110 protein-coding genes and 1 pseudogene (2 of these 111 only partly in view) are annotated in these 115343 nt (G+C 61.7%); 65 read left to right on the top strand and 46 right to left on the bottom strand.

Annotated features, from left to right (window positions below):
• The 4 genes in view from echA20 to AOT96_RS14965 are tightly spaced (at most 7 nt apart) and all read left to right on the top strand, a layout consistent with a single transcriptional unit that may run on beyond the window.
• A protein-coding gene (echA20, locus tag AOT96_RS14980; protein WP_003945611.1) for a (7aS)-7a-methyl-1,5-dioxo-2,3,5,6,7,7a-hexahydro-1H-indene-carboxyl-CoA hydrolase crosses the window boundary here: on the top strand, positions 1-100 show its 3' end. 677 nt of this gene lie to the left of the window's left edge; 100 of the gene's 777 nt are visible here — the last part of the coding sequence; its start codon lies beyond the left edge, outside the window; it ends in the stop codon at positions 98-100.
• Between the two features lie 7 nt (positions 101-107).
• Positions 108-1016: a cholesterol ring-cleaving hydrolase subunit IpdA gene (gene ipdA, locus AOT96_RS14975; RefSeq protein ID WP_065351948.1), complete on the top strand. Its 909-nt coding sequence runs from the start codon at positions 108-110 to the stop codon at positions 1014-1016.
• On the top strand, positions 1013-1768 hold the full coding sequence (locus tag AOT96_RS14970; RefSeq protein ID WP_065351947.1) for a CoA-transferase subunit beta: 756 nt from the start codon (positions 1013-1015) through the stop codon (positions 1766-1768). Before ipdA ends, AOT96_RS14970 begins: the two co-directional genes overlap by 4 nt.
• Entirely contained in the window at positions 1765-2826 is a 1062-nt protein-coding gene (locus tag AOT96_RS14965; RefSeq protein WP_019746967.1) for an NAD(P)H-dependent flavin oxidoreductase, read from the top strand. The genes AOT96_RS14970 and AOT96_RS14965 overlap by 4 nt, the downstream gene beginning before the upstream one ends.
• A 78-nt stretch (positions 2827-2904) precedes the next feature.
• On the opposite strand, the gene AOT96_RS14960 is transcribed toward AOT96_RS14965, so the two are convergent.
• Positions 2905-3624 carry an IclR family transcriptional regulator gene (locus AOT96_RS14960; RefSeq protein ID WP_065351946.1) on the bottom strand — a complete coding sequence of 240 codons (720 nt, stop codon included), beginning with the start codon at positions 3622-3624 and terminating at the stop codon, positions 2905-2907.
• 250 nt (positions 3625-3874) lie between these two features.
• On the opposite strand from AOT96_RS14960, the gene AOT96_RS14955 reads away from it, so the two are divergent.
• Together AOT96_RS14955 and AOT96_RS14950 are read left to right on the top strand one after the other, a co-directional pair.
• Entirely contained in the window at positions 3875-4639 is a 765-nt protein-coding gene (locus AOT96_RS14955) for an SDR family NAD(P)-dependent oxidoreductase (RefSeq protein WP_007734247.1), read from the top strand.
• 83 nt (positions 4640-4722) lie between these two features.
• Positions 4723-5877 carry a Rieske 2Fe-2S domain-containing protein gene (locus AOT96_RS14950; RefSeq protein WP_065351945.1) on the top strand — a complete coding sequence of 385 codons (1155 nt, stop codon included), beginning with the start codon at positions 4723-4725 and terminating at the stop codon, positions 5875-5877.
• A 245-nt stretch (positions 5878-6122) separates the two neighbouring features.
• On the opposite strand, the gene AOT96_RS14945 is transcribed toward AOT96_RS14950, so the two are convergent.
• Both AOT96_RS14945 and AOT96_RS14940 read right to left on the bottom strand, forming a co-directional pair.
• Positions 6123-7328 (bottom strand): winged helix-turn-helix domain-containing protein, encoded by a 1206-nt coding sequence (locus tag AOT96_RS14945; protein WP_065351944.1) that lies wholly within the window; start codon positions 7326-7328, stop codon positions 6123-6125.
• A gap of 34 nt (positions 7329-7362) precedes the next feature.
• Entirely contained in the window at positions 7363-8622 is a 1260-nt protein-coding gene (locus AOT96_RS14940) for a TetR/AcrR family transcriptional regulator (RefSeq protein ID WP_231917447.1), read from the bottom strand.
• A 541-nt stretch (positions 8623-9163) separates the two neighbouring features.
• On the opposite strand from AOT96_RS14940, the gene AOT96_RS14935 reads away from it, so the two are divergent.
• The 11 genes and pseudogenes from AOT96_RS14935 to AOT96_RS14885 form a co-directional block, all read left to right on the top strand.
• On the top strand, positions 9164-9973 hold the full coding sequence (locus AOT96_RS14935; protein ID WP_003945485.1) for an MlaE family ABC transporter permease: 810 nt from the start codon (positions 9164-9166) through the stop codon (positions 9971-9973).
• Positions 9973-10830, top strand: coding sequence for an MlaE family ABC transporter permease (locus AOT96_RS14930; RefSeq protein ID WP_003945491.1), 858 nt, complete (start codon positions 9973-9975; stop codon positions 10828-10830). The genes AOT96_RS14935 and AOT96_RS14930 overlap by 1 nt, the downstream gene beginning before the upstream one ends.
• A 3-nt stretch (positions 10831-10833) precedes the next feature.
• Positions 10834-12057, top strand: coding sequence for an MCE family protein (locus tag AOT96_RS14925; RefSeq protein WP_065351942.1), 1224 nt, complete (start codon positions 10834-10836; stop codon positions 12055-12057).
• The gene (locus AOT96_RS14920; protein ID WP_058039203.1) at positions 12054-13085 is read left to right on the top strand and encodes an MCE family protein; all 1032 of its coding nucleotides are present in this window, start codon (positions 12054-12056) and stop codon (positions 13083-13085) included. Before AOT96_RS14925 ends, AOT96_RS14920 begins: the two co-directional genes overlap by 4 nt.
• Positions 13085-14140 carry an MCE family protein gene (locus AOT96_RS14915; protein ID WP_007734231.1) on the top strand — a complete coding sequence of 352 codons (1056 nt, stop codon included), beginning with the start codon at positions 13085-13087 and terminating at the stop codon, positions 14138-14140. Before AOT96_RS14920 ends, AOT96_RS14915 begins: the two co-directional genes overlap by 1 nt.
• Positions 14137-15234 (top strand): MCE family protein, encoded by a 1098-nt coding sequence (locus tag AOT96_RS14910; protein WP_003945762.1) that lies wholly within the window; start codon positions 14137-14139, stop codon positions 15232-15234. The genes AOT96_RS14915 and AOT96_RS14910 overlap by 4 nt, the downstream gene beginning before the upstream one ends.
• Entirely contained in the window at positions 15231-16295 is a 1065-nt protein-coding gene (locus AOT96_RS14905; RefSeq protein ID WP_042920457.1) for an MCE family protein, read from the top strand. Before AOT96_RS14910 ends, AOT96_RS14905 begins: the two co-directional genes overlap by 4 nt.
• Positions 16292-17512: an MlaD family protein gene (locus AOT96_RS14900; RefSeq protein ID WP_007734224.1), complete on the top strand. Its 1221-nt coding sequence runs from the start codon at positions 16292-16294 to the stop codon at positions 17510-17512. The genes AOT96_RS14905 and AOT96_RS14900 overlap by 4 nt, the downstream gene beginning before the upstream one ends.
• The gene (locus tag AOT96_RS14895) at positions 17499-18056 is read left to right on the top strand and encodes a hypothetical protein (protein WP_047269603.1); all 558 of its coding nucleotides are present in this window, start codon (positions 17499-17501) and stop codon (positions 18054-18056) included. The genes AOT96_RS14900 and AOT96_RS14895 overlap by 14 nt, the downstream gene beginning before the upstream one ends.
• Before the next feature lie 24 nt (positions 18057-18080).
• Entirely contained in the window at positions 18081-18986 is a 906-nt protein-coding gene (locus AOT96_RS14890) for an oxygenase MpaB family protein (protein ID WP_065351941.1), read from the top strand.
• A gap of 484 nt (positions 18987-19470) precedes the next feature.
• Positions 19471-19797 (top strand): annotated as a pseudogene (locus tag AOT96_RS14885) (transglycosylase family protein); the annotation flags it as partial.
• 384 nt (positions 19798-20181) lie between these two features.
• Here AOT96_RS14885 and AOT96_RS14880 read toward each other — a convergent pair.
• Together AOT96_RS14880 and AOT96_RS14875 are read right to left on the bottom strand one after the other, a co-directional pair.
• Positions 20182-20673 carry an NUDIX domain-containing protein gene (locus tag AOT96_RS14880; protein WP_080726636.1) on the bottom strand — a complete coding sequence of 164 codons (492 nt, stop codon included), beginning with the start codon at positions 20671-20673 and terminating at the stop codon, positions 20182-20184.
• A gap of 101 nt (positions 20674-20774) precedes the next feature.
• Positions 20775-21362 (bottom strand): SMI1/KNR4 family protein, encoded by a 588-nt coding sequence (locus tag AOT96_RS14875; RefSeq protein WP_156778951.1) that lies wholly within the window; start codon positions 21360-21362, stop codon positions 20775-20777.
• A gap of 89 nt (positions 21363-21451) precedes the next feature.
• On the opposite strand from AOT96_RS14875, the gene AOT96_RS14870 reads away from it, so the two are divergent.
• Positions 21452-22408: an SMI1/KNR4 family protein gene (locus AOT96_RS14870; protein WP_058227638.1), complete on the top strand. Its 957-nt coding sequence runs from the start codon at positions 21452-21454 to the stop codon at positions 22406-22408.
• A 235-nt stretch (positions 22409-22643) separates the two neighbouring features.
• Here the strand turns inward: AOT96_RS14870 and AOT96_RS14865 are convergent, their stop codons facing one another.
• On the bottom strand, positions 22644-24065 hold the full coding sequence (locus AOT96_RS14865; RefSeq protein ID WP_065351939.1) for an alpha/beta hydrolase: 1422 nt from the start codon (positions 24063-24065) through the stop codon (positions 22644-22646).
• A 5-nt stretch (positions 24066-24070) separates the two neighbouring features.
• Complete coding sequence (locus AOT96_RS14860) at positions 24071-24343, bottom strand: DUF2277 domain-containing protein (RefSeq protein WP_003945457.1); 273 nt, start codon at positions 24341-24343, stop codon at positions 24071-24073.
• 132 nt (positions 24344-24475) lie between these two features.
• Between AOT96_RS14860 and AOT96_RS14855 the strand changes: the two genes are divergently transcribed.
• Together AOT96_RS14855 and AOT96_RS14850 are read left to right on the top strand one after the other, a co-directional pair.
• On the top strand, positions 24476-25375 hold the full coding sequence (locus AOT96_RS14855; RefSeq protein WP_231917446.1) for a bile acid:sodium symporter family protein: 900 nt from the start codon (positions 24476-24478) through the stop codon (positions 25373-25375).
• A 60-nt stretch (positions 25376-25435) separates the two neighbouring features.
• Complete coding sequence (locus AOT96_RS14850) at positions 25436-26446, top strand: ABC transporter substrate-binding protein (protein WP_065352852.1); 1011 nt, start codon at positions 25436-25438, stop codon at positions 26444-26446.
• A 47-nt stretch (positions 26447-26493) separates the two neighbouring features.
• On the opposite strand, the gene AOT96_RS14845 is transcribed toward AOT96_RS14850, so the two are convergent.
• Positions 26494-27081 (bottom strand): TetR/AcrR family transcriptional regulator, encoded by a 588-nt coding sequence (locus AOT96_RS14845; RefSeq protein ID WP_047269606.1) that lies wholly within the window; start codon positions 27079-27081, stop codon positions 26494-26496.
• Between the two features lie 96 nt (positions 27082-27177).
• On the opposite strand from AOT96_RS14845, the gene AOT96_RS14840 reads away from it, so the two are divergent.
• A complete protein-coding gene (locus AOT96_RS14840; protein WP_007734205.1) occupies positions 27178-28578 on the top strand; it encodes a cytochrome P450 in 1401 nt (466 codons plus the stop codon).
• A 98-nt stretch (positions 28579-28676) separates the two neighbouring features.
• Positions 28677-28994, top strand: a complete 318-nt coding sequence (locus AOT96_RS14835; RefSeq protein WP_020906277.1) for a DUF4333 domain-containing protein — start codon at positions 28677-28679, stop codon at positions 28992-28994.
• Between the two features lie 54 nt (positions 28995-29048).
• Here the strand turns inward: AOT96_RS14835 and AOT96_RS14830 are convergent, their stop codons facing one another.
• The 4 genes from AOT96_RS14830 to AOT96_RS14815 form a co-directional block, all read right to left on the bottom strand.
• Positions 29049-30197: an acetyl-CoA C-acetyltransferase gene (locus AOT96_RS14830; protein WP_007734192.1), complete on the bottom strand. Its 1149-nt coding sequence runs from the start codon at positions 30195-30197 to the stop codon at positions 29049-29051.
• A gap of 11 nt (positions 30198-30208) precedes the next feature.
• Entirely contained in the window at positions 30209-30880 is a 672-nt protein-coding gene (locus AOT96_RS14825) for a TetR/AcrR family transcriptional regulator (RefSeq protein ID WP_003945807.1), read from the bottom strand.
• Between the two features lie 76 nt (positions 30881-30956).
• Positions 30957-31769, bottom strand: a complete 813-nt coding sequence (locus AOT96_RS14820; RefSeq protein WP_003945582.1) for an SDR family oxidoreductase — start codon at positions 31767-31769, stop codon at positions 30957-30959.
• The gene (locus AOT96_RS14815) at positions 31769-32998 is read right to left on the bottom strand and encodes an acyl-CoA dehydrogenase family protein (protein WP_065351938.1); all 1230 of its coding nucleotides are present in this window, start codon (positions 32996-32998) and stop codon (positions 31769-31771) included. Before AOT96_RS14815 ends, AOT96_RS14820 begins: the two co-directional genes overlap by 1 nt.
• 55 nt (positions 32999-33053) lie before the next feature.
• On the opposite strand from AOT96_RS14815, the gene AOT96_RS14810 reads away from it, so the two are divergent.
• From AOT96_RS14810 to AOT96_RS14790, 5 genes are read left to right on the top strand one after another with little or no spacing between them, the layout of a single operon-like run.
• Positions 33054-34595 (top strand): FadD3 family acyl-CoA ligase, encoded by a 1542-nt coding sequence (locus tag AOT96_RS14810; RefSeq protein WP_007734186.1) that lies wholly within the window; start codon positions 33054-33056, stop codon positions 34593-34595.
• Complete coding sequence (locus AOT96_RS14805; RefSeq protein WP_054188068.1) at positions 34592-35464, top strand: enoyl-CoA hydratase; 873 nt, start codon at positions 34592-34594, stop codon at positions 35462-35464. Before AOT96_RS14810 ends, AOT96_RS14805 begins: the two co-directional genes overlap by 4 nt.
• Complete coding sequence (locus AOT96_RS14800; protein WP_007734181.1) at positions 35464-36624, top strand: acyl-CoA dehydrogenase family protein; 1161 nt, start codon at positions 35464-35466, stop codon at positions 36622-36624. Before AOT96_RS14805 ends, AOT96_RS14800 begins: the two co-directional genes overlap by 1 nt.
• Entirely contained in the window at positions 36621-37586 is a 966-nt protein-coding gene (locus AOT96_RS14795) for an acyl-CoA dehydrogenase family protein (RefSeq protein ID WP_065351937.1), read from the top strand. The genes AOT96_RS14800 and AOT96_RS14795 overlap by 4 nt, the downstream gene beginning before the upstream one ends.
• Complete coding sequence (locus tag AOT96_RS14790) at positions 37583-38635, top strand: acyl-CoA dehydrogenase family protein (protein WP_065351936.1); 1053 nt, start codon at positions 37583-37585, stop codon at positions 38633-38635. The genes AOT96_RS14795 and AOT96_RS14790 overlap by 4 nt, the downstream gene beginning before the upstream one ends.
• A 70-nt stretch (positions 38636-38705) precedes the next feature.
• Here AOT96_RS14790 and AOT96_RS14785 read toward each other — a convergent pair whose 3' ends face one another.
• Positions 38706-39575 carry a hypothetical protein gene (locus tag AOT96_RS14785; RefSeq protein ID WP_003945836.1) on the bottom strand — a complete coding sequence of 290 codons (870 nt, stop codon included), beginning with the start codon at positions 39573-39575 and terminating at the stop codon, positions 38706-38708.
• Positions 39576-39769: 194 nt separating this feature from the next.
• Here AOT96_RS14785 and AOT96_RS14780 point away from each other — a divergent pair, with 194 nt between their 5' ends.
• The 3 genes from AOT96_RS14780 to AOT96_RS14770 all read left to right on the top strand — a co-directional run bounded on the left by AOT96_RS14780 (position 39770) and on the right by AOT96_RS14770 (position 42435).
• The gene (locus AOT96_RS14780) at positions 39770-40534 is read left to right on the top strand and encodes an SDR family NAD(P)-dependent oxidoreductase (protein WP_003945543.1); all 765 of its coding nucleotides are present in this window, start codon (positions 39770-39772) and stop codon (positions 40532-40534) included.
• 122 nt (positions 40535-40656) lie between these two features.
• Entirely contained in the window at positions 40657-41322 is a 666-nt protein-coding gene (locus AOT96_RS14775) for a hypothetical protein (protein WP_065351935.1), read from the top strand.
• A gap of 225 nt (positions 41323-41547) precedes the next feature.
• Entirely contained in the window at positions 41548-42435 is an 888-nt protein-coding gene (locus AOT96_RS14770) for an alpha/beta fold hydrolase (protein ID WP_007734173.1), read from the top strand.
• Position 42436: 1 nt separating this feature from the next.
• On the opposite strand, the gene AOT96_RS14765 is transcribed toward AOT96_RS14770, so the two are convergent.
• Together AOT96_RS14765 and AOT96_RS14760 are read right to left on the bottom strand one after the other, a co-directional pair.
• A complete protein-coding gene (locus AOT96_RS14765; protein ID WP_031332850.1) occupies positions 42437-43255 on the bottom strand; it encodes an HAD family hydrolase in 819 nt (272 codons plus the stop codon).
• Positions 43256-43317: 62 nt separating this feature from the next.
• Positions 43318-43788 carry a MarR family winged helix-turn-helix transcriptional regulator gene (locus tag AOT96_RS14760; protein ID WP_007734171.1) on the bottom strand — a complete coding sequence of 157 codons (471 nt, stop codon included), beginning with the start codon at positions 43786-43788 and terminating at the stop codon, positions 43318-43320.
• A 111-nt stretch (positions 43789-43899) separates the two neighbouring features.
• On the opposite strand from AOT96_RS14760, the gene AOT96_RS14755 reads away from it, so the two are divergent.
• The 3 genes from AOT96_RS14755 to AOT96_RS14745 are packed head-to-tail and all read left to right on the top strand — an operon-like array spanning position 43900 to position 46307.
• The gene (locus AOT96_RS14755; protein ID WP_065351934.1) at positions 43900-44415 is read left to right on the top strand and encodes a VOC family protein; all 516 of its coding nucleotides are present in this window, start codon (positions 43900-43902) and stop codon (positions 44413-44415) included.
• Between the two features lie 37 nt (positions 44416-44452).
• Positions 44453-45241, top strand: a complete 789-nt coding sequence (locus AOT96_RS14750; RefSeq protein WP_065351933.1) for a pirin family protein — start codon at positions 44453-44455, stop codon at positions 45239-45241.
• 1 nt (position 45242) lies between these two features.
• Entirely contained in the window at positions 45243-46307 is a 1065-nt protein-coding gene (locus AOT96_RS14745) for a maleylacetate reductase (protein WP_065351932.1), read from the top strand.
• A gap of 7 nt (positions 46308-46314) precedes the next feature.
• Here the strand turns inward: AOT96_RS14745 and AOT96_RS14740 are convergent, their stop codons facing one another.
• The gene (locus AOT96_RS14740) at positions 46315-46836 is read right to left on the bottom strand and encodes an Lrp/AsnC family transcriptional regulator (protein ID WP_003945867.1); all 522 of its coding nucleotides are present in this window, start codon (positions 46834-46836) and stop codon (positions 46315-46317) included.
• 109 nt (positions 46837-46945) lie between these two features.
• Here AOT96_RS14740 and ald point away from each other — a divergent pair, with 109 nt between their 5' ends.
• Together ald and AOT96_RS14730 are read left to right on the top strand one after the other, a co-directional pair.
• The gene (gene ald / locus AOT96_RS14735) at positions 46946-48046 is read left to right on the top strand and encodes an alanine dehydrogenase (protein WP_003945541.1); all 1101 of its coding nucleotides are present in this window, start codon (positions 46946-46948) and stop codon (positions 48044-48046) included.
• Between the two features lie 38 nt (positions 48047-48084).
• Entirely contained in the window at positions 48085-48960 is an 876-nt protein-coding gene (locus AOT96_RS14730; protein WP_007734162.1) for an aldo/keto reductase, read from the top strand.
• On the opposite strand, the gene AOT96_RS14725 is transcribed toward AOT96_RS14730, so the two are convergent.
• The 3 genes from AOT96_RS14725 to AOT96_RS14715 form a co-directional block, all read right to left on the bottom strand.
• On the bottom strand, positions 48961-50211 hold the full coding sequence (locus AOT96_RS14725) for an NADH:flavin oxidoreductase/NADH oxidase family protein (protein ID WP_065351931.1): 1251 nt from the start codon (positions 50209-50211) through the stop codon (positions 48961-48963).
• A gap of 28 nt (positions 50212-50239) precedes the next feature.
• Positions 50240-50743: an SRPBCC family protein gene (locus AOT96_RS14720; protein WP_019746932.1), complete on the bottom strand. Its 504-nt coding sequence runs from the start codon at positions 50741-50743 to the stop codon at positions 50240-50242.
• Positions 50744-50815: 72 nt separating this feature from the next.
• The gene (locus AOT96_RS14715) at positions 50816-51391 is read right to left on the bottom strand and encodes a TetR/AcrR family transcriptional regulator (protein ID WP_065351930.1); all 576 of its coding nucleotides are present in this window, start codon (positions 51389-51391) and stop codon (positions 50816-50818) included.
• Positions 51392-51476: 85 nt separating this feature from the next.
• Here AOT96_RS14715 and AOT96_RS14710 point away from each other — a divergent pair, with 85 nt between their 5' ends.
• The 3 genes from AOT96_RS14710 (at position 51477) to AOT96_RS14700 (ending at position 55061) form a co-directional block, all read left to right on the top strand.
• Entirely contained in the window at positions 51477-51935 is a 459-nt protein-coding gene (locus tag AOT96_RS14710) for a PaaI family thioesterase (RefSeq protein WP_003945940.1), read from the top strand.
• Positions 51936-52192: 257 nt separating this feature from the next.
• Positions 52193-53494 (top strand): TrpB-like pyridoxal phosphate-dependent enzyme, encoded by a 1302-nt coding sequence (locus AOT96_RS14705; RefSeq protein ID WP_065351929.1) that lies wholly within the window; start codon positions 52193-52195, stop codon positions 53492-53494.
• Positions 53495-53636: 142 nt separating this feature from the next.
• Positions 53637-55061 (top strand): outer membrane protein assembly factor BamB family protein, encoded by a 1425-nt coding sequence (locus AOT96_RS14700; protein ID WP_065351928.1) that lies wholly within the window; start codon positions 53637-53639, stop codon positions 55059-55061.
• Positions 55062-55703: 642 nt separating this feature from the next.
• On the opposite strand, the gene AOT96_RS14695 is transcribed toward AOT96_RS14700, so the two are convergent.
• Positions 55704-56921 (bottom strand): PucR family transcriptional regulator, encoded by a 1218-nt coding sequence (locus AOT96_RS14695; RefSeq protein WP_007734149.1) that lies wholly within the window; start codon positions 56919-56921, stop codon positions 55704-55706.
• Between the two features lie 401 nt (positions 56922-57322).
• Here AOT96_RS14695 and AOT96_RS14690 point away from each other — a divergent pair, with 401 nt between their 5' ends.
• Together AOT96_RS14690 and AOT96_RS14685 are read left to right on the top strand one after the other, a co-directional pair.
• A complete protein-coding gene (locus AOT96_RS14690; RefSeq protein WP_065351927.1) occupies positions 57323-58663 on the top strand; it encodes an MFS transporter in 1341 nt (446 codons plus the stop codon).
• A 257-nt stretch (positions 58664-58920) separates the two neighbouring features.
• On the top strand, positions 58921-60231 hold the full coding sequence (locus AOT96_RS14685) for an NAD(P)/FAD-dependent oxidoreductase (protein WP_065351926.1): 1311 nt from the start codon (positions 58921-58923) through the stop codon (positions 60229-60231).
• Between the two features lie 163 nt (positions 60232-60394).
• Here AOT96_RS14685 and AOT96_RS14680 read toward each other — a convergent pair whose 3' ends face one another.
• Together AOT96_RS14680 and AOT96_RS14675 are read right to left on the bottom strand one after the other, a co-directional pair.
• The gene (locus tag AOT96_RS14680) at positions 60395-61267 is read right to left on the bottom strand and encodes an alpha/beta hydrolase (RefSeq protein ID WP_064075156.1); all 873 of its coding nucleotides are present in this window, start codon (positions 61265-61267) and stop codon (positions 60395-60397) included.
• Positions 61264-62490 carry a metal-dependent hydrolase family protein gene (locus tag AOT96_RS14675; protein ID WP_225989611.1) on the bottom strand — a complete coding sequence of 409 codons (1227 nt, stop codon included), beginning with the start codon at positions 62488-62490 and terminating at the stop codon, positions 61264-61266. Before AOT96_RS14675 ends, AOT96_RS14680 begins: the two co-directional genes overlap by 4 nt.
• A gap of 98 nt (positions 62491-62588) precedes the next feature.
• Here AOT96_RS14675 and AOT96_RS14670 point away from each other — a divergent pair, with 98 nt between their 5' ends.
• On the top strand, positions 62589-63152 hold the full coding sequence (locus AOT96_RS14670; protein WP_007734140.1) for a TetR/AcrR family transcriptional regulator: 564 nt from the start codon (positions 62589-62591) through the stop codon (positions 63150-63152).
• Positions 63153-63402: 250 nt separating this feature from the next.
• Positions 63403-63771, top strand: coding sequence for a cupin domain-containing protein (locus AOT96_RS14665; protein ID WP_007734139.1), 369 nt, complete (start codon positions 63403-63405; stop codon positions 63769-63771).
• A gap of 26 nt (positions 63772-63797) precedes the next feature.
• On the opposite strand, the gene recD is transcribed toward AOT96_RS14665, so the two are convergent.
• Genes recD through recC form a run of 3 tightly spaced genes read right to left on the bottom strand, consistent with a single transcriptional unit; the run spans position 63798 to position 72265 of the window.
• On the bottom strand, positions 63798-65666 hold the full coding sequence (gene recD / locus AOT96_RS14660; protein ID WP_064688602.1) for an exodeoxyribonuclease V subunit alpha: 1869 nt from the start codon (positions 65664-65666) through the stop codon (positions 63798-63800).
• The gene (locus AOT96_RS14655; protein ID WP_065351925.1) at positions 65663-68980 is read right to left on the bottom strand and encodes a UvrD-helicase domain-containing protein; all 3318 of its coding nucleotides are present in this window, start codon (positions 68978-68980) and stop codon (positions 65663-65665) included. Before AOT96_RS14655 ends, recD begins: the two co-directional genes overlap by 4 nt.
• 3 nt (positions 68981-68983) lie before the next feature.
• A complete protein-coding gene (recC, locus tag AOT96_RS14650; protein ID WP_065351924.1) occupies positions 68984-72265 on the bottom strand; it encodes an exodeoxyribonuclease V subunit gamma in 3282 nt (1093 codons plus the stop codon).
• 97 nt (positions 72266-72362) lie between these two features.
• On the opposite strand from recC, the gene AOT96_RS14645 reads away from it, so the two are divergent.
• From AOT96_RS14645 to AOT96_RS14630, 4 genes are all read left to right on the top strand, one after another.
• Positions 72363-73196, top strand: a complete 834-nt coding sequence (locus AOT96_RS14645) for an ABC transporter ATP-binding protein (protein WP_065351923.1) — start codon at positions 72363-72365, stop codon at positions 73194-73196.
• On the top strand, positions 73193-74023 hold the full coding sequence (locus AOT96_RS14640) for an ABC transporter permease (protein ID WP_065351922.1): 831 nt from the start codon (positions 73193-73195) through the stop codon (positions 74021-74023). The genes AOT96_RS14645 and AOT96_RS14640 overlap by 4 nt, the downstream gene beginning before the upstream one ends.
• Positions 74020-74817, top strand: a complete 798-nt coding sequence (locus tag AOT96_RS14635) for an ABC transporter permease (protein ID WP_065351921.1) — start codon at positions 74020-74022, stop codon at positions 74815-74817. Before AOT96_RS14640 ends, AOT96_RS14635 begins: the two co-directional genes overlap by 4 nt.
• A gap of 78 nt (positions 74818-74895) precedes the next feature.
• On the top strand, positions 74896-75978 hold the full coding sequence (locus AOT96_RS14630) for an ABC transporter substrate-binding protein (protein WP_058039310.1): 1083 nt from the start codon (positions 74896-74898) through the stop codon (positions 75976-75978).
• A 10-nt stretch (positions 75979-75988) separates the two neighbouring features.
• Here the strand turns inward: AOT96_RS14630 and AOT96_RS14625 are convergent, their stop codons facing one another.
• Entirely contained in the window at positions 75989-76588 is a 600-nt protein-coding gene (locus AOT96_RS14625; protein WP_007734129.1) for a TetR/AcrR family transcriptional regulator, read from the bottom strand.
• Positions 76589-76706: 118 nt separating this feature from the next.
• On the opposite strand from AOT96_RS14625, the gene AOT96_RS14620 reads away from it, so the two are divergent.
• Together AOT96_RS14620 and AOT96_RS14610 are read left to right on the top strand one after the other, a co-directional pair.
• Positions 76707-77651, top strand: coding sequence for an alpha/beta hydrolase family protein (locus tag AOT96_RS14620; protein WP_042920492.1), 945 nt, complete (start codon positions 76707-76709; stop codon positions 77649-77651).
• Positions 77652-78068: 417 nt separating this feature from the next.
• Positions 78069-78503, top strand: coding sequence for a cupin (locus AOT96_RS14610; protein WP_003945598.1), 435 nt, complete (start codon positions 78069-78071; stop codon positions 78501-78503).
• Here the strand turns inward: AOT96_RS14610 and AOT96_RS14605 are convergent.
• Positions 78492-79697 (bottom strand): cytochrome P450, encoded by a 1206-nt coding sequence (locus tag AOT96_RS14605; protein ID WP_065351919.1) that lies wholly within the window; start codon positions 79695-79697, stop codon positions 78492-78494. The two genes, AOT96_RS14610 and AOT96_RS14605, sit on opposite strands and share 12 nt — an antisense overlap.
• A 139-nt stretch (positions 79698-79836) precedes the next feature.
• On the opposite strand from AOT96_RS14605, the gene AOT96_RS14600 reads away from it, so the two are divergent.
• The 3 genes from AOT96_RS14600 to AOT96_RS14590 all read left to right on the top strand — a co-directional run bounded on the left by AOT96_RS14600 (position 79837) and on the right by AOT96_RS14590 (position 83575).
• Positions 79837-80697 carry an SDR family oxidoreductase gene (locus AOT96_RS14600; protein WP_065351918.1) on the top strand — a complete coding sequence of 287 codons (861 nt, stop codon included), beginning with the start codon at positions 79837-79839 and terminating at the stop codon, positions 80695-80697.
• On the top strand, positions 80694-81422 hold the full coding sequence (locus AOT96_RS14595; RefSeq protein WP_003945787.1) for an acetoacetate decarboxylase family protein: 729 nt from the start codon (positions 80694-80696) through the stop codon (positions 81420-81422). Before AOT96_RS14600 ends, AOT96_RS14595 begins: the two co-directional genes overlap by 4 nt.
• Positions 81423-81517: 95 nt before the next feature.
• Positions 81518-83575, top strand: coding sequence for a neutral/alkaline ceramidase (locus AOT96_RS14590; protein ID WP_065351917.1), 2058 nt, complete (start codon positions 81518-81520; stop codon positions 83573-83575).
• 81 nt (positions 83576-83656) lie between these two features.
• Here AOT96_RS14590 and AOT96_RS14585 read toward each other — a convergent pair whose 3' ends face one another.
• Positions 83657-84853, bottom strand: a complete 1197-nt coding sequence (locus AOT96_RS14585; protein WP_063315034.1) for an MFS transporter — start codon at positions 84851-84853, stop codon at positions 83657-83659.
• A gap of 143 nt (positions 84854-84996) precedes the next feature.
• On the opposite strand from AOT96_RS14585, the gene AOT96_RS14580 reads away from it, so the two are divergent.
• On the top strand, positions 84997-85443 hold the full coding sequence (locus AOT96_RS14580) for a MarR family winged helix-turn-helix transcriptional regulator (RefSeq protein ID WP_003945852.1): 447 nt from the start codon (positions 84997-84999) through the stop codon (positions 85441-85443).
• Here the strand turns inward: AOT96_RS14580 and thrS are convergent.
• The gene (thrS, locus tag AOT96_RS14575) at positions 85440-86660 is read right to left on the bottom strand and encodes a threonine--tRNA ligase (protein WP_065351916.1); all 1221 of its coding nucleotides are present in this window, start codon (positions 86658-86660) and stop codon (positions 85440-85442) included. The two genes, AOT96_RS14580 and thrS, sit on opposite strands and share 4 nt — an antisense overlap.
• Before the next feature lie 330 nt (positions 86661-86990).
• Between thrS and AOT96_RS14570 the strand changes: the two genes are divergently transcribed.
• Together AOT96_RS14570 and AOT96_RS36045 are read left to right on the top strand one after the other, a co-directional pair.
• Positions 86991-88265 (top strand): DUF445 domain-containing protein, encoded by a 1275-nt coding sequence (locus AOT96_RS14570; RefSeq protein WP_007734105.1) that lies wholly within the window; start codon positions 86991-86993, stop codon positions 88263-88265.
• A gap of 2 nt (positions 88266-88267) precedes the next feature.
• Positions 88268-89092 (top strand): Abi-alpha family protein, encoded by an 825-nt coding sequence (locus AOT96_RS36045; protein WP_003945623.1) that lies wholly within the window; start codon positions 88268-88270, stop codon positions 89090-89092.
• A 67-nt stretch (positions 89093-89159) separates the two neighbouring features.
• On the opposite strand, the gene hsaB is transcribed toward AOT96_RS36045, so the two are convergent.
• The 4 genes from hsaB to hsaA are packed head-to-tail and all read right to left on the bottom strand — an operon-like array spanning position 89160 to position 92707.
• On the bottom strand, positions 89160-89744 hold the full coding sequence (gene hsaB / locus AOT96_RS14560) for a 3-hydroxy-9,10-secoandrosta-1,3,5(10)-triene-9,17-dione monooxygenase reductase subunit (protein ID WP_003945677.1): 585 nt from the start codon (positions 89742-89744) through the stop codon (positions 89160-89162).
• Entirely contained in the window at positions 89741-90643 is a 903-nt protein-coding gene (hsaC, locus tag AOT96_RS14555) for an iron-dependent extradiol dioxygenase HsaC (RefSeq protein WP_003945585.1), read from the bottom strand. The genes hsaB and hsaC overlap by 4 nt, the downstream gene beginning before the upstream one ends.
• Positions 90643-91521, bottom strand: a complete 879-nt coding sequence (gene hsaD / locus AOT96_RS14550; protein ID WP_003945808.1) for a 4,5:9,10-diseco-3-hydroxy-5,9,17-trioxoandrosta-1(10),2-diene-4-oate hydrolase — start codon at positions 91519-91521, stop codon at positions 90643-90645. Before hsaD ends, hsaC begins: the two co-directional genes overlap by 1 nt.
• Before the next feature lie 10 nt (positions 91522-91531).
• Positions 91532-92707, bottom strand: a complete 1176-nt coding sequence (gene hsaA / locus AOT96_RS14545) for a 3-hydroxy-9,10-secoandrosta-1,3,5(10)-triene-9,17-dione monooxygenase oxygenase subunit (protein WP_039973406.1) — start codon at positions 92705-92707, stop codon at positions 91532-91534.
• A 195-nt stretch (positions 92708-92902) separates the two neighbouring features.
• On the opposite strand from hsaA, the gene AOT96_RS14540 reads away from it, so the two are divergent.
• Both AOT96_RS14540 and AOT96_RS14535 read left to right on the top strand, forming a co-directional pair.
• The gene (locus AOT96_RS14540; RefSeq protein WP_003945847.1) at positions 92903-94063 is read left to right on the top strand and encodes a Rieske 2Fe-2S domain-containing protein; all 1161 of its coding nucleotides are present in this window, start codon (positions 92903-92905) and stop codon (positions 94061-94063) included.
• A gap of 2 nt (positions 94064-94065) precedes the next feature.
• Positions 94066-94437 carry a hypothetical protein gene (locus AOT96_RS14535; RefSeq protein ID WP_007734099.1) on the top strand — a complete coding sequence of 124 codons (372 nt, stop codon included), beginning with the start codon at positions 94066-94068 and terminating at the stop codon, positions 94435-94437.
• Positions 94438-94508: 71 nt separating this feature from the next.
• Here the strand turns inward: AOT96_RS14535 and AOT96_RS14530 are convergent, their stop codons facing one another.
• The 6 genes from AOT96_RS14530 to AOT96_RS14505 all read right to left on the bottom strand — a co-directional run bounded on the left by AOT96_RS14530 (position 94509) and on the right by AOT96_RS14505 (position 99061).
• Complete coding sequence (locus AOT96_RS14530; protein WP_064112433.1) at positions 94509-95342, bottom strand: hypothetical protein; 834 nt, start codon at positions 95340-95342, stop codon at positions 94509-94511.
• Positions 95343-95539: 197 nt separating this feature from the next.
• A complete protein-coding gene (locus AOT96_RS14525; RefSeq protein ID WP_007734097.1) occupies positions 95540-96166 on the bottom strand; it encodes a TetR/AcrR family transcriptional regulator in 627 nt (208 codons plus the stop codon).
• Between the two features lie 74 nt (positions 96167-96240).
• Positions 96241-97497, bottom strand: coding sequence for an NAD(P)/FAD-dependent oxidoreductase (locus AOT96_RS14520; protein WP_007734096.1), 1257 nt, complete (start codon positions 97495-97497; stop codon positions 96241-96243).
• Positions 97497-97688: a rubredoxin gene (locus AOT96_RS14515; RefSeq protein WP_007734094.1), complete on the bottom strand. Its 192-nt coding sequence runs from the start codon at positions 97686-97688 to the stop codon at positions 97497-97499. The genes AOT96_RS14520 and AOT96_RS14515 overlap by 1 nt, the downstream gene beginning before the upstream one ends.
• Positions 97689-97718: 30 nt before the next feature.
• Positions 97719-97889: a rubredoxin gene (locus AOT96_RS14510; protein WP_007734092.1), complete on the bottom strand. Its 171-nt coding sequence runs from the start codon at positions 97887-97889 to the stop codon at positions 97719-97721.
• Complete coding sequence (locus tag AOT96_RS14505; protein WP_003945652.1) at positions 97886-99061, bottom strand: alkane 1-monooxygenase; 1176 nt, start codon at positions 99059-99061, stop codon at positions 97886-97888. The genes AOT96_RS14510 and AOT96_RS14505 overlap by 4 nt, the downstream gene beginning before the upstream one ends.
• 392 nt (positions 99062-99453) lie before the next feature.
• Here AOT96_RS14505 and AOT96_RS35710 point away from each other — a divergent pair, with 392 nt between their 5' ends.
• Both AOT96_RS35710 and AOT96_RS14495 read left to right on the top strand, forming a co-directional pair.
• Entirely contained in the window at positions 99454-99735 is a 282-nt protein-coding gene (locus AOT96_RS35710; protein WP_197523640.1) for a hypothetical protein, read from the top strand.
• A gap of 139 nt (positions 99736-99874) precedes the next feature.
• Entirely contained in the window at positions 99875-101482 is a 1608-nt protein-coding gene (locus AOT96_RS14495; protein WP_065351915.1) for an FAD-dependent monooxygenase, read from the top strand.
• Here AOT96_RS14495 and AOT96_RS14490 read toward each other — a convergent pair.
• From AOT96_RS14490 to AOT96_RS14465, 6 genes are read right to left on the bottom strand one after another with little or no spacing between them, the layout of a single operon-like run.
• The gene (locus AOT96_RS14490; protein ID WP_064688613.1) at positions 101469-101957 is read right to left on the bottom strand and encodes a VOC family protein; all 489 of its coding nucleotides are present in this window, start codon (positions 101955-101957) and stop codon (positions 101469-101471) included. The genes AOT96_RS14495 and AOT96_RS14490 overlap by 14 nt on opposite strands.
• Positions 101954-102706: an SDR family NAD(P)-dependent oxidoreductase gene (locus AOT96_RS14485; RefSeq protein WP_019746895.1), complete on the bottom strand. Its 753-nt coding sequence runs from the start codon at positions 102704-102706 to the stop codon at positions 101954-101956. The genes AOT96_RS14490 and AOT96_RS14485 overlap by 4 nt, the downstream gene beginning before the upstream one ends.
• A gap of 3 nt (positions 102707-102709) precedes the next feature.
• Entirely contained in the window at positions 102710-103753 is a 1044-nt protein-coding gene (gene dmpG / locus AOT96_RS14480) for a 4-hydroxy-2-oxovalerate aldolase (protein ID WP_007734084.1), read from the bottom strand.
• Positions 103750-104652, bottom strand: a complete 903-nt coding sequence (locus tag AOT96_RS14475; RefSeq protein ID WP_020906143.1) for an acetaldehyde dehydrogenase (acetylating) — start codon at positions 104650-104652, stop codon at positions 103750-103752. The genes dmpG and AOT96_RS14475 overlap by 4 nt, the downstream gene beginning before the upstream one ends.
• 8 nt (positions 104653-104660) lie before the next feature.
• Entirely contained in the window at positions 104661-105446 is a 786-nt protein-coding gene (locus tag AOT96_RS14470; protein WP_042449395.1) for a 2-keto-4-pentenoate hydratase, read from the bottom strand.
• A 3-nt stretch (positions 105447-105449) separates the two neighbouring features.
• A complete protein-coding gene (locus AOT96_RS14465; RefSeq protein WP_065351914.1) occupies positions 105450-107048 on the bottom strand; it encodes an FAD-binding protein in 1599 nt (532 codons plus the stop codon).
• Between the two features lie 115 nt (positions 107049-107163).
• Between AOT96_RS14465 and kstD the strand changes: the two genes are divergently transcribed.
• From kstD to AOT96_RS14450, 3 genes are all read left to right on the top strand, one after another.
• Positions 107164-108888, top strand: a complete 1725-nt coding sequence (gene kstD, locus AOT96_RS14460; RefSeq protein ID WP_197523639.1) for a 3-oxosteroid 1-dehydrogenase — start codon at positions 107164-107166, stop codon at positions 108886-108888.
• A complete protein-coding gene (locus tag AOT96_RS14455; RefSeq protein WP_003945880.1) occupies positions 108878-109735 on the top strand; it encodes a MaoC/PaaZ C-terminal domain-containing protein in 858 nt (285 codons plus the stop codon). The genes kstD and AOT96_RS14455 overlap by 11 nt, the downstream gene beginning before the upstream one ends.
• 69 nt (positions 109736-109804) lie before the next feature.
• A complete protein-coding gene (locus AOT96_RS14450; protein WP_007734073.1) occupies positions 109805-111568 on the top strand; it encodes a cholesterol oxidase substrate-binding domain-containing protein in 1764 nt (587 codons plus the stop codon).
• Between the two features lie 135 nt (positions 111569-111703).
• On the opposite strand, the gene AOT96_RS35310 is transcribed toward AOT96_RS14450, so the two are convergent.
• On the bottom strand, positions 111704-111940 hold the full coding sequence (locus tag AOT96_RS35310; protein ID WP_125050305.1) for a hypothetical protein: 237 nt from the start codon (positions 111938-111940) through the stop codon (positions 111704-111706).
• Between the two features lie 484 nt (positions 111941-112424).
• Between AOT96_RS35310 and AOT96_RS14445 the strand changes: the two genes are divergently transcribed.
• The 4 genes from AOT96_RS14445 to AOT96_RS14430 form a co-directional block, all read left to right on the top strand.
• Positions 112425-112712 carry a MerR family transcriptional regulator gene (locus AOT96_RS14445; protein ID WP_003945791.1) on the top strand — a complete coding sequence of 96 codons (288 nt, stop codon included), beginning with the start codon at positions 112425-112427 and terminating at the stop codon, positions 112710-112712.
• Between the two features lie 133 nt (positions 112713-112845).
• Positions 112846-114033, top strand: a complete 1188-nt coding sequence (locus AOT96_RS14440) for a serine hydrolase domain-containing protein (RefSeq protein WP_054188101.1) — start codon at positions 112846-112848, stop codon at positions 114031-114033.
• A gap of 188 nt (positions 114034-114221) precedes the next feature.
• Positions 114222-115031 (top strand): PE-PPE domain-containing protein, encoded by an 810-nt coding sequence (locus AOT96_RS14435; RefSeq protein ID WP_003945630.1) that lies wholly within the window; start codon positions 114222-114224, stop codon positions 115029-115031.
• Between the two features lie 82 nt (positions 115032-115113).
• Positions 115114-115343 carry the 5' portion of a sterol desaturase family protein gene (locus tag AOT96_RS14430; protein WP_065351912.1) on the top strand. The gene runs 619 nt beyond the window's last position, so only the first 230 of its 849 coding nucleotides appear in the window; it begins with the start codon at positions 115114-115116; the stop codon falls past the right edge of the window.

Here is a 115343-nt window from a genome sequence, read left to right as displayed (position 1 = left end):
CACCTTCGAACTCAACCTCCTCGGCGTGTCCGACGAACACCGCGACGAGTTCGTCGCCACCGGCAAGCCGCGCGAGAACGCAACCCAGAAGGAAGGCTGAGACAAACATGGCTAGCAAGCGTGACAAGACGAAGTCGCTCGACGAGGTAGTCGGCGAACTCCGCAGCGGAATGACTATCGGCTTGGGCGGCTGGGGATCTCGCCGCAAGCCGATGGCCTTCGTTCGTGCGATTCTGCGTTCGGACGTCAAAGACCTGACCGTGGTCACCTACGGCGGACCGGATCTCGGACTGCTGTGCTCGGCAGGCAAGGTCAAGAAGGCGTACTACGGTTTCGTGTCCCTCGACTCCGCGCCGTTCTACGACCCGTGGTTTGCCAAGGCACGCACCGCCGGTGAGATCGAAGTCCGCGAGATGGACGAAGGCATGGTCAAATGTGGCCTCGAAGCAGCTGCCGCTCGCCTTCCCTTCCTCCCGATCCGCGCCGGCCTGGGTTCGGATGTCCGCAGCTTCTGGGGCGACGAACTCAAGACCGTCACCTCCCCGTACCCCGAGGCCGACGGCCGCTCCGAGACCTTGATCGCGATGCCTGCGCTCAACCTCGATGCGTCGTTCGTTCATCTCAATCTCGGTGACAAGCACGGCAATGCCGCGTACAACGGCGTCGACCCGTACTTCGACGACCTGTACTGCATGGCCGCCGAAAAGCGATACGTCTCCGTCGAACGCATCGTCGAGACCGAGGAACTGGTCAAATCCGTTCCACTGCAGAACCTTCTGCTCAACCGCATGATGGTCGACGCCGTCGTCGAGGCACCCAATGGTGCGCACTTCACGTTGGCCGGCGAAAGCTACGGCCGCGACGAGAAGTTCCAGCGTCACTACGCCGAGTCCGCCAAGACCCCCGAGTCGTGGCAGGCGTTCGTCGACACCTTCCTCTCCGGCAGCGAAGAGGACTACCAAGCCGCAGTAAAGAAGTTTGCCGATTCATCAAAGGCAGGGGAGCAGGCAAAATGAGCGAATCCACCGTCACCCGCGCAGAGTACGTTGTTCTCGCTTGCGCTGAAATCTTCTCCGGTGCAGGCGAAATCATGGCCAGCCCGATGTCGACGTCGTCCACCATCGGCGCTCGCCTGGCTCGACTCACCACCGAACCCGACCTGCTGATCACCGATGGTGAAGCCCTCATTCTCGAGGACACTCCGGCCGTCGGAACAAAGGGCCCCGTCGAAGGATGGATCCCTTTCCGCAAGGTGTTCGACGTCGTCGCTTCCGGCCGCCGTCACGTAGTCATGGGCGCCAATCAGCTCGATCGCCACGGCAACCAGAACCTCTCCGCCTTCGGCCCGCTTCAGCAGCCGACGCGTCAGATGTTCGGTGTGCGCGGCGCCCCGGGTAACACCATCAACCACGCGACGAGCTACTTCGTCCCCAAGCACTCCAAGCGAGTGTTCGTCGACAAGGTCGACGTGGTGTGCGGTGTCGGCTACGACCAGATCGATCCCGAGAATCCGGCTTACAAGTACCTGAACATCCCCCGCGTTGTCACCAACCTCGGTGTCTTCGACTTCGGCGGACCGGGAAACACTTTCCGCGCGTTGAGCCTTCACCCCGGCGTCACCGCCGAAGAGGTAGCCGAGAACACCTCGTTCGAGGTTGCCGGACTCGCCGAGGCCGGTATCACCCGTGACCCCACCGCCGAAGAACTTCACCTCATCCGCGAAACCCTCGATCCGCGCAACCTCCGGGACCGTGAGGTCTCGGCATGACCCCCACCCTGAAGACCGCGCTGACCGAACTGGTCGGTGTCGAGTACCCGATCGTGCAGACGGGTATGGGCTGGGTTTCCGGTCCCGCTCTCACGTCGGCAACGGCCAACGCGGGCGGTCTCGGCATCCTGGCTTCGGCCACGATGACGTACGACGAGCTCGAGCACGCGATCAAGAAGACGAAGCAGCTCACGGACAAGCCGTTCGGCGTCAACATGCGTGCCGACGCCACTGACGCCCCGCAACGCGCGGATCTGCTGATCCGTGAAGGCGTCAAGGTCGCGTCGTTTGCGTTGGCTCCCAAGAAGGAACTGATCGCCAAGCTCAAGGACCACGGCATCGTCGTCGTGCCCTCGATCGGTGCCGCGAAGCACGCGGTCAAGGTTGCATCCTGGGGCGCGGACGCCGTCATCGTCCAAGGCGGCGAAGGTGGTGGCCATACCGGCGGTGTGGCCACGACATTGCTTCTCCCCTCGGTTCTCGACGCGGTCGATATTCCGGTCATCGCCGGTGGCGGATTCTTCGACGGCCGCGGGCTGGCTGCCGCACTGGCGTACGGCGCTGCCGGTGTCGCGATGGGAACGCGATTCCTTCTCACCAGCGACTCTTCGGTGCCCGATTCCGTCAAACAGGAGTATCTCAAGCGCGGACTGACGGATACGACTGTCTCCCGCAAGGTCGATGGCATGCCTCATCGTGTGCTCAACACCGACCTGGTCAACAGCCTCGAAGGTTCCAGCTATGCAACCGGTTTGATCGCCGCGGCCAAGAATGCCACAAAATTCAAGGCCATGACGGGCATGAAGTGGTCGACCCTCGCCAAGGACGGTCTCGCAATGAAGCGGTCGGGTGACCGCACGCTGATGCAGATCATCATGGCAGCCAACACCCCGATGTTGCTCAAGGCCGGACTGGTCGAGGGCAACACGGAAGCCGGTGTTCTTGCTTCGGGTCAGGTTGTCGGCATGATCAACGATCTGCCCAGCTGCAAGGAACTGATCGAGAACATCATGGAGGACGCGGCCAAGCGTATCGACGCGCTTGCGGCTCTTCGCTGACGCAGATTCATCCGAGTGCGTCTCCCCCACTGCGCTTTACGCGGAGTCGGAGGAGGCGCGCTCTTTGCGTTTGTCGGACTATCCCGTCTTCTCCTGCTCGAACCCGTCGATCATTCCGAAATACTGCGAGATCGCTGCTGCCGCCATCTGTACGGGAGCGGCGTTCCTCTTGTCTATCGTGCCGCGAATCAAGGGCCCACAAATCGAGAGACCTACTGGCATGTGGTCGAGCACCCCGATTCTCGCGCCGATACAGCCCATCCCGGAATTGCAGATTCCGAACGCAACTGCGTGTTGGCGAACGCCATTGGCGTTGTGCGACGATGCCACCGATCTGTGACCGGCGCTCAACAGTGACTTCCCGATGGTCGACGCTTGCGCTGGGATACGTGAGCCGACGCGAGTCTGAAGGTCGGGGACCATCAGGCTCCCGATCTTCTGGATGTAGCGCACATGGTTTCCTTCCAACACCCCGAGGTGCACGGCGTGTCCAGTCACGAAATGTAATTGCTGAAGTAGGGGCGTAACCACTCGATCCACTTTGTTTCGATACAGCGAGAGCGCGCCCAGATCTCCTAGCTTGTCGCCTATCTCGTACTCGAGTCCTTCGCGGCGTAGCCAGTTCATCCTCACGAGTTTCAGTAGCATCCGGTGCACGGACGATCGCGGAATCCCGGTTCGGCGCGCCACCTCCCCCAATGTCAGCCGAGGCGCGTCACGAAAGCAGTCCACCACCACCGACAGTCTGTCGAGAGTTGACATGGGGATGGACTCTTCGGTGATCGGTCCGATCAACATCGATGTCTCCGTTCCGGTGGCCCGCCGCTTCGGCAGCCAACATTCGTTCCGCCCATCTGAGCTTCCGTGGACACACGACGCCAGTACGTTTCCCACGCAGCGGGAGATGCATCTGCATGGGCTCTCACCAGCACCTATACCGATGATCGGTCATGTTCGTTGAGCCCGAATCCATCCCTCGTCACAGTGATGACCGGAGCCCATCAGATCATGCGGCGCCGAGCAGAACGCTTCAAAATCAGGAGGACACATGAATGCTTCATCCCCGTCGACAGGCGTGATCATCACCGGCGGCGCATCCGGAATCGGATTGGCCTCCGCCCGCGCGCTCGCGGCGATCCGACGACCAGTCGCTCTCTGGGATATCGACGAGGCAAAAGCGGTCGATCAGGCAGCCGTGATCTCCTCCGAATTCGGCATCGACGCCATCGGAGTGGGAATCGATCTCACGAGAGCGGACGACTACGCGGCCGCATTGGCCACAACCCGTTCCTCACTTCCCTCCATCGGCGGACTTGTTCACTCCGCCGGGGTCGTCGATATCGGATCCCTCGAAGGAGTGACGCTCGACGTGTGGGAGACGGGTATCAACACCCATCTACGTCCGCTCATCCTGTTGGTTCAACAGTTGATGCCTGATTTCACGGCCAATCCCGGTTCGGCAATAGTCGGAATCGCTTCGATCAACGCAACTTTGGGCAATGCAATCAACCCTGTCTACTCCGCTGCAAAGGGTGGGATGTTGTCGATGGTCCGATCGCTGGCGGACCGACTGGGCCCGGACGGCATTCGGATCAACTGCGTCTCTCCCGGACAGATTCTGACCCCTCTGCTTCAGCCGACCGTAGACGCATTGGGTGACGGGGCATTCGAACGACGCATCCTCCTCGGCAGGCTCGGTCGCCCGGAGGAAATCGCACACGCTGTCCGCTTCCTGCTGTCCGACGAAGCAAGTTACATCACCGCAACGGAATTGGTTGTCGACGGCGGCAACATCTCGTCGCAACGTATGTGACTTGCCCAGAGATTTACACCCCTTCGACTGTCGTACAACGTCGCTCGGTCCAGCCCACCGGGTGCACTCACGAAAGGAAGAACATGACAATTGCGGATGTCAATGAATCGGAAGAGGTTCGCATCATCGACCAGGGAGAACCTCCCACTCGATTTGCCCGCGGATGGCACTGCCTCGGCCTCGCCAAGGACTACAGCGACGGGAACCCGCATTCCGTCGAAGCTTTCGGTACCAAACTGGTCGTCTTCTCCGACTCGCATGGCGAACTGAAGATCCTCGACGCGTACTGCCGTCACATGGGCGGCGACCTGAGTCAGGGCACGGTCAAGGGCGATTCGATCGCGTGCCCCTTCCACGACTGGAGGTGGGGAGGCAACGGTAAGTGCACCGCGATTCCCTATGCTCGACGTGTCCCCCCGCTTGCCAAGACCCGCGCTTGGACTGCGCTCGAACAAGACGGGCTGCTCTTCGTCTGGCACGACCCCGAAGGCAATCCGCCTCCTGCCGAAGTCGCCATACCGATCATCAAGTCTGCGGAGCACGAGTGGACCGATTGGGTCTGGAAGTCGATAGTCATCGATACGAACTGCCGAGAAATCGTCGACAACGTCGTTGACATGGCGCACTTCTTCTACGTGCACTTCTCGTTCCCCACCTATTTCAAGAACGTCTTCGAAGGACACGTCGCCATCCAGGAGCAGAGCGGCATCAACCGCGACGACATCGTGACCTGGACCGACCCCGACGTACCGAAGTTGGTGTCGAATCTTTCGACAGCGGCCTACCACGGACCGTCGTTCATGATCGACGACTTGCGCTACGTCTACGAGAACTTCACGACCGATTCGGTGCTGATCAACTGCCACTACCCGGTGAGCCCGAACAAATTCGTACTCATGTACGGCATTACCGTCCAGAAGTCCGCAGAGATGCCCGCCGAGTTCGCTGATCAACTTGTCGACGCGATGATCGGGTACATCGGCGTCGGATTCGAACAGGACATCGAGATCTGGAAGAACAAGACCCGTATCGACAATCCACTGCTCTGCACCGAGGACGGCCCGGTCTACCAACTACGCAATTGGTACGAACAGTTCTACGTGGACGTCGCCGACATCACCCCGGACATGGTCGACCGTTTCGAATTCGAGATGGACACAAGCAAACCCATCGAAGTGTGGAAGCAGGAAGTCGCTGACAACATCGCACGCAGGGCCGCCGCAGGAGTAGGGCAATGACCATGGAACCGCTGGACTGCGAGCGGTGCGGAACATACGTCCTCGTGGAGAAGAACAGCTGGCATCACACGTCGACCCAGTGGCGATCAGATTCGCGCACGGCATGTTTGGAGTACCGCGACGATGCTGAACCGCCGAGAATTCGATCCGGAAGTTGTTCCGCATTGAGAAATTCCATCAATCAGGCAGCTACCGACGGACGCATAACAGTTCCCGAATGACAATCGTCCTCGCGACCTGAAGGCTCACGTCATAGCGGCGGCCAACTGCTGAGACAACGTACCTTTGTTCTCCACCTCGACGGTGTCGCAGCCCTGCCAACGCGCAGTTCTCCGAAGGAGTTCCGCCAACCGCGGCGCAGTGTCGGCGTCCGCGGTGGGTTCGGCCCACGCCGCGCGGACAAGCAGTCGACGGTTCTGACGGTCGTTCTTCAGATCGACTCGGGCGCAGATCTTGTCGTCGATCAATACCGGAAGCACGTAGTATCCGTGAACTCGCTTGTGCGCCGGAGTGTAGATCTCGATCCGGTAGTGAAAGTCGAAGAGCCGCAACGCTCGATCGCGTGCCCACACTACCGGGTCGAAGGGTGACAACAACGCTTCCGCACGGATGGACCTGGGACGCTTCGCTCGCGGATCGATCCACACCTCCCTTGCCTTGCCTCGACGCTCCCAGCCGTCGACGGACACCCGGCGCACACTGCCGGCATCTTCGAGTTCCTGCAATGCCGTTCGTGCTTCTGCGCTGGGCAGACGAAAGTAGTCGGCGATGTCGTCGAGGGTGCCGAGACCGTGTGCCTTCACACCCCGCAGCACCAGTTCGCGTATCGCCTCCGACCGCTCGACGTGTGCGTCGAGTATCTCGGGTGCAAGCATCTGCTCGGCCAGGCCGTAACGACGCTCGAAACCGGCGCGCCCCGCCGAGACCACCTCGCCCCAACGGAACAGCGTCTCCAGCCCGACCTTCACGTCGGACCACCCCCACCACGGACCGCGCCGTGTGTTCGCCTCGTGTTCGATCTCGCTCGCCGCCATCGGACCGTTGTCGCGCAACTCCTGCCGCAACCAATCGAGGAAGACACTCCGATCGGAAGCCCACCCGTCCTTGTTACTCAACGCTTTGGCGCGAAACTGGTCCATCCGCCAACGGAACAACGGCCACATGTCCACCGGCAAGAACGTTGCTTCGTGGCCCCAGTATTCGAGGTATCCCGAACCGGGGGCGAAGGCAAGCTGATCGAGTCTGGATTTGTCGTATGCGCCCAATCGCGCATAAACGGGTAGGTAGTGACTGCGTTCGAAGACATTGACCGAGTCGATCTGCAGCACCTGCAGCCGGTCCATCACGCCGACCAGATTGCGACGCGTCACCGTCGTGGGATGCGATTTGCCGAATCCCTGAGCGGCAAGGGCTATGCGACGGGCAGCTGCCAGTGACACGACTTCGCTCATAGTGGGCCAGACTACGCACACTCACCGACACGCTTCAGGCGGCCGAAGCCCGACGGCCGAACAGTACTGCCGACATGAACACCTGCAACATGGCCGCGTTCTCTGCGGCAGCGTCGAACTTCATCATGCGGCCGACATCCGGGACCAGGTTGAGCGCAGCGTGAACTACGAACTTCGCCTCTACTGCCGACAGCTCAGGACGAATCTCGCCGAGCACTCGCGCCCATTCGACCACGTAAAGCTTCTGGCGATTCTTCAGATCGCTTCGATGACTCGGCAGAAGGTTGTTCATCTCGGAGAAGTAGACCGACATCAATTCGTGCTGTGCAAACGACAACTCCACGTACATCGCCGACAGTGACCGGAGCACTTGTTCGTGCGAAGTCGCGGAGTCGAAGACCGCTGCCGTCGCCAAGTCCAAGCGATCTGCAGCTCGATAGAACACGGCGCCGAGAAGCTCTGCCTTGCTGGGAAAGTAGCGGTACATACCGGACGCGTTCAAGCCGGCGGCCGCGGCGATCTCTTCGATGCTGACGTCGTGATACCCGCGAGAGTCGAAGAGGCGCACGGCTTCCTGCAAGAGACGTTCACGTTTGTTCGTGGTCACGGTTCGAGGTAACGAGGACTGCTCCAAGCGGCTAGCGGTGATTGCAGCCTCACCTTGATCTATCGCCAGACACGCGTCGAGCAGAACCTTCTCCATCGCTCGCTGGGGCAGCAACAGGTTATGGACGGTGATACTGCCGATGACGCTGAACATCGCTGCCACGACAAGGGTCTCGTCCCTCGCCGTCATCGCGGGTTCGGAGCGCGAAAGATACCGGGCTACTCGGCGATTGACCGTACTGGCTTGCGCTCGAACGGATTTCCGATCATCGGTGTCGAGAAACCGGCTCTCCCAACGATAGATTCCGGCCGTACGCCGATTGCGGATCGTCGTTCGTATCACTGCAATCAGATCTTCGCGCAACCGCTGCGCATCGGTTGCCGCAGGCGCAACCGAAACGGCATCGAGGGCACTGGCGAGCGCTCCGGTCAACTCCAGTGCCGCGTGGCGGAACATCGCGTACTTGTTCGGAAAGTGCCGATAGAGCGCCGAACCCGAAATACCGACCGCCGACGCGATGTCGTCGACACTGACAGCAGGATATCCGCGCTCACTGAACGCGATTGCCGCTGCAGCCGCGATCTGCGCCTTGCGGTCCTTCGGTCGCCTCTTGACGGAGTCGGACCTCGGCTGCCGAACAATCCCATTCGACGCCTGCGCGTCGACGAACTGATCGTTCAGGCTCACCGTGTACCCCACTCTCCAGCCCTCACGCACGAAGCACTTCGATCCGCCTGCTCATCAGACGAGAATCAGCATAAGCATGATTCTGAAAACTCGTACACCGATTTCAGCACATCGCGCGTCTAGAGTTTCATACATGCAGGTAACGCTGCCTTTGATCAGAACACACCACTCGCCCTTCGCCACCTCCCCCGTTGCTTCCACCGAGAATCTTCGTTAACAAAACGTTGCCTGTGGCCACCAGCAGTGGGTAGGGTCACCGCTCGAAGCATCCAGCCCGCATCCACGAAGCAATCCGACTGACAGATTCGGAATATTCGTAAACATACACAGGATGTCGATATGAACAGTTCCGATATCTCCACGTCAATGAAGGAAACTCGGTCAACAGGGCTGACAGTTCGACGAGAATTTCGGTTCACATAATGCTTGCTTGGACACATATATGTGTGAGATGCTTCACAGGCAGTTCGCTCGACCGCCAGCGCTCGAACAGTTCGAACTCCGTGCCGAACACTGTTGATCTGCAAAGGAATTCAATTAGATGACGTACGAGCTGCCAGCCGCGAAGGGCCCGGTGCGAGACGTAGCGTTACAGGGGGGCTATCTGATCGGATTCTCGGTTCAGGCACTCTTCGGCCTGTTCACGGCAATCCTGCGCAGACGACTCTCATTGCACGAGACGGTTACTCAGACCCTGTTCATCGGTCGCGTCAGCACCGGCCCGTCGCTGCTTCTCATGATTCCGATCGGTGTATTCATCGCCGTCTCGGTCGGTGAACTGGCCGGCCGGATCGGAGCCGGTGGATATTCCGGAGCTGTCGTAGCTTTCATCATCGTCGGTCAGGCCGCGGCGCTGGTGTGCGCGTTGATGATGGCCGGTGTCGCAGGATCGGCGATCTGCACGGATTTGGGTTCACGAAAGATCCGGGAAGAGATCGACGCGATGGAAGTGATGGGCATCGACGTGATCGAGCGCCTCGTCGCACCGAGATTGGTTGCGGCAGTGATCGTCTCCCTTGCACTGTGTTCGATGGTCACCTTCGGCGGTGTGATCGCGTGCTACCTGTACCACATCTACGTCCAGCATCTTCCGGCCGGAACGTTCATGGCAACGTTCAGTCAGTACGGGCGATCTTCCGACTTCGTCATGGCTTTGGTGAAGGCTGCGGTCTTCGGCATCGCTTCGACTTTGGTCGCCACCTTCAAAGGTCTACATGCAAAAGGTGGCCCACGCGGCGTTGCCGACGCAGTCAACGAAGCCGTGGTCATCGCGTTCGCGCTCGTCTTCATCGTGAACACAGTGTTGTCCGCGCTCTACACCGTAATCGTCCCGGCAGTCGGTGAATTCTGATGTCGCTCGTCGATCTCCGTGTTCGAGCACGTCAAGCGAGCAGACCCCTGCGAACCGCGGGCGACGGCCTCGTCTCCCTCGGTCAGCACGTCACTTTCTACGTCCGCACTATCGCATCGATCCCCTTTGCGCTCACCAAGTACCGCAAGCATGTACTCGGTCAGATCAGCGAGGTCAGCTTCGGCACGAACTCCTTGTTGTCCGGCGGCGGCACCATCGGGATCGTCTTCGCGATGTCGCTGGCCGCGGCGATGATGTTGGGCGTCGAGACCCACCGGGGCCTCGAGCTTGTCGGGATGACCTCGCTCTCCGGCATGCTGTCCGCGGTTGCCAACACCCGTGAACTGGCCCCTGTTGTCGTCGCGATCGCGTTGGCCGCCAAGGTCGGAACGGGTTTCACCGCCCAGATCGGGGCCATGCGTATCTCCGACGAAATCGACGCGCTGGACTCGATGGCGATCCGATCGATCCCCTTCCTCGCGGGTACCCGGGTGATCGCTGCCATGATCTGTGTCATCCCGATCTACATGATCGGACTCCTGGCCAGTTACCTCTCGACCCGACTGGTCGTCGTGTTCTTCAACGGCGCATCGGCAGGTACTTACGACTACTTCTTCCATCTGGCGATCTCTCCGCAGGATCTCCTGTACTCGGGTCTCAAAGCCGTGGTGTTCGCCGCTGTTGTCGCGCTGGTTCATTGCGCTTACGGCTACTACGCATCGGGCGGTCCGGCCGGCGTCGGGCAAGCGGCCGGGCGCGCGCTCCGGACTGCGATCCTCGCGATCGGAATCCTCGATGTACTGATGACTTTCGCGCTGTGGGGCCTCGTGCCCCAGATCCCGGGAATGGGGGTCTGAGCCGTGGACAGACTCACTACACGCACGAAGATCGTGTACGCTCTTCGCGGCGCGATCGCCATAGTCGTAGCCGTCGCCGCCGCCGTGACAATGGTTCTACGCGGTTCGGGAAATCTCGCGCAGAGCACCGACATCTTCGTCGCTGTTCCAGCCACAGCCGGTCTCATCAGCGGTGAAGCTCCGGTTCGGTACCACGGCGTCAACGTCGGCCGAATCGGCGAAATCGAATCAGGAACCGCCGAATCCCTTGTGCAGTTGCAGATTCAGACCGATGACGCGTCGAAGATTCCCGCTGACGTGGTGGCTCGCGTCGTTCCGCGCACGTTCTTCGGCGACATCTACATGCAGCTCGTGGACAGTCCGAATGAGCAGGACCAGACGACTCTGTCGGACGGAGACGAGATCCACATGGACGACGGACCCGAAGCCGTTGCGCTCTACGACGTGTACACCAAGTTGGTGGGCGTCCTCACTGCGATGCAGCCCGAGAAGTTGCAGACAGCCCTGACTGCGCTGGGCCAGGCGCTCGACGGAAACGGAGCCGAGATCGGTACCACGATAGACAATCTCAGTGCCGCGTCCGGCGTACTGACACCCGCCGCACACCAATTCCTCGAATCGACACCCGAATTCAAGTCGGTCGTCGACGCGTTGGACCGTGCGACCCCCGACATTCTCGATACCTTGGCAGCCGCCACAACCGTCTCGAACGACATGGTCGCCAACAGAGCGAATCTCGAGTCCTCGATCGGCGCGGCCGCAGTCTTCGCCGCTACCGTCGACGATTTTGTCGGGGCGAACAACCGAAACATCATCACTGTGATCGATTCCGCCGGAAAGATACTCGCAACCACCGCGGCCAATCCCGGAGGACTGCGTTCCACCCTCGCCAATGCCAGTACGTTCGGCGCCGCGGGCGCTCGAGTCTTCGCCACCGGAAAGTTCGACATCACAGCAGTTGCCACGTTCGCCGAACCGCTCCCATACACGGGTGATGATTGCCCGCAGTACGGTGACTCGCGCGGAGCACAGTGTTCGGGCTCCAACCTGACGCCTGAACAACCCGTCAGTGCCCCGGTCGTGGGCGGCGTAGCCGAAGCGGCCCCCCTGCGGTACCTCGAAGATCAACTACTGGGCGGATCGCCGGAACCCTCGGATACCCCCAACCCGGCAACAACACTGATGTTGGGGCCGATGGTCAGAGGTAACGAGGTGACCGTCCCGTGAAGGTCCGTCCTGGCCAGGTAATTCGGTTGTCACTCTTCTGTCTCACCGGCGTCGCCTGCGCGTCGTTCGTGGCGAACACGTTGTCGGTCCCGGTTCGCGGAAGCACCGATTCGTACTCGTTCGAGTTCACCGACGTCGAAGGACTCAACCCGGGCAACCCGGTCACCATGTCGGGTGTGCGTATCGGCCGCGTGGACTCGGTTGCGTTCGCCGACAACGGAGGCGGGACGAGCAAGGCGATCGTCGACGTCGAAATCGAGTCGCGATATTCCCTCGAGTCGGATGTCCGTGCCGCCGTGCGCTACGGCGACATGCTCGGTGCTCGATATCTGGCACTGACGCAGGACGACAGCGCAACAACGGTATCCGCACGACAGCTCGAACCAGGTGACACGATACCGCTGGCGCAGACAACACCGCCGATCAACTTGACGGCCCTGATGAACGGGTTCAAACCGTTGTTCGCCGCGCTGCAGCCCGAGCAGGTCAACACGCTCACGCGAAGTTTTGTCGAAACCTTCAACGGCCAGGGCCAGGCAATGACCACCCTGCTCGACCAGATCGCGACCATGAGTTCCGGCCTGGTCGACCGTCAGGACGTCTTCGCGCAACTACTCACGAACATGAACACTCTTCTCACCTCCGTCGACGAGCGTCAACCCGAATTGGTCGGTCTGTTGGACGGTTTGAACGATCTGAGTATTTCCGTCGTCGGGCAGAACGATCAACTGGTCTCGCTCTTGGATCAGGGAAACCGCACTGTCTCGTCCTTGGCTCAGATCATGGCCGGGTCGAACGGTGCATTCGGTCAGACCGTGCAACAACTCGAAAGTGTCACCGGGAGTTGGATTGCGAGCACCGACGAGTTCAACAGACTTCTCGTCAACCTTCCCCAGTTCGCCGACGCCGCCAACCGGATCGGAAGTTACGGAAGTTTCATCAGCCTGTATCTGTGCAATTTCACTCTGAAGGCAGGCGACATGGAAGCCAACATCTTCGGTCCGACACACTCGCCGGTGTGCTCATGATGTTCCTGGTCAAGCTGATCGACGTGTTCGTCGGCATCATGCTCTTCCTGTTCAAAGGGGATCGCCGTCGCAGCGGTAGCGGCACCGCTCTCGCCCTGGGCAGTCTCGGAATCTTCGTTCTGGTGGTGGGACTCGGCGCCGCCTTGGGCATTCCGAAGCTCTGGTACAACGTACGCACGTCGGCATACACAGCCGAGTTAGCCAATGCCAGCGGGCTTTCCGACACCGATCCGGTTTACGTGGCCGGGGTTCCCGCGGGCCGAGTGGATTCGATCGACCTTGCCGGCGACCACGTCGTCGTCAACTTCCGCTTGGACAAGGACCAGCCTTTGGGAAACCAGAGCACGGCGACGGTCAGGCTCAAGACGGTCCTCGGCAAGCGCTACCTGGAGATCGTGCCGGCCGGAGTGGTCGACGACTCCGAGGCGCGGGTCATCCCGCTCTCCCGCACAACCGTGCCGTACAGCCTCGACGACGTCAGCAGTGATGCCACCACTGCGGCAACAGGCGTCGACCTACAGGCGATGGAGTCCATGATGAACACCCTTTCGCAGGTGATTCCCACTGATTCCGATCAGGTGGGCCGGGCTCTGGCCGGAATCAGCGGCGCCTCGGCGGCTTTCGCGCAGAACAGTGAACAGATCGACCAGATTCTCATCATGTCTCGTGAGCTGTCGGACATGGCTGCGGCACAAACCGATTCGATCGTCGGTACTGCGGCCAATGCTCAGACGATCGTTCGAACTCTTGCGATGCGCAAGGACGCACTGACTCAGCTGGTCGACAACCTGACAATCATCATCTCGAAGCTCTCCACCACTTTCGTCGATCGTCAGGACGAGTTCGGAGCCATGACCGACAACCTCGTCGCGGTCACCACCACGCTGAAGAACAACGCAGATCAGATCGACCTGCTGTTGACTCGTCTTCCTTCCGCGCTGCGTTCGGTCACCGATTCAACCGGCACCGGCAATTGGACCGACGTCAACGCGCCGGCGGCCGTGATCCCGGACAATCTGCTCTGCGCGCTCGGCATCATGGAGGGCTGCAAGTGAATACACGAAAAGCCGTCACGGCCATGCTGGTAGTGACCTTGGCGATCGCCCTGCCCGGTTGGTACATATTCGGACGAACAGATCAGTCCAAGACCGTCTACGCCGATTTCAGCTACGTCGGCGGAATCTACGAGGGAAGCAAGGTCACCGTCCTCGGAGTCGGCGTCGGGACGGTCACGTCGGTGGAACCTCGCGGAACTTCTGTTCGAGTAGCGATGTCGATGCCCGACTCCGTGGACCTGCCCGCCGACGCCTCGGCCTATGTCCTCAATCCATCGGTGATCAGCGATCGACACATCGAACTCGGCCCGGCGTACACCGGCGGAGAGACACTGAAAGACGGCGACCAGATTCCGATCGAACGTGCCCACTCCCCCATAGATTTCGACGGCTTGATGGGAAGCGTCAGCACTTTGGCCGACGCATTTGCCGGGGATGGGGGCAATCTCGGCGATCTCGTGAGCCGCGGCGCCGCCGGGTGGCAGGGCCAGGGCGATCAATTCAACACCGCAATTCGCAACCTCAGCACGGCAACCGGAGTTGTCGGCGCTCGGTCGGAAGACATCGGTGCCCTTGTCGACAATCTCAACACTTTGATGAATGCTCTGGACGCACGGCAGGTCAGCCTCGACGAACTTGTCGGCGACCTCGGCGTCCTGGGTGATCAATGGGCGAGCCAGAACATGGACATCTCACAGCCTCTGCAGGATCTGCAGGTGGTCTTCGACCAGTTGAACAGTTTCATGACAACTCACGGCGATGATGTCGGTGCCATAGCCGACAACGTGCGAGTTCTCGGTGACACTCTGGCTGCCAAAGAACCCGGCCTCGCCGAGTTCATGGACCTGGTGCCGTTGATGATGCAGAACCTCTCCCAGACAATCGGTCCTGATCAGCGCGGGCGCATTCGGCTCAACGTCTCGACTGCATTGACTCAGTTCGCGGTGGCGAAACCGCTGTGCGACACCTACAAGTTGCCGATCTGCACCGGAGCCGGGTTCACGAATCCGATTTCCTTCCCCCTCAGCACTTCTGATCCGCTCGGCATCGCCTCCGCGATTTCCGGCGGAGCCGTCCCCGGAGGTGGCAATTGACGCGGCAATCAGTTCGAATAATCGCCGGTATCGCGATCATCGGTGTGGGTTCCGCGGCCGTGTTCGCCTTCGGCGGCTGTAGCGCAGGCATTCAAGACCTACCCCTGGGTCGTTCGGCCGACGGTGACGCGTACAACGTGGCGCTGCAGCTGGCCGGCGCCGACGGCCTGGTGTTGGGAGCAGACGTCCGCAGCGGCCAGAAAGTCATCGGTCGAGTATCCGCGCTGTCAGCCGATGTCGTCGGAGCCGATGTGACTCTGAGTCTGGACGCCGCGACGCCATTGCCCGACAACGTCGAAGCTTCCGTCGAACTCCCTTCCGCACTTGGCAATCCGTTCATCAGACTCTTGGTGCCGGAAGTTCCGTCCGGCTCCACGCTCAGCGACGGAGACACAATTCCGGAGTCTCGCACCGAGATCGGTCCGCAGGTCGAAAGTGCGCTTGCCACCCTCGGCACGGTTCTGACCGGAAGCGGCATCGACCAACTCGATACCGTGGTGCGCGAGCTGAACACCGCGTTTTCCGGGCGCTCCGGTGAAGTTCGTTCTCTGACCGAGACCCTCACCTCGCTCATGGCAGAGGCAAGCAGTCACCGCAGCGAGTTCGACGAGGCCGTCGACCTCGCTGCCCGGGTCTCCTCCCAACTGGCCGGCCAACGCGTAGTTGTCGACAACTACCTCGATTCCGTTCCACAGGTGGTGTCGATTCTCGTGGGACAGAAGGATCAGATTGCGAGCCTGTTGAACTCGACCGTTCAGCTCGCCACCAACGCAAACACCATTCTCGACTCGTCTCCCAACGGCCTCGACGCGATGCTGCACGATGCGTCGACCGTTGTCGGGACTCTGGATTCGTTCAACTCGGAGATCGGCCAGACGCTGACGAACATGAACGGGTTGCTCGAAAACTTCACCGGTGCAGTGCAGGGTGACTACCTCGTTTTCGACGGCGCCCTGGATATTCCGGGAACGATCGACAAGCTCTGGAGCGGCGGTATGGCCGGTCAATCGATCGCACCAGCGGGAACTCTCACCGATCTACTTCAGGGAGGTCCGCGTTGAGTCGCCTTGCGCTTGTTCAACTTGTCCTGTTCGCTCTGATCGCTGCTGTGGTCATCCCTTTCGGGATCGTCTACGTGGTCGGCCCTCAGGGTTTCGGGGGTCAAATCCGGCTGCACGCCAACATGTCCGACGCCTTCGGACTGACCAAGGGCACGGTCGTCACGTATCGCGGCGTACAGGTGGGGAAAGTGAGTGAAGTCGAACTCGACGCAGGCACCCGCACGGCTCGGGTGGAACTCTCACTCAACGACAACACCGAGATACCTACCGACAGCGTCGCCAAGGTGACGATGGGGACCGCAGCCGGAATTCAGAATGTCGACATCTACCCCAACACAGACCACGGCCCGTATCTTAGGGACGGCGACGAGATCGCCATGCCCGCGGATCAGCAACCGGTCCAGATGAGCCAGTTGATGCTTCAGGCGTCCGGTGTCTTGGAAGGGATTGATCCACAAGCGATCAGCGACATCGGGACCGAGCTGGGGAATTCGTTCAACGGGCTCGGCCCGAGCTTGGCGACGATGATCGACAACGGTGGGACCATGTCGGCGCAGTTGAACGACCAGTCGGCCGAACTCGCTGCGCTGCTGTCGCGAACCTCCACGTTGGTGGACTCCATGGCGACACAATCGGATTCGTTCGTCCGGGGAATGGCAGCTGCCAAGAACTTCACCGAACAACTCGAATCCAACGCGCCGGTGCTGATCTACCTCACCGATCATTCGCCCGCCGCCCTGAACAGCGCTCAACAGTTGTTCGACAAGTACCACAACACTTTCGGAGCGGTCCTGGCCAATCTCGTCACTGTCGCACCGATCATCTCCGACCGCACAGACGCCCTGGAAACCGGACTTGTCACGATTCCTGAAGGTCTCGCCAAACTGGCATCCATCGTCAAAGGCGATCGCGCCGACTTTGCCTTGGTTGCGACCCAGGGGCCGGTCTGCAACTACGACACCCCTCGGCGTGAGGTCGGCGATCTGTCTCCCACCAGTCCGAGTCTGGCGATGTACTGTCCCCCCGCCGACGACCTCGTCCAACGCGGAGCACAGAATGCTCCGCGTCCGAACGACCTCGGTTTGCAGAACTCGACCGTCCCGGGCACTCCGATCGGACCGCCCGTCGTCGCAGATCCGATTCTCGTCCCGACCGGAGTCGACGCCCTGAACTACTGGAGATTGATGTTGGAAGGACTGGGAAATGGCACACGGTGACAACGCACTACTCGACGAGACAGAAGCCGAGGTGGCCGAACATCCGACTTCTCCGTCGCTACTTCACCGCCTGAAGGAGCCACGCAACGCACTGATCTCACTAATGGCGGTAGCGCTGGTCGCAGCATTGGCGGTGCTCGGATTCCAGATGTACTCGGCGAATCAGGAAGACACGCTGCGGCAGGAGGCTTTGGACACCGCACGGGATTACTCAACCATCATGTCCTCCTTCGATTATCAGAACCTCGATGTCAACAAGGACACCATCGCCTCGATGTCGACCGACGAGTTTGCCGGCACCTACCGAACGATGGTGGATTCCCTGAGGGAAGTCGTTGCCGGGGGCCAAGGCCAGGCGAGCGCGACGGCGACAGACGTCGGCATCGGATCACTGGACGATTCGTCGGCCAAGGTGCTCGTGTTCGTCGACCAACAAGCCAAGAATGTCGCAGCGCCAGAGGGAAACACACAGAAGTACCGCATGGTCGTGTCCCTGGTCCGCTCGGGCGACCGGTGGCTCGTGAGCAACGTCGAGACCAAGTAACTCACCACACGCGGAGGAAGATCCATGCCCACTCACTACCTGGATTCGGAAAAGTCCGAGTCGTCGCTTCGCACCGATCAGACACGCATCACCATCACGGCCGAGCGTAGACGGTGGGCACGTAAGCCCGCACACATCACCGACGCACTCGATTTCTGGTCGTTCGCCGGAGCCGCTGCCAACGTCATCCTGCAACTCGGTTGGCCCGAGGTGGCGTACGGCGTCATAGAGAGCAAGGTCGAATCGGGTGCTCTGACAGCGCATCCGTGGAAGCGTGCACGAACCACGACGCAGTACCTGACGGTCGCGATCCTGGGTGACGAGGAAGAGCGAAAGGCTTACCGCGAGGCCGTGAACTCGGTGCACCGACATGTGAAGTCGGATTCAAACAGCCCGGTCAAGTACAACGCCTTCAATCGCGAACTCCAATTATGGGTTGCTGCATGCCTGTTCATCGGTTTCGAAGACAGTCATCAGTTGCTGCACGGCAAGATGTCCGAAGAACAGGCGGAGTCGTTCTACAAGTCCGCGTCAACTTTGGGAACGACGCTGCAGGTCACCGAAGAGATGTGGCCGGCCACACGTGCCGACTTCGAGCGCTACTGGAACCTCGGTTGCGAACGCGTCGTCATCGACGAACGCACCAAGCAGTACCTGATCGACTTGGTCAACCTACAGATGATCGCGTGGCCGATACGCCTGGTGTTCCGAAACTTGTTGCGGTTCCTGACGGTCGGATTCCTTCCACCGATCTACCGCGACCAACTCGATCTCGAGTGGACCGAAGACGACCGCCGCCGGTTCGAACACCTCTTCATTTTCGTGTCGTTCGTCAACAGGTTCATCCCACGCTCCGTTCGTCAGGCCGGCAACACCATTCAGATGCGCGACATTCGCCGCCGGATCAAGACGAGCAAGAATCTCGTCTGAGCCAGCGGCGCGTTATTCGTTGTCAATTCTGCTGCCCTACAGGTAAATCGGGCCGGTCGGTCGACAACAGATCACGGCTGGACATGGGTTCCAGCACGACTGAAAACCGGGTCGAAAAGCCGACAAACCGGGCTGATTGAGTGTCACATTCGCCGCATATCGACGCCGTCGAGGCACGTTTCAGGTGACTTACATCACATTTTATCTCGTTTATGTAACGCCGGGAGAGGTGGCATATCGCCATGCGACCTGGGAAAACACTCTTTGATGCATTTCTGTTGCACAAACATGTGTCGACACGCCGACCCGTGACCAATCCGTAATCATCTCTTATGGTTGGTGACAGCCCGATCAACCGGGCATTACCGAATCGCCACCGCCCGTCCCACCCCGCGGTTCGGACTCGACAACATTCCTAGTGGTGGGAGCGGAGCTGAGACGGTCACCGTCCTCCGTCGGCGGGACTCGAGAGGATTTACCGAAAATGACCAAGACCACCGTTACCCGTGCACTTGCCTCTGTCGCCGCAGCCGGAGCCCTCGCGGCCGGAGCCCTCGGACTGAGCGCAGGCACCGCATCCGCAGCCACCCACGACTGGTCGGGTGTCGCAGAATGCGAATCTTCGGGCAACTGGGCCGCCAACACCGGAAACGGCTACTACGGCGGACTCCAGTTCAGCCAGAGCACGTGGGAGGCCTACGGCGGAGCGGGCAGCGCCGCCAACGCCAGCCAGGCAGAACAGGTCCGCGTTGCTGAAAACGTCCTTGCCGGTCAGGGCGCCGGCGCGTGGCCGGTGTGCGGACAGTACCTCCGCTGACCCCAGTTCGAGTAGTGCGTCACTGCCCGGTGTTCGTCGAGAATTCGACGGGCCCCGGGCAGCGTCGCACTAGCGACCTTCATGCCCCGCCTGATCCGGCCCCTCCGCCGCTGCTGTTGAAAGACATTACGGCGGTACGTGATCCGTCGGGATGACGCGGAGCGAGCGAGGTGTACTGACTCGCCTTCCGATCACGCATCAGCCCTCGGAGAGCCATCCACAATTTTTGGGCCGCCCTCGCCAACCGGTTGTGAGAACTGACCGGCGCAGCCGTAGATGCGTACGGGATGGGGTCCTTACGCACGTAGTGCTCCATAACCCCAGCGTAGCCGTGTTTCGATGCCGAAATGTTCGTTTTCAATCGCTACCTCGCATCCCTCACGGCGACCGAACAAATCGATCCGGCGCACTCGATGGCCCATCCTTGACCAGGCGTGCAAACCGGTCGGGTAAATCGCGTGGCCCGAACACTTCTCGACCACTGTGTGACAAGAGACGGTCAACGCTCCACCACTCGAAGTGCTCGACCAGCTCGGCGGCCAGCGCTTCGCGCCCCAACGACCCACAGGGCTCGAATGCGGTCGCCACCGGCACGAGGAAGTAGTCGTTGATCGCACCACCCCAACCCGGCAATATCGCCGGGTCACGGATCTCCTCATGCCACACATGGGTGGCTGCGCCGTAGTCGCGCAAGCCGATCTCCTCGTCCAATTCGCGCGCGAGCGCCTCGGACGGGGTTTCGTCTCCTTCCAAGCTTCCGCCCGGAGGACACCAGACCGTCAGCCCGCCCCCGGGCGCGATGAATCGGTAAAGCAGAAGACGGGACTGGTCGTCAACGACCAACCCCCTGGCCGAATGCCTCAGACGCATGAGTGCCACTGTAAACCCGGCTCGCGCCCTGGAACGGTGGATGTGCAGTGCTCACATCAGTATTCAATCACCGTCACGCTCCACGCTCGTAAGTCGTGAGCCTAGGGCAAATCCCAACTCAACCAGCCCTGGTCGACACTCGGAATCCAACCGCCGCATGGCTGTCCGTGCTCCAACGCAAAAACGACGTCCTCCAATAGCGCGGCGACGGAGGGCCAGGTTGTCCCTTGGTCGGCGCTGTCTCCGAGGAATTCGCGTACACATCCGCTTGCTTGACCGGTCCGCGTATCGACGAACAAGAGATCGCCCCGAATGTTGGCAGCTATGGGAATGTATGCCGCCAAGAAGGTGTCAGCCACCGTTCCCGCTGGCTGATCAGGCAAAGCGATGCCACCGGCGGCTGTTGTCGTCTCTCCCCACTCTGTCGTCATCGATTCCCACACAGACGCGACACGATCCAAAGGCAACGGTTGAAACTCCGGAAATATCAGGGCCGAGTGCCCTCCGTCGGGGTTTCCGTTCTGCAAACCGAACCACGCCCGTAGCTCGGCCGGCCACGTCCTGCCCGTAAATGTTTCCACGGATTTCAGGACGTCCACTGGCGCGGGCGGGTCGATAGCGGCAGCCGTTACCGGGGCTTCCCGCTGACACCAACCGTTGAGTCTGCGCCAGTGCTCTTCAACGCTCATGAATGCACGCTATCCCGGCCTCACGGATCCATGACATCTGACGGCCGCGTTCGATCTCGCAGCGGGATTTCTGTCGATAGATTCGAACCATGACTCTTACCGACGCATGGCTCGCCTTCATGGAGGTACTCCGCGACCGTGCACCGGTCACCGCCGCTGCGGTACGTCCGCCTCGGACTCGGTCCGATCGGGAAACCGCCGAACGCGTCACTAATCCATGGCCGGAGGACCTACGCGAGTTCTTCGCCCTGCATGACGGCCAACCCTTCCGCTCCGACGACAACCAGTTCGTCGGCGAAGCCCTACCAGGAGTGGAACTGCTTTCACTCGACCATGTGGTTTCCACGCACAGACGTTGCCGTGAACAATTGCATCCTATCGACTACCTCGGACCCGACTGGCCCATCACCGTTCGAGCACAACACGCAGGTGAAACTGCAGAGATGTTCCTCCCTACCTACATTCCGTTCGCCGAGGACGGAGCCGGTGATTTTCTCTATGTCGATACCCGAGGTGGCCTACACCACGGCTGCATCCGCTATTTCGCCGCCGAAGCCGCCGACGAAGGCGGCTCCCTTTTCGGCTCTCTGGCCGACTACGTGGATTCGGTTCGTCGAAGTATCGAGTCAGGATCCGAGCACTCGTACTTGATGCCGACAGTCACTGACGGCGTGCTGGTCTGGGACGTCGACTTTTCGGATCAGCCGATCCCACATCCCCAGCCGAGCCCGATACCGCTGCACCTGCCGTTTCCGCTGAAGGACTTTCAGCCTTCGCTGGTCAATTCAGATGACGACCTCATCGACCTCGACGCCGTCCGCAAATCTGTCCTCGACACTGCGCAGTCCCTCCACCCCGGTTCGCATGTGCAGGGCGGCGAGGCGATATTTCCGCAGGTCCCGCGCCAGCGCGGGGTGACCGTGAACTCCTACGTCCAGATAGACGGAGTGCCCAGATTTTACCTGACGATCGTCACGGGAGTCGAGAACAACGTCATCGTCTACGAAATGCCTCCAGGAGGATTCGAATTCATAGTCGACGACTGACTTCTCTTGGTAAGTAAGGAGATTCCATGTCAGCGAGACTTTGCTGAGTTGACCTAAATGATCGGCACTTGTCCCCCGTTGTTGCGCCCATTTGATCCAGGCGCGCCGTTCCGGGTCGTCAGGGGACGCCTAAAGTACGGCGAGCGACGCCGATGTGGTCGGGGTCGGGGTATCGGACAGATCTCTATACACGAAATAGTTCCAGTCGATTCATGCGGTCGCTCAGGTGGCACGATCAATCAATAACAGCACGCTCCGGCAGTCCGGCAACCACAACCGCGAGGTTGTATCCCGACATCCGCAGTTCTCCGTTGTCCCCTGTCCTCGCGTACTCCGCATGCCCGAACGCCCGCTCGTGTTTCACTCCATCCGGGGTGATCCCCTCGGCCGTGGACAACCGATGGAACTCGGTGCGCGTCGGATCGCCACCGAAACGGCCGAACCCCGCGATACTGTCGCCTTCCGCTTTCATGACGTAGACGTGGCGGTCGGCGATACCGAGGTCCGACTCCACCTTGGCTCGCACCCCGGGTGAACCGTAGAACACCACGTCGTCGACCGCTGCGCTTGCCCCGCGTTGCAGCGCAAGAGAAGTCGCGAGGGATCCGTAGGAGTGGCCCAACGCGGTGATATGGACTCCGTCGTTGACCGACGCAGAACGAAGACCGTGAAAAAAGCTGCCCAATGCGTCGGCGGCTATGCCGGCCTTGGACGATCGACTGACGTCGAAGCTGGCCCGACCGATGTCGAACTTTCCCGGCCCGATCACCTGTGGCGCGTCGTATCCGATCCAGGCGATGGTGGCCACGCTTTCCTTTCGGCCGGCCAGTTCGAGCTGCCGCATCGCCTCGGCTCGTAATCGCGTTGCCTCGCCGACCATTCCGCGCATCGAGTCCTTGACGTTGGTGTTCAGTCCGGGAATCGTCACGGAGATGTGATCCGCTGTGTCCGGATCACCGATCGCAATTGCAGCGAAGCCGCGTTCGCCCGAGCGCATGTCCATGAGCAGTAACCGTCGATCAGGTTCGGCGCGAAACAACTCGTCGAGCGCGTCCAGATCCTCGAGTTTGCGTTCGGCGTACCACTGGCCCGCCCCGGTGTTACTCAGTCTGCCGCCGAAGAACTCGCGGTGAAGTTCTTGCGAGATTCGGACTGAATCATCTTGCAGCCGTGCTCGTTCCGATTGAATTCGATCGAGATTGGCCGGGCTGCGAATCGCAGCAGGAATGCCGTCGAGGTTGGCGATCAGGCCTGGTGCATGACGCAACATCTGACGCTGCCGATCAGGGCTGAACGCTCGCCACTCCTCCCCCACACGCACAGCTTTGTCACGGAGGTCGGTGCCGACCTGAGACCGCAGAGACAACGCATGATGAAGATCCGCGCTGACCAGCAGTGCCTCACCGATCAGTTCTCGAACTGCGACCTCGAGCAACTGGGCGTGCACGTGGAGCGGGTGACCGTCGGCGATGGGCGCAACGGCAGAGACGGTTCCATCCTGACGAATATGCAAGTCGTCGGCGACGGCCTCTTTGCGCAGCGTATCCAGCCGTCGACGGATGTCGCGAACGCGGTGAGCGACCAGAACGCCTTCCAACCCAGCAGACAGTTGATCCAAGGCTTCGACGTCCCATACGTCGATATCTGTGAGATCCACTCGGGTCAGGACGAACGAGCAGCGATCCGAGCCTGTACTTCCGGGCGACGCAACGGAGGGACGGTCTGAGGTGGCTGTCTGCGAGGCGGCAACGCACTGAGCAGGCGCGTCGTCGTTTCGGTCACCTCACGCACCGCCTGTTCGAAGGCGTCTCGGTTCGCGTCGGACACCTTGGCTATTCCGCTCACCTTACGTACGTATTGGCGAGAGGCCGCCTCGATCTCCTCCGGCGTAGCAGCGGGCTCGAGTCCACGAAGTTCAGTGATGTTTCGGCACATAATTCGACGATAACCCTGCTCACCGACGCCGTCACGGTTCGATACATCAATGTATCCAAACTGCCACGCAGATCCGGGCATCACGGTAGTTTCAGTGAAATTCCCCCAGTGACTGGAAGTAGCCACTAACTCATGGACTCTGCACTCACCTCCGTCGGCCTACCCGCCGCACTCGCCATCATCATGTTCGGCCTCGGGCTTTCCTTGACGGTCGGAGATTTTGCCCGCGTGGCAAAAGCGCCGAAAGCCGTCTCGATTACCCTGATCTGTCAGTTGTTGTTGCTCCCGGCCGCGGCCTTCGGTCTGGTCACGTTGTTCGACCTCGACCCACTGCTCGCTGTCGGCATGATGCTCCTCGCCGCATCACCGGGCGGCACCACGGCAAACCTGTTCAGCCATCTGTTCCGCGGCGATGTCGCTCTCAATGTGACACTCACTGCGGTCAATTCGGTGATAGCGGTGGTCACCCTTCCGCTCATCACCAACTTCGCGTTGGGCTACTTCGAACCCGAGGACGCGGACGGCACCCTCGGACTGCAGTTCACGAAGGTACTTCAGGTCTTTGCCGTCGTACTGATTCCTGTCGCCCTCGGAATGTGGGTTCGATTGCGCTCGAGCGCCTTTGCCGAGCGCATGGACAAGCCCGTCCGCATCGGATCCGCGGTGGTTCTGGCACTGGTGATCGTCGGAACGGTTGTTTCCGAGCGCGAGAACATCGCGGACTATCTCGTCGACATCGGCGTCGTCGCTGCCTTGTTCTGCCTACTGAGCCTCTCGATCGGTTACGTCGTTCCCCGGATATTCGGCATCGAGGATCGTCAGGCCATCGCCAGTTCCATGGAAATCGGCATCCACAACAGCACGTTGGCGATCACCATCGCCGTCAGTCTCCTCGACAACGTGCAATTGGCAGTACCGGCCGCGGTGTACGGCGTTCTGATGTTCCCGCTCGCTGCAGCCTTCGGCGCGCCATCACCCGAAAGTCACGGACCATGGCCGAAATCGACTAATATCAGGCGGTTTTCGATATAGGTGATCTGGTATCGCCAACCCTACGATCGATACGGACTCAGACCGAAGGGTATCGAAAAAATGCTGACCAACACACCTACCGTGCCGGACGAACGCGTCTGGCAAGAGCTAGTCGACGCACTTACCCGTCGCCAATTCGGCATCGGAGCCGGGATGGCAGCAGTCGCAACTATTCTGTCGTCCTGCAGTTCCAGCGACGGTTCAGGTGCCGATGATGACGCTCAAATGCGCACCGTCACCACGCCGTTGGGGACCTACGACATACCTACCAACCCGAAGCGGGTCTTGGCCGTCGACGCCCGAACCGACCTCGAGCTCGCCATTGCCCTGGAACTACCGGTGTTCGGATACAACATCTCGCCCGTCACCAAGTGGGTTCCCGCCGACGGCTCGGCCGAATACCTCAGCGACAAGCCCAATCTGGAGCAGATCCTCGGACTCGCACCCGATCTCATCATCTGCGTCAACGCCGACAACGAGTACTGGCCCGCCGCAAAGCTCCAAGCCATCGCTCCTGTCCTGACGACCGAATCGAAGCAGACGTGGCGGGAGAACCTGACCCGGCTCTCCGATTGGCTGGGCCGAACACCCACCATGGATCGCCTGATCACCGACTATGACGCTCTGATCACCGACATCCGCTCTCGACACGCTTCGGCGATCGCGGGCAAGACCGTCGCAAGCTTGTCCTACAGCCCGGACAAGGCCACGATCTACATCGACAGCCTGCCCGTGTCGGAGGAAACGGGTAAGAAGAATCGTCAACCCACCGACATGACGCTCGCCGATATCGGCGGAAGAACATTGAGCACAACCGGTTTCGACAATCAGGGACGACTGAGCATCGAAGAGATGGATCGACTGCAAGACTGCGACGCGTTCATGGTTTCTGTCACCGACAGCAGTGACACCACCTTCGATCAACTCTCGGACAACAAGTTGTGGCAAAGACTTCCGGCTGTGCAGGCCGGGAACGTCACCGTTCTGCAAGGAAGTACGTACTACGGGTCCATCTACACCAACATGTACGTGGCCAAGGGCTGGGACGATCTCTATTCGACGCTCGACTGATCAGACTTGTCCGTGGAAATGCCGGCCGCTCCCGCGCGGTCGGCTTTTCACATTTCGAGGTCGATGCCCAACGCTCCCGAGAGGGTCCGCAGACAGATCACTCTCAACTCTTCCTGCGGTATGGAAGGTTGATCGAGCCAGTCGAGGCAGACAGCTCGGACGAACGCGATCCATCCCCGAACTGCAACGGCAGCGAGCCGTCTTCTTTCGCCCTCGAATCCCAGTGAATCGAGGATTCGAATCTGCTGCTGTTCGAGTTCGCGCTCGACAATCGCCCGGATACCGGCCTCGGCCGAGAGCGTCCCGACGTTGATGGCGCGCACTCCCCTGCTGTGCGACTTCACGTACGCGAAGTAGGCGTCCAACCCGGCTGCCACCTGTTCGCGCACCGGTAGCGTTGCGTCGGGTGCGGTCACCTCGAGCAGGTGCTGCGATTCGCGCTCGACGATTGCGGCGAAGAAGTCTCGCTTGGTCGGAAAATAGTGGTACATCAACCCGCGCGAGACGCCCGCAATCTCGGCGACCTCTTCGATCCACACATCCTCGTACGAGCGATCGGCAAAAAGTTGCGCGCCGATGTCGAGCAACTGCGTGCGCCGCTGCTCTCGGTCCAGGCGTTTTCGTGGTGCGACCATAGGCAAGTCAGATTACTACTTGACACCGATTCAGTAAGGCGTACTTTGCGTACTAGACATCAATTCAGTAAGCGATCTCACCCCGGGGGACACACAATGAGCGTCGACACCACTCCAGAGGCGACGACCGATGCTCGGATCCCGCATCCGGCGTGGCGCCTGCCGGTCCTCGGGGACGTTCTCGGGATCAATATCCGGACACCGCTGCAGAACTCCGTGAGCATCGGCCGCGAACTCGGCCCGATCTTCGAGAGAAATGTCCTGGGAAATCGCTTCGTCTTCGCCTCGGGCGCGGACATGGTGGCAGAACTGTCCGACGAGTCCCGGTTCGCGAAGCACCTTGCACCTGGAGTCAAAGCACTCCGCGGAATCGGCGGCGACGGCCTGTTCACGGCGTACAACCACGAACCCAACTGGGGCAAGGCGCACAATCTCCTGGCACCGGCGTTCAGCCAGACTGCGATGCGCTCGTACCACCGCACCATGCTCGACGTAGCCGGCGAGTTGGTCGACCATTGGGACAGTCGTGAAAGTGACTCCCCCATCGACGTCTCCGCAGACATGACCAAGCTGACGCTGGAGACCATCGGACGCACTGGATTCAGCTACTCGTTCGACTCCTTCGAACGTGAAGAACAGCATCCGTTCGTCAAGGCAATGGTCGGCGCACTCTCCCATTCGCAGCGCACGACGTTCCTGAAGTCGACCGCCCTCGGGCGAGTGCTCGCACGTCGCGCCGATCAACGTGACGAGGTCCGCAAGGCGTACATGGCCGAGGTTGTGGACGAAGTGATCCGTGCCCGGCGGACAAGTACCGAACCGGGGCCCGAAGATCTTCTCGAACTGATGCTGCGGGCGGCACGCGAGAACGATCCCAACCGTATCGACGAACTGAACATCCGCCATCAGGTCGTGACCTTCCTCGTCGCCGGACACGAAACGACCTCCGGCGCATTGTCGTTCGCGCTGTACTACCTGTCACGAAACCCTGACGTGCTGGCCAAGGCGCAAGCCGAGGTCGACAAGGTATGGGAGGGCGAGGAGCCCGCCTTCGAGAAGATCGCGAAACTTCGATACGTACGACGCGTCCTCGACGAATCATTGCGTCTGTGGCCGACCGCTCCCGCCTACGGGCGCGCGGCGCTCGAAGACACGACGCTCGTCGGCAAGTATCCGATGAAGAAGGGCGATTGGATGCTCGTGCTCATCCCGTCACTTCATCGTGATCCGGTGTGGGGCAACGATCCCGAGGCGTTCGATCCGGATCGCTTCCTGCCCGCCAACATCAAAGCCAGGCCGGCGCACGTGTACAAGCCGTTCGGAACAGGTGAACGCGCCTGCATCGGAAGACAATTCGCTATTCACGAAGCGGTCCTCGTGTTGGGCACCATCTTGCAGAAATACACGATCGAGGCCGATCCGGACTACGAGTTGAAGGTAGCCGAACGGCTCACCCTGATGCCCGAAGGCTTCAACTTGACGGTCCGCCGACGCTGACCTCGCAAAACTGCGTCGCGCAACTCGGTTGAAACAGTCCCGAATGCGGTAATCCCTGAGGTGGCAGCAGCGAGCACCGGCGCACTCTGGGAGTTCACATGACAAAGAGGCCTGCAGTGGGAATCGTCTTACTCTCGGCGGCATTGGCCACGGGAGCTTGCTCGGCAAGCGTCGGGACGCCGCAAGTGGACAAGTCCGAAGTCGCAAGTCAGATCTCCACTCAACTAGCCGAGAAGATCGGCGAGCCACCCGACGACGTGACGTGTCCGGAGAACCTCGACGCCGAAGTCGGCGCATCGATCACGTGCATCCTGACCGAGCAGGGCACCGAATACGACGTCACAGCTACCGTGACCAGCGTTGACGGTGAAAGTGCGAACTTCGACATCAAGGTTGCGGATGTGCCGAACAACTAACTGCTGTGCGCCTTTATTAACCGCCGGCGGTTAATAAAGGCGCACAGCAAGGCGTCAGAGACGCTCGATTATCGTCGCGTTCGCGGTGCCGCCACCTTCACAGATGGTCAGCAAGCCGTAGCGGCCACCGGTGCGCTCGAGTTCGTTGAGCAGGGTTGCCATCAGCTTGGTGCCGGTCGCGCCGAGCGGGTGACCGAGTGCGATCGCGCCGCCGTTGACGTTGACCTTGGCCGGATCTGCGCCGATTTCCTTGATCCAGGCCAGGACGACCGGGGCGAAAGCTTCGTTGATCTCGACGATGTCGATGTCGTCGATGCTCAGGCCGGCCTTCGCGAGAGCATGCTTTGTGGCCGGGATCGGCGCACTGAGCATGAAGATCGGGTCGTCGCCGCGTGCGCTGAGGTGATGAATCCGGGCGCGGGGCTTGAGGTTGTACTTCTCCACCGCTTCCGCCGACGCCAGCAGCAGCGCACTCGCACCGTCGGAGATCTGGCTGGCCACTGCCGCGGTCATGCGTCCGTCTTCGACGAGAACCTTGAGCGTCGCCATCTTCTCGAGGCTGGTCTCGCGGGGTCCTTCGTCGACGGTCGCGTCGCCCATGGCGACGATCTCGTTGTCGAAACGACCCGCGGCGATTGCAGCCTTGGCGCGCTCATGGCTCTGCAGGGCCCACTTCTCGAGCTCTTCGCGGCTGATGTCCCACTTCTCGGCGATCATTTCGGCGCCCTTGAACTGCGAGACCTCTTGGTCACCGTAGCGCTCGGTCCAACCGACCGAACCCGAAGTCGGCGTGTCGAATCCGTACTGCTGACCGACGATCATCGCTGCCGAGATCGGAATCTGGCTCATGTTCTGAACGCCGCCGGCAACGATCAGATCCGCGGTGCCCGACAGGATGGCCTGAGCGCCGAAGTGCACTGCCTGCTGGCTCGAACCACACTGACGGTCGACGGTCACCCCGGGAACGTGCTCCGGGAATCCCGCTGCGAGCCAGGACATACGGGCGATGTTGCCGGCCTGGCCGCCGATGGCGTCGACGCAACCGAAGATCACGTCGTCGACGTCACTGGGGTCGATACCGGTGCGCTCGACCAGTGCCTTGACGACGTGCGCACCGAGATCGATGGGGTGCACGCCGGACAGCGCGCCGCCCCTCTTGCCGATCGGTGTGCGAATGGCGTCGACGATGTAAACCTCGGACATAGCGTTAGCTCCTAGTTTCGTTGTGCAGCAATAGTTCTTGAAGTTGATTCAGCAATAGCGTCTGAAGTTGTGGCCGGATCGGAGAGCCCGTCGAGCACGATCGCGAGATATTGAGCCGCGACGGCGTGCGCCGAGAGGGATCCACCCGGGCGGTACCAGCGAACCGCGACCCACACGGTGTCGCGCATGAAGCGGAAGACCAATTCGACGTCGATGTCGGAGCGGAAGGTCCCGTCCGCGACGCCGGCTTCGAGGACGCCGACCCACAGGTCCCGGAATTCGGTGTTGCGCTCGGCCAGGTAAGCGAAGCGCTCGTTCCCGACGAGGTGCTTGACCTCGTCCTGGTAGATCGCCACAGCCGAATGTGAGGCGTCGATGGCCTCGTACGACGTCACGACCAGTGCTTCGAGCGTCGCGCGACTGTCCAACCCCGCCGCGACGATCTCGCGGTATTTTCCGAAGAGTTCGTCGAGGAACTGGTGCAGGATCTCGTCGACCATCGACTCCTTGGAATCGAAATGGTGATACAGGCTGCCGGACAGGATCCCGGCGGCGTCGGCGATGTCGCGGACGGTCGTCGCGCGCACTCCGCGATCGGCGAAGAGCCCCGCCGCGATCTCGAGCAGCTCGTCGCGGCGCCCGGACTTGCCGTTTGATTCGTCGGAATTTCGAGGTGGCGTCATGTATTCAATCCTATCCAGGGCCTTCCCCTGTGCGCGGTCAGCGAGTCCAGGGACTCCTTAACCGCGCACGGGGACGCTAGGCCCTCTGCGAAGAAACGGAGACGATCTCGCCGGTCATGTAAGTGGAGTAATCGCTGGCGAGCATCGCGATGACCGTTGCGATCTCCCAGACCTCCGCGGCGCGGCCGTAGGCCTCACCGGAAGCCAACTGGTCGAGCAGTTCCTCACTGGTGACCTTCGCCAGGAACGCGTGACGCGCAATGGAAGGCGAGACCGCGTTGATACGGACTCCGTACTCCGCTGCTTCGATGGCGCTGCACCGAGTCAGCGCCATGACGCCGGCCTTGGCTGCGGCGTAGTGCGCCTGGGAATGCTGCGCGCGCCAACCGAGAACGGACGCGTTGTTCACCAGAACACCGCCGTGGGGAACGCTCTTGAAGTACCGCAGGGCGGCGCGCGTCGAACGGAAGGTGCTGTTGAGTGTGATGTCGAGAACGCGATCCCACTGATCGTCCGTCATGTCGACGACGGGCGTTTCACCGCCAAGGCCCGCGTTGTTGACGACGATGTCGATACGTCCCAACTTCTCGGCGGCGCCGACGAACAACGCGTCGACCTGCTCGGTGCTGGAGACGTCACAGATGATGGACTCGACCTGCTGGCCGGGAAACTCGGCCTTCAGCTTCTCCACCGTCTCGCCGAGTCGACGCTCGTGGAAGTCGGAGACGAGAACGTCGCCGCCCTCGAGAAGCACCCTGCGCGCAGTGGAGAAACCGATGCCGGTTCCGGCTGCGGCGGTGATGATCGCCTTCTTGCCCGCGAGCAGTCCGTGGCCCGGGGTTTCCTCCGGCGCAACGGAAAGCGGGGACGCGGCTTTGGTGTCAGACATTAACGGGCCTCTCGGGGAAGACCGAGCACGCGCTCGGAAATGATGTTGCGCTGAATTTCGTTGGAGCCGCCGTAAATCGTGTCGGCGCGGGTGAAGAGGAAGAGGCGTTGCCATTCGTCGAGCTCGAGGTGCTCGGGATCGGTGATGTCCGAGGTATTGCCTTCGGAATCCGCCCACGGTGCAACCAACGACGACGCACCCTGCACGTCCATCGCCAGCTGTCCCAGATCACGATGCCAGTTGGCCCACAACAGTTTTGCGACGGACGCTTCTCCGCCACCGGTTCCGGCGTCGACCGCGTCGAGAGTGCGCATCGCGTGGGCGCGCATCACGCGCAGTCCGACCCACGCGCGGGCGATCTTTTCGCGAATGTGCGGATCCTGGTCACTGCCATTGGCTTTCGCCAGGTCGACGACGCCCTGGAGCTCGCGAGCAAATCCGATCTGCTGTCCGAGCGTCGATACACCGCGCTCGAAGGTGAGCAGCCCCATCGCGATCTTCCAGCCCTCGCCGGGTTCCCCGACCACCAGATCGGCATCGGTGACGGCGTCGTCGAAGAAGACCTCGTTGAACTCCGATGTGCCGGTGAGCTGCTGAATGGGCCGAACTGTCACACCGGGCTGATCCAACGGGACAAGCAGGAAGCTCAACCCCTGGTGACGCTTGGAGCCCACCTCGGTGCGGCAGACCACGAAGCACCACTGCGCGACGTGAGCCAGTGAGGTCCACACCTTCTGGCCGTTGATGATCCACTTGCCGTCTTCGAGGCGTGCGGTCGTGGAGACGTTCGCGAGGTCGGAACCGGCGCCGGGCTCGGAGTAGCCCTGCGACCACAGTTCACTGACCGTGTTGATGCCAGGAAGGAATCGGCGCTTCTGCTCGTCGGTGCCGTACGCGATCAGCGTCGGGCCGAGCAGCTCTTCACCGATGTGGCTGACGCGAGCGGGCGCACCTGCCTTCGCGTACTCCTGATGGAAGATGACCTGCTGGGAGATGCTTGCTCCCCGCCCGCCGAACTCCTTCGGCCACCCGAGGCACGTCCACCCCGACGCTGCGAGGTGCTTGTCCCACTCGAGTCGTTGCTCGAAGAACTCGTGCTCACTGCCGGGGCCGCCCTTACCCTTGAGCTGGGCGAATTTGCCCGTCAAGTTCTCGGCCAACCACTGCGCGACCGTGGCCGCAAACTCGTCGTCCGTCATCTGCCCGTCCGGGCTCTCGCTCTGGTCCACATATGTAAGATAACCTACCAAGCACTTGCTAGGTAGCGTGTCAGGTAGGAGTCCAGTGACCGAACAACCGAGAACCATCCCATCAGCCCTCATCCGGGCCGCCGAGGAGTTCGGTGAGCGCGCGGCTATCGCCGATGGCGACACCCGACTGACCTTCGCACAGCTACATCAGCGCGTCCGCGATTTCGCCGGCGCACTGATCAACCGTGGGGTGAAGGCAGGCGACCGCGTCGTCATCTGGGCGCCCAACACGTACCACTGGGTGATCGCCCTGCTCGGCGCTCAGTACGCCGGCGCAGCCATCATCCCGATCAACACGCGCTACACCGGCACCGAAGCACTCGACATCATCGAGCGCGTCGACGCAGCTGCCCTGGTGGTCGTCGGCACGTTCCTCAAGGCCGACCGGTACCAGCAGTTGCTCGACGCCAATCCGGACCTGAGGATCCCCACCGTCATCCAGGTACCGATCGACGGGGACGACGACCGTGACGGCGTCATCGAGTTCGAGGACTTCCTCGCGCTCGCCACCGACGCCGCCCGCACCGAAGCCGACGCGCGTGCTGCGAAGGTGCAGCCAGACGACGTCAGCGACATCCTCTTCACCTCCGGCACCACGGGGCGCAGCAAGGGTGCGATCACCGCGCATCGTCAGTCCATCGCCGTCGCCAAGTCGTGGGGTGAATGCGCCGAGGTCACCGCCGACGACAACTTCCTCATCATCAGCCCGTTCTTCCACACCTTCGGGTACAAGGCCGGAATCCTGGTCTGCCTGTTGAACGGTGCGACGATCGTGCCGGTGTCCGTCTTCAACATCGACGACACCCTCGCATTGGTCAGCAGCGAGAAGATCAGCATCCTGCCTGGCGCCCCGACGATCTACCAGACCATCCTCGATCATCCCCGCCGCAGCGAATACGACCTGTCCTCGCTCCGCATCGCGATCACGGGCGCAGCACCCGTGCCGGTTGCTCTCGTCGAGCGCATGCAAGCAGAGCTTTTCGACGCCGTCCTCACGGCATACGGTTTGACCGAGGCAGTGGTCGCGACCATGTGCCGCACCGACGACGACCCGGTCACCGTCTCCACCAGTTCCGGCCGCGCGACAGCCGATTTCGAGGTCAAGATCGGCGACCAGGGTGAGATCCTGCTTCGTGGACCGAACGTCATGCTCGGATACCTCGACGACCCCGAATCCACCGCCAAGGCAATCGACGCCGACGGCTGGCTGCACACCGGAGACGTCGGAACCCTCGACGAGCGTGGCTATCTCGACATCACCGACCGTCTGAAAGACATGTACGTCAGCGGCGGATTCAACGTCTACCCCGCCGAGATCGAGGGCATGTTGGCTCGCCTGCCCGGCGTCCACGAGTCTGCTGCCATCGGCATCCCCGATCACCGGATGGGAGAGGTGGGCCGCGTCTACATCGCCCAACTCGACGGTGCCGGCCTCACCGAAGAGTCGGTGATCGCCTTCCTCAAGGAGAAGATCGCAGGCTTCAAGGTGCCCCGCGAGGTGCGCTTCGTAGATCATCTGCCCCGTAACCCTTCGGGCAAGGTCCTCAAAACGGTTCTGCGCGAGGAACAATCATGACCGTTCCCTTCGAAGCCGACGTCGTGACCTACGAGGTTCGTGACTCGGTCGCCGTCGTGACCTTGAATCGACCCGACTACCGCAACGCCCAGAACTCGGTGGTCACGTACGCCCTCGACGCGGCATTCCAGCGCGCCGTCGAAGACGACGACGTGAAGGTGATCGTCCTGGCAGGCAACGGACCTCACTTCAGTGCCGGTCACGACCTGGGAACTCCGGGACGCGACCATCACGTCGAGTACGAGAACAAGGCCACCATGTGGTGGGATCACGTCGACAAGCCAGGCGGTGACCAGCGTTTCGCCCGCGAGATGGAGGTCTACCTGGGCATGTGCCGCCGTTGGCGGGAGATCCCCAAGCCCACCATCGCGATGGTGCAAGGCGCCTGCATTGCCGGCGGGCTCATGCTCGCCTGGGTCTGCGACATGATCGTCGCGGCCGACGACGCCTTCTTCTCCGATCCCGTTGTCCGCATGGGCATCCCCGGCGTCGAATACTTCGCGCACCCGTGGATGGTCGGTTCACGATTCGCCAAGGAAATGCTCTTCACCGGCGATCGGTTCACCGCGCAACGTGCATACGAAATCGGCATGGTGAACCGCGTCGTCGCCCGCAAGCATCTCGAGAAGGAGACGTTCGAGCTCGCCGGACGTATCGCCGAGATGCCGCGCTTCGGACTGGCTTTGACCAAGAAGGCCGTCAATCAGTGCGAGGATCAGATGGGGATGCGCAACGGCATCGACTCCGTCTTCGGTCTGCATCACTTCGCTCACGCTCACAACGCCGAAGTCGGCAAAGACTCGCTTGGTGGTCTCGACGCCAAAGCTATGGCTGCCAGTGCTCGCGCACCGCAGGAAGGAACAAACTAGTGGATCTCGTATTCGACGACGCCACAACCGCATTCCGTGACGAGGTTCGCTCGTTCCTGGAAGCGAATGTGCCCGCGACTCCCCTGAAGTCGATGGATACCGCCGAAGGCTTCGAAGAGCACCGTCAGTGGGAGCACACACTCGCCGACGCCGGCTACGCCGTCGTCTCCTGGCCCAAGGAACTCGGCGGACGCGATGCGTCCCTGCTCGAATGGGTCATCTTCGAGGAGGAGTACTACCGCTCGGGCGCGCCCGGCCGCGTAAGCCAGAACGGTATCTTCTTGTTGGCTCCCACACTGTTCGAGCATGCAAATGCCGAGCAGTTGGCTCGCATCATGCCGCGCATGGCTCGTGCCGACGACATCTGGGCCCAGGCCTGGTCCGAGCCCGAGTCCGGTTCCGACCTCGCAAGCCTGCGTTCGAGTGCGAAGAAGGTCGACGGCGGCTGGCTGCTCAACGGTCAGAAGACGTGGAGCTCACGCGCGAGTTACGCCGACTGGGGCTTCGGCTTGTTCCGCTCCGATCCGGATGCGCAGCGCCACAAGGGCATCACGTATTTCATGTTCGACCTCCGGTCGAAGGGTGTCACCGTTCGCCCGATCGATCAGCTCGACGGTGAGCCCGGCTTCGCCGAGATCTTCCTCGAAGACGTCTTCGTTCCGGACGACCCGGCCAACCCAGGTGAGTCGGGTGTGATCGGAAACGTCAACGAAGGTTGGCGGGTCGCGATGAGCACCGCGAGCAACGAGCGTGGTCTCTCGCTGCGCAGCCCCGGCCGCTTTCTCGCCACCGTCGACCGCCTGCTCGAGCTGTACAAGTCCAGCGGACGCACCGACGACAGCGCTCTGCGCAACCAGGTCGCCGACGCCTGGATCGGCGCTCGCGCTTACCAACTCAACACATTCGGCACCGTCACCCGTCTGGCCGACGGTGGACAGCTCGGCGCCGAGTCCTCGATCAACAAGGTCTTCTGGTCCGAGTGGGATATCGCCACCCACGAGACTGCTCTCGAACTTCAGGGCCCTGAAGCCGAGTTGGCCGACAACTGGATGGACGGATACCTGTTCTCCCTGTCCGGCCCGATCTACGCAGGCACCAACGAGATTCAGAAAAACGTCATCGCTGAGCGTCTGCTCGGCCTACCGAAGGCGGACCGATGAGATTCGCGCTCGACTCCTCCCACCAGGACTTCGCTGCAAGCATCGATGCACTGCTGACCAAGTCCGACATGCCCGCCGTCATCCGTTCGTGGAACGACGGTGACACCGAGCCGGGCAAGAAGCTCTGGCAGCGCCTCGCCGAGACCGGCGTCAACGGTCTCGTCATCTCCGAAGAGCACGACGGACTCGGCGCCGACGCCGTCGACCTGGTCGTTGCGCTCGAACAGCTCGGTCGGCACGCAGTACCCGGACCGGTGGTCGAGACCATCGCCGTGGCGCCGACGCTCCTGGCCTCCGTTGCACCGGAACGTCTCTCTGCTCTCGCCGAGGGTTCGCTGGCAACTGTCGCAGCTCCCCCGCGCACACCGTTCGCGCTCGACGGCGATGCTGTGGATCTGGTTCTGCTCGCGCAGGACGGTGCCGTATCACTCGGTGTCCCTGGCGAAGCCAAGGCATCGGTGGATCTCTCCCGCAAGCTCTACGAGGTTTCCGCCGGCGAATCGCTGGGCTCCGCCGACTTCTCGGCCGCCTTCGACATGGGCGCTCTTGCCACTGCCGCGCAGTTGCAGGGTCTCGGCCAGACACTGCTCGAGGTCAGCACCGAATACGCTAAGCAGCGCAAGCAGTTCGGCAAGGTCATCGGACAGTTCCAGGCCATGAAGCACCACCTGGCCGAGGTTGCCGTCTCCCTCGAGATGGCTCGTCCCCTGCTGCACGGCGCCGCACTGTCGGTTCGCGATCAGTCGGCCGACGCCTCACGTGACATCTCTGCGGCCAAGGTCGCGTGCGGGGATGCTGCGTACAAGGCCGCTCGCGTCGGACTCCAGGTTCACGGCGCCATCGGCTACACGATGGAACACGATCTCTCCTTGTGGCTCACCAAGGTACGGGCGCTGCTCACCGCGTGGGGCACACCGTCCGAGCATCGCGCACGCGTCGTCGAAGCGCTGGTTGCATCATGAGCATCGACACCGAAGACCAGGCAGCACTGCGCGCATCGGTACGCGATCTCCTGAGCAAGCATTCCGACTCCGCTGCCGTCCGCGCCGCCATCACCACAGAGATCGGCTACGACGCCGCTTTGTGGAGCAAGCTGTGCGAGCAGATCGGCATCGCCGCGTTGGCGATTCCGGAGGAGTTCGACGGCGTCGGAGCAGGTTTGGGCGAAGTACACGTGGTCCAGGAGGAATTGGGCCGCACGCTGACCCCGTCACCGATGCTGGGTTCGGCGATTCTTGCCGCACAGGCACTGCTGCTTTCCGGTGACAACGACGCATGCTCGCGACTGCTGCCCGGTGTCGCGTCCGGCGAGAGCACGCTCGCTCTGTGCTGGGCAGGTGCCGCGGGTTGGAACACCTTCGGCGTCGAGGCAACCGAAGACGCGTTGACCGGCACGGCGTCGTACGTCCTCGACGGACACGTCGCAGACACCCTGCTCGTTCTGACGGCCGACGGGTTCTACGAAGTGGATCCAGCGGCCGAAGGCGTCTCCCGCCGACGCGTCCCCACCATGGATCCGACGCGAACGCTGGCGGAGGTCACGTTCTCCGGTGTTCGTGGTCGGCCACTGGAGTGGTCCGAAGATCTGGTCGATCGGATCCGAACCGTCGTTCTGATCGCCTTGTCTGCTGAACAGGTCGGAGCGGCAGCAGCGATCGTCGAACAGACCGTGGAATACACCAAGTCGCGCAAGCAGTTCGGTCGCGCGATCGGTTCTTTCCAGGCCCTCAAACATCGGATGGCCGATATGTACATGTTGGTCGAGACGGCGCGCTCGATGACGTACGCCGCCGTGGCGACGCAGTCGGCGGACGACGCGGCAGTGGCGAAGGTCTACTGCTCGGAAGCCTTGCAGCAGATCACCTCCGAAGCAGTTCAGTTGCACGGCGGAATCGCAATCACCTGGGAGCACGACGCTCAGCTGTACTTCAAGCGTGCACACGGCAGCGCTCAGCTCTTCGGTCAGCCGAGCACCTACCTGCCGAGCCTCGCGCAGGCAGCGGGCCTCTAGGAGACGTCGGTGCTTGTTCGCTCGGGATTGCGAGCGAACAAGCACCGTCTCGTTCGGTCTGAACCAGACTTCAGCTCTCTGCAGGAGCGACTAACCCGTTCTCGGGTATTGACAGTCCTGATGGTGAGATTTCCTGAAACTGCATGTTCCGCCTCAGTTCGATTGCTATCCGTTCCCGTGAGCTGGCCGAAAGCTGCTTTTCTATCAGCTTGTTAAGTCTCACCGGATCCGGTTCGAACCGTTCAGCTTCTTCACGCACTCGCCAAGTCGCTTTATCCCCAGGATCCGCGAAGGTGACGACCCCAATTCCGTGAGAACTGGCAACTGTGCGAACTTCTCGAAGCGGTCTCTTGAGTGCATCCGTGAGATACGTAGGGATATGGAACGCGACAACAGCGTGCGTCGATGCCCGACGATGCGCAAGCGCTTCGTACACCGCTGTGACATTGACTTGATCGAAAGGCTTCACCTCAACGGTTGTGGCCTCCAGAAAGATTCCAGGTACGTAGTCGAATCTACGTACCGAGATTGTCACAAGATCTGAGCGTGACCACGTACCACCGGTGCTTCGCTTACCTTGATTAGCGACGTCGTCGACCGTCAGTGGCGCCACGCCGGATTTGCGGAGTGGAAGCTCCCGCAGCACATCGACCATCGGTGCGTAGAGGTTTAATTCCCGGACCCTGAACGGCACCGTCAGCGTCGTAACTGACTCGTCGTCGTCCTGGTCTCTCGTAGAAGATTCCCGAACCACGCTTCCACCCCGGCCGCCTGCTTTACGGACCAGGTTCTTGGCCACCAAAGAATTTGCAGCAGTTCGATACCGCTCTTTGCCGAAACTTGCCTTCTGCCTGAGCTTGCCGTTACCAAGGGTATCTCCGTTTGAAGAAAGCAATTCGAGCAGAAGAGCCTCGTCCAAAGTCAACTGCGGAAGCGACACTTTTTTCCCCGATTCTCGCGTTCAATGGGCCGACCTATTGCGACCGGTCTGAATGTATTCGACCAGCTGCGCCTGCGTAAGCCAGTTGCAAGTAGCAGTCACCCACTGAGCGGAACATTCCGCTGTCTCGCACCCTCCGGTAGCGCAGAATCGGTCACCAGACAGCTGTCCATCCCACAGACCGGAGTTTTCTCGTGAATCGATTCGACGACAAGCGCGTCCTCATCAGCGGCGCAGGATCCGGAATCGGCCAGGCCACCGTTGCCCGCATCCTGGCAGAAGGTGGCACCGTCGTCGCCGCCGACATTTCCGAGACCGGCCTCGAACAGACGCTGAACGCAGCGAAGGACGCAGGCCATTCCGATCGCCTGACCACGGTGAAGGTCGACATCTCCAGCGAAGAGTCTGTTCGCGAACAGGTCGGCGCTGCGATCAAGGCTCTGGGCGGCCTCGACGTGCTGGTCAATGCGGCGGGCATTCTGCGCTCCGCACACACCCACGAGATGACACTCGATTTCTGGAACACCGTCATCGGGGTCAACCTCACCGGAACATTCCTCATGACGAGGGAGTCCCTGCCGGCACTGCTCGAAAGCGGAGCAGGCGTCGTGGTCAACTTCAGTTCCACGTCGGCCACCTTCGCCCACCCATATATGACGGCATATGCAGCGTCGAAGGGCGGAATCCAATCCTTCACGCACGCTCTTGCACTCGAGTACAGCAAGCAGGGCCTTCGCGCCGTGGCCGTCGCACCCGGCAGCATCGCTTCGGGCATGACCTCCGATCCTGGATTCCCGGCCGACATCGACTTCACGCTGCTCGGCAAGCTGGCGCCGGCAATCGGTGAGGGTTTCGCGCCCCCGTCCGCGGTCGCCGGCGTGATCGCGATGCTCGCTTCCGAGGACGGCTCGTTTGTCACCGGAACGGAAATCCGCATCGACGGCGGCACGCATATGTGACCACTTGCTGTGCGCCTTTATTAACCCCCGGCGGTTAATAAAGGCGCACAGCAGCGAGGCGGCATACTTAACTGGCCGCCGGGAACCCGTCCGGCGGTACGACGTGCGGTGGGGAGCCAGCGGTGAGCGAGTCAACAGGCACTACGAACCTCGAGCCCGTGCTGATCAGTCCCGTCGTCGGCGGAAAGATCCGCACCTGGTCCGAGGACGAGACCCGCTTGTGGAGCGTCGACGATCCCGCGGCGCTCGGCGCACAGTTGGGACGCGGTCTCGTAGCCCGTACGACCCTGCCGGACAACAAGTTCCGAGAGGTTGCGTTTCTGGATACCCAGACCCAGGCCCTCACTGTGCAGCCGCGCTTCGCTTCCCCTGACAGCACTGCACTTGCCGCACCGTTCAAGCTCACCGAGGCGTCGGCCCCGACGTCCGACGCTTGGGAAGATCTCGAATCGGTACTCGCGTCGGTCGCGATCTCCGCTGCTGGACGTGGCGAATTCTGGCTCGCGGAACTCGGCGGGTGGGATGCTCCGCACGAGCCGAACTGCCTCTTCACGACCGTCGACGAATCGGGACTGGCCAACGCGGTCATGGAGGCCACCCCCGCGCCCGCCGGAACCGGCGTCTGGCCGGAGGTTCCGAGCGGACAAACCGGCGTTTCCGTTTCGGCACCAGCCTCACAGGACACCATCGAGGCTGCCGGAATCTTCGCGGTATCAGCGATCGAGACGTGGGGCGTCACACCGTGGGACATCAACCTCACTTTCGGCAAACTGGTCGATTTCGCCTGATCAGCGGCGCCGACACGCGGCGGTGAGTTGTACGTCTCCCCTCAGCCGACGGCTCACGGTTCGTCACAACACGCCCGATGGCGACGACATCGGGCCCCTCGGTGGGCATACTGAGGGAACTGGGGTTACTCCCGGTCACAAATACCCGTGGATCCGCGTCGGGGCGGGTGCGGTCCGACAACACGCGAGCAGCCACAGACACTGGCGGCTCCGAAAGGTTCAATCATGGCAACCGACCAACTACAGACGGTTGTATTGCACGGCGACCAGCTCAAGTACGTCGACCAAGGCAGTGGCCCCGTTGTGGTGCTCATTCACGGCCTACTGGGCGCGCACTCCAATTGGGAGCCGCAGATCGAGACGCTCTCGCGTCATTACCGCGTGATCGCCCCTGATCTCTTCGGACATGGTGCGTCGGACAAGCCTGCCGGCGACTACTCACTCAGTGCTCACGCCGCCACCGTTCGCGACCTCCTCGAAGCCCTCGATATTCCGTCGGCCACCCTCGTCGGTCACTCCCTCGGTGGTGGGATCGCGATGCAGACACTGTATCTCTTCCCCGAGCGTGTGGAGCGGCTGTGCCTGGTAGCCAGCGGCGGACTCGGCCCCGAGGTGAGCCCACTCCTGCGTGCAGCAACTCTGCCCGGCAGCGAACTGGTACTTCCCGTCCTCGCATCCCGGACGCTGACCGACGTGACAGACAAAGCGCTCGGACTTTTCAACAAGATCGGCCTGTTCAAGCTCGGTGCCAGCGCGAGTGAGGCCCGTAAGAGCTTTGCTTCGGTGTCGGACGCGTCGACGCGTCAGGCATTTCTGGCGACGGCACGATCGGTCATCAATTACAACGGTCAAACCGTCAATGCCACTCCGCATTTCGCCAACTTCAAGAATCTGCAGGCACTACTGGTGTGGGGTGAGGAAGACACCATCATCCCCAACGCCCACACCGAGAACGCTCGCGCCGAACTACCGCTGGGGCGGGTGGAGATCTTCAAGCGCGCCGGACATTTCCCGCACCTTGACTACCCGGATCGCTTCGACCGTGTCTTCTCCGAATTCATGACGGACTGCGGAGTCGGTATCGGCACCGGACCCAAGGCCGTCAGCAGCTGAACTAGCGCCCCGCAACCAACTCTTCGAGGTAGCTCGCCACGCCGTCCTCGTCGTTCGTGGGCAAAATTCGGTCGGCGAGCTCGATGACCTCGGTTCTGGCGTTGGCCGGCGCCAGAGCTGTTCCGGCCCAGGTCAGCATCGCAACGTCGTTGAAGGCGTCACCGGCTGCGGCCACTTCCGACGCGTCGATGCCGTCGATCGCGCACAACTGCGCGAGAGCGCTGGCCTTCGAGACGCCCGCTGCAGCCATTTCCATGTACGGAGCCCCGGAGTGGGTCAACTCCACACCCTCGATGCCCGCAGCGACCGCAGTTCGGTACAGGTCGGCGCTGGGAACCTCGGCATGCCGGGCCACGATCTTGACCATCGGCTCCACGTCCAGCGGCAGCGTATCGGCGAGCACCATCTCGTGCAGGTGCCGGTGATGGTCCGCGAACTCGCACAGAGCGGCATACTCCGGCTCGGCAAAGAACTGCGTGGGTCCGACGTTCGCGAACACGACGCCAGGAATCAGAGCACGAACCTGCTCCATAGCTGTTGCAGCCAAAGATGTTTCGATCGAAACGGTGTCGACGATCTCCGGAGTCCCGTCCGCCAGGTCGAGAATGACAGCTCCGTTGGCACACACAGCTTTACCGCGAAATCCGCACGAGCTCGCCAACGTGTGTACCGAATGCCTGGCCCGGGCCGTCGCCCACACAACTTCGATCCCCGCGAGCCGCGCGTTCTCCATGGCCTGCGCGGTGCGCGCCGAAATCGTTCGGTCGGAGCGCAGCAGGGTGCCGTCGAGGTCGGTTGCGAACATACGAATACGGGTCACCAGACAATGATGGCAGTCCGTTCGCAGCCCTCACCAACTACGTGACATGGGCCGTTGCTCTGTCAATTACTTGCTTGGGCCTCGAGAAGGTGCCGACGCATCTCACCGAAGACCACACCCAGCCGCTCGACATCTCGCGGGCTCAGCAGGTCGAACATGCTCTCCCGTACAGCGGCCACGTGCGCCGGGCTTGCCGACGCCAATTTCTCGGCACCCGAGTCGGTCAGCTCCGCATTAGCGCCCCTCTTGTCGTCGACACACTCGACCCGGCGCACCCACCCGGCACCGACCAGCCGATTGACGGCCCTGGTCACACCACTTCGGGTAGCCATCACAGCGTCGGCGAGCTCACTCATGCGCAGTTGCCGGCCGGGCGCTTCGGCGAGAGCGACCAGCAGTTCGAAATCGGTGAAGGAAATGTCGGAGTCTCGCACCAACTGCTGATCGAGAACACGCTGGAGCAGTCGGGTCGAGTCCAGGTAAGCCCGCCAGGCCGTTTGCTCCGAGTCGCTCAACCACCGCGTCGATTCCATGACACCAGCATATCCGAAGTAGTTGACAACGAAATCAAATGATCTATTCTCAATGTAGTTGATCAGTCAACTACCTGTTCGAAGAGAAGGTTCAACCGAGAGGCGGGCGCCATGAGCGACGACAACGCAGTGCAGGTCGACAACGCAGTGCAGTTCGAGGAACGCCGGGCCGAGATCAGGGATCGACATCTGCTCCCCGCCGACAAACGACCCGCATCGACCGCACGCGGACTGCACCATACGGCCCTGATCAGCAGTGACGTCGAACAAACCGTGAAGTTCTACCAGGATCTCCTCGGATTCCCACTCACCGAGTTGATCGAGAACCGTGACTATCCCGGGTCGTCGCACTTCTTCTTCGACATCGGCAATGGCAACCTTCTGGCGTTCTTCGACTTCCCGGGTCTCGACGTGGGCCCGTACCAAGAAGTACTCGGCGGCCTCCACCACATCGCGATCAGCGTCGAACCCGCCAAGTGGGCGAAGCTACGTACCAGACTGACCGAGGCCGGCGTCGAACTGATCGAGCACAGTGAGGTTTCGCTGTACTTCCGCGATCCCGACGGCGCTCGACTCGAACTGATCGCAGACCCACTCGGCGAGATGTACGGCAATCACGTCCTCTGAAAACTTGCTCTCCCCCATACCATTCGGAAGGCACACCATGACCTCCACTCTGTCGCAGCCGAACCTCGATATCCGTCGATCCGGGGATCGCTTCAAGTCCAATGCCGGCTGGCTGGACTCCAAGCACTCGTTCTCGTTCAGCAATCACTACGACCCGAAGAACACTCACCACGGTCTTCTCCTGGTCAACAACGACGACATCGTCACGCCCGGAATGGGATTCGACACCCACCCGCACCAGGACATGGAGATCGTCACCTGGGTACTGAGAGGTTCTCTCGTACATCAGGATTCGATGGGGCATTCGGGCGTCATCTACCCCGGTCTCGCCCAGCGGATGAGCGCTGGAACGGGAATCCTGCATTCGGAGAAGAACGATTCGTGGCGACTCGGTGACGTGGCGGGTGCGCATTCCGACAAGCACAGCGACCCGGTTCACTTCATCCAGATGTGGGTCGTCCCCGACGCGGCCGGAATCACGCCCGGATACGAGCAGTTGGAGATCGACGCCGAATTGCTTGCCGGTGGACTGGTTCCCGTCGCGTCGGGCATGGACGCGTACGCCGATCACTCGGCAATCCGGATCAAGAACAAGTACGCCGCGATGCACGTTGCGCGTCTGCAACCCGGACAGCCCGTGACCCTGCCCGACGCACCGTTCCTGCACGTTTTTGTCGCCGACGGTCAGGCCGCCATGGAAGGCGTCGGAGTGCTCGAACAAGGTGACGCGGTACGCGTGTCCGGCGGCGGAGGTCAGCAGATCAGCTCCGATACCGGGGCAGAGGTCATCGTCTGGGAAATGCACGCCACCGTTTCGCAGGGATGACATGAAGCCCTTCTCGTACGACGCTTCACCGGCTCGAATTGTCTTCGGCCAAGGGATGATCGATACGATCGCCGAAGAAGTGCGGCGGCTCGGCCGTAGCCGAGTGATGGTGCTGGCAAGTCGTCGACTCGACGCGGTTGCCGCCGCCGTGACCGAATCTCTCGGCGACATGGCGGTGGCCCGCTTCGACGGCGCTTTGATGCATACTCCGATCGAAGTCACGACAGCCGCGCTGAGACTTGCCGAGAACCATCACGTCGACACGGTCGTCGCGATCGGCGGCGGTTCGGCAACCGGGTTGTCCAAGGCATTGGCACTACGAGCGGGGTTCGATCAGATCGTCGTTCCGACAACGTACGCGGGATCAGAAGTCACTCCGGTGTTGGGTGAAACAGAGAACGGACGCAAGACAACTCGCTCCTCTCCCCACATCAGACCGGAAACCGTCATCTACGACGTCGACCTCACTCTCGATCTGCCGCTGGATACCACCGTCACCAGCGCCGTCAACGCGATGGCGCATGCGATTGAAGCGTTGTACTCCACCGAGTCCAACCCGATCACGGACTTGATGGCGATCGAGGCGATCTCCGGGATCGCCCGTGCGCTGCCGAGCATTGTCGATGATACGAAAAATCTGGAAGGTAGGGCCGAACTACTGCAAGCAGCCTGGTTGGCCGGAACCTGCTTGGGCACGGTCGGTATGGGGCTTCATCACAAGTTGTGCCACACCCTCGGTGGCAGCTTCGGTTTGCCGCACGCTCCCACCCACGCCGTTGTCCTTCCCCAGGCAATGGCGTTCAACGCGCCTGGCGTCCCGGAAGTCATGTCTCGAATAGCGACTGCCTTGGGTGTATCCGACGCCGCCACCGGCGTTTTCGACCTCGTCACCTCGTGCGGCGGACCGACCTCTCTGCGAGAGGTGGGAATGAGTCACGATCAGATCAGCCGTGCAGTGGAACTCGCGACCTCCGCCGCTTATCCGAACCCGCGTGAGATCACCGCGCCGGGCTTGAGCGAACTCCTCGAGAACGCCTGGTCCGGGCGTCGCCCCGCCATCTTGTGAGAACGAATCAGGCCGTACCGCCTCTAGGCCTGACATGTTCGAAGATCAGAATCGTCTCGGTCGCAGCAACCGCCGGATGTGCCGAGAGATTGTTGACGACGAAGTCGCGCAACTGCGCCGAATCCGTCGTTGCGACGTGCAGCATGTAGTCGTCGACACCGGCCACGAAATACACGTTGAGCACGGAGTCCAGCTTGGCGAAGTCGTCACCGAGCCGGTTGAGATGCGACCGCGCGTTGGCCTGCAGTCGAACTGCGATCATCGCCTGCAGATCCATTCCGAGAGCGGCGGGGTCGATGTCCGCATGGAATCCCCTGATCACACCGTTGTCCACCAAGGCGCGCACACGTCCGAGGCATGTCGACGGCGCAATTCCCGCGATCGCAGCCAGCGCATTGTTCGGAATCCTCGCGTCCTTCGCCAGCTCTTCGAGCAGAACCCGGTCGATCTCGTCCAACTTCATTGCTGCCCGAACATGCTTCGGCGAGGCAGCCGTCTGAATACCGATTTTTGAACTTTCACGCACCATGCATACAGCGTAGAGAATTATCTTCACTTCTCTTCACTATCTGGCGACGAAACTTCATGCTTGGCACCTGCCATTCGAAGAAACAACAGACTCAGTTCGGAGCCGTGTCATGAAGGTCGGAATCCCCCGCGAGATCAAAAACCACGAGTACCGCGTGGCCATCAGCCCAGCAGGCGTCCACGAACTGGTCGGCCGAGGGCACGAGGTCGTCATCGAAACGGGTGCAGGCGTCGGCTCCTCGTTCAGTGACGAGGATTTCAAGGCCGCGGGCGCGCAGATCCTCGGATCTGCCGATCAGGTCTGGACGGACGCAGATCTACTCCTGAAGGTCAAAGAACCTATTGCAGAGGAGTATTCGCGACTCCGTAAGGATCAGGTTCTCTTCACCTACCTGCACCTGGCGGCGTCGAAGGAATGCACCGACGCGCTCCTGACGTCGAAGACCACCTCCATCGCCTACGAAACAGTTGTCGGTTCCGACGGTTCACTGCCCCTCCTCGCCCCGATGAGTGAAGTAGCCGGACGCCTGGCACCGCAGGCGGGCGCCTATCACTTGATGCGTCACGGCGGCGGACGCGGAGTTCTGATGGGCGGCGTCCCCGGAGTGCGCCCCGCCAAGGTCGTGGTGATCGGTGCGGGAGTCTCCGGCAAGAACGCCATCGCCGTGGCCTACGGCATGCAAGCCGACGTCACCGTTCTCGACCTGTCGATCGCGCGCCTGCGGGAAATCGACGAGCTGTACCACGGCCAGGTCAAGACCATCACGTCCAACAGCCTCGAACTCGAACAGGCAGTACTCGACGCCGACCTGGTCATCGGCGCAGTGCTGGTCCCCGGGGCGAAGGCGCCGACTCTCGTCTCCAACAGCCTGGTGGCGCGTATGAAGCCGGGTTCTGTCCTGGTCGACATCGCCATCGACCAGGGCGGCTGCTTCGAGGATTCACACGCGACCACGCACGCCGATCCGACGTACCAGGTTCACGGTTCGGTCTTCTACTGCGTTGCGAACATGCCCGGAGCGGTCCCCCGTACGTCCACCTACGCACTCACCAACGCGACGCTTCCGTACGTCGTCGCCTTGGCCGACAAGGGGTGGAAGGACGCGGTCGCGACAGTTCCCGGCCTGGGGTCAGGTCTGAGCACACACGACGGCCTGCTCCTGTCCGACAGTGTTGCAGCGGCGCATGGGTACTCGGCTACCACTCTCTGACCCAGGCAAGGACAGCTCGAGATCGCTAGCCTTGATCCATGAGCATTCCTGACATCACGCTGAATTCCGGAACCACGATCCCGCAACTCGGCCTCGGAGTCTGGCAGGCCACCAACGACGAAACCGAGCATGCAGTACGGTTCGCACTCGACGAGGCCGGCTACCGGCACATCGACACCGCTGCCGCCTACGGAAACGAAGAGGGCGTCGGACGAGGTATCGCCAACTCGTCCGTCGCGCGAGAGGACATCTTCCTCACCACGAAGCTCTGGAATGCAGATCAGGGCTACGAGCCGGCGTTGAAGGCTTTCGACACCAGCATCGACAAGCTCGGCGTCGACTACGTCGATCTCTACCTCATCCACTGGCCTCTGCAGGACAACGACCGACTCCTCCGCACGTGGGACGCACTCGAAAAGATCGCGGAATCGGGCCGCGCCAAGGCAATCGGGGTGTGCAACTTCGAGCCGCATCATCTGCAGCTTCTCGTCGAACGCGGTGGATTGTTGCCCGCAGTCGATCAGGTGGAACTGCACCCGCACCTCACGCAGCACGCCATTCGCGACAAGGCCGCCGAGCACGGGATCAAGGTCGAATCGTGGAGCCCACTCGGCGGTACCAGTAACGCAGGTTGGGGTAAGGCGTCCAAGCCCAACACCCTGCTCACCGACCCGATCATCACTCGAATCGGTGACCGCCACAGCAAGACTGCCGCGCAGGTCCTGATCCGTTGGCACCTTCAGAACGGCCTGATCGTCATCCCGAAATCCGTACACGATGCTCGAATCGCTCAGAACATCGACGTATTCGACTTCGAACTCACCGATCTCGACCTGAGCGAAATCGACACTCTCGACGACGGCACCCGCGTCGGCGCGCATCCCGATGAACTCAACATCGGTGCACCGAACTGATCAAGCCGCTCGTTTGGTGGGGCGAAGCGCATCGAATCCGTTTCGCCTCACCATCGTTCCGAGGGTCTTCCACCACGGCCGAGCCGGATCCGGCTCGCTTCCGTCGCCCATCCGGTGCAGCTGATCGGTATGCCACTGCAGGTCGAGTGCACCGTCGAGCATCGAGATGTCGGCAACCTTCCCCAACAACTTCCGCGCTCCGAACTCAACAGTCGGCACGGTCAATCGTTCCCGATCCGATTCCAGGAGAACGGTTGCCGCGTCGGGGATCGTGATCGTCGGCCGGCCGAGGCCGATCACGTCGCACGCGCCGGAAGCCAGTGCCTCGACCATCGCCGATCGCGAGCGGAAGCCGCCGGTGACCGCCAAGGGAATGTCGCCGGCAATCGCTCGGACTGTCTCGGCGTACTCGAGGAAATATGCCTCTCGATCGCGAGTGCTCTGCTTCTGCGCTTTACCCATCATGGCCGGCGATTCATAACTGCCACCGCTGATCTCGATGAGATCCACCAACTCTTCGGTCAACGCGCGCACTACTTCTCGCGACTCGTCTTCCGAGAATCCACCTCGTTGGAAATCAGCCGAGTTGAGCTTGACCGAGACCGCGAATCCCGGAGCAACGGCAGAGCGTATGCGCCGAACGATCTCGATCAGAAAGCGTCGTCGACGCTCAGGATCTCCACCCCACTCGTCCGTCCGCTGATTGGACAAGGGCGAAAGGAACTGCGCAACAAGATAACCGTGCGCTGCGTGTATCTGCACGCCCCCGAAGCCGGAGGACTCGGCGACGCGAGCGGTTTCCGCGAACTTGTCGATGATCTCGTCGATCTCAGCGGTCGAGAGTTCTCGCGGCGTCGCCATTCCCGGAATCTTCAGCGCGATCGCGCTCGGGGCGACCGGTCTACCTCTGCTGGCAATCGGGTTGGATTGCCGCCCTGGGTGGTTCAGCTGCATCCAGATCTCGGCGCCGCCGTTCTTGGCGGTCTTGGCCCAGGCAGTCAGTGCTTCGGCATCACGATCGTCGTCGACGACGACATTGCCCGGTTCGGCGATCTGCGATCGATCGACCATGACATTGCCGGTGATCAGCAAACCGAACCCGCCACTGCCCCAACGACCGTACAGCGTTTCCAAGCGAGTGGACGGTCCATGAGTGCGGTCACCCAGAGCCTCGCTGAGCGCAGCTTTCATCGTGCGATTCCGCAGGATCTGCCCGCAGGGCAAAGTCAATGATTCTCCGAGCGTGGTCATGGATGCCTCTCGTATGAAGGGAAGAAAGTCAATGGCGTGGCGCAGAACCGAAGTGCCGCTTGGTATCGCGCACGAAGCTCGAGAAGATCAGCGAGTTGACCGGTAGCCCGCCGCGCACCGCGAGCGACAGCTTCGGACGCGGCGAGAATGCAAAATTCCACTGCAGTCTCGAACCCACTGCGAGCTCGTCGACGCGGTAGTCCTCCGCGAAGGATTGGAACAGCGGAACATTGGACTGTTCGACGTAAAACGAGTGCCGACGCGTTTCGTCGTCCCAGGTGATGAACTTTTCGCGCATCTGCATCGCACCGCCGCCCACCTCCGCGATTCGGCGCGTGCCGACGCCGTAGGGGCGCGGCGAGGTGTAGTGCACTTTTGTGAGCAGTCGGCACCACGACAAAGGCTCGTCGGCGGTCAGACCGGCCCAGACGGCGTCAGGTTCGGCGGCGAGATCGATCGAGTACGTGAAGATATGCGGTGCCGTGTCGAAGAAATCGACACCGACCGGTTCGAGGTCGAACCAATGTGTCATCGCCTACTCCTGCCCAATTAGCCGTTACATGAAGTTACGGATACTTGACGACCGAAGTCAACCCCCGAAGGCTCAGCGGGACCAAGCCTCAGAACGAGAGAGCCCCTGCAGTGAAGCGATGACCTGTTCGAGCGGCTCGATACTTCGAGTCGTCTGGCACACCGCCACTGCACCTTCGACCGACGTGATCGTCAGGTTTGCCATCGATTTTGCCTGCACTGCAGGACAACCCGCAGTTTCGAGTTGCGATTCGATCAACTTCTGCCATCCCAGCATGACCTCAGCCGACACTTCCGCGACTTCTGGCTCACTGGCACGCGCCAACCCGCCGGCAATCACCGGGCAGCCGATCGCGAAGTCCGAGCGTGTGAGATTGAGTCGCCAGATGTCTCCGACCGCTTCGATCACGTCGGCCGTGGAACCGGTAGCCGCAGCCGAGCTGATCCGTCTGGTGATGATCGCACCGGCCGCGCGCACGGCTTCGACCATCAACTCGGTCTTACCGCCAGGAAAGTGGTGGTAGATCGACCCACGGGGTGCGCCGCTGTGCTTGATGACGTCGCTGAAGGACGTCGCGTCGACACCGTTGCGGCTGATCAGTTCAACCGCACTGCGAATCATGCGATCACGTGAGCTCAGCTCTGCCATGTCACAGATCCTTCGGCCGTCGGTACACCTGTCGACTCATACGCTACGTTATGTATGACGACCTACATAGTGATGGGATGAAACAATGAGTGACGAGACAACCGCGACCGTCGATCCGGCGCAGATGACAGGCCTCGAACTTCTCCGCTGGATGGGAACGCAGGTCAACGACCGACCCAGCATCGGACGCCTCCTCGGCATGGAGATGCGCGAGGTCAACGAAGGATCCGTGAGCTTCGCCCTGACCCCGCGCGCCGATTTCAGCAACCCGCTCGGCACTGTGCACGGCGGCATCTGCGCAACGCTGCTCGACTCGGTCATGGGCTGCGCGGTACACACGATGCTTCCGGCCGGCGTCGGCTACACGACCCTCGAACTCAAGCTCAACTACATCCGCACGGTGCCTCTCGACGGTGACGAACTGACAGCCCACGGCAGCGTCATTCACGTGGGCGGGCGTACCGCGACGGCAGAGGGCAAGGTCTTGGACAAGAACGGCAAGTTGGTGGCGCACGGAACTACGACGTGCATGATTTTCCGCTGAGCCGACGGAGGATGGCGAAAATGTAGCCGCGCCCGACGTGAGCAGGGTGCGAGTGCCGATGTACGATCGGCTCGTGACCCTGCTCACTGCGCACCTCTGGTGGCCCGACCGCTGACGGTCAGCCGCAACTGCGTGCTGCCCGGACCGATATCGGGTGGTCCAGCAGGCTCCTCTCAGGATCCCCGATCCGGCAAATGCCGTACGCGTCGTCGCTACGACCGCCAAGATCAGGTACCGAATCCACGAAGGAGAGTTAGTTGACCACCACCCCACTCAACCGTTCGCTCGAGCCTTTGGGCGTCTCCATCCCGTCGAAAGTGCCGACGCACTGGTACAACCTGGCGGCTGACCTCCCCGAGCCTGTTCCCCCGCACCTGCATCCGGGCACTCGTGAGCCGCTCGGCCCCGAGGACTTGGCGCCGCTGTTCCCGATGAACCTCATCGCGCAGGAAGTCGCAACCGAGCGCTACATCGAGATCCCGGAGACGGTTCGCGAGATCTACGGCATGTGGAGGCCCTCTCCCCTGTTCCGCGCGCATCGACTCGAGCGCGCTCTCGGCACACCTGCCCGCATCTACTACAAGTACGAAGGCGTGAGCCCGGTCGGTTCACACAAGCCGAATACTGCTGTCGCGCAGGCTTACTACAACGCAATCGAGGGAACCACCAAGCTCACCACCGAAACCGGTGCGGGACAGTGGGGTGCGTCGCTGTCGTTCGCGGGCGCGCTGCTCGGACTCGACGTCGAGGTATGGCAGGTTCGCTCGTCCTTCGATTCGAAGCCGTACCGACGCATCCAGATGGAGGCGTACGGCGGAATCTGTCACCCGTCGCCTTCGGACCTGACGGAAGCCGGACGCGCACTGTTGAAGTCGCATCCCGACACCACCGGCTCGCTCGGTATGGCCATCAGTGAGGCCGTCGAGGTCGCTGCGCAGGATCCGAACACGCACTACTCACTCGGTAGCGTGCTGAACCACGTCATGCTGCACCAGACCGTGATCGGTCAGGAAGCAATGGTCCAGCTCGAAGAAGCCGGCGACGCCGTCCCCGACACCGTGTTCGGTTGCGCCGGCGGCGGTTCCAACCTCGCCGGACTCACCTTCCCGTTCATGGGACGAAACCTTCGCGAAGGCACCAAGACTCGTCTGGTCGCCTGCGAGCCGTCGGCATGCCCGTCCCTCACCCAGGGCGAGTACCGCTACGACTTCGGTGACGTCGCCGGCCTGACGCCGCTGCTCAAGATGCACACTCTGGGTAAGGATTTCGTACCGCCGGCCATCCATGCCGGTGGCCTCCGCTACCACGGCATGTCGCCGATGGTCTCGCACGCGGTCAACCTCGGACTCATGGATGCAATTGCCGTCGATCAGGACGACGCACTCCAGGCAGGTCTGATTTTCGCCCGCGCCGAAGGAATCATCCCGGCTCCGGAATCAACCCACGCGGTTGCCGGCGCTATCGCTCACGCCCGTGCCGTCACCGAACCCGAGGTGATCGTGATCGGGCTGTCCGGCAACGGTCAGTTGGATCTTCCGGCGTACTCGCCTTACGTCTGACGCCGTCGGTGTGGTGGTCTCGTGCGTACGAGGCCACCACACTTCGTCACACCGAGCACGTGGGCTCGATCTCGCGATCGACATCGTGCCGGCCGTCCGCGAAACGAACCGATCAGTTTGATCGATCGGTTACGGTCTTTCGATGCAGCTTCGGTTGAAGGAACATTGGAAACTGGTCGCACTCGGACTGGCATTGCTCGTGGCGATCGCGTTCATCGTCGTATCGGTAATCTCCGACTCCAGTGATGCGGCATGGCCGAAGCAGAAGACAGGCGGTCCGATCGTCGAGCAAGGCGTTGTCGACGTAGACCTCTCCGATCCTCCGCAACAAGCCTGGGAACTCGATGTCCGAGCGCTCACGGACAACCCCGGGGACGTGCTGCTGTCGATGCCTTCCACGCTCGATAGCTACTACGGCTACGGCAACACGTACCAAGTCGGTGACGTGCTGGTGGCCGCGACTGCTTATCCGCTTCCCAAGACCGACGAGTCTTCGTCGAGTCAGGGAGTCGGTGCCGTCACACTCGTCGGGGTGAATCCCGACGACGGAAGTCCGCTGTGGAAAACGCGAATCGGCGGAGTCATCGGCCAGTGCAGTCAGCAGAACGAATCCACGATCATCGCGTGCTGGGGCGATCGACGGATGATCTTTGTCGATACCGCGACCGGAACTCTGATGTCCGACCTCGGAACCGACTTCGATCTCAATGGCGCCACCATCGCCGGAGACACCGTGTACACGTCCGGCGAAAGGATGGACGGAACGGTTCGAACACGAATTCTTGCCAGCGGCACCACAACCGATTTGACTGCCAACTTCGTGCGTACCTTCGAACCAAGTGAGAAGTTCGGAGCCGTCTACACGGTCCCTCACACCGACACTGTCATTGCGATGGAACAGGGCGACGGCGGGGACCCGCAGTACCGCTATCGAATCTACGATCTGCAGTCCGGCGCCGAACGATTCCGATTCGAGGGCGATTCGCTTGTCCCTACCGGGAACGGATTGTTCCTCACCAGTGTCGGCGGCCGGTCGGGATATGCCGGAACCCAAAACCTCTTGGCTTCCGACGGATCCACGATTCGTGCGATACCGATTCCCTCGTACTCATCGTCGTCCTACCCGAGTAAGCCCTCGACGGCGGTGCCGATGTTTCTCGGCGACGGCGCCTACGATCCGGAGTCGGGTGACGAACTCTGGCGCAGTTCACAAATCGTCAACACCGCGACGGCCGGGACAGGAAGCACCATCGCCGCAGTGGTAGGAAAAACAATCCTCGTCACGTCGCCGGAGACCCGCACAATCTCGGGTCTCGACGTCGAGAGTGGCCGACAACTGTGGCAAACACCCTGGCAAGACGCGTACTGGGTTCGAAGCGGTGCGACTGATGGCGATCACTTCGTCTTCAGCGACTACACCGGCATGCATTCGATCAGGGCTCGCGACGGAAAGATGATGTGGTCGGTCCCCCTTCCGCCAGAGGTCGATCCGCGCGGAGTCGTCGTCTCGAATGCCGGCAAAAACGTGTCGTTCTCCTGGCAAAACCACTTCACCGTTTGGCGATAGGCCGGCAACATCACCGGTTCAGTGTCGTACTGACCAGCCGGTTCAGCAACCAGCAAATGGATCGACGTACAGCCTCGATGGCCACAATCCAGTCTGGCGCGTTTGTTCAATTTCGGGGGAACGATCTCGAACAACTGCATGTATCTCCGCGACTCCGACTTCGGAAAGATCAGACCAGACCTGCGGTGAAGGGGTGCATACGAATCGCACCGACTCAGGTATCTGATCCAATCCAACCATAAAGGGAGCCAACGGGAATGGACGCTAGATCCCCTGTTTGCAGTCGGCAACAAATAGTCCAGTTCGCGCGCGAACATCTGCGTACCGGGGGACCGAACTCAGACCAAATTCGTCGTCATTTCGGTTTGCAAAAACGCGCCTTCTTCACACAGCTCGACACCCATCTCGACGATTCTGCACTTTCAATGCCCGAAAAAGTTGCGCTCCGCCGCATCTGCCGACAAGAAAATAGAAGATGCCCGATCAAACGTATGAACATCTCAGCAGGTCAAGCCGACCCAGCCCGGCCGATGTACGACGCGCTTCCTTTCCCACCCCGGAATCATCCCGCTTGACGATCGAAAGCCGCCAACTACGTTGAGCCGCTTGATTCTTCCGCAGTCCCCTCTTCTCGGATCGGGATCATCGGAGATCCAACAGCCGCGCGACTTTCAGGCTCAAATGCAAGGCCAACCGGTCGTCGCCGTTTGCCAAGTCTGCTCGTGTTATCTCCTGAATTCGCCGCAAGCGATAGTACAAGCTCCCTCGATGCACACAGAGCGCCTCTGACGTTCGCTTTACGTCACCGGCATTGTCCAAAAAACTCTCCAGCGTCGCGAGAAGAGCCTCACTTTTCGAGTCCTCATGGCTGAGCAAGGACTGCAAACCTGAGTGAATACTGTTCTCGAGTCGATCCTCCGACAGTTCGGCCAGAAGTCCGTAGACGCCGAGATCCCGATAACGCACAACATTTCCGAGCACCTTGACGACCTGGGCCACATCTGCGGAACGTCTGGACTCTTCGTAGGATTCGCGCACGTGTGCAACCGAGGTTCGCGGTTCACCGATACCGACCCAACATTCGATGTTCTGGCGCCCACTTTCAGACAAGACTCGCTCCCGGGCTGCCACGATCAGCGAGACCAGATGGGTTTGAGTCGAGCGTTCGGCCACCGATACGATCAACAGACTGTGGTCGGGGCGGTCGAGTTGGATTGCACTGTTCCGCGGGAGCCTCCGACGAAGCTGATCGACGCCGACGGCAACACTCAGACGATCTCTTTCGGTCAATGTCGACTGGTCGCCAGGACGGAGCAACACAGTGACCACGACTGCTGGACCCGCAGCCAACAAGCCCTCCTCGGCCAACCTGTTTGCCGCGTCCTCGCGCAGCGACCGCTCGCCCGACAGGACGTCTCGAGTAAGTTCCCGCTCCCGACTTCGGGACAACTCGTCCAGCAACTGTTCGCGGTGGAGGATCATCGCTGCCGCATCAGCCGTGCGCCTCAAGACCTCGGCTTGATCCTCGTCAACTTCGCCCTCCGAAGTCAACAGCCAGACGAAGCCCAGCAGCGCATTGCGGTATCGGATCGGCATCCCGACCCGGCCAAGGGTCAGCCCTAGTTCTTCGTTGACGGGAACAGTGAAGAGATCGAGGGCTTCACGGCCTCCACTCGCGTAGATGAAGTCTACGATCTCGCGTGAAACATTCCGCTGTAGAACGGAATTCATTCTGACTGAATCGACGGCACTGTCATGCGAGTTGTACGCGAGCAGACGAATCTGTACATCATCGATCGCAACGGAACGGTCCAGTCGGCGCCCGGTAGTGTCCACCAAATGCTGCAGTTCTCCGACCATGGTCGAACTGTACGAGCCCCCTCTCCGGTTTGCAACATATGCCCAAATTTCTACGTAGAAAATTGAACACATGACAGTGATGCAACTAACTTTTGCACCATAGGCTCGCTTCATGCCAAGCACCCGAGACCCGTGACGTCTTCACTCGGTCCGCAAACCGGCAGAAGTGGCAGCGACGAGATCTGTTGCAGCCGTGGGATTTGCGTAATGGGGAGCGAGGCCGGCCGGCACGATCTCCCTCAGACGAAGTCGCCTCCGACCCGAAATCGACAAACGACCTTCGGTCGCCAGTTCAACATCGAATCCCACCGACCTCTTTCAATGTCGAATACCTCGAATGACATCGGTGACCGTGATATCGCAAAGCCGTTGCCATTCAGCATATCCCGAGAGGAATCATCATGACCGGCACAGCAAATGCTCCTGTAGAGCATCAAACCGAGACGTCACCCGGACGTCGATCGGCGCGCCGTAGGGCCCTGATCGCCGGGGCGACAGGCAACATCGTCGAATGGTTCGATTTCACGATCTACGGTTTCACTGCCGCAGTTCTCGCGACAGTGTTCTTCCCTCCGGAGTTCGGCAGTGGCGCACTGCTTGCCACCTTCGCTCTTTACGGAGTCGCCTTCTTGGCCAGACCTGCCGGCGGCATATTCTTCGGACGGCTTGGTGACCGCCTCGGCCGACGGAGGTCACTGTCCCTGGCAATTACGCTCATGGGCTGCTCGACGGCGGCAATCGGTCTCCTACCGACGTACGCTTCGATCGGTGTTGCCGCACCGCTGTTGCTGCTGCTGTGCCGATTGGTTCAAGGATTCTCGGCCGGGGGCGAATACACCGGAGCTGCCACCTTCGTCGTCGAGCATGCGCCGTCCCACCGCCGAGGCTTGTACGCAGGGATAATCAGCTCTTCGTCATTTGTCGGCAGCATCTTGGCCACGGTCACAGTCTTGTCATTCAGCTCGGTCGGCGCTGAGCACTTCGCCGACGGAGGATGGCGTTGGCCGTTCATCATCGGAGGCGTTGTCGCCATGGTGGGCCTGTTCATGAGGCTTGCCGTCGAGGAGACTCCGGCGTTCAAGGAAATGCAAGAAAACGATTCCCTTCCAACCCGCCCACTCGCAGATCTGTTCCGCAATCACTGGCGGACTCTGCTCACGTCCTTCGTGTACTTCGCCTCGCTCGGTGTCGTTACTCATATGCTGCTCGGCTACATGCCGACATTTCTGGTTCTCTCAGCCGATGTTCCGAGCACGGTTGCACTGCTGATGACAACCGGCGCTTTGGTTCTCGCAGTACCGCTGTTCATCTTCTTCGGCGCCACAGTCGACCGAATCGGCCGGAGGCCACTCGTCAGAATCGGCATGGTGATGTCAGTTTTCGTCTCGGTGCCCAGCTACATGCTCATCGGTACCGGAAACATTTTCGCGATTGCCGTTGCACTGGCTTCTCTGGTCCTCGCGCTTTCCTTACTCGCGTCCGCTTTGCTCGTAATTCTCGAAATGATGCCGACGCATGCGCGATTCACCGGCACGGCAATCCCCTACAACATCGCATATGCACTTTTTGCAGGGACCGCTCCTCTGGTGTGCGCAACACTGGTCAACGCCACTGGAAGCGATCTGTCGCCTGCCTTCTATGCGACCGCCATCGCTTTGATCGCGCTTCCCATTCTGTGGCGAGGGATTCCGGAAACGAAAAACTGGTCTGCCACGCAGGGCAGCCCGACGAAACATTTCTGACAACGGACGCGCCACGGCTGTGATTTTTTGCGCAGCTGTCGATAGCGTTCCGATGGCCGCCACGAGAGAGTTGAGGACGACGAACACCTCTGGACTTTCAGGTGCCAAATTCATTAAGACAGAGCCGAATCCGAGAAGTCGGGATGAAGCTCTCCAGAGGAAGTCGACGGCGTCGGAATTACCAGAACCCAAGCTTGCCGGATCGAACAGCTGTGCTTTCGATCCGGCAAAGCCATCAGTAGAAAGAGAGGCCGAAAGTGCCTACCGACAAGACCGATGCAGTTGTGGTCGGAGCTGGAGTGATCGGCAGCTCCATCGCCTACGAACTGGCCGCTCGAGGTTACGAAGTCCTGGTCATCGACAAGTCTGGTGGTCCGGGCTACGGCTCGACCAGTGCATCCAGTGCGGTTATCCGGTTCAACTACTCCACATTCGACGGTATGGCTGCGGCTTGGGAGTCGCTGCATTGCTGGCAAAACTGGAACGAGCATCTCAACGCGACAGTCGACGGCGCGCTTGCGAAGTTTCGGCAATGCGGGATGGCACTGCTCGATGTCGACGTCGCGCCCCACGCGCGCACGATCGGATTATTCGAGAAGATAGGAATCGATTACCAGCTCTGGGACGCAACGACACTCGTCGAGAAGATTCCCGGTATCGACGCCGGCAAATACTATCCTCCGAAGCCAGTCGACTCGGAGTCCTTCTTCGCAGATGCCGAAACCACGCTCGGCGCGCTGTACACACCTCAGGCGGGGTTCGTCGACGACCCGCAACTGGCTGCCGCGAATCTTGCTGCGGCAGCACGTTCGCACGGTGCAGTTTTCGCATACAACACGCGTGTGGTGGCAGTCGAGCAGTTGCCTGACGGCATCTGGCAGCTAGGGCTCGACGACGGGGAAAGTGTGAAATCCAAGATTGTCGTCAATGCCGCCGGCCCCTGGTCAGGAGCGTTCAACAAGCTGTCGAACGTCGGGGCCGACTTCAAGGTTTCGGTTCGGCCCTTGCGCCAGGAAGTTCATCACGTCACCGCACCCACTGGCTACAACGACGACGAGATCCTCGGCCCGATGATCGCCGATTTGGATCTCGGAACCTACATGCGAGCCGAACCTGGAAACGGATTCCTTGTCGGCGGAACCGAACCGGATTGCGATCCGCTCGAGTGGATCGACGATCCTGATACCGCCAACCCGAATCGCACTGTTGCCCGGTTCGAAGCGCAGGTTTTCCGCGCCGCCAGGCGTTTCCCCACCCTGGAGGTCCCGTCACAACCGAAAGGTATTGCCGGCGTGTACGACGCAGCATCCGACTGGACCCCGATCTATGACAAGACAGACAGGCAAGGTTTCTACGTCGCCATAGGCACCAGCGGGAACCAATTCAAAAATGCGCCCATCGCTGGGCGCCTCATGTCCAGGATCATCGACCAGGTGGAAGCTGGACACGATCACGACGCTGATCCCTTGACCTATGTCGGGATGCACACCGGGCTCGAAATCGACCTCGGCGCATTCTCCCGCCTTCGGGCACCCAATGCCGAGTCGACCGGGACCGTCATGGGTTAGAAGTGTTGTCCGGCTTGGAGAATCGATAGCCGCGACAACTGAATAGACACGGCTGTGGGTGTCCACCACGTGGTGGACACCCACAGCCGACTTCTCCTTCAACGGCGTCTACGGAAAATCGCCCTAGAACGTGTCAGCGGCACATCGCCTCCGGGACGGAGAGCTAACGTGCATGGCAGCTCTTCAAGTAGCTCAGGAACGATGCCTGCAGCCCGGTTACGTGCGTCTCGTGCAACAACGCGGTCGAAACATCCTGCGACCGTCCCTTGCCATGCAACTGCTCCACGACGGCGAGAACGTTGCGTGACAGTCCGCGATAGATCGGAATGGGTCCAGTCAGTTCGGCTTCGTTCAGCGTGACGTGCAGCTGCGGAACAACTGAGCCCACGCCACGCTCGGGCAGTGCCTCGACCAGCGTGTGGATCTGGCTGTCGGCGTTCACAACTCCGGGACTACCCGCACCGAAGGTCGCGAATGGGGGCGCGTCGCGCAGCCATGCGTAGAGGGCGAAAAGGCCTCCGTACGAGTACCCGAAGAGTCCGTGCCCGGACTCGCTGACACGTAGCTCCGACGAGTACAGGCGAGGGTGGAGTTCGTTGGTCAGGAAGTCGAGGAAGACGTCCCCGTGGGTGTCTGCCAGCTCCTCGAGGTAGGCGTCCACGTACTCCTGGGTCATTGCACCCGAGTCGCGAGCAGCGGCGAGAGTAGCCATCATTTCTTCGCCTACCGGTTCCCCAGGCGGCACGAGATCGCGGTTGCGGAGCCGTGCCCAGTTGGCAGCTTCCTCACCGGCATATCCGACGCTGACCTGGATGTACGGGGCGACCGTCAGGTACGGGTCTGCCTGCGTGACGATGAGCGGGGCGGTAAGACCTACAGCCCAGTTGCCGTCCATCACGTAGATCAGCGGTAAGGGATCCATGGAGTCCGCGTAGCCGGGGGGTGTGGTCACCCAGACGCCGTAGCTGTGTCCCGACTTCGCCGTGATTTCGAAGTACTCCGTGTCTGCAAAGCATCCGTGCAGCATTGCGCTCATCGAACGTCTCCCTTGACGATATTTCCGGACTTCACGACGAGAACAGCCATGTCCGGATCGGCGAAGACCTTTGCGTCTCGGAGTGGGTCTTGCTGCCAGGCAACCATGTCCGCCTGCATACCGACGCGGATCGTCCCGACGCTTTCCCCGATACCGAGAATGTCGGCATTGACGCTGGTGGCCGAAACGAGTGCATGCATCGGCGACTCCAACTCCGCGCGCAAGTGCAACTCCTCACCTCGGCGCTTTTGGTGCGGCCCGATGAGGTCCGAGCCCAGGCCGATCCTCAGGCCTGCTGCGCGAGAGGCCTCGAGCGCTCTGGCCATGCGTTGACGCACTCCGGCTGCACGCTCTCGTATTGCCGGGTCCAGGTCCATGCTTTCGGTGTCCGCCAACTGCTCGACCACGGCGAAGGTGGGGACAAGTGCCACGTCATGTTCCCGCATCAGCTGGGCCGTCTCCGCATCGATGTCGGTGCCGTGTTCCACGCACCGGACGCCGGCCCGCACCGCGTTGCGAATGCCCGCATTGTTGTGCGCGTGGACCGTGACGTAGGTGCCGCGCGACGCTGCTTCTTCCACTGCCACGGAGATTTCCTCGACGGTGAACTGTGTGTCGGTGAGGCTGTCATGGCCTCCGACGACACCGCCGGTGACGCACAGTTTCAGAAATGTTGCGCCTCGGCGGAACGATTCGCGCACGTTGCGTCGTAGCTCGTCGGCATTGCCCGACATCAAGGACAAGGCGCAGAGCCCTGGAATGTGGTGCATGTTCCACAGCTCGGTCGGCTCCCATGCGGCCCCGTAGTAGCCGTGTCCACCGGTCTGGCACTGCACAGGACCGCACGAGAGGACACGCGGACCACGCACCTTGCCGCTCGCAATAACGTCGACGACTCCGCCGTCGATGCCACCGACGTCTCGCACCGTGGTGAAGCCCGCGTCGAGGGCATCGCCCGCGGTGGCGAAGATGCCCGCAGCCAGTTCGGCTGCCGAGAGCTCAAACCCGAATTGCCTTCGGATCGGACTCGAAATACCCAGGTGCACATGAGCATCGATCAGGCCCGGAGTCAGAAGCATGCCGTCCAAGTCAACTGTCGTCGAACCCGACGGCGCCTGTCCGATCGCGGTGACAATGCCGCCACTCACGCACACGTCGACTTCGACCGGGTCGGTGCCCGATCCATCCGCGACCATGCCGCCGGCAAACCATACGTCAGTCAAAGGGACCTCCCGAGCATTGGAAACCACTCTCCTAAACACTGGTGAATTCGATATGCGGTACCGTACTCAACAGTGGTGAACCCGTCAATGGAGGTAGCGTGAGATCGCCGGTTGGGGAGGGTCGAGAGCGACTGTTGCAGGCACTGTTCGACGAGTTCGGTGAAACCGGCCCAAGCCCGAAGCTGTCGATGCGCCAAGTAGCGGAGCGACTCGGAGTGCACCACACGCTGCTGACCTATCACTTCGGATCACGACCGGGACTCCTCAGCGCCGTGCTGTCGGAAGCTCGCCGCCGTGACAACCTCGTCATCGCCGCGATGGGCAAGGATCTCGGGTTCGCGGCCCTGTGCAGGGCGATCTGGACCTTCTACTCGAACGCCGAGCACGAAGATCGAAGCCGCACCTTTTTTCACCTGGCCGGACTTGCGGTTTACGAGCACAAAGCATTTCAAGATTTCGCCGCCGACCTCGACGATTTGGCGCACCTCCTCGAAGCGGCGGCCCTCCGCGAAGGGTTCACAATGGTGGACGCAAAGCAGCAGAGCATCATCGCAACCGCATGTCTGCGAGGACTGTTGCTACAGAGGTTGCTCACCCCCGACGCCGAGGTCGACGCGGCAGCCGAGCGCTTCATCACCTCGTTGACAGCGTCCACCACGTAAACCCCTCATACACAACCGATCACCCCCGTTCGAGATCACCGGCGCGGGGGCGTTTTCCCTGGGCTCGGGCATGTTTCGGCGTGAGACGGTTCCCTGAGCCCCGGTTGAATGATGGTCGATCACCCTTTCGACATCTGTACGAGCGAAACGCCGAAAGATGCGACAAGTGAATGTATCCCGGCTCAGCAGACACACGACATCATCGACAAGTCCGATGATTCACATGAGTTTCGAAAGTCAGGATTGAATTGTGACCATTACCTTCCGTGCCGCAGAGTTGAACAGCGCAAGTGGGATCTTCCAGCAAGCACTGCTCGGCCAACCCAGTGCAGAGCCACTCGGCGGAGACATCATCACTCGTGCAGATGTCGAGTTCACCAGTGACGACGGCCGCATTCAATCCGGAGTCTGGGAGAGCGAACCGGGAAAGTCGCGGTGGGAGTTCCTCACCCGCGGCGAGATCATCACCATCGTCTCCGGCGCCATGACCGTGGAGGAGGACGACGGCGATCCCGTACATCTCGTTGCCGGTACGAGTGCAATCTTCCCAATCGGATGGAAGGGTACGTGGACGGTCACCGAGACCGTACGCAAGGTGTTCGTCGTATACAACGAATGACCAAGAGAATCCGCAACATCCGACTTTCACGGCCCGTCGTACGGACGGATCTCCCGACGCAGCCCACTTGCCCTGAGTACCTGTCGCTGCACTCCCGCCCTCACGGAATCCTCGGTGCCGATTACTCTCACATGGTTTCTGGCGCGAGTGATCGCCGTGTACAACAACTCCCGAGTCAGCAGTGACGACGCCTCGGCCGGCAACATCACCGATACGGTGTCGTACTGGCTGCCCTGGCTCCGGTGAATCGTCATCGCGTAAACCGTCTGCACCGACGAGAGTTGGCTCGGGTGAATCAGAAACGCATCACTGCCCCGCTGGAATGCGGCAATAGGCACGCCATCCTCACGCTGCACGATCACCCCGGCATCCCCGTTGTAGATCTTCGCCTCGTAGTCGTTGGCCGTCACCAACAGGGGTTGGCCCGGATACCACCTCGTCGGGTCAAGAAACTGCCCTGATGCCGTGCCGACCCACTCCATCGCCTGCTGCGCCCACCTCCCGACACCGTACGGTCCGTCACGGTGGGCGCACAGAAGGCGGTGCGATTCCAAGCCTTTCAGCGCGCCGATCGCATCACCCACCTCGGCCGACGCCGTCACCACCTCTGAACTCGCAACGATGTCGGCGCGCAATGCGTCAACATCCTCGGGCGAATGGAAGGAGACGGCGGGATCACCGCTGCGCAGGATACGCAGAACCTCAGCGGAATCTCCCGCTCGAACTGCCCTGGCCAACGACGCGATGGCTCCGTCGAAGCGGCGCCCGCGTGAGAGTTGAATGATCCCGCCCCGCAGACGATCCTGCTCATCCGCACTCAATGCCTCTTCGGAACCAGTGGCCGTGAGATCGTCACCCACCAACTGTGTCAGCGTCGGATTTCCACTGACCTTTACCGGGCGGGCGACAAGATCAGCAAGAACAGCGCCCGCGTCGACTGAGGTCAACTGGTCGGGATCGCCGACGAGCAGTAGCCGGGCATCGGGGCGAACGGCTTCGAGCAGGCGCGCCATCAACGTAAGGGAGACCATCGACGTCTCGTCGACGACGACCACATCGTAGGGAAGTCTGTTGGTCGCATTGTATTTGAAACGACTCGAACTCCCCCGCTGCCAACCGAGTAGGCGGTGCAGGGTCATGGCCGCGAGTTCTTCGGGAAGGCCAAGGCTCGCGGTCTGCTCACGTACGGACTCCTGCAGCCGTGCTGCGGCTTTACCCGTCGGTGCGGCCAGACCGATACGAGCATTCGAACCCAGTTCCTCCGACAGGAGAGCGAGAATACGTGCGACCGTATGGGTTTTGCCGGTTCCGGGCCCACCGGCGATGACGGTGGTCCACTGTGTCGCGGCGAGAGCAGCTGCTATCCGTTGACGATCCGGCGCGATGGTCGGCCCGTTCTCGTCGACGAACAGCGAATCCAGCCGCGTTCGGACCGCTTTCAGGTCGGCGGGCGGCCACGTGGACGCCCGCTCGTCGAGCACTCGCCGAATCGTCTGCTCCTGCAGAAAATATCGATCGAGGTAGAGGAGTTCACCGTCGTCCGTGTCGACCAACCGGAGCGGTCTGAGAGGTCCGGCGTTTCCGCCGATCACCAGAGGGCTCAGCCGAAGGGCGGCAACGATCTCCGACGGTTCGGGCCACGGCAACGACGTGAGTTCCTCCTCCGTCGCATTGTCGACGCTCACATCACGCATCCGTTGCAGATCGAGGCACACCGAACCTGAGCGCACAGCGCGGACCGCCAACGCTGCGGCCAACATCACCTCGTCCGACGTTTCACCGCCCAGGCTGCACACTCTCGTCGCGACATGAACATCGGCGGCAACCAGAACCCCGGCTTCGTTGAAGATTCGCACGATCCCTTTGGCGCGCTGCGCCAATTGCGCCTCGGTCATCGAATCTTCTCCCCTACTGTGTGGGACGCATCAAGACCGGCCAGCAGATCCGATAGTTCAACCGTCAGCTGAGCAGGCGGTTTCCATTCGAAGACACCGCATTCCGGCGGGCTGTCCGGGCCGAGCATCCCACGCACGAATTGATACTGCGCGCCCCCGAGATGACGGTGCGGATCGTAGTCGGGCAGGCGCCACCGCAGATACCGATGCAGTGCAACCGAATACAGCAGTGCCTGCAGCGGATAGTGCGAGCGCATCATCTCCGTCGCCATGAGTTCACGCGTGTAGTTGGCAGCCGTCAGATCGCCGCGACCGATCCGGTTGGTCTTGTAATCGACGATCACGAACGACGGGCCCGGGATCCGCAAGACCGCGTCGATACTGCCCGTCAGGAATCCGCGCATCGGTGACGTCTCGACACGGTCCAGATAGTCGGCGTACGACGCCAGAATGTCGTCGGAGGAAAGATGGCGCCTCAACAGTTCCGACACTCCGCGGAGTGTGACACTCATCGACACCGGATCGTCGCCACCGGCCAGTGGGAGTTCGAAATCGAGTTCGGGAAGACGATCTTTCGGCGCGATCGTGGCCAAGGTTCCGAATCCCAAGGGAGTCTGCATCACCAGATACAGCGCATCCGCGAGTGCTTCGGAGTCGACCTCGGCCGCCCGAACCGAGACCGCCTCGGCGCAACGCATCCCGAGTTCCTCTCTCAGATCTGCCACAGCCGTGTCCACCACCTCGAGCACCTCATGCACCAGCGTGCCGAATGCGGCGCCCGCGGGAAGTCCGTTCATGGGTGAAGGGAACGCCTCCAGGGGCGAGGGGGTAATGCTCCCGAGGTCTACGGAATCCTCTGGCTCGTCGTCTTTTTCGGGATCCTCGACCTCGCTGCCCGTGGTCGTGACCGCGTGGTGCGCTCCGGCGGTGAGTGCCGAGTACGACGTACGACGCCACAGAGTGTCCAGGTCTCGATCGAAACGCGCCGCGGCCAGTTCGGTCACGTCCGCAGCCGCTCTGGACCATTGGACGGGCGAGGGCGGATGGGGACCAACAGGTTCCACCGAGATCACGTCGGAAGCTGCTGCCGGCCAAGTTGCGAGCCGTGCTGCGGTTGTACCGTCGTCGAGCACCTTCACTACCCGAGCAGGTTCGGCGATGCCGGGTGTACGTCCGAGCATCAACCGGTGCAGCGGCGAGCGGGAGGTCCCGTAGCTGGGTGCCCAACAGAGCACGAGTTGGCACTGCGCCCGGGTCAGCGCCACGTACAGCAGCCGCAGTTCTTCGCCCGCTTCTTCGGCCTCCGCAACAGTCTTTCTGGCGTTGTACCCCGGGCCTTCCTGCCCGCCGACGTCGAGGATGCGGCGTCCCTCCGGGTCGTGCAACAGCTGCGTCGGCGAGTTGAAGCCGCCAACGCTCTCCCAACTGAACGGGACGTAGACGATCGGGAACTCGAGCCCTTTGGTGGCATGCACCGTAGCGATTTGCACTGCGGCAGCGTCACTGTCGAGGCGGCGGCTTCGATCGGTGGCGCTCCCGGACGTCGGGTCCTTGATCCGATCGGAAAGCCAGCGAACCAGTGCGCTCAACCCGAACGCTTCCTCGGTGGCGACGCGACCGAGGAGTTGTGCGACGTGCCGCAGATCGGTGAAATCTCGTTCGCCGGACGGTGCCGCGAGTACACGCTTCTCCAGTTTTGTTTCGGCAGAGATTCTTTCGAACACAGCCGCAAACCCGACGCGTGCGAACAGCCCGGAATAGGAGCGCAGTTGACCTGCAAGTTCTGCAACGACGTTGTCGCCGTCCTTGTCCAGTTCTTCGGAGGTGCGCCCGAAAATCGGCGAGAGGGCCGTCAACCGGACACGATCGGAGCGATGGGGCTGCTCGATCGCCTGCAACAGCCACAGCCACTGGGTCGCACTGGGTGTCGCGAAAACACTGGACCCTCCGGTCAATACGGAAGGTACACCGACGGCATCGAGAGCATCGCGGATCATCGCCACGTGCTTGTGGGTGCGCACCAACACCGCGACGTCTCCTGGTTCGACCGGGCGTGGATCACCGTCGACTGCCAAGCGGGCATCGCCGCCCAGGAGCGCGACCACGTCTGCTGCGACGTCGTCCGCGACGCGACTGCGAAGTCTGCCTACGGCCGGAAATCCCGAACGATTGAGCGGTCCGGCTCCGGTACGGGGCAGATGGCGTACACGCATCGGCACCGGGCCGAACAACCGAGACTTCTTGTGCGAAGCCTCCACCGGATGCGCGACGATGCCTTCGTTGCCGAGTGCGGCACCACCGTAGAGGTGTTCGAGTGCCGCCAACAACCCTGGGTCGCTACGCCAATTGGTGGTCAACTCCTGGTGCGCATCCGCCTGATCGACCGCATCGAGATAACTCAGGACTTCTGCCCCGCGGAACGCATAGATGGCTTGTTTGGGATCACCGACCAGGACCAGGGTGGTGTGTCCGTGGAAGGCCAACCGCAGAATGTCCCACTGCAACGGATCGGTGTCCTGGAACTCGTCGATCAACACAACCTTGAACTTTTCGCGCACCCGACGACACGCGACGGGACCGTATTCCGGATCCGTCAATACACCGTGTAACAGCGTGAGCAGATCGTTGAAGTCGCGAATTCCTTTGGTCCGCTTACGTCGTTCGACCTCGAGGCGAGCAGCAGCCGCGAAGAGGACGCGCTGACCGGGTGCGGTCTCCTCCTCGCCGTCGGGTTCGAGAATTGCCTGACCATCGCCGACTGCGCTTCGGGCGATGGCCAGCGCGTCCTTCGTGGAGAACGGTGGAGACGAGTCCGTCCGGCTGTAGCGGCTGAGGTACAAATCCGAGACGACCTCACTGATCAGGTCGTCGACCGACTCCACAAAAGTTGTGTCCGGTTCACGTTCCCCGGCGATGCCCAGCCCGTCGAGCATCCTCTGACAGAAACTGTGGGTGGTCGTGATGGTGCCGGCGTCGAACTCCGCGAGAGCGCGCAGGAGTCGACGACGCCGCACGCCGATCTCCTCGTCGTCAGCTGTGGCGAGGTACGCCACCAGATCATCATCCGACCGCCTCGCCGCCTCCGGGTCGACCAGAGCGGCGGACACTCCCGCGAACCTCTCCCTGGCACGCTCACGAAGTTCCTGAGTGGCGGCCCTGCTGAATGTCACCAGCAGAACTTGCGATATGTCGGCGAGACCTTCGGCTACACAACGGGTCGCCAGTCCGACGATCGCGTAGGTCTTGCCGGTTCCGGCGCTCGCTTCCAACACCGTAGTGCCGGTAGGCAGTGGCCCCAATAGATCGAAGTCCACGGGTTACTCCGCTCTTTCGTTGGTCAGCAACGGATCCCACAACCGTCGGGCGAGAACTCCGAACCGAGTCGGTTCCTCGGCCCAGACGAACTCGTCGTCCGACGGCGGATCCGCAGCCAACTCCGCAAGTGTTCGAGCCTCTCCGAAAACGTAAGTGTTGCTCGGATCGATCATCTCGCCGTACTGCCCGGTCCACTGGGTGTCCGCACCGTTTGTCGCATCGTCGACCGACTCCCCACCAAAGCGTCGGCGCGCATATTCGGCTGAAGTCGCGGCCCACATCGGCAACGGGCGCTGCAGCCCCCGCTCCCGTAGGTCCACCAATCGCTGCAGTATCTCGACCGCATTGCCCGGCGCATCGAGCACCGACCGTGCCGCTGCTGTCTTTCCCCGACCCCGTCCGATCGAGACTGCATCGAGCGGACCGGGTCGTCCGTGTGATTTCAAGGCGAGGAGATTGATCCAGGCCGTCATCCGATGTTTAGGCGCCAGTGAGGAATACGACGCTCGCACCACTGAATTGCCGTGCACACCGGTTACCGTTCCGGTGAGACGACGCCCGTTACCGAGGTCTATGTCGACGTCGACAGCTTCGGAGTCTCCGTCGAAGTGCGGCAAGGCAAGTCCGGCAATCTGATCGACCACCCATTCGACGTTGCCCAGAACCGTAGCGCCCAGGTTGTAGGGCGGCAGAGTGCCGCGGCGCCACTCGGCTGCACGAAAATCCGCAGAGCTGCGTCCAGCCAAGCGCGAGAGAAGCATTCGGTCACCCAGAGCCCAGGTGGACAGTGGATCGAGCTCGGTTGCCAGCGAATCCGCGATGTCGTCGTCGAGTTCCGGTACCCGGACGCCGAGGCGTTGGCGCAGAAAACCACGCGCGGGATGTACCAGGAAGTTCACCAAGTCGGCGAGGTTCACTTCCTTCGGATGCACCTCGGGTAGCTCGGCCGACAAGACTGTCGGCAATTCGACCGGTGTTCCGGAGGCAGCCCTCGCACCGGCCAGCGCTGCCGTGTCGAAGCTGAACGGCTTGTTCGGCGCGAAGTTTCGATTGTCGAACGATTGCAACGGATGCCGTGTCAGCACCCCGTTCACAGCGTCCGGACCTACCGTCGCACTGAGTACGTCGAGAAGGCCACTGAGGGGGATCGCCGGTGGTCTGACGACACCGGTGACCGGATCGGCACCGGTATACAACAGAATCAGATGCTCGCCCGCAGACATCACGGCATCGAGAAGCAGTTGCCGGTCTTCACTGCGCAGATCGCGCTCCCCCACAACGGGATCACGTGACAAGATGTCGTCGCCGTCGACTCCACCGGTTCGAGGGAACACCTCGTCGTCGAGTCCGATCAGCACGACCACGCGATGCGGTACCGAACGCATCGGAACCATCGTGCACACAGTCAGTTCGCCGGTTCGGAAGTTGGCACGCGTCGGTCTGCCCGCGAGGCTGCGCGAGAGCATCGCGCGAACATCGGCCAGACGTAACACCGTCTCTCCGCCGAATTCGACAGCAGCTACCAGTTCGCGGTGGGCCCCCGCGCTCTGCCAGGAATCTGCGGGCGCTGTGTCGGTCAGCAGATCCAGGGCCCGCATCAGCACACGAAGCCATTCGGCCGGTGAATGTGGGCCGGCAAGATCGCGAAGCGAGACGGCCAGGCGATCGACGAACTCTGCGAAACGTCCAGTCAGGTCGATGTCTGTGCCGTCCACGTCATCGAGTGGTAGCGCGAGATCCAGCCAGGCATTTTCCGATTCGTCCGCGCTGACCCCCAACAAGATTCGGTCCATGGCGGTGTTGAAGGTGTTCTGCGGAAATGCATCGAGGCCGAACGTGGCACGCTGCCGACTACCGATTCCCCAGCGAGCACCCGCTTCCGTCGTCCATTCCCGCAGTCTTTCCAACTCGTCGTCGCCCCACGAAAAACGTGTGCGGACAGGCTCGGTCGCGGCCAGGTCGAGAACCTCACTGGCTGTGGCCCGGCCGTCGGCCAATTCGAGGAGAGAGCCGAGAACGGCCAGGACAGGATTGGTCTGACGTAATCCGCGGTCTGCCAGCCTTACTCGAAGGAGATGCCCCGGGTGGCCATGGACGCCTTGCCCGAATGCAGCACGAACCAAAGGTGCGTACGTTTCGACGTCCGGGCACATCACGAGTACGTCGCGCGGCTGCAATGTCGGGTCGTCCTCGAACAATCGGAGCAGACATTCGCGGAGCACCTCGACCTGCCGTGCCGGCCCGTGGCAAGCGTGGACCTGAACTGTCCCATCCGGTTCCGCTGCAACGCTGGGAGCACGATCTGCGATGACATCGGCCTTGACCGTCGCCAGGAGGGATTTCGGGCCGGCTGGTTCGGGAAGATGCACCGACTCGAACTCGGCGGCACCGAGGCTGATCTGAAGTTCACGAACGTCGCGAGCAAGACTCGACAGCAACGGATTGGCGGATATCAGCGCTGACCCGTCTTCCGAACGTCGGATCGTGCTCTCACTTCGAGGCGGTATGCGCGAGCTCATCTTGGTCCACAGCGCGGGGCTGGGATGCGGGAGCCAGATGTGCACGTCCCGATTCGCACTGAGTGCGCTCAAGATCATTCGCTGATCGACCGGCAGTCGGGTCGGCCCGAAGACCGACAGACGTTCCGGTAGGTCGACCAAGGCCGGGTCCTCGACCAGTGCGCGGCTCACTTGCCCCAGTCGCTCTGCGGGCCCCGGAACGTCGATCTTGTCCGCGACGATGCACCACAGACGTGCCTGCCATTCGAAATCCTCCGACAGCGCCAATCCGTGTCCGTCGGTCAACCGCCCGGCGGCCCAGTCGATCAGCATCTGCGGGCGTTGCGCGGCATAACTGCGGAAGAGTTCGGTGACATGTGTGGCGGAGGCAAACCGTCGACCTTCACGATGGCCTTCGAGATGTTTCGCCAGGACTCCGCACCAGGGCTCGCCGAGGGACTCGTCGATCACATCGAGAACCGTCCACACCAATCGCGTCGGCGACCATGGGTCGTCGTCAGCCGTGATTCCACTGACCGCGGCCACGGACTCCGCGACCAGGCGCGCGGGTGAAGGAAACGCGATGTTCGCAGAAATTCCGTCCACTGCTGACGGTCCGGACGTGCCTAGCTGGGAGGACAGCCGCTGATTGAGCCAACGCTCGACGCCCCTGGCCGGCACCGCAACAGTTTCCCTGGCGAATGGATCCGACAGCGGGGTACGGAGGAGCGTGGCCAACGCCGAGACCAAGGTGTCCGAACGCTCGGCCCGGTACAACTTCAGCAATCTTCGCTCCCCTCACTCCGTCCAGACGTCCATCTCACCACGGCGCTGTGACAGGAGACGCCGAACCAGCCTCACGCAGCGGTGACGCGCAGGCAACATGACCGCAACCGGACGTTCGTACTGTGCGGGAATGACCAGTCCCGTCACCACACCTCGCCCCGCTGGAACCGGTCTCGACATCTCCGGCCTCGGCAAGACCTTCGAGATGGGTCGTCGGTCGGTGACCGCGCTGACCGACGTGTCCCTTCAAACCAGCGAAGGCTCTTTCCTGTCTCTGCTCGGGCCGTCCGGATGTGGGAAGTCCACCGTTCTCCGCATCCTTGCGGGCCTCGATAGTCCGACGTCGGGAACGGCCCTTGTCAACGGACAGTCGCCGGCCGAGTTACGCAAGCGCCGCGAACTCGGAATCGCCTTCCAGGATTCGGCTTTGCTGCCGTGGCGAACAGTGGCCTCCAACATCAAACTGCCCCTTCAGGTTGCCGGCATCGATCCCGACCCCGACCTGATAGCCGACCTGATCGCGCTCGTCGGCCTCGAAGGATTCGAGAAGGCCAAGCCCGCCCAATTGTCCGGCGGTATGCGTCAGCGTGTGTCGATCGCACGATCGCTCGTGGTCAAGCCGAGTGTCCTCCTACTCGACGAACCCTTCGGCGCGCTGGACGACATGACCCGTCAACGGCTCAACATCGAATTGCTCAGGATCTGGACCGAGAAACCGGCGACCACGTTGATGGTGACTCACGGAATCGCCGAAGCCGTGTTCCTCTCCGACGTCGTTGCCGTCATGACGCCGCGGCCCGGACGCGTCCTCGAAGTCGTGCCGATCGACCTGCCGCGCCCGCGTACACCCGAGATGATGCGTACACCCGAGTTCCACGAGATCCACGACTACCTCTCCGGACTGCTCTTCGGAAAAGCAGGCGCCGCATGACAATTACCGATATCGAGAACGTCGCGACCGCGGCGGCGCAGCCATCTGTGCCGCGCCGGATCCGATTGAAGCGTCCAACGTGGTTCGGCGGTGCAGTCGGTATCTGCGGACTGATCGTGCTCTGGTGGATTCTGGCGGCGGCCGGTGTTGCGGGAGGCACGATTCCGACGCCGTGGGTGGTTGTCTCGACGATGTTCGACGACGGTTGGTCGCTGTACGGACCCAATTTCACCGTCACGGCTTCCGGTGCGCTGCAGGGCTTTCTCTGGGGAAACCTGCTGGCGATCACGCTTGCTGTGCTTGTCGTTCTCATTCCGCCCATCGAGGGGTTGGCCACACAATTGGCGATCCTGAGCTACTGCACACCGCTGTTGGCGCTTGGCCCGATCATCCTGGTCGTCTTCGGCGGCAGGACCCCCACAATCTTTCTCGCCGCAATGTACTGCTTCTTCACCACGATGGTCGGCACACTCGCCGGCCTGAGATCGGCCGACAAGACGAGCCTCGATCTCGTCGCCGCCTACGGCGGTGGGCGTTGGCAGAAGTTCACCAAAGTTCAACTTGTGAGCGCACTTCCGAGCACCTTTGCTGCCCTCAAGATTGCTGCACCTTCGGCCGTACTGGGTGCAATTCTCGGTGAGTATCTCGGCGGGGTGGACAGCGGGATCGGCGTCGCACTAACGGCCGCTCAGACGTCGTACAACGTCCCGCGAACGTGGGGAATGGCTATCGCCGCCGCCTTGCTCGCCGGTCTGGGGTACGCCGTAGTCGCAGCGATCGCCCGGCTCGTCACGCCGTGGACCAGCGCTCCGGGAGCACAGAAATGACCGCGGTACGAGGAACATTGAGATTCCTCGCCCCGATTGCCATCGCCTCGGCGCTGTTGCTTGTCATCTGGGTGGTCTTCCTCAACGCCTTCCCCCAGGTCGGCCCGCGTGTGGGAAAGACGCCGGCCGACGTCTGGGAGTACCTGTTCTCCGGCCCAAAATCCGCCGACGCTCGTTCGGGCATCATCGACAACCTGTTCATCACTCTGCGCGACGCCGGTGTCGGCTTTGCCGTCGGAATGACTGCCGCGCTCGTGGTGGCATCGATCTTCGTCGTTTCCCGCACTGTCGAACAGACTTTCATGCCCGTTGCAATGCTTCTACGATCTGTTCCTCTCGTTGCGATGACCCCGATCATCGTCCTGATATTCGGCCGCGGAATCGTGGGTGTGACGGTCATGGTTGCGATAGTGGTGTTCTTTCCGGCCCTGGTCATGATCATGGTCGGTCTGCGCGCCGCTCCAGCTCAGGCACAAGACCTCATCGCTGCGTACGGCGGGAGTCGTTGGACCGCATTGCGAATGGTGTCCGTACCGTCCGCACTTCCGGCTGTGTTCGCCGCTGCACGAGTATCCGTACCCGGCGCCTTGATCGGAGCACTGATCGGCGAATGGCTCGGTAGCGGCCAAGGCTTGGGTTCGAGCATGATCAAAGCCATTCCGCGCTACCAGTACAACGAATTGTGGGCATCTATCGTGGTGATCACCGTGGTGTCGATCGTCCTCTACGCCGTGGTCGGGATCTTCGAAAGCATCGCTCTGTCTCGTTTCGGTCCTTCGGCGGGCAAGCCGTGACATCTGTTAACACGACCTCAACAAACTCTCTCTCCCAAGCAAACTGAACGAAACCGACTGGCCCTAGTGTTCCGATTCATGACGCCATTCAAGCCCGTCCGCCAGCTGGACCGCAGGGCCTTCTTCCGCTACTCCGCGCTGACCGGCATCGCAGTCGCCGGTAGTGCGTCATTGCTCGCGTGTAGCAGTGACTCCAGCAGTTCGAGTGGCGGAACCACGGACGACGGTTCCGAATTCGGAACAGTTGCAGTGCAGTTGTCCTGGATCAAGAACATCGAGTTCGCCGGTGAGTACTTCGCTCTCGACAAGGGGTACTACAAGAATGCCGGCTTCGGAAATGTCGACCTGGTGGCAGGCGGCGCAGCCGGCACCGGCGTCGAAGCCGGCTTGGACACCGGCAAGGTGTGGATCGGAATGTCCGCACCGCAGCTCACAGCCCCCGCCGTACTCGACGGGCTGGAGGCAAAGATCGTCGGTGCGACATTCCAGAAGAACCCGTTTGCGATTGTCAGTTCCGCTGCGGCACCGATCAACTCACCACAGGACATGATCGGCAAGAAGATCGGCGTCCAGGATTCCAATCAGCTCGTCTTCGGAGCTCTCCTGGCAGCAAACGGCCTGACCGAAAGCCAGATGACGATCGTGCCCGCGCAGTTCGATCCGAGCCCCTTGGCGAACGGCGAGGTGGACGGCTGGGTCTCCTACGTGACCAACGAGCCGATCACACTGGCCGCCAAAGGTTTCCCCAACGCCCACTTCCTCTTCGCGGACTACAACCTGCCGTTGGTCGCCGAATCGTTCACGGTTCTCCAGTCCACCATCGACAACGAGAGGGACAAACTCAAGGCATTCCTGAAGGCCGAGATCCAGGGTTGGAAGGACGCGGTCGCTGATCCGGCAGAGTCGGCGCGGCTTGCCGTCGAGGTCTACGGCAAGGACCAGAACCTGGAACTCGAAGAGCAGATCAAGGAAGCCACCGCACAGAACGATCTTGTGGTGTCGGCAGATACCAAAGCCAACGGGTTGTTCACGATGACACCCCAACTGATCGAACAGAACATCGCGGCACTGTCGAAAGCGGGGCTGGAGATTACGGCGGAGCAACTGTTCGACATGTCGATCCTCGAGGAGGTGTACGCCGAGAATCCGGAGTTGATCTGACTGCCGAGCGTCAGCGAACCTCCCGCGCGAGTACGCCCGAGATGAATAGCTGTACAAGGACCTCGGCCTTGTACCGGTCATCGGACCCAGCACCGATACAAAGGTTCCCGATGCCTTTGAGCACGTTGTACGCATCGACCCGCGAAGCAGTGCCAACGGACTCGAGCGCTGCCGCGAGGAGGGAGTCACATACCGGAACGAGGCGGTCGACGAAGTAGATATGCAGAGCGTCGGACCCGGCGCTGTCTCCTTGCAGTGCACCGGCGAGCCCATGCTTGGTTACCAGGAACTCCACGAACAAAGCCACCCATGCCCGCAAAGCCGCCTCGGGCGTTGCACTCTCCGCGAGCATCTGTGGGCCCGCGTCCGCACACGCCTCGACTTGGTGTCGGTATACGGCGACCACCAACTCGGGACGCGTCGGGAAGTGGCGGTAGATCGTCCCCATGCCGACGCCGGCCTTCGCCGCAATCTCCCGCACCGGAGCGTCGACTCCGGACTCCACGAACACTGCTGCCGCCGCGTCGAGCAGCGCCTGCTCGCTTCGACGTGGGCGACCGACTTGCTTGGGAGACGCGACGCGCGACTGCTCGTCCTGGGCATCAGCCATGTGCACTCCTCGCTGACTCACAACATATGTTTGCATTACGGAACAACGCTCCGTAATGTTGCGGAGCGACGCTCCGATAACCAGTATCGCAGGGTGCAGCCTCAGCAAGGAACTTGCCATGACCTCATCAATGATCGACACTCTGAACGGCATCATCGGCGCCGGCACCCCGGTCGTCTCCGTTGCCCCCGTCGAGTTGTTCGCCCCCGATCGACCTGTCCCGCTGGAAGTACGTGTGTCTGCTCCGGCAGCAGGCACGAACCTCCCCGTTGTGGTGTTCTCCCACGGCAACGGCTGGAACCTCGATGGATACTCGCCACTCACGGCATTCTGGGCATCCCACGGATTCGTGGTGATCCAGCCGACACATCTGGACTCGCGCCGGAACGGTTTCGGGTTCGACCACCCGGTTTTCCCGACGATCTGGACCGAGAGAATCGCGGATCTCACACGCATCCTTGATCAGCTCGACACCATCGAATTTGCCGTGCCCGGGCTTGCCGGCCGCATCGACCGCAGTCGAGTTGCCGCCACTGGTCACTCCTGGGGCGGGCAAACCGCTCAGTCGCTCCTCGGAGCAAGGATCTTCGACGAGGCCGGCCAGGTCGGCCAGGACATGTCCGACAGTCGCGTCACCGCGGGAATCCTGTTCGCAGCAACCGGTCTCGGCGGCGAGAACCTGCATCCGTTCGCGCAGGCGAACTTCCCGTTCATGCGCCCCTCGTTCCAGGAACTGACGACGCCGACACTCGTCGTCGCGGGCGACCACGACCAGTCCAAGATGTCCAGCCGCGGACCTGACTGGTTCACCGACGCCTACACGCACAGCCCCGGAGCCACCGACCTCCTGACCTTCTACGGTGCCGAGCACGCACTCGGTGGAATCGTCGGATACGAAGTCGCCGAGACCACTGACGAGAACCCAGAGCGGGTCGCCGCCATCCAACGGATGAGTACTGCCTACCTTCGGACCGCGTTGCGCATCGATGAGACCAGCTGGCCAGCGGCCCGGGCCGCATTCAGCGACAACGCCGACCCGATCGGCCGAGTCGACACCAAGTAATGCGGCAGTGATCCAACTTATTGGCCGAAGTTGAACCTGAGATTCGCATTTATCAAGGTGTTGAGCCGCTTTCGCATGCTGACAACCTCTGCCTCGGGCGGTATCGGATCGTCCAAGAAGAGCGTCCAACGCAGCATCGTGCTGTTTCCGACCGGCTCGATGTCGAATCGGATGACGGCGTCGGGTCGGATGACGGCGTCGGGTCGGGCTGGCGGTACGGATCGATCAATGCCTCGAACATGAAGCGCGCAGGCGGCGGCTGGCTCCGGCGCCTCGTCGCGACTTGCAGCATGGCACGAGCGTAACCGCCTCTCAAGGGCATACCTCTGCCTTCGCAGTGCTGGATCCACGAAAACTGGGATAAACCGGGCATCGACGGAGGACACTCAGGAGCACATCCGTCTGGGAGGGCCGCTCATGCGTAAACGCCATCAGGTTCTGCTTGCAGTGTCCGCAGCGATCGGGCTGTCTCTGACGCCGATCAATGCGTCGGCGACACCGAGCACGGGAGTACACGGTGAAATTCTCGGGCAGGTGACTTTCGACGGCAAGGACTACATCCTGCGTCAGATCACCATCGACCCCGGCGGTTCCACCGGTTGGCACTTCCACGACGGGACGCTCTACGCACTGATCGCGCAGGGCACGTTGAGCCACTACCGATCCGATTGCTCCGTCGACGGGATCTACAGCGCCGGAAATACTTTGATCGAACCGAGCGGTTCAGATCATGTGCACATCGGAAACAACTCGCAGACAACACCATTGGTACTCGAGGTCGTCTACGTCAATCCGGCGGGCAGCCCCCTCTCCGAAGATGCTGCGCCTCCCAACTGCCAACTACCCGGCTGACGGCGCCGAAGCGGTAAACCGCACCGGCATCGATTCGAGACCGGACACGAAGTTGGCGGCACGCCGCTGCAACGGCGCGTCGGTGGCAAGTGCCATTCCCGGCAGCCTGGCGAAGAGTTGCTCGAACATGATCCGTCCCTCCAACCTGGCCAGCTGATTACCCAGACAGAAATGAGTTCCGAAGCCGAAGGCCACGTGCGGATTCGGTGTGCGGCCGACATCGAACCGTTCGGCGTTCAGGAACACGGACTCGTCGAAATTTGCCGATTCGAAGAGCAGCAGCATCTTCTCACCTGCCTTCAGCTGCGCGCCGAAGAAATCGGTGTCACGGGTCAGGGTTCGAGCCATGTTCTTGATCGGCGAGGACCACCGCAGCATCTCCTCCATTGCCAAGGGAATGGCATCGGGATCGTCGACTAGCTCCCGGCGCTGGTCCGGATGGCGCAGTAGCTGTTCCATGCCGCCGCTGAGCACGTGCCGTGTGGTCTCGTCACCGCCGATCAGGATCAGCAGGGATTCGTTGACGATTTCCTGATCGGAGAGGGCTTCGCCGTCGACCGCACTGTGAATCAACGTGCTCACCAAATCGTCGGCCGGGTCGCTCCTCCGCTCGGCGATGGTTCGCATCATGTACGCGGTGAAATCGACGTACGCAACCATCATGGCCTGCAGTTGATCCTGGGAAGCGTTGCTTCCCAATGCCTTCACCAGATCGTCCGACCACCGCAGAAACAACGCGCGTTCCTCCGGACGGACACCCAACATGTCGCCGATGACGGCCATCGGCAGCGGTGCCGCCAGGTCTGCGACGAAGTCGGCTTCTCCTTTCTCACAGACGGCGTCGATCAGTTGATCGCAGATCTCCCGGATACGGCCGGCCTTGGCTTCGACCTTCTTACGTGTGAAACCCGCATTGACCAAGCGTCGACGTGTGAGGTGCTGCGGGTCGTCCATGTCGATCATCTGCGGCAATGGACCGGTTTCGGGGCGGATGCCACCGGCGTTGGAGAACAGTTCGGGATCCCGCTCGGCTGCGACGACGGCGTCGTAACTCGCGGCCGCGGTGATTCCGTTGGCGTCGTCTCGGTACACGGGCTCGTGATCACGCATCCAGGCGTACGCGTCGCGCACATTCCCGAGGTCTCCGCTGTAGAAGCGTCCGTCGATCAAATCGAAGGTCGGTCTGGTAGCCATCACTCCACCTCTCGCACAACCCTTGCCTCAATAAGTAGAACCTGTTCCTATATAGCGTGGGGCGTTTTCACCGAAGCCGAACCGGAAAACCTCCAGAAGCAGCACGCGAGCCCGCCGGAGCAACGACCAGGAGACACGCATGGACGACGACACCGCCTCAGCGGGCATACCCACTTTCACCGGCACATCGATACTGGTGACCGGCGGCGGTAGTGGCATCGGCCTGGGCATCGCTCGTTCGCTCGTTGCGTCCGGCGCTCACGTCACGATCTGCGGACGCAACAAGGAGAAACTCGATGCTGCCGCCGAATCGATCCGGCAGGCGAGTCCGGAAGGATCGGTCAGCGCCTCTCCTGCCGACGTCACGATCGAGACAGAAGTCGTCGCCGCTGTCGCCGCGGCGGTGTCCGTCACCGGAAAGCTCGACGGAGTCGTGGCCTGCGCCGGCGGGAACGAAACCATCGCACCGGTCACGCAACTCGACGTCGACGCCTGGCGCCGCACCGTCGACCTCAACGTCACGGGGACCATGCTGACGATCAAGCACGGCGCGCGGGCACTGGTGGCAGGAGGCGGTGGATCCATCGTCGCGATCTCGTCGATCGCCAGCAGCAACACACATCGCTGGTTCGGCGCGTACGGCGTCTCGAAGTCCGGCGTCGACCACCTGGTGCAATTGGCGGCAGACGAACTGGGCGCCAGCAACATTCGTGTCAATGCGATCCGGCCGGGTCTGACCCGAACGGATCTGGTCGCGCTCATCACCGACGGTGGCCCCATCCTGGACGACTACCTGGCCAACACGCCGCTCGAACGCGTCGGCGAGGTCGAGGACGTCGCCGGACTCGCTTCTTTCCTACTCGGACCGCAATCCACCTGGATCACCGGGCAGATCATCAACGTCGACGGAGGCCAAATGCTGCGCCGCGGACCGGATTTCCGCTCGATGCTCGAACCTGTCTACGGCTCCGACGGACTCCGCGGGGTGGTGGCGCCATGAGCTACACGATTCTGGGCAAGAAGGTCGAGATGCCCGTCGAAGTTCGCACCGCGTCTGCCTTCATGGCGTTGTACTCGGTACCCAGCACAACCGCGCAGTCGATCATCGATTACACCGGCTTGACCGTGCTCCAGTACCGTCCCGGCCGGGCGCTGTGCGGCCTGGTTTTTGTCGACTACATCGACGGGGATCTGGGGCCGTACAACGAATTCGGAGTGACGTACATGGTGCGCAGCCACACTGCGCCTCCCGAAACCTCGGTGCTGGGAGATCTACGTTCGCTCGCTGCCGGAACTGCAGGGGCACTCATTCACGAGTTGCCGGTGGACGGCGAGTTCACCAAGGCCGCCGGCCGGGAAATCTGGGGATTCCCGAAGGTGCTCGCCGAGTTCGACACCGAGCACGTCGGCTCGGTCAAGCGCGGATCGGTCTCTCGCGACGGCAAACTCATCACACAGTTGAGTGTGAAATCCGGCGTCAGCGTGCCGGGCGGCGGAGCCAACATGTCGTTGGCCGCGTACTCACATCTCGACGGCGCCACCAGGTGCACGTCGTGGGACATGGCACCGACCGGCGTCAAATCGCGCCCTGGTGGAGCCGAGGTTCAACTGGGCAGTCACCCGATGGCGGCGGAGCTTCGGAAACTGGGACTCCCCCGCCGGGCCCTGATGACCACGACCATCAAGAACCTGGCGATGACGTTCGGGGAGGCCACAACAATCTGAGTGTCGGCCGACGGCACCCCTTTCGGTCACGTGTGACTCGGGCTACACTCCTGGACGGTTGACCAACTCGCGTCAGACCGCCCGAAAGGACACTCGTGCAGATCACCCGACGCACCGTACTGGCAGGCGCTGCCGCCGCACCTGCGCTCGCCGCTCTGTCGACGAACCAGGCCGTCGCAGCTTCGCCGGCACGCACCGTTTCACCCGCACGCACCGACAAGTCGTCGGCGTCACTGCAGGTGGGCGTCGGAATTTCCGACGTGACCGGACCGGTCGCCGAAGTCGGCATGATGGGCTACTCGAGCTTCGATCAACGCGCCGAAGGCCTGCACCAGCGAATGCGCGCACGCGCCTTCATCTTCGAGTCCGGCGGGTCGCGGGTCGCCTACGTGTGCGTCGACAACTGCATGATCTTCCAGTCCGTTCACGACGAGGTCCTGCGCCGACTGGCCGGGAGGTTCGGTGACATCTACACCGAGCGCAACGTCATGTTGACGGCCATCCATTCACACGCGGCATGTGGTGGGGCCTCGCACAACTACGCGTACAACCTCGCAGTTCTCGGCTTCGAACTGCAGGTGTTCGAAGCCGAGGTCAACGGCATGGTCGAGGCGATCAGCGCTGCGCACGAGAACCTGGCGCCAGGCACGGTCCGTTTCGGGCGGTCCGATCTCACCGATGCCAGCGTCAACCGATCGCGAGTGGCGTTCGACCTCAATCCCGAAGAGGACAAGGCCTACTACCCCGGTGGCAACGACCACCACATGCGTGTCATGCGGATCAGTCGGGGCAGCAAGGACATCGGGGCGATCAACTGGTTCGCCACCCACTGCGCCTCGCTCACGAACGAGAACCATCTCATCTCCGGGGACAACAAGGGCGCCGCGGCGTACTTCTGGGAGCACGACGACCGGGGTGTGCGTTACCTCGACGGCGACACCAGCTTCATTGCTGCGTTTCCGCAGACCAACAGCGGCGACATGTCACCCAACCTCTTCCTCGAGCCCGGACGCGGACCGACCGAAGACGAATTCGAGAACGCACGCATCATCGGGCTGCGCCAGGTTGCGGCGGCTCGAACTGCCTTCGACGCGGCGTCCGACACCGTCACCGGTGGCGTCGACAGTCGGATCATGTACCTGGACATGGCAAATCAGGTGGTGAGCGGAAGATTCACCCCCGACGGACGCGAGCACCGCACCGCTCCGGCCGCGATCGGCGCGGCAATGAGCGCCGGAAGCGTCGAGGACGGACCGGCAATCCCGATCTTCCCCGAGGGCACCCGAAACCCCATGATCGACGCCCTGGGCGGTATGGATGCTCCTGTGCCTCAATGGCTTCAGGATGCACAGGCGCCCAAACTCGTAGTCGTTCCGGTCGGCCTGCTGCCACCGGGAGGATGGGTGCCGAACGTACTCAAGATCCAGATCCTGCGGATCGGTCAGTTCTACATCATCGGTGGCCCTGCGGAATTCACCATCGTCTCCGGATTACGAGTGCGTCGAACCGTCGCCGAGGAGCTTGGGGTTCCCCTCGAGAACGTCATCTTCCAGGGATACGCGAACTCGTACTCGAGCTACTGCACCACACCACAGGAATACGATTCGCAGCAGTACGAGGGCGGTTCGACGATGTTCGGTCGTTACACATTGCCGGCCTATCAGCAGGGGTATGCCGCCCTTGCAGCCGCGATGCGCGACGGCACCGAACCTCCTCGCGGCCCCGCTCCGGCCGACCTGTCCGGGTTCCAACCCAGCTTCGGACCTGGCGTCGACTTCGACGAGCCCTTGCCGGGAACACAATTCGGCGATGCGACCGTCCAGCCCGGCGACAGCTCACCGGGTGCGCAGGTTGCCGTCGAGTTCGTCACCGGCCACCCCAAGAACGACACTCACCGAAACGGGACCTTCTACGAGATCCAGCGCAATACCGGCGGATCCTGGACACGGGTCGCCGACGACAACGACTGGTCCACCAAACTGCACTGGCGCCGGGTCGGGAGCAACGGTTCCGTCGTGCGCATCACGTGGGATGTTCCGGCCGATACTCCGGCGGGTACGTATCGAGTCCAACACTTCGGTGCGTCGAAGGCTCGGGGTAGCGGCGCGATCACGCCTTTCTCCGGGGTGACCGCCGAATTCCGCCTCACCTGACCCGCGTGAACGTATCGCTCCCCTTGTTGGACAAGGGGAGCGATACGTTCACGCGATGGGGTCAGAGCGCAATGGACAGGTTCAGGCGGCGGTCGGGTGCAGCGAGGTGGTCGGCGTCGACGGCTCTGACGCTGCCGGGCGGTCGATCTTCGCCGCGACGAGCAAGACCAGCAGACCGGCGACAGTGACTGCCGCTCCCATCCAGATCGGGGAGGTGAAGCCGAGTCCCGCGGCGATGGTGATTCCGCCCAGCCACGCCCCGAGTGCGTTGCCGACGTTGAAGGCGGCGATGTTGGCACCCGATGCCATGGTCGGTGCGGCCGACGCGTAGTTCATGATCCGCATCTGCAGACCGGGAACCGTCGCAAAACCGAAGGCGCCCATGAAGAACAGCGAGATCACAGTCATGACCTTGCTCTCCGCGGTGGCGGCGAACACGATCAGAACGACGGTCAGGATCGCGAGAATCCAGACCAGCGCCTTCGTGAGCGAACGGTCGGCCGCCTTGGCGCCGAGGAAGTTGCCGACGAACAGGCCCGAGCCGAAGAGGATGAGCAGCCACGGAACGCTGGACGTCGCGAAGCCGGTGACCTCGGTGAGGGTGAAGGCGATGTAGGTGAAGGCTCCGAACATTCCGCCGTAGCCGAGGATGGTGATGGCGATCGAGAGCCATACCTGCTTGTTGCGGAAGGCCCCCAACTCTCCGCGCAATCCGCCACCGGTCGTGCTGGCGGGCGTCGTCGGGACGAGTGCTGCAATTCCGATGAGCGCGATGACGCCGATGACGGTGATGGCCCAGAACGTCGAGCGCCATCCGAGTTGCTGGCCCAGCAGCGTGCCGAACGGAACGCCGAGAACGTTGGCGATGGTCAGGCCCGCGAACATCATCGCGATGGCGCCGGCGCGCTTGTTGGGCGCGACCATGTCGGCGGCAACCACCGAGCCGATTCCGAAGAACGCACCGTGGCACAGCGCCGCGACGATGCGTCCGCCCATCATGACCTCGTAGGAGGGCGCGAGCGCGGACATCAGGTTGCCGATGATGAACAGCACCATGAGCGAGAGAAGGACCTTCTTGCGCTCGAAGCGGGTGACGGCAGCGGTAAGGAGGATCGCGCCGAGCGCCACCGACAGTGCGTAGCCCGAGATCAGGTAGCCCGCGACGGACTCGGTGACCTCGAAATCAGCCGAGACCTCGGGCAGGAGGCCCATGATGACAAATTCGGTGAGGCCGATCCCGAACCCGCCCATAGCGAGGGCAATGAGACCCAATGGCATCTCGATGTTCCTTTCACAGATTTACGCGTAAGCCGTTAGCGGGCGCGTGCATTAGTTGCAGGCGCGCTATAAATAGTTGCACGCGCGCGCTACATGCGCAAGCTGGTAACCTGGAGTCGCAGGAAACGGACAAGGAGAATCACATGGGGATCGCCGACGACGCCGTCGAAATCCGTTCGCAAGGGTGGCGCACGCTCGCAGCACTGCACGGCGCCCTCGACACCGAACTGGAACGCGCGCTCCAGCGTGAGCACAAACTGTCCGTCGTCGAATACACCGTCCTCGACGCTTTGAGCCGCCAGGACGGCTGGCACATGCGGATGGCTCAGTTGGCTCGCGCTGCCGCACTGAGCAGCAGCGCCACGACGCGCTTGGTCAATCGACTCGAAGATCGAGGACTATTGACGCGCATCCTGTGCGCCGACGACCGTCGAGGCATCTACACCGAGCTGACGCCGGCCGGCCGCGAGCTTCTCGAAAGCGCACGGCCGACGCACGACGCCACCCTCGAGGCCGCGCTCGACGAGGCATGCAAGACACCCGAACTCGCGCCACTGGTGCGCGCGCTCCACGAGCTTCCCGTCGGCTAGAAGTCTGCCGGAAGCAGGGCACGCTCTTTGATGCCCGAGACCACCTGAGCGACAAACACACTCGCATCGACGACCACCCGCCCACCACGCGCGGGGACCAGAACGTCGACGGTGCCGCCGTGCACCTCGTTGTCCCCGATCACCGCGATGTACGGGTCACGGTGAGTGCGTGCCTCGCGGATGCGACGTCCCAACGATCCGTCAGGCGCGATCGCCACTCGAACATCGCGAGCCTCGAGATCTGCCCGCAAACGCTCGGCCTCAACCTGGTGCCGGTCGCCGACGGGCAGAATCGAGACTTGGTTGGGTGCCAGCCACGGCGGCATCCGCCCTTCGAACCTTTCGATCAAAAGCGCAGTCATGCGTTCCATCGATCCGAGCAAGCCCCGATGGATCATGACGGGGCGAGCCTTGGATCCGTCCTCAGCGGTGTACTCGAGGTCGAACCGCTCCGGTTGATTGAAGTCGAGTTGCACGGTCGAGAGTGTTTCCTCGCGGCCGTGCGCGTCTCGCACCTGGACGTCGATCTTGGGACCGTAGAACGCTGCCTCCCCCTTCGCTTCCACGTACTCGATCGAGCGTGCATTCAGCGCCCCGCGAAGGTGATCCTCGGCGTCCACCCACTGCTCGTCGGTGCCGAGGTACTGCCCCTCTCCCCCTCTGATCGAGAGTCGGTACCCCCGTTCGGCAATCCCCAGAGTCGAGTAGCAGCGCTCGATCGCATCGAGCGCGACGATCACTTCCGCTTGCACTTGTTCACGACTACAGAAGACATGTGCATCGTCGAGATTGATCTGTCGGACTCGACTCAATCCGCTGAGAACACCGGAGAGTTCGCTACGGAACATCGAGCCGAGTTCACGAACGCGGAAAGGTAGCTCGCGATAACTACGACCGCGAGCGGCGAATACCTGAGCGTGATGAGGACAGTTAGCTGGACGAAGGAGAAATGACTCTCCGCCTATCTTCATTTCGGGGAACATGTCGTCCGAGAACTTGGACCAATGACCAGATCTCTCGTACAACTCTTTCTTCGCCATAACCGGGGTATAGACACCCCGACAACCGGAGCGCGCTGCTTGTTCGGCGGCGAACTTTTCGAGTTCGTTCCTGATGATCGCGCCGTCCGGTAACCAGAGTGGGAGGCCGGCCCCGACTATGGGGGTGGTGGCGAAAAACTCCAGGTCGCGCCCGAGTTGGCGGTGGTCAACGCTCATGAGAGGTCTCCAAATCGTTCAAGGGGAGACGCACACGGAGCGACGAAACAGGAGAGCCCCGGGGCGATAACTCCCGGGGCTGAAAGGGTTCGGTCAGCAGTTGCTAAACGATGCGCCGGAAGAGAACCGGCGTCGTCGTGTTGTGCGCAATACTGACCATGTACGTGAGGTTACATCAACTTCCTACCCACCTACAGCCCGAATTGTCGGGCCTCTATGCTGACGCAACTGGGAAGGCGCAGCAGTAGCCAACGAAACACCCACGAAGAGCGAAGTTTCGGCAATCATGTCCGAACGTGAGGTTCTCGGATATGAGGAGGATGTGCGACGGTGCCGGACCACTTGCTCGAACAGTTGATCACCATTCCTTTGTTCACGGGAATCATCGGGTACATCACCAATTGGTCGGGCGTCCTGATGCTTTTTGCGCCGATCAACTTCCACGGGATCAAAGTGCCCGGACTCAAACTGCTCTTCCCGTTCCTCCCCCGGCGCGTTCAGGTGATCCCCGCGATCACCAGCGACGGCAGATTCGGTTGGCAAGGCATCGTCCCCTCGCGGGCGGAGAAGATGGCGTCGATCGCCGTCGACAAATCCCTCGCGAAAGTCGGCAGCATCGCCGATTTCTATCGCGTCCTGGACCCGGACAGCATCGCCGAGCACTTGGTGAACATTTCTCGCAGTGAAGTGCGCGGCGTGGTCACCAGAATCATGACGGCCGAGAATCCTCAGCTCTGGCACAACCTTCCGACGTCGGTGAAGGAAGCCGTCTTCCGCAAGGTGGAGGACGATCTGCCGGCCAGCGTGCGCATGATCACCGACCGCATCGAAGAGGACATCGACGAGTTCATCGACGCGAAGCTGATGGTGATCCGCTACCTCTCTTCGCACCCCAAACTGCTCAACGACATCTTCCGCACGATGGGCAACAAAGAGCTCAGGTTCATGCAGAACTTCGGCTTCTACTTCGGGTTCCCGATGGGCTTCGTGCTCGTCGGAATCCTCCATCTGGTTCCGCAGTGGTGGGTGCTTCCCATCGGTGGCGTGATCATCGGGTACATCGTGAACTACCTCGGAATCACGATGATCTTCGAACCGATCACCCCCAGCCGTTGGGTGCCGTGGCGGCAGGGACTGTTCCTGAAACGCCGCACCGAGATCATCGCCGGGTACGCAAAAACCCTCGCCGATCACGTCGTGACGCTCGAGAACATCGGCACCGAACTCCTCGAAGGTCCCCGCTCGGACCGAACGCGGCGGATGCTCGATCAGGTACTGCGCGAATCCGTCGACGACGCAGCCGGCTGGGCAAAGTCGGTGGTCAAGATGACCGTTGGTTCGCAGAGCTACAAGCGTCTGCCCGGCCTGGCCACCACCGAAGTGCTCGACCTGTACCCAAGGGTCTTCGAGGACGCGGAGTTCGCCGAGAACCAGTCGGAGAAGATTCGTGTCTTCGTCACCGAACGCATGAGCATCCTTTCACCGGAAGATTTCAGCGAACTACTACGCTCAGCCGTCAAGCAGGACGAGTGGCTGTTGTTCGTACACGGGGCCGTGCTGGGCTCGTTTGCCGGTTTCCTACACCTCGCAATATTCGGAGTATGAGCATGAGTGAGCACGACCATCGCATGATCGTCGAAGCGGAATCGTACGACTGGGCTGCGGACATCACGCCGGTCGAATCCGTCGAAAAGCGTCTGATCCGTAGCCTCGTCGGGCTGACCGCCACGACGACGCTCACGTCGATCAAGCTGACGGGTTGGGCTTTCGGAACGGCGAAGGAGGCGACGCGGCAGATCGTTCAGGCTGCGGCCGAAGCCGCGGCAGAGGCCGCTGAATCGGCCAATGTTCAATCCGAACGTCGGGCCGAGAACTCCAACGGAGACGGCTCGCGGACCGAGAACCTACGGGCAGCAATGGCAACTCGAACCAATCGCAAGCAGAGCGTGGAGGCCACTCTCGCGGCGCTGCGGGCACGTGGCGACAGATTGCTGGACCGTTCCGCTGACGTGACCGATCGTGACGATCTGCACCCGGCCTACGACCGGATACTCGACGAGATCGCACCCGACGAAGCTCGAATTCTTCGGCTGTTGGCCACCTCCGGTGCGCAACCGAGCGTGGACGTACGCACGGCGCGGCCGTTCGGTGTCGGCTCGGAGATGATCGACGAGGGTCTGTCGATGATCGGAGAACTGGCAGGCTGTCGTCATCTGGACCGCATCAGCGCGTACCTGAACAACCTGCATCGGCTCGGTTTGGTGGCATTCTCACGCGAGCCCGTCGAGGCCGACCGGTACCAGGTGGTCGAGGTGCAGCCATCGGTGATCGAGGCGGTCAAGCGCGCCGGCCGATCGAACAAGATAGTGCGTCGTAGCATCCTGTTGACGCCGTTCGGTGACGACTTCTGTCATACCTGTTTTTCTCTGTAGGGCCTCCGGCCCTGTGCGCCTTTTTGGTAGTTACCACTACCAAAAAGGCGCACAGGGGGCTTGCCCCCTACAGCCAGGTATCTTCTGTCGTGGTCGTCAGGAACGCTTCCAGATCGTCACGCCAGGTAGCCGGAACAGTCTTGTCCGGCTCGATGCCCGTGTACTGCCCGCGATAGAAGAGCAGCGGGCGTTCGGTCTTGATCTCACTCATCGACGAAACCCGACCGAAGACGACGTAGTGATCGCCGCCGTCGTGGACGGTTTCCACCGTGCAGTCGATGTGTGCAAGGGACTTGTCGATGATCGGCGAGCCCAGAGGCGATGGCGTCCAATCGATGCCCGCGAACTTGTCCGGCTCACGTGACCCGAAACGAGCACACACCGCCTGCTGTTCCTCCGCCAACACGTTGACGGCGAACTTACCGGTCCGCTCGATTGCCGCCCACGACCGAGAACCCTTGGTGGGGCAGAACAACACCAAAGGCGGGTCGAGTGACAGGGCCGCGAAAGACTGACATGCGAACCCGACAGGCTCACCGTCGTCGACTGTCGTGATGATGGTGATACCCGTGCAGAATTGCCCGAGAACCGTGCGGAACTGGCGTGGATCGATCGCCTGCTCCGCACTCACCGACGCGTCGGGCGAACTCACGGCTTCATTCCCACCGTGAAGTCGTGACCCCACAGGCTCACGGCCGTGCTTTCCCTCGCGATCCAGTTTTCGTCCTCGACCTCTAGCCCCTCACAACCGAATTCGATGTCGAACCCGCCTGGAGTCTTCATATAGAACGAGAGCATCTCGTCGTTGACGTGGCGACCGAGAGTCGCCGACATCTTGACCTTCTTGCGCAGTGCCCGGTCGAGGCACAGTCCGACGTCGTCGGAGTTCTCCACTTCGAGCATCAGGTGCACGATGCCCGTCGGGTTGGGCAACGGCAGGAACGCCAAGCTGTGGTGACGCGGGTTGCAGCCGAGGAACCTCAGCCACGCCGGGTCGCCGTCCGCGGGCCGGCCGACCATCTGCGGAGGCAGACGCATCGAGTCGCGAAGCTTGAATCCGAGTACGTCGCGGTAGAACCGCAGCGAAGCATCGTCGTCATCGGTGGTGAGCACGACGTGGCCGAGGCCCTGCTCACCCGTCACGAACCTGTGCCCGTACGGGCTCACGATCCGGCGGTGTTCGAGAGCAGCTCCGTGGAACACCTCGAGGGAGTTGCCCGAGGTGTCCTCGAACGCGATCATCTCGACGACGCGACGGTCCTTGAGCTGCTCCGCCGTGCCTTCCTTGAACGGAACACCGGCTGCCGACAACCTGTCACGGATATCCTGCAGCTCAGCGGCATTCGCGGTTTCCCAACCCGAGACGAGCAGACGGTCCGTGTCGTTCGGAACGATGACAAGACGCGCCGGGAAGTCGTCCATACGCAGATACAGCGATTCCGCGTCGACGCCCTTGCCCTCGATCATTCCGAGGATCTTGAGTCCGTATTCGCGCCACGCAGCCATGTCGGTGGCCCCGATGCGCATGTACGCCAGAGATCGAATACCCATCATTTACCTCCGTCGAGCAGGAAGTCGGTTGCGAGCCGGTTGAATTCGTCGAACTTCTCGAGCTGCGCCCAGTGACCGCAACCGCCGAAGACGTGGAGCTGCGCGCGCGGGATCATCTTGAGCGCGACCAGTGCGCCGTCGAGAGGGTTGACCCGATCCTCACGGCCCCAGATCAGCAACACACGCTGACGAAGCTTGTACGCCTCGCGCCAGAGCATGCCGAGCTCGAAGTCACCGCTGGAGAAGGACTTACCCATCGCCTTGGCCGCAGCCAGCGACTCGGGAGTGCTGGCGGCAGCAAAACGTTCGTCGACGAGTTCCGGCGTGATCAGCTTCTGATCGAAGACCATGATCCGCAGGAATGCTTCGAGGTTTTCTCGGGTGGGCTGGTAGCTGAACTTTCCGAGGTTCTTGACGCCCTCGGTGGGGTCCGGCGCAAACAGGTTGACACTCAGACCGCCGGGGCCCATCAGAACGAGGCGACCCGCACGGTCCGGGTAGTCGAGCGCAAAGCGAACAGCAGCGCCACCACCGAGCGAATTGCCCAGCAGATCAACGCGACCGGTGATCTCGAGCGTGTCCAGGAGATCGTTGAGCGCCGACGCACTGTGAACGAAGTACTGCGGATGCTCCGTCGGCTTGTCGGACTGCCCGTAACCGGGCTGATCGACCGCGATGACGTGAAAGCTCTTCGCCAACACCGGAATGTTGCGGGCGAAGTTAGACCACGACGACGCGCCTGGGCCACCGCCGTGCAGCAGCACGATGGTCTTGTCGTTTCCGACGCCCGCCTCGTGGAAGTGCAGTTTCAGATCGGGGCGCACTTGCGCGAACCGTGAAGTGGACTCGTAGGTGAGGGCTTCTTCGGTGGTTGTCACTGAGCCTCCTCTAGACCATCGTGTCGGTGATCGGCAGACCGAATTCGCCGGTTCCGAACATGACGTACGCGCGTTCGGGATCGTTGGCGGCGTGGACGCGACCAGCGTGAGCATCGCGCCAGAAACGCTGAATAGGAGTGCCGTTCTGCAGCGCCGTGGCGCCGGAGTTCTCGAAGAGCTTGTCGATCGAGGCGATCGCGCGGCCCGTGGCGCGCACCTGGTCACGTCGAGCGCGCAGCCGCAGTTCCATCGGAACCTCTTCGCCCGCAAGGATCAACGCGTACTCGTCGGCGACGTTGCCGGAGAGCTGACGCCACGCGGCGTCGATGTCGCTGGATGCCTCGGCGATGCGCACCTTGGCAAACGGATCGTCCTTCGACTTCTCGCCGGCGAACGCAGCGCGAACACGCTTGCCCTGGTGCTCGACGTGCGCTTCGTAAGCTCCGTAAGCCATTCCGACGATCGGCGCCGAGATCGTGGTGGGGTGAATGGTTCCCCACGGCATCTTGTAGACCGGCGCGGTGTTGTTCTCGAGGCCCGGGGCGGTCAGTTCGCTCATCGCCCGGAAGCTCAGCACGCGATGCTTGGGAACAAAAACATCCTTGACCACAACGGTATTGGAGCCGGTTCCACGCAGGCCGACCACATTCCACACGTCGTCGATCTGGTAGTCCTCGCGAGGAATCAGGTAGCTCACGAAATCGACCGCGCGGCCGTCTTTGAACACCGGACCACCGAGAACGGCCCAGCTGGCGTGGTCACAACCCGAGGACCACGCCCACGCACCGTTGACCTTGTATCCGCCCTCGACTACTTCACCCATACCCATCGGGGCGTAAGAGGACGAGATGCGAACGTCAGTGTCGTTGCCCCACACGTCTTCCTGCGCCTGCTGAGAGAAGAGGGCGAGGTGCCAGTTGTGTACCCCGATGATCGAGGAGACCCACCCTGTGGAACCACACGCGCTGGCGATCTTCTTGACCGCGGAGTAGAACAGCACCGGATCGGCTTCGTATCCGCCCCACTGCTTCGGCTGCAGCAAGCGGAAGAAGCCTGTTTCCTGGAGAGCCTTGATGGACTCGTCGGGGATACGACGCAGATCCTCGGTCTCCTGTGCGCGCTCGCGCAGTGCCGGCAGTAGTGCGTCGAGCCTCTGCATCACCTCGTGGCTGTCATGGTTACCCACTTCGACGCTCCCGTCTTCCTCGATCGGTTGGTTCACTTACACTTGAGACTAGAACACGTTCTCTTTTCTGTCGAGACGCTGACAAAGGTCCCGTTTGTGGCCGCAATGCTGTAACAAGTGCCCCCAAAATCTGGCGGAACCGGATCGAGTTCTATAACGTGTTCTACTAACAGCTAGAAGGGATGTGAGGTCACAATGGCGCAGATTCGCGAGATCGACGTCGGAACGGTGCAAACTCGTTTCGCCCGCGGTTGGCACTGCCTGGGTCTACTGAAGACCTTCAAGGACGGCAAACCGCACGCGATCGAGGCTTTCGGTACGAAGCTCGTGGTGTTCGCCGACAGCAAGGGCGACATCAAAGTTCTCGACGGATACTGCCGTCACATGGGTGGTGACCTCACACAAGGCGAGGTCAAGGGCGATTCCATCGCCTGCCCCTTCCACGACTGGCGCTGGGGCGGCAACGGCAAGTGCACCGGCATTCCTTATGCCCGCCGCGTGCCTCCGCTCGCACGCACCCGCGCGTGGACGACGCTCGAGCAGAACGGTCAGCTCTTCGTCTGGAACGACCCCGAGGGCAATCCGCCGCCCGAGGAGATCGTGATTCCTCGTATCGAGGGTGCGTACAGCGACGAATGGACCGACTGGACCTGGAACTCCATGGTCATCGAGGGGTCCAACTGCCGCGAGATCATCGACAACGTGGTCGACATGGCGCACTTCTACTACATCCACTACGCCTTCCCGACGTACTTCAAGAACGTCTTCGAAGGTGAGATCGCCACTCAGTACCTCAACACCACGGGCCGTCCCGACATCGGAATGGCCTCCCAGTACGGCGGCGACACGCTTCTTCGCTCCGAAGCTGCGTATTACGGACCGTCGTACATGGTCAATCCCCTGTGGAACAGCTACAGCGGATACGAGGTCGAGAGTGTTCTGATCAACTGCCACTACCCGATCAGCCCGGACTCGTTCGTGCTGCAGTGGGGCGTGACGGTGAAGAAGCCGACGGGTGTCTCCGACGAGATGGCCGACAAGTTGGCCGGCAAGTTCACCGAGGGCATCAGCGAGGGCTTCCTGCAGGACGTCGCGATCTGGAAGAACAAGACCAAGATCGAGAATCCCCTTCTCTGCGAAGAAGACGGCCCCGTCTACCAGCTACGACGCTGGTACGAGCAGTTCTACGTGGACAAGGCCGACGTCACCGAGAAGATGACGCAGCGCTTCGAGTTCGAGGTGGACACCACCAAGGCAAACGAAGCCTGGCACGCCGAGGTCGAGGAAAACCTCGCACGCCAGAAGGCTGAGAAGGAAGCCGCAGCAGAAGCAGCAAAGAAGGAAGCAGAGGTCTAATCGTGAGCGCCTCGATCGGAACCGACGCACGGTGGGCTCGTTGGGCCAAGGCACCGGACTTTGCCGGGCAAACGGAACGGCTCGAGGCGATCGCGGCCCAGACGATCGAGGACAAGCACGAATACCTCGACTCGGGTCTGCAGGAAGTCGACTGCAAGGCATGCGGTGCCTGCGTACTTGTTCGCAAGAACACGTACAAGCACACCAGTGTTCAGTGGACTTCCGACCCGGCGCTGCGTTGCCACACCTTCAAAGAGGCAATTGCTTCCGGTCAGTCGACGGCATTGAAAGACGGTTGCCCGAAACTGCACGACAGCATCGCCGACGCGGTTAGGGACGGCACCATCACGGTGCGTGATCCCGAGGTCAGCTGACCTGATTGTGTAGAACGAGGGCCGACCCACGGGTCGGCCCTCGTTTTACGTTCCAGCGCCCGCGCGTCCCGTCAGGCAGGCGGTCGCACCTTTCGTGCAGCCACCGCGTAGACTTCGCTCGACGTGGTGAGAGAGTTCTTTCCGCTGGCCGCCGGCACTCCCCCGCGTAGATTCACGGCCCAGTTGAGCGCACCCAGCGGTCCACACCCGCTGGCTCCCGGCGCCGCAAACACCGCATCCGAATGTGGGACTGCCGGGAACACTGCACCGGGGAACTCACCGATAGGTTCCGACGGAGGGTTTCCGGTTGTGGTCAGGTGAAGGTTGATCGGATTCGAAACCGAACCGATGTAGCAATCGTCACCGAGCAAGGGATTAGACAGTTTCAATCGAACAGGCATGGTGAGTTCCTGCTCGAGAACCTTCAGATCCGGGACTCCCACCGATTCCACCGTCGCGCTGATCTGAGTCAGTCCCAGCGGAGTATCGATCCCGAGAGCACCTCCGGGTACCGAAATCGGATTGGAATAGACCCCGTTGGACCCGTCCTGCTTGGCGACGAACGTCTCGATGAAACTGTTGTCCGGCTGGGTCGCGTATTTCACTCCGCCCGCAACCTTGAGGCTTCCGTCCGGGATCGGCACCGAAAGTGCGCCCAATTTCATGGTCCCTCCGCGAACTACGACGCTGGCGCACGTCGTCACCTCGAGATCCTCGATCGGGCACGTGCCCCAACCGTCGAAGGTCAACGGATCAACCGCTGCCGCACCGGAGGAACCGAGCGATCCGCTGCCGGAAGACCCTGACGATGATTCGTCGGCAATTGCCACACCTGCACCGGCCATGACAAATGTTGCAACTAGCGCGACTGTCGACATCACTCGAGATTTGTTGCGGCTCTTCATCTTCGAATTCCTCCACCGTTGACGGAAATTCACGAGAGCCACCCCCTGTGGATCGCACCTCGATCTACGCCCGGCACGCTACCGAGAAGTGAGACGCGGATTCACACATAACGACGATATTTCCCACCGAAGAACTACGGCGATCACGCTCGATCGAACTTCCGTCCTAGCCCGGAAACCGTATCGATCCTGTCGGCTCAGTTCGGTTCGACTGTGCCCGAACCGATGACCTGATCGAGGAACGGCCCGAACATCTCCCCCAGGTTCTCGGCGATCTGATCGGGGGTACCGAAAGACAACGTCACGTGACTGATCGCCAGACGCACTATCGTGCTGCCGAACATCTCGGCATGGATGCGGTCGACGTTCGCCCAACTGGTCATGAAGATCTCGGCCAACCTCGCGCTCGCATGTTCGAGCAGCGGAGTCCCGTCAGTGGTGACCAAGCTCAGCAGGTCGTGCTGCGGCCGGGGACCGACAATGCTGACCACCATCGGATCCCGTGCACCGGCGTCGAAGAAGGCACGGAAGGCTGCCGAGACCGCGCCCCGCGGATCCGAATGATGCAGCGTTACTTCGCGTTCCACCTCTTCGAGGAACTCGTCGACGAAACGGATGAGGTATCCGGACGCCAATCCCTGGCGGGACGTGAACTCTTTGTACAACGTCTGCCGGCTCATGCCCGCAGCTTCCGCGATATGCGCCATCGTGATGTCGTTCCACGATTTCTCGGTCAAGAGTTCGCGTGTGGCGTCGAGCGCTGACGCACGGAGGAGTTGACGAGCTGCCTCGTGGTACGGGACACGGGCACGAGCGGTGGACATATCGGGAAGATTTCCATCGCCCGTGCTCGGTGTCAAAACGGTGGACACGCAAGCCACAGAAGTCACGAGTGCACTCAGAGCACCGGTGAGGCGACAAGACCCGCCGCAAGTTCGGTCAGATCCCTGTTTGTATCGGCGAGTACGTCGGCGCTGATGTCCGGGGAGCGTTCGATAAGGGTTCGGACGGCACGAATGTCCTTCGGCCGGCCCACGCTCACAGCACCGACGATATTTCCGTCGCGCATGCAGATCGCAGTGAAGTCATAGGAGTCCAAGTCTCCTCGAACAATCACGGTGTCGTCCGCGCCTGGCCAACCCGCTACTTGAATGTTGCGGCCGAATTGGTTCGACCAACTCCAAGGGACGGATTCGAAGGGTTCTTCCTTCCCGACGATGGTCTTGGCAACTGCAACTGCGTGGTCCTGCGCAGTGTTCCAGTGCTCACCACGGTGCATGCCGCCGAGAAAACCGTTGGGCACGTTGGCCACATCGCCGATCGCGTACACATTGTCGACGGAGGTCCGGAGGTATCGGTCTACCGAAATCCCGTTGTCCACCGCAATACCCGCAGCAGCAGCCACATCGGTATCGGGCAAGGATCCGATTGCGACGACGGCCAACTCCGCTGTCCACTCGCGTCCGTCACGCGCACGTGCGGTGACGCCGTCGGCACCCGTCGTGAGCGTCTCGAGGTCGACTCCCGTCTGCAAGGCGACGCCCGCCGAGACGTGCAGCGCGGCGATCTTCTCCGCTATCGACGGTGGAAGCAGCCTGGACAGGGGCACCGGTTGCGCTTCGAGAACCTGCACACTGCAACCCAAGTCGCGTGCCGTTGACGCCACCTCCGATCCGATCAAGCCACCGCCGACCACCAACAGCGAGGATCCTTCGATCAGCTGGGATTGCAAGCGTCGCATGTCTGCGATATCCCGAAGATAGTGAACGCGCTCGGAATCTTCCGCGGCCAACCGTCGGGACCGTCCACCCGTGGCAAGAATCAGAACGTCGTAGTCGATGCTGTCACCGTCGGCTAAAAGTACTGTGCGGGAATCTGTGTCGATACTCGTGACAGTTGCGCCGATCCGAAGATCGATACCCTGCTCGTTCCAGAAAGTCGACGGCCGCAACCGAACCCGATCGAACGACGCTTTCCCGGACAGTAGCTCCTTCGACAGCGCTGGGCGGCGGTACGGCTCCTCAGGTTCGCTTCCGATCAGGATGATGCTGCCGCCGAACCCTTCCTTGCGCAGGGCCTGCGCGGCACCGGAACCGGCGATGCCCGTGCCCACGATCACGACGGTGCGTGTGTCGGGCTCGCTGACCGCTGTCATCAGCGGTCCACCTCCACCATTTCGAAATCGACTTTGGCGGCACCACAATCAGGGCAGGACCAGTCTTCGGGAATCTCGTCCCAGCGAGTACCCGGCTCGATACCGTCGTCGGGCCAGCCGATCGCTTCGTCGTATTCGAACCCGCACTGGAGGCAGCGGAACAATTTGTAAGCAGTGGCAGTCTCGGACATCGGTTTTCCTTTCACCGGTGGGTATTTCGATCAGGATTGCGTGACGAGGGTGAAGTCGACCTTCTCGCGGACGCCGCAGTCGGGGCAGCACCAGTCGTCCGGAATACTCGACCACGGCGTGCCGGGCGGAAAGCCTTCTCGCGCAGCGCCTGTCGATTCGGTGTACGTGTAGTCGCAGATCGGGCAGATGTAGGCGTTCATGCGTTCACCCCGTAGGCTGCGAGGATCTTGGCCCGCTTCTTCGGCGCGATGTTGACCTGGGTGATGTCACCTCGGTAGTGCTCGAGAACGCGGTGGTCCATCACCTTGCGCCACAGGGGCGGGACTGTTGCGAGCATGATCATGCTGGCGTAGCCGCTCGGGAGCTGAGGGGCCTCTTCCATACTGCGAAGCGCTTGGTAGCGCCGTGTCGGATTCGCATGATGATCGCTGTGCCGCTGCAAGTGATAAAGGAAGACGTTGGTGCAGATGCGATCACTGTTCCAGCTGTGCGCCGGCGTGCATCGCTCGTACCGTCCGCTTGCGGTTTTCTGACGCAGGAGTCCGTAGTGCTCGAGGTAGTTGATCGCTTCGAGCAGCGAAAACCCGATGAACGCCTGGATCACGAGGTACGGCGCGATGCCGATCCCGAATACTGCAAGCGCGACACCGAACAGAACAACCGACATGAGCCAGGCGTTGAGCACGTCGTTCTTGATGCTCCAGTGCGTGGTGCCCAAACGCTCGAAGCGGGTCTTCTCGAGATGCCACGCCGACTTCAATCCCCCGCCGACGCTGCGCGGCCAGAAACCGTAGAGGGTCTCACCGAAGCGCGAGGTCGCCGGATCTTCCGGAGTCGACACTCGCACATGGTGGCCACGGTTGTGCTCGAGGTAGAAGTGACCGTAAGCGCTCTGCGCGAGAACGATTTTGGACAACCAGCGCTCGACGCTCTCCTTCTTGTGCCCGAGTTCGTGGGCGGTGTTGATGCCGATTCCGGCCGTCACACCGATCGTCACTGCGAGTCCGATATTGGAGAGAACGCTCAAATCCCAACGCGCCCAGATGTAGCAGGACAGGAAGAAGGCCGTGTATTGCAGCGGCAGATAGGCGTAGGTGCACCACCGGTAGAAGCGGTCGTTCTCGAGTTCGTCGATCACCTCGTCGGGCGGATTCTTCCCGTCCTCACCCGCCAGGATGTCGATGACGGGAATGAGAGCAAACGCGATCAGTGGGCCGGTCCACCAGAAGACATTCCATCCGGTGGCGGTAACAAGCCCCACGGCGATGAAAGTTGCCGATGACGGAATCAGCGCCAGCAGCCACAAGTAGCGTTTCCGGTCTCTCCAAGTTGCGAGCCGACCATCTGGCTCGGTGTACACCAACGCCGCCATCGAATTCTCCAGTTCTCGTTCGGATCAGTGAGTGCGTCCTGCGCGGTAATCCGCGACACGAACAACATCTATGTATAGAGAGTGGACAAATGATGGCGTTTTGTCAACGATTTTCAAGGTAAAACTTTTACAAACATGTCAATTTGTACATCTAGATGAACCCTCCGTTCGGGCTGATCGCAAATCTTCCGCCACCGCGCCACACTCGCTACAAAAGTGGAATGGGGACGTCAACGTGCGCAATATGCGCCAAACACCGAGGAACAGGCCCGCTCGTCAGCCCTCGAATATTCGAGGACGACTTCGTCGTTGTCTCCCATCGGCCCCCTCCACCACACGGACGTTCGGTTCCTGGATATGTGTTCGTCGAGACCCGTCGACACGTGTCCGGGTTGCCTTCACTATCCGAACCTGAAGCACTCGCCATCGCACACGCGGTCTGGTGCGTCTCACGTGCCCTCGACTCGGAATTGACTCCGGAATTCGTGTTCTCCGCGATCGCTGGGCTAAGCGTCCCCCACTTTCATCAGCACGTTTTCGTCAGGCCTTTCGGCGCTCCGAGTTCAGTGAGTTGGAACGACGTCGATTCATGGGACGACGCGCCACGCGTCGACGAGGTCGAGCTCACGCTTCTGTGCAGGAGAATCGCGCTCGGCTTCGAAGACGAGCAATAGCGCAAAACAGTCGGTGCGCGGACGGACAGTCGGCGCGAGACACAACCTCTCGATGCCCGATCTGCGCGAATTTCCCCAAAACAAAAGTTCGCGTACCCATACTGAAATGACCGACTGTCCCCGACGTGAGTGGGTCCTCATGGATACCGACGTATTGGTAGCGGGCGCCGGCCCGATCGGCTTGACCACCGCGATCGAGCTGCGCAGACGCGGTATCTCCTGTCGAATAGTCGACCCGCTCGACGAACCGCGGCAATACGCGAAAGCCGTCGGGATTCAGCCACGCACTCTCGAACTCTTCGAGAACATGGGGGTGCTCCGCCAGGCACTCGACGCCTCGACATTGATGCGCGGTCAGATCATGTACACGAACGGCGTCGAGGTCGGCCGCGTCGACCTCACCCTCCCCGAGGACGTTCCTTACTGGTTTCTCTGTCTGCCTCAGTACTCGACGGAGCGCATCCTCACCGAGCGCCTCACCGAGTTGGGAACAACCGTCGAACGCGGAGTCGGCCTCACTGCATTCGAACAGTCCGACGACGCCGTCACCTGCACCCTCAGCGACGGCAGCACTGTGACAGCCCGGTACCTGGTGGGTTCCGACGGCGCGCACAGCGTGGTCCGCAAAGGGCTGGGCCTGAGCTTCGAGGGCGGCGCGTTTGCCGAGAGCTACATGCTCGGCGACGTCGAAGTCGACTGGTCGATCCCCAGCGGCTACTCCGTCCGCGCCAACCACACCAGCGACGACGGAACCACCGACGATCTACTCGTCTGCATCCCACTTCCCGGACACAAGCGGTACCGCATGTCGATGCTCGTTCCGGACGAGTTGATGCCGGACGAATCGTCGAACAAAGCCGCTGTACAACACGGTTTTTCAACCGGAAAGACACCTGAACTCCATCACATCCAGGCTGTGCTCGACAGACTGTCCCCAGAACCGACAACCGCCTCGATGCTGCGATGGTCCTCGGTCTTCCGCATCAGCCACCGCATCGTCGACGCTTACGGTCGCGGACGGGTTTTTGTCGCCGGCGACGCCGCGCACATCCATCCCCCGACTGGAGCGCAGGGCATGAACACCGGCATCCAGGACGCCCACAACCTCGCATGGAAGGTAGCGCTCGCCGTCAAAGGCGTTGCAACAGCAGATCTTCTCGAGACCTACGACGCCGAAAGACGGCCGGTCGGTGAAGAAGTCGTCGGGATGACCGTCCGAAATGCTCGAGAAGGAATCGGTTCGGGAGAGTCTTCGATCGACACGGCAATGCGGCGCCAGGCTCAATTGTTGATCGACTACTCGGAGAGTCCGCTGAACACCGGGCGTAATTCTTCGAGTCCACACGTTCAACCGGGCGAGCGTGCACCCGATGCACGCGGAATGCGCCGAGACGGTGTGCAGTATCCAATTCGGTTGTTCGACTTGCTGTCCGGAGTCGACCACACGTTACTGCTGACTTCGGACGGATCCGCGGAGAGCATCAACAGCTTGGAGAAGGTCGCCGACGCCGCAATTCGATCAGCGCACGGCTTGCTGGACGTCTACGCGATAGTGCCACCGGGAACCGTGACCGTCGACTCGCTGGTGCCGATCATCGAGGACAACGCCTCGCAACTGTGCGCCGCGTATGGGGTCGAAGGTACGGCGGCGCTGGTCATTCGCCCCGACGGCTACCTCGGATTCCGTGGTCACCCGGAGAACGTTTCCGATTACTTCACAAAAGTGTTTGCCGTCAATCAGGAATGAGCGAAGCGAACATCAACCGAATCTCGGGCGAGAGCTTCATCAACTCGACGTATCCACCCAACGGCCCGGCATCGAGGTAGGAGAACTCCATGCCGGCGCCCTCTACCCGACCTTGTTGCACCACCGACATTCCGCGACGCTCGGCCTCGAGCAACGTCGCCTCGTAATCGCCTGGAACCCAGGCCATGTGATGAACTCCGACGCCGTGAGTCTCCAGGAACTCCGTGTACAGGTTGCGTCCGGACACTGGTTGGATCAACTCGAGCTGTTGGCTGCCCGCATATCCGATCGACACGTGAACGACATAGTCCGCGGGCTCACCTCGATACGTTGTGGTCTCGGGACCAAAGGCGATGTCTGGCATACGTAGCCATCGCTCCACTCCCCACTGCCGAGTGAACTCCTGTTCGGCGGCCTCGATCTCCTCGACCACCCAGCAGATCTGGAAGATCGGTCCCGAGACCAACGGGGTCATGCCATTTTTCCGTTGTCCACCGAGTAGACGGCCCCGTGTATCGCCGAGGCGTCGTCGGAGGCAACGAAAGCCACCATCTTCGCAACGTCCTCGGCTTCCATCAAGCCACGCGGCGAGGCAACCTTCATGACGAGGTCGAAGTCGACTCCGTCGGGGAAGGTGAATCCGGTAACTTGAGGAGTCATCATGCCGCCGGGGCAGATTGCGTTGACACGCAGAGACTTTCCGGTGAACTCCATCGCCATCGCTCGGGTCAGTCCGATGAGTCCGTGCTTGGCAGCACAGTATCCAGCCGAGTACGCCTGCCCTTCCAGCCCCGCGATCGAGGAGACGTTGACGATGTTGCCGCCCCGTTCCAGCAAGTGCGGCAGTGCTGCTCGGGAAAGGAAGAACGGTCCGTTCAGATTGACCGCAAGGTCATGTGCCCATTCGGAATCCGCAATATCCGCCGTATGACGAAGCGAGTGCGATCCCGCCACGTTGACGAGGATGTCGATACCACCGAGTTCGTCGACGCACGCCTGCACGGCCGCATCACACTGAGCGGAATCCGAGACGTCCGTCGCCGCGAAACGACGCTCTCCATCCGCGCCAACCACCTCGACCATCGACTGTCGCAGCTTTTCCTTGTCGCGGGCGATACCGAAAACCTGTGCGCCCCTGCGGTGGAGAATCTCGGTGACGGCGCGCCCCAACCCTGAGGACGCGCCGGTCACCAAGGCCACTTTTCCGGCCAGTACGTCTGCCATGGGCTAGGAAGCCGCTGCTTCGCGCTGGAGTTCCAGCGCAATGTCGATCAACTGATCTTCCTGTCCGCCGACCAACTTGCGCTTGCCTGCGCGCACCAACAGTTCCGCGGACGACACTCCGTACCGCTCGGCCTGACGCTCGGCATGCTTGAGGAAGCTCGAGTACACGCCGGCGTAGCCCATCATCAGCGCTTGACGATCGAGCAGGCATTCCTGCGGCATTGCCGGGCGCACAACATCTTCGGCTGCATCGGCGATGGCGAAGAAGTCGATACCGGTCTTGACGCCGATCTTGTCGCAGACACCGACGAAGGCCTCGACCGGGGCGTTGCCGGCGCCGGCACCGAACCGACGGGTACTACCGTCGATCTGCTTGGCTCCCGCACGAACTGCCGCAATGGAATTGGCGACGCCCAGGCCCAGGTTCTCGTGGCCGTGGAAGCCGACCTGAGCGTCGTTGCCGAGTTCCTGAACCAGCGCCTCGACGCGATCGGATACCTGCTCGAGTACCAGCGCGCCGGCCGAGTCGACGACGTACACACACTGGCAACCCGCGTCGGCCATGATGCGAGCCTGCTTGGCCAGCTTCTCCGGCGGAATCGAGTGAGCCATCATGAGGAATCCGACTGTTTCGAGTCCACGCTCACGCGCGAGGCCGAAGTGCTGGATGGATACGTCTGCCTCGGTGCAGTGAGTTGCGATGCGGCAGATGGACGCACCGTTGTCCTGTGCGATGACGATGTCGTCCTTGATGCCCAATCCGGGCAGCATCAGGAAGGCGATCTTCGCGTTGGTCGCCGTCTCGACTGCAGCTTTGATCAGTTCCTGCTCGGGAGTCTTCGAGAAGCCGTAATTGAAGGAGGACCCGCCGAGGCCGTCGCCGTGAGTGACCTCGATGACCGGCACTCCGGCTCCGTCGAGGGCACCGACGATGGCTCGTACTTCGTCGACGGTGAACTGATGACGCTTGTGGTGGGAGCCGTCGCGCAGCGATGTGTCGGTGACGCGGATGTCCCAGCTCGAATCGAAATGAATCATGTCGCTCATGCCTTCACACTCAGAAGCTTCTGGGCGATTTCCTCGCCCACCTTGGTGGCTGCTGCCGTCATGATGTCGAGGTTGCCCGCGTACGGCGGCAGGAAATCGCCTGCGCCTTCGACCTCGACGAACGTGGTGACCGTTGCATAGCCACCGGAAACGACGCTCGGTTTGTCGAACTGCGGTTCGTTGAGCAACCGGTAGCCGGGCACGTACTGCTGGATGTCCTTGACGACGCGGTGAATGGAGTCGGTGATCGCGGCCTGGTCGGCGTCTTCGGGGATAGCGCAGAAGATTGTGTCGCGCATGATCATCGGCGGGTCCGCGGGGTTGAGGATGATGATCGCCTTGCCGCGCTGTGCGCCGCCGATGGTCTCGATACCGCGGCTGGTGGTCTTGGTGAACTCATCGATGTTCGCGCGAGTTCCCGGGCCGGCGGACAATGATGCAACGGAGGCGACGATCTCGGCGTACGCCACGTCGACGACACGTGATACCGCGTAGACGATCGGAATGGTTGCCTGCCCACCGCAGGTGATCATGTTGACGTTGGGTGCGTCCAGGTGCTCACGCAGGTTCGCGGGCGGAACCACAGCCGGGCCGACCGCGGCCGGCGTCAGGTCGATGGCACGGATACCGGCGGCCTCGTAGCGTGGTGCTGCCTCGCGGTGCACGTATGCCGACGTCGCCTCGAAGACCAGGTCCGGTTTCTCCGCCTGGCTGAGCAACCAGTCGACGCCCTCGGCGGAGGTCTCGAGTCCCATCTTGCGGGCGCGCGCCAATCCTTCACTCTCGGGATCGATTCCGATCATCCATCGCGGTTCGAGCCACTCGGAACGCTGCAGTTTGTACAACAGATCGGTACTGATGTTTCCCGATCCGACGATCGCCACACTTGCCTTGGTCATGACTACTCCTACGTGAACTGAAGAGAGACGGAACCGAGGCCGCTGAACTCGGCTCGGAAGTTGTCGCCTGGATGAGCGTCGATCGCTCGCGTGCACGAACCCGGCAGAACGATGTCGCCGGCCTTGAGCCGAACTCCGAACGTGTCGACCTTCTGCGCCAACCACGCGACAGCGGTGACCGGGTTACCGAGAACCGCATCGCTGCGCCCCTCCGCAATCCGCTCGCCGTTGCAGGTCAGCACCGCGTCGATGGCCTTGATGTCGATGTCCGACGGGCGAACTCGTTCCTTGCCGAGGATGAACCCGGCGGAGGACGCGTTGTCCGCGATGGTGTCTGAGAGGCCGATCTTCCAGTCCTTGATCCGGCTGTCGATCAACTCGATGGACGGCGCATAGGCGACAGTGGCGTCGATGACGTCTTGTTCGGTGCACCCGGCGCCCGGCAGATCTGCTCCCAGAATGAAGGCGACCTCCACCTCGACGCGCGGGAAGCAGAAGCGCGACGTGTCGACCGGACGGTTCTCGAACTCTTCCATCTCGGCGAGCAGGTGACCGTAATCTGGCTCGTCGACGCCCATCATCTGCTGCATCGCCAGTGACGAGAGTCCGACCTTGTGTCCGACCACCTTTGCGCCACCGGCAACACGACGCCTGATGTTGATGAGCTGGATCTCGTAGGCGTCGACGACGTCGATGTCCGGATACGTGGCGATCAGCGGGCTGATCGGAGCGCGATCCCGTTCCGCCGAATCAAGATGGTCGGCAAGTTCGCCGCGGATCTGCGTCGAGAGCATCGTTCAGGCCTTTCCGACTGTGGAGAATGCGGCTGCGTGCTGACCGGCTCGTCGTCCGGAGAATACGCAGTCGGCGAGCGACAAGCCGCTCACATACGAGTTGGAACAGATACCGACCGCGGTACGGCCGGCGGCGTACAGACCAGGGATACCCTCCCCGGCCTCGTTTTTCACCATGCCGGACGATTCGTCGACCACCAATCCACCGAGCGTGAGCATCGGGCACGGATTCATCATGTTGGGCTTGATCGAGACGTCGTACATCGTGAACGGCGCAGACAGTATCGGCCTGACGAAGTCCGACGGTTTGCCCATCGGATCAGGTTGTCCGGCAGCGGCAGCGGAGTTGTGCGCGTCGACGGTGGCTTGAAGGCCGGCGACGTCTATCCCCGCTTTGCGGGCGACCTCGGCAATGGTGTTGCCACGCACTGCAGTACGCATCATTCCGGTGGTCTGTACCCGCTGGAACCACATCGACTGGTCACTTATCTGCGATTTCGCTTCGCGAACGAGTTCGGAATCTGCCAGCAGCCAACCGATTCCGCTGCTCTTCTCCGCCATCGCCTGACCGAGAGCGGCACCGTAACGGGACTCGTCGACGATTCGCGCACCGGATTCACCCACCAAAATGGAACCGAGAAAAGCACTCGGCGGGACGATGAATCGCCAGGCGGACACATTGCCGAGCTTGTCGGTGGCTCCCCCGGCTTCGACGCCAAGGTTGATGCCTTTGCCGTCGTCCCCGGAGGTGCCGAGCGGGATACCGCCCTTGTAGGCGGGGGCATGGGTGCGCATCATCTCGCGATTGGACACGAAGCCGCCGGCGCTCAGGATCACGCCGCCGCGTGCCTGGATGCGAATCCGCTTGGCGTGCTTCTTCTCGATCTTCGCGATGAGTGCGTCGAGAATCGTGCGCAACTGCGGTGCGTAGACGCCGGGCTTGGAGGACAGGGACCCGAGCGTCGCGTGACGGCGACGAACTCCGGCAGGTGCGTCACGCAGCGTCAGTGCTTCGACGCCGATCACCCGGCCGTCCTCGATGATCAGCCGGTCCGCTCGCGTCTGGCCGAGCAACTGGACGCCCTTCGCCTCCGCGGACTTCGCGAGCGGGCCGTACAGCATCTTTCCCGACGTGCCACGCCCCTTGGCGCGATGACCACGCGGAGCAGGTTTTGCGATGTCACGGAACCCGCCGGCCGATTCGCTACCCGAGAAGTAGAGGTAGTGCTTGTTGCTCGGGTACGACGTCTTGTACGGACAGAGTGAGGCCTCGAACGGCACGCCGTGATTGCGCAGCCAGTCGATCGACGCCGGGCTCTCGTCGACGAACCGGCGCAGAGTCTGCGGCGTCACCGCGTCACCGACCTCGCGGTTCAGGTAGGCGAGCATGGCTTCGGGACTGTCCTCGACACCGGCTTCCTTTTGAATCACGGTGCCGCCGCCGGCGTAGTAGATTCCTCCGGAAATCGTGCTGGCACCACCACCGAGTGCTCGGTCGATTGCCAAAACCGACGAACCGGCCGCTACAGCTTCGAGCGCCGCACTGGCGCCCGCCACACCGAACCCGACCACAAGGACGTCAACCGAAGTATCCCAGGTCACACCGCACCATCCTCAATCTCACTGCAACGTGTTTCGTTATCAATGACAACGTCCGGAAATACTTCCTGGCAGAAAGCATGGACTGACACCCCCATCATTCTATAACGTGTTCTACATGAGCAAGCAGGAATACGACATCGTCGTCGTCGGCAGTGGTGCCGCAGGTATGACAGCGGCCTTGACCGCAGCCCACCAGGGCTTGAGTGTGGTCATCGTGGAGAAAGCCGCCCACTACGGCGGATCGACCGCCCGTTCCGGTGGTGGGGTCTGGATCCCCAACAACGAGGCACTTCAAGCGGACGGTGTCACCGATACACCGGAGGCCGCACGTTCCTACCTGCACAGCATCATCGGCGACGTTGTCGCTCCCGAACGCATCGACACCTATCTCGAGCGCGGTCCCGAGATGCTCTCGTTCGTGTTGAAGAACAGCCCGCTCGAGCTGCAGTGGGTTCCCGGCTACTCCGACTACTACCCGGAAGCACCCGGCGGACGCCTCGGTGGCCGCAGTGTCGAGCCCACCCCGTTCGACGGCAACAAGTTGGGCGCCGACCGCAAGAACCTCGAGCCCGACTACGTCAAGGCCCCCAAGAACTTCGTCATCACCCAGGCCGACTACAAGTGGCTCAACCTGCTGATGCGCAATCCTCGCGGACCCCTGCGCGCCATGAAGGTCGGCATGCGATTCCTCGCAGCGAAGGCCACCAAGAAGGATCTGCTGGTTCGCGGCCAGGCACTGGTCGCCGGTATTCGACTCGGACTTCAGTCCGCCGGAGTACCCATCCTGCTGAACACCCCGCTGACCTCCCTGTACACCGAAGACGGCGCAGTTCGCGGCGTCAACGTCATCGTCGACGGCGAGGATCAGGTCATCCGCGCTCGCCACGGAGTCGTGTTGGGATCCGGCGGATTCGAGCACAACAAGGAAATGCGTGAGAAGTACCAGCGCGCACCTATCGGCACCGAATGGACCGTCGGCGCGAAGGCAAACACCGGCGACGGTATCCGCGCAGGCCAAGAAGTGGGCGCTGCAGTCGATTTCATGGACGACGCCTGGTGGGGCCCGTCCATTCCGCTGACCGGCGGACCGTGGTTCGCTCTCTCCGAGCGCACCCTCCCGGGCTGCATGATGGTCAACATGTCGGGCAAGCGCTTCGGCAACGAGGCGGCTCCGTACGTCGAGGCAACCCATGCGATGTACGGCGGTGAGTACGGTCAGGGCGAGGGCCCCGGCGAGAACATCCCGACGTGGATGATTCTCGATCAGCGCTACCGCAACCGCTACACGTTTGCCGGTATCACTCCCCGCTCCCCCTTCCCCGGCCGCTGGCTCAAGGCCGGCATCGTGGTCAAGGCGGGAACCATCGCCGAATTGGCAGAGAAGACAGGGCTTCCCGTCGCATCGCTGACCGAAACCGTCGATCGGTTCAACGGCTTCGCGCGCAACGGCAAGGACGAGGACTTCGGACGCGGTGACAGTGGTTACGACGCGTACTACGGCGATCCCCGACTGAAGAACCCCAGCCTCGCCGAAATCAGCAAGGCTCCGTTCTACGCCATCAAGATGGTTCCGGGTGACCTCGGCACCAAGGGCGGAATCTGCACCGACGTCAACGGCCGAGCATTACGCGAAGACGGAAGCGTCATCGACGGCCTCTACGCGGCTGGCAACGCGAGCGCTCCGGTCATGGGCCACACCTACGCCGGACCAGGCGCGACCATCGGTCCCGCAATGACTTTCGGCTACTTGGCCGTACTCGACATCGTCGAGCGTGCGAAGAAGGCCGAGACAACCGAAGCACCTGCAGCTGAAAAGACGGCGGTCGACCATGCCAATTGATCCGAAGATCGCACTCGGCGCCGAGCTTGCGCCACAAGAGTTCTCGTGGACCCCGTCGGACGTGCAGCACTACCACTTGGCACTGGGGGCAGGTGCTCGTCCGCTTGATCCGAACGAGCTTCGATACCTCGACGACGAAAAGCCTCAGGTACTACCCACCTTTGCCACCGTCGCCGCCAACTTCCACGCCACCGAAGCACCGAAGGTGTCGTTCCCCGGCGTCGAAATCGATCTGGCGAAGGTAGTCCACGGGAGCCAGGAAGTGACTGTCCATCAGCCGATCCCGGCAAGTGGAAGTGGCCGCACTACAACTCGAATCGCCGAGGTCTGGGACAAGGGCAAGGCCGCGGTGATCGTGCAGGAATCCGTCACGGTTGACGCCGAGGGCAACCCGCTGTGGACAGCTCGCTCGTCCATTTTCGCCCGCGGCGAGGGTGGTTTCGGGGGTGAACGTGGTCCGTCGGAGTCGATTACGCTTCCGGATCGCGAAGCAGATGAGACAGTGGTGACGCCTGTGCTTCCACAGCAGGCTTTGCTGTACCGGATGTGTGGTGATCGGAATCCGTTGCACTCGGATCCGCAATTCGCCTCCGCGGCAGGCTTTCCAGCGCCTATCCTGCATGGACTGTGTACTTACGGAATGGTCTGCAAGACCGCAGTGGATACCATGCTCGACGGCGACAGCAGTCGGGTAGCCGGATTTCGGGCCCGCTTTGCCGGGGTCGTATTTCCCGGCGAGAACTTGAGTATCCAGATCTGGAAAGACAATGGGCGACTCCTGATCTCAGCTTCTGTACTGGAGCGCGAAGCTCCTGCCCTGGCTGACGTAGTTCTCACTCTTGTCTGATACCAACCTGTCTGATACCCACCTGTTAGAACTCACCGTAGTTCTCGAACCCGATGGAGTAGCCCGAAGATGACGGCACAAGACGAAAAGTTCCGACTGTCCCGACGAGGTTTCATGGCCGCTGGAGCCGGCGCCGTGGCAGCGACCGCATTCGCCGGCTGGACGCCGGCCTACGCCGTCCCCGCCGGCTCTTCCGGCTCCGCGGGTGGTCCTGTCTCCACCCTCACGCCGCCGCCTGCCTTCCCCGAAGGCATCGCGCTGTACCAGCAGGCATATCAGAACTGGTCCAAGGAGATCATGCTCGACGCGATCTGGACCTGTTCGCCCAAGACGCCCGAAGACGTAGTCCGCCTCGCGAACTGGGGCCATGCCAACGGCTACACCATTCGTCCCCGCGGTGCCATGCACGGCTGGACGCCGCTGACCATCGTCAACGGTGCGCCGGTCGACAAGGTCATCCTCGCCGACACCACGGTCCACCTCACCGGAGTCTCCGTCAACGCCGGTGGCAGCCCAGCCACCGTCACCGCAGGACCCGGCGCGACCCTCGACGCCATCACGACCGCACTGCAGGCACAGGGCCTCGGGTTCGCGAACCTGCCGGCGCCGGGTGTGTTGACCATTGCCGGCTGCCTCGCCGTCGACGCTCACGGCGCAGCGCTCCCCGCCGAAGGCGAAGCACACGTTCCCGGACAGACTTTCGGCTCACTCTCCAACCTCGTCACGTCCCTGACCGCAGTGGTCTGGAACGGCAGCGAGTACGCGCTGAAGACGTATGCACGTAGCGACGCGGCGATCAAGCCGCTGCTGACTCACCTCGGACGCACCTTCCTCACCTCCGTCACCTTGCAGGCCGCCCCCAATTACCGCATGCGCTGCGTCAGCCACACCGACATCGGTTGGCAGGAACTCTTCGGCGCCCGCGGAGCGTCCGGACGCACCTTCGAGAAGTTCGTCCGCGAAAACGGTCGCGCAGAAGCAATCTGGTACCCCTTCACCGAACGCCCGTGGATGAAGGTGTGGTCACTTGCCCCCACCAAGCCGCCGTTCTCGCGTGAGGTGACCGGACCGTACAACTACATCTTCTCCGACAACCTCCCGGAGCCGGTCACCGACATGATCGGCCAGATCAACTCCGGAAACCCGGGCATCGCACCGGCATTCGGGCAGATCATGTACGCCACCACCGTTGCCGGACTCGCCGCGACGTTCTCCAACGACCTGTGGGGATGGTCCAAGGACGTCCAGTTCTACATCCGGGCCACCACCCTTCGTCTGACCGAGGGCGGCGGAGCCGTCATCACCTCGCGCGCCAACATCGGCCAGGTCATCCACGACTTCACCCAGTGGTTCAACGGTCGCATGGAGTACTACCGCTCTATCGGACAGTTCCCCCTCAACGGCCCCGTCGAAATCCGTTGCTGCGGCCTCGATCAACCGTCGGATGTCGAGGTCGACTCGGCAGGCGCCCCCACCATCTCGGCCATGCGCCCTCGGCCCGACCATCCGGAATGGGACACCGCCATCTGGCTCAACGTCCTCGGCGTCCCCGGCACCCCCGGCATGTTCGCGTTCTACCGCGAAATGGAACAGTGGATGCGTAATCACTACAACAACAACGACGCCACCTTCCGCCCCGAGTGGTCCAAGGGCTGGGCGTTCGGCCCCGACAAGCCGTACACCGACACCCCGATCATCACCCAGGGCCTCCCCCAGACCTACCGCGACGGCGTCCCATCGAGCGACAACTGGGACACCGCCAACGCCGCATTCAACGCGTTGGATCCGCACAAGGTCTTCAGCAACACCTTCCTGGACCAGTTGCTGCCTTGAGGTTCAAGTACTGAGCGCACACTCTGACAACTCGACGGTCGTCGCCACTCCCCTTACTTTCGGGAGTGCGGCGGCCGTCGTGCGTTGCAGTGAGCGGGATGAAGGAGTCCCCCGCATCCCGACGAGGCAGCTGCCTCAATCGCGATCAGGATGGATCGCCTCGTGCATACTTTCCACTGCCCTGGCGTGAGTTGAGAGCTCGGACCGAGCCGACCGAATCGTGGCGCTGTCGCTGCGTGCCCCCGGCTCGGACGACGACGAGTCCTCTCCGGGGTTCGGCGCGCCATCAGCTGGATGCTCGGAGGAGCCGGTGCGCTCTTCCCTCTCCGCGCGGGCGCGCAACAACGACTCGGACTTCGGGGTATTTCGCATCGGAGCATTGTCCCAGATCCATCTCCTATGACTCACATTGAGCGCTCTCACCCCCGGTGACCAGGCCGTTCCTGAATATCAACACCTAGAATGTTCGCAACAAAATATCTACAGCGGTCAGGGTAGACATTCTCGCGAGGCTGTTGTATCTTTTTTCTCGTAGCAAGGAACGAGTCAAGAGATGCGGGAGAGATGAACTACCCGCAAGCAGTACCGCAGGGCAGGGACGTGTCGGGGCCGAATTCGTGTGTGAGTGTGTAGTCGGACCCGGCACCCCCCTTCAAAGCGGCTACCGGATGTCTTGTGCGAGTCCGGAAGTTCGAAAGAATGCAGTTATGTAAGTAAGTTCAACCCCATCCGGCCCCCGGCGCTCCTCGCGCCGGGGGCCCCGTCCGTTCAGCGAAAGAAGCGAGCCATTCCGGCAGATACACCACCGGGGGACCCCTCCGGCAGATTCGACGACGAGAACTATCCTGCGTACAGCATGGGACATGCGGCCGAGATCCTCGGTGTCAGGCAAGCTTTCCTTCGTAGCCTCGATGCCGCGAAACTGCTTACCCCACAACGCTCTGAGGGCGGACATCGCCGCTACTCCCGCTACCAGCTGCGCATCGCAGCCCGCGCGCACGAACTCGTAGCCAACGGCACGGCGCTCGACGCTGCTTGCCGCATCATCATCCTCGAAGACCAACTCACCGAAGCCCGTCGCATCAACGCCGAGCTTCAGCAAGCGCAGGACCTGCGAGAGGAACCGGACGCGGCACCCGAATGAGGACTGCACTGGAACAGCAGTTGCGCCTATACGGTCGATCTGACCCCTCCTCCTTCCAACTGCGGTAAATTCGGCCAATTGGGACATTGCTCGGCGTCGGTTGCTCGATTTCCACATCGAAGGGATCGCAGGCATGACTTCCTCCCACCACCGCGCTCGGGTGCGGCTGTCTGCTCTGTCGATCGCCTTGACCGTTGCCATTGCAACCGCTGCGTGCAGTTCCGACGATGACTCCGCAACAAACACGGGCAGCGCCTCTCCCAGCACCTCGAGCAGTCGAGAATCCACCGAGATCACGGACATCGTCCGCCGCCAAGTGGCCGACTTGGGCCTCAGTGCCGCTGTGTTCGGGGTGTGGCGAGGCGACGACGAAGTTGCTCTCGGCGCCGTCGGAGAGTCCCCTGTCGGAGTTCCGGCGACAACCGACATGCAGTTGCGCGTCGGCCAACCGATGGAACCGATGCTCTCGACAGTCCTGCTGCAACTCGACGAAGAGGGAACGCTTCCCCTCGATCAACCGATCGCGAAGTGGGAACCGAACTTTCCGCGCGCAGACACCATCACTCCGCGAATGCTGGCCAACAGCACGTCGGGCATCTCCGACTACGTGACCGATCCACAGTTCCTCAAACTCTTCACGGACAACCCGATGAAGGGCTGGACCTCTCGAGAGATCCTGGATCTTGCCAACTCCCGCCCGCCGTTGTTCGAACCCGGCACCAGTTGGGCGTACGCGCACAGCGACCTGACGCTGCTCGGCGACGTCATGGAGAAAGCGACTGGAAAACCGCTGGGCGAACTACTTCAGCAGCGCGTCTTCGATCCACTCGGGATGGATCACAGCAGCGTTGTACTCACGTCGCAGATGGACGAACCGATCCTGCACGGTTACACCAATGAACGTGGAGTATTCGAAGACTCCACTTTCTGGAATCCGACGGCGTTCCTGCACAGCGGAAACATGAACGCGCCTGTCGCCGACGTCGGAAAGTGGGTGCGCGCGCTGGGAACGGGAGAGTTACTCTCCGACAAGGCTTTCGAGCAGCAGATGGCGCCGACGACTGCGGGCTTGGGAAGTATGACGGTGGACAAGTTCTTTTCCTTCGGGACCGGGCACCTCGACGGCTGGCTGGTGATGAACCCGTCGTACGGCGGTTACAACGGTCTCGCGCTCTACTACCCCGACTCGAAGACGACGATCGTCGTCTACGCCACACTCGGGCCGACAACCAACGCGGACCTCAACAACGCCGTGTCGATGGGGAAGGAGATCGGAACCCTCCTCGAGCCGGATCACCCGCCGCAGGTACCGACGCCGTGACGCCCCACACACGCTGGTAGTAAACAGCGCCGGTCGGCAACTTCCTGTTTACGCACGGATTACCTCCAGGACTTATCGCCCCATCACCATTCTCTTCAGTACCGAACGAAACGCGTCGGACCGCGGGTTGTCTCGCCAGTGAACGAGAACGTAGATAGATGGGGACAGGCCCGATGAGGAAATACGCGATGTCAGTGGCATGCACGGTTGCAGTCACAGCGGGGGTGACTCTTGTGATGTCGGTACCTGCCGGAGCGGACCCGAATGACGGTGGGTCGTGCCCGGCCGGTGCGGTATTCGCGGTCGGCGGAACGTGGGATCCGACGGGACAAACGACGCAACCCGTCACCGACCGCTACGTGGCCCAGGGTTACGCCTCCAAGCCGGTGACCTACCCCGCCAGCTTCTGGCCGCTCGGCGAACAGACGTACGACCAGAGCGTTGCCGCCGGCGCCCAGACGCTTCGCACTGAAGTCAACGCTTTCCACGCTCAGTGCCCGGGCAGCGAGATCGTCGTCACCGGATACTCACAGGGAGCGCGTATTGCCGGCGACGTGCTCGGTGACATCGCACGTGACGGATCCATTCCCCAATCGCAAGTCGAAGGCGTCCTCTACGCCGACCCTCGCAACTCGGCCGGGGGCATCGAAACCGTAGTGCCCAATGTCGTTCCGGGAGCGACGATGTCCGGAGCACGCGGCGGATTCGGAGACATCGCAGTGCAGGAAGTCTGCATCGAGGGTGACGGCATCTGCAACATGCCCAAGCCGCGTGATGCGCCCGAGGTGTTCGTGGATTCGGTCTTCGGCTACTTCACGAAGCACAACACCTACACGCCGATGATGTCCGAGCCCGCTCCGCCTGCTCCCCCGGCGCTGCCGCAGACACCGTCGGTGCCACTGCAACCGGCTGACGTCGCCACTGCGATCGTGACACGGGTCGTCGAGAACATCACTCCGTATCTGAGCGCTGCACTCGCCACCGTGCTGACGAAGTAACGCGACACCGCTTGTTCGGCTGACTGAAAGTCGACCGATTCGTACAAGGCGAGGACCACCCGCGCCGTGCACCATCGAATACATGCTCACCCTCATCGTCAGATACGGGTACGTCCCGTTCATGCTCTTGGGAATCAACGGAGCCGCAATCGCGCTGGCGGCATCCGGCGCGCCGAAATGGCCACTGGTGGCATTGATTCTCTTCGCAGTGGTCTGCTCTTTCGCGGCCGAACGGGCGCTTCCCTACGAATCTTCGTGGAATGCCCCCGGACCGGACAGGTTTCGCGACGCTGTCCATGCGTTTGTCAACGA

Origin of the sequence: Rhodococcus sp. 008, from assembly GCF_001682295.1 — a bacterium.
GTDB classification, from domain to species: Bacteria; Actinomycetota; Actinomycetes; order Mycobacteriales; family Mycobacteriaceae; genus Rhodococcus_F; species Rhodococcus_F qingshengii.
Note: the sequence above shows the minus strand (reverse complement) of the source record. Positions and strands in the feature narration are given on the sequence as shown.

Bases quoted from the DNA above. Each gene is read 5' to 3' on its own strand.
- AOT96_RS14795 (WP_065351937.1), top strand. From the start codon at position 36,621: ATGAGATTCGCGCTCGACTCCTCCCACCAGGACTTCGCTGCAAGCATC.
- ald (WP_003945541.1), top strand. From the start codon at position 46,946: ATGAAGGTCGGAATCCCCCGCGAGATCAAAAACCACGAGTACCGCGTG.
- AOT96_RS14445 (WP_003945791.1), top strand. From the start codon at position 112,425: ATGGGACATGCGGCCGAGATCCTCGGTGTCAGGCAAGCTTTCCTTCGT.
- AOT96_RS14510 (WP_007734092.1), bottom strand. From the start codon at position 97,889: ATGAACGCCTACATCTGCCCGATCTGCGACTACACGTACACCGAATCG.
- AOT96_RS14845 (WP_047269606.1), bottom strand. From the start codon at position 27,081: ATGGTCGCACCACGAAAACGCCTGGACCGAGAGCAGCGGCGCACGCAG.
- AOT96_RS14580 (WP_003945852.1), top strand. From the start codon at position 84,997: ATGGGGATCGCCGACGACGCCGTCGAAATCCGTTCGCAAGGGTGGCGC.
- AOT96_RS14525 (WP_007734097.1), bottom strand. From the start codon at position 96,166: ATGTCCACCGCTCGTGCCCGTGTCCCGTACCACGAGGCAGCTCGTCAA.
- AOT96_RS14790 (WP_065351936.1), top strand. From the start codon at position 37,583: ATGAGCATCGACACCGAAGACCAGGCAGCACTGCGCGCATCGGTACGC.
- AOT96_RS14490 (WP_064688613.1), bottom strand. From the start codon at position 101,957: ATGACCCCGTTGGTCTCGGGACCGATCTTCCAGATCTGCTGGGTGGTC.
- AOT96_RS14725 (WP_065351931.1), bottom strand. From the start codon at position 50,211: ATGACCACGCTCGGAGAATCATTGACTTTGCCCTGCGGGCAGATCCTG.
- AOT96_RS14450 (WP_007734073.1), top strand. From the start codon at position 109,805: ATGACGGCACAAGACGAAAAGTTCCGACTGTCCCGACGAGGTTTCATG.
- AOT96_RS14760 (WP_007734171.1), bottom strand. From the start codon at position 43,788: ATGGAATCGACGCGGTGGTTGAGCGACTCGGAGCAAACGGCCTGGCGG.
- AOT96_RS14495 (WP_065351915.1), top strand. From the start codon at position 99,875: ATGGATACCGACGTATTGGTAGCGGGCGCCGGCCCGATCGGCTTGACC.
- AOT96_RS14805 (WP_054188068.1), top strand. From the start codon at position 34,592: ATGACCGTTCCCTTCGAAGCCGACGTCGTGACCTACGAGGTTCGTGAC.
- AOT96_RS14755 (WP_065351934.1), top strand. From the start codon at position 43,900: ATGAGCGACGACAACGCAGTGCAGGTCGACAACGCAGTGCAGTTCGAG.
- AOT96_RS14855 (WP_231917446.1), top strand. From the start codon at position 24,476: ATGGACTCTGCACTCACCTCCGTCGGCCTACCCGCCGCACTCGCCATC.
- AOT96_RS14485 (WP_019746895.1), bottom strand. From the start codon at position 102,706: ATGGCAGACGTACTGGCCGGAAAAGTGGCCTTGGTGACCGGCGCGTCC.
- kstD (WP_197523639.1), top strand. From the start codon at position 107,164: ATGAGCAAGCAGGAATACGACATCGTCGTCGTCGGCAGTGGTGCCGCA.
- AOT96_RS14860 (WP_003945457.1), bottom strand. From the start codon at position 24,343: ATGTGCCGAAACATCACTGAACTTCGTGGACTCGAGCCCGCTGCTACG.
- AOT96_RS14825 (WP_003945807.1), bottom strand. From the start codon at position 30,880: ATGACGCCACCTCGAAATTCCGACGAATCAAACGGCAAGTCCGGGCGC.
- AOT96_RS14930 (WP_003945491.1), top strand. From the start codon at position 9,973: ATGTCGCTCGTCGATCTCCGTGTTCGAGCACGTCAAGCGAGCAGACCC.
- AOT96_RS14850 (WP_065352852.1), top strand. From the start codon at position 25,436: ATGCTGACCAACACACCTACCGTGCCGGACGAACGCGTCTGGCAAGAG.
- AOT96_RS14605 (WP_065351919.1), bottom strand. From the start codon at position 79,697: ATGGCTACCAGACCGACCTTCGATTTGATCGACGGACGCTTCTACAGC.
- AOT96_RS14520 (WP_007734096.1), bottom strand. From the start codon at position 97,497: ATGACAGCGGTCAGCGAGCCCGACACACGCACCGTCGTGATCGTGGGC.
- AOT96_RS14770 (WP_007734173.1), top strand. From the start codon at position 41,548: ATGGCAACCGACCAACTACAGACGGTTGTATTGCACGGCGACCAGCTC.
- AOT96_RS14600 (WP_065351918.1), top strand. From the start codon at position 79,837: ATGGACGACGACACCGCCTCAGCGGGCATACCCACTTTCACCGGCACA.
- AOT96_RS14970 (WP_065351947.1), top strand. From the start codon at position 1,013: ATGAGCGAATCCACCGTCACCCGCGCAGAGTACGTTGTTCTCGCTTGC.
- AOT96_RS14840 (WP_007734205.1), top strand. From the start codon at position 27,178: ATGAGCGTCGACACCACTCCAGAGGCGACGACCGATGCTCGGATCCCG.
- AOT96_RS35310 (WP_125050305.1), bottom strand. From the start codon at position 111,940: ATGCGAAATACCCCGAAGTCCGAGTCGTTGTTGCGCGCCCGCGCGGAG.
- AOT96_RS14820 (WP_003945582.1), bottom strand. From the start codon at position 31,769: ATGTCTGACACCAAAGCCGCGTCCCCGCTTTCCGTTGCGCCGGAGGAA.
- AOT96_RS14730 (WP_007734162.1), top strand. From the start codon at position 48,085: ATGAGCATTCCTGACATCACGCTGAATTCCGGAACCACGATCCCGCAA.
- AOT96_RS14870 (WP_058227638.1), top strand. From the start codon at position 21,452: ATGACTCTTACCGACGCATGGCTCGCCTTCATGGAGGTACTCCGCGAC.
- AOT96_RS14585 (WP_063315034.1), bottom strand. From the start codon at position 84,853: ATGCCATTGGGTCTCATTGCCCTCGCTATGGGCGGGTTCGGGATCGGC.
- AOT96_RS14715 (WP_065351930.1), bottom strand. From the start codon at position 51,391: ATGGCAGAGCTGAGCTCACGTGATCGCATGATTCGCAGTGCGGTTGAA.
- AOT96_RS14640 (WP_065351922.1), top strand. From the start codon at position 73,193: ATGACAATTACCGATATCGAGAACGTCGCGACCGCGGCGGCGCAGCCA.
- AOT96_RS14635 (WP_065351921.1), top strand. From the start codon at position 74,020: ATGACCGCGGTACGAGGAACATTGAGATTCCTCGCCCCGATTGCCATC.
- AOT96_RS14440 (WP_054188101.1), top strand. From the start codon at position 112,846: ATGACTTCCTCCCACCACCGCGCTCGGGTGCGGCTGTCTGCTCTGTCG.
- AOT96_RS14630 (WP_058039310.1), top strand. From the start codon at position 74,896: ATGACGCCATTCAAGCCCGTCCGCCAGCTGGACCGCAGGGCCTTCTTC.
- AOT96_RS14435 (WP_003945630.1), top strand. From the start codon at position 114,222: ATGTCAGTGGCATGCACGGTTGCAGTCACAGCGGGGGTGACTCTTGTG.
- AOT96_RS14595 (WP_003945787.1), top strand. From the start codon at position 80,694: ATGAGCTACACGATTCTGGGCAAGAAGGTCGAGATGCCCGTCGAAGTT.
- AOT96_RS14700 (WP_065351928.1), top strand. From the start codon at position 53,637: ATGCAGCTTCGGTTGAAGGAACATTGGAAACTGGTCGCACTCGGACTG.
- AOT96_RS14530 (WP_064112433.1), bottom strand. From the start codon at position 95,342: ATGAAGAGCCGCAACAAATCTCGAGTGATGTCGACAGTCGCGCTAGTT.
- AOT96_RS14505 (WP_003945652.1), bottom strand. From the start codon at position 99,061: ATGGCGGCGTTGGTGTACACCGAGCCAGATGGTCGGCTCGCAACTTGG.
- AOT96_RS14740 (WP_003945867.1), bottom strand. From the start codon at position 46,836: ATGGTGCGTGAAAGTTCAAAAATCGGTATTCAGACGGCTGCCTCGCCG.
- AOT96_RS14455 (WP_003945880.1), top strand. From the start codon at position 108,878: ATGCCAATTGATCCGAAGATCGCACTCGGCGCCGAGCTTGCGCCACAA.
- AOT96_RS14935 (WP_003945485.1), top strand. From the start codon at position 9,164: ATGACGTACGAGCTGCCAGCCGCGAAGGGCCCGGTGCGAGACGTAGCG.
- AOT96_RS14515 (WP_007734094.1), bottom strand. From the start codon at position 97,688: ATGTCCGAGACTGCCACTGCTTACAAATTGTTCCGCTGCCTCCAGTGC.
- AOT96_RS14680 (WP_064075156.1), bottom strand. From the start codon at position 61,267: ATGAGCGCAATGCTGCACGGATGCTTTGCAGACACGGAGTACTTCGAA.
- AOT96_RS14965 (WP_019746967.1), top strand. From the start codon at position 1,765: ATGACCCCCACCCTGAAGACCGCGCTGACCGAACTGGTCGGTGTCGAG.
- AOT96_RS14945 (WP_065351944.1), bottom strand. From the start codon at position 7,328: ATGAGCGAAGTCGTGTCACTGGCAGCTGCCCGTCGCATAGCCCTTGCC.
- AOT96_RS14690 (WP_065351927.1), top strand. From the start codon at position 57,323: ATGACCGGCACAGCAAATGCTCCTGTAGAGCATCAAACCGAGACGTCA.
- AOT96_RS14890 (WP_065351941.1), top strand. From the start codon at position 18,081: ATGCCCACTCACTACCTGGATTCGGAAAAGTCCGAGTCGTCGCTTCGC.
- AOT96_RS14895 (WP_047269603.1), top strand. From the start codon at position 17,499: ATGGCACACGGTGACAACGCACTACTCGACGAGACAGAAGCCGAGGTG.
- recD (WP_064688602.1), bottom strand. From the start codon at position 65,666: ATGACCGAGGCGCAATTGGCGCAGCGCGCCAAAGGGATCGTGCGAATC.
- AOT96_RS14745 (WP_065351932.1), top strand. From the start codon at position 45,243: ATGAAGCCCTTCTCGTACGACGCTTCACCGGCTCGAATTGTCTTCGGC.
- AOT96_RS14475 (WP_020906143.1), bottom strand. From the start codon at position 104,652: ATGACCAAGGCAAGTGTGGCGATCGTCGGATCGGGAAACATCAGTACC.
- AOT96_RS14470 (WP_042449395.1), bottom strand. From the start codon at position 105,446: ATGCTCTCGACGCAGATCCGCGGCGAACTTGCCGACCATCTTGATTCG.
- ipdA (WP_065351948.1), top strand. From the start codon at position 108: ATGGCTAGCAAGCGTGACAAGACGAAGTCGCTCGACGAGGTAGTCGGC.
- hsaC (WP_003945585.1), bottom strand. From the start codon at position 90,643: ATGGGTATTCGATCTCTGGCGTACATGCGCATCGGGGCCACCGACATG.
- AOT96_RS14720 (WP_019746932.1), bottom strand. From the start codon at position 50,743: ATGACACATTGGTTCGACCTCGAACCGGTCGGTGTCGATTTCTTCGAC.
- AOT96_RS14875 (WP_156778951.1), bottom strand. From the start codon at position 21,362: ATGAGCGTTGAAGAGCACTGGCGCAGACTCAACGGTTGGTGTCAGCGG.
- AOT96_RS14695 (WP_007734149.1), bottom strand. From the start codon at position 56,921: ATGGTCGGAGAACTGCAGCATTTGGTGGACACTACCGGGCGCCGACTG.
- thrS (WP_065351916.1), bottom strand. From the start codon at position 86,660: ATGAGCGTTGACCACCGCCAACTCGGGCGCGACCTGGAGTTTTTCGCC.
- AOT96_RS14610 (WP_003945598.1), top strand. From the start codon at position 78,069: ATGCGTAAACGCCATCAGGTTCTGCTTGCAGTGTCCGCAGCGATCGGG.
- AOT96_RS14880 (WP_080726636.1), bottom strand. From the start codon at position 20,673: ATGCGTCTGAGGCATTCGGCCAGGGGGTTGGTCGTTGACGACCAGTCC.
- AOT96_RS14950 (WP_065351945.1), top strand. From the start codon at position 4,723: ATGACAATTGCGGATGTCAATGAATCGGAAGAGGTTCGCATCATCGAC.
- AOT96_RS14540 (WP_003945847.1), top strand. From the start codon at position 92,903: ATGGCGCAGATTCGCGAGATCGACGTCGGAACGGTGCAAACTCGTTTC.
- AOT96_RS14960 (WP_065351946.1), bottom strand. From the start codon at position 3,624: ATGTTGATCGGACCGATCACCGAAGAGTCCATCCCCATGTCAACTCTC.
- AOT96_RS14750 (WP_065351933.1), top strand. From the start codon at position 44,453: ATGACCTCCACTCTGTCGCAGCCGAACCTCGATATCCGTCGATCCGGG.
- AOT96_RS14835 (WP_020906277.1), top strand. From the start codon at position 28,677: ATGACAAAGAGGCCTGCAGTGGGAATCGTCTTACTCTCGGCGGCATTG.
- AOT96_RS14620 (WP_042920492.1), top strand. From the start codon at position 76,707: ATGACCTCATCAATGATCGACACTCTGAACGGCATCATCGGCGCCGGC.
- AOT96_RS14830 (WP_007734192.1), bottom strand. From the start codon at position 30,197: ATGTCCGAGGTTTACATCGTCGACGCCATTCGCACACCGATCGGCAAG.
- AOT96_RS14915 (WP_007734231.1), top strand. From the start codon at position 13,085: ATGTTCCTGGTCAAGCTGATCGACGTGTTCGTCGGCATCATGCTCTTC.
- AOT96_RS14625 (WP_007734129.1), bottom strand. From the start codon at position 76,588: ATGGCTGATGCCCAGGACGAGCAGTCGCGCGTCGCGTCTCCCAAGCAA.
- AOT96_RS36045 (WP_003945623.1), top strand. From the start codon at position 88,268: ATGAGTGAGCACGACCATCGCATGATCGTCGAAGCGGAATCGTACGAC.
- AOT96_RS14955 (WP_007734247.1), top strand. From the start codon at position 3,875: ATGAATGCTTCATCCCCGTCGACAGGCGTGATCATCACCGGCGGCGCA.
- dmpG (WP_007734084.1), bottom strand. From the start codon at position 103,753: ATGAGCGACATGATTCATTTCGATTCGAGCTGGGACATCCGCGTCACC.
- AOT96_RS14710 (WP_003945940.1), top strand. From the start codon at position 51,477: ATGAGTGACGAGACAACCGCGACCGTCGATCCGGCGCAGATGACAGGC.
- AOT96_RS14645 (WP_065351923.1), top strand. From the start codon at position 72,363: ATGACCGCAACCGGACGTTCGTACTGTGCGGGAATGACCAGTCCCGTC.